This window comes from Lacrimispora xylanisolvens, assembly GCF_002934545.1.
In the GTDB taxonomy this organism is placed as follows: Bacteria; Bacillota; Clostridia; order Lachnospirales; family Lachnospiraceae; genus Lacrimispora; species Lacrimispora xylanisolvens.
On sequence record NZ_PTJA01000002.1, the window covers coordinates 173,015 to 287,788 of the forward strand.

Consider the following 114,774-nt stretch of genomic DNA (forward strand, 5'->3'; position numbering starts at 1 on the left):
ATTTAAGAGGATATACCTCCGGTATGGCAATTCCCACATTTATTGTCAATGCACCAAAGGGGCAGGGCAAAACTCCCATATTCCCCAATTATATTATTTCCAGAGGTCCGGGTTATGTAAAATTCAGAACCTGGGAAGGCAACGTAGTCAAATATGAGGATCATGAGACAAAAGACATTCATGAACTTCTCTGATTCATAGAAAACCGCTGATCCAGATGCGATGTTTCATTGGCAAATGGATCAGCGGTTTTTATCTGTTATTTTTGCATAATATGAATGGCAAAGCCTCCAAACTCACCGTCTAAATAGACATTTTTCAGTGTTCCATCTTCAAAATATGCCGCAGTCTCCATGTTAAAGGAAAAGCCTTTTTCTTTCAATTCCTGAACGGCAGAGGTTAAATCCGGTGTACGCATGGCAATGTGACCATTTGAACCCAGGAAAGGAGCTTTCATACATTCAAAATAAGGACCTCCAAACTCAGACTTCTGACCGTGGCGAGGCTCCAGGTTAAACATCATACTCAGCAGCTGCGCCAGTTTTTCTGCTTCTTCCGAATTTGGAGTGTTTATGCCAATATGCTCCAGTTCATATTTATTATTCATAACTGTACCTCTTTCTCATTTAAGTAGATTAACATTTTACATTGGGAACAATAGCAAAGCTCCGGCAGTTAAAGCAAGCAGTCTGATAAAGTACATCGGAATCGTGTATTTCCAAAACTCTGTCAGTTTATATTTACCAATTCCCATTACCATAGCTGGCATACCGTCAATTGGTAAGAAATGGCCATTCCAGCCTGAAATTACAATTGCAGCAGCGGCAGCTGTCGGATTCAGTCCAAGACTCATACAGGTAGCAATCGCCATAGGCGCAAATACATACACAGTACCGATTGTGGATCCTGTAAGGGTTGCAAGTACACTTGTTAACATACAGAATACAAAAATCAGAATGAAAGGATTGATATTTGTTCCAAGCATATTCGCTACTGTTTCTCCAACTAAAGCAGTTAATCCGGTGCCCCCAAGAGCATCAGCAACACCAATAACGCCAGCTGACATCAAAATAATTGGAGCTCCAATGTTATTACGAATTTCATCAAAATTCAGAACACCGATCACTAAAACCAGACCTGCAGATAAACCTGGAATCATATATCCGGCATCGCCTACTTTACTTTGAAGAATCATACCGATAACAGCTGCGATAAAGGCCGCATAGGTTGCATTTTCTTTCCATTTTGGTAAATCGTAAACGGTATCCCTGGATTTATCTGTGCCGGTTTCTGTATCTTCCACATTTTTGTTAGGCAAAATTTTATAACCAATTAAAGCCCATGCCACATAAGCCAGAGAAAGAATCAGATTTACAATAGAGAATTTCGCTAAGGAAACGCTGGTAATACCGGATTTGGCAGCTGCTAATACAGCAATAACAATGCCGTATTGTAATGTAACATTAACTGGGATCAGTGGGTGGTTAGCTGCGAAACCGGCAGCAGCGATCACCTTGCCACGTGGTAATTTGTCAGAGTACTGTATCGTAGATAAAATACCTAAAGTAAGAACATAGAATGCAGTGGAACCTGTTCCAAAGATACTGCTGGCCAGCATGACGATTATAAACAACATGATATATGCCTTGTATCCACCTTTGTCAGCCATATTCATAATTGTTTTTCTGAAAGCACCAATCAGGCTTGTCTTTTGAAGAGCGGCCACGATTGCCATGAAAGAGGCAAGCATAATAATGGTAGCGTTAGAAAAACCGCCGAAAGCAGTCTTGATATCGGTTATGCCAAAAAGAACCATTAGAAGACAGGCAAGTATTGGAGGTGCACCGAATGGAAGTTTGTCTGTCATAATCAAAATAATCATGAAAATTGTGATAGCAAGAGCAATAATCATTGGGATAGTCATTTGTTTGGACTCCTCTCTTATATAAAGCTATATTAATTGGCAGTAGGGTGCAATTTATCAATTTCAGGATTCTTTTCTGGCATGAACCATATGGATGGCGTAATCAATTGCATTGACCAGACTCAGTTCACTGGAGCGGCCGCTGCCAGCAAGATCGATGCCGGTTCCATGGTCTACACTGGCACGAATGACAGGCAGTCCGAGAGTCACGTTAACACCTTCAACCGCTTCCCAGTGTTTTTCTTCACGGTTATAAACAAACCCTTTTACCTTCAGGGGAATGTGACCCTGATCATGGTACATGGCGACAACAATATCGTACCAGCCGCCCAGTGCTTTAGAAAATATGGTATCGGGAGGGGTGGGCTTCTTTTCCGGAATAATAATTCCCTCAGCCATGGCTGCATCAATGGCAGGCTGGATTTCTTCGACTTCCTCCCAGCCAAACATGCCGTTCTCACCACAGTGGGGATTTAACCCTGCTACTCCGATTTTGGGTTCCTTTATTCCCAGGGCTTTGCAGCCTTCGTTGGCAATTCGAATGCAATCCAGAACACGGTCCTTTTTCACTCGATCACAAGCTTCCCGTAATGACACATGAGTGGAAACATGGACTACCCGCAGGTCGCCGTGAGCCAGCATCATGGTGTACTTTGGTGTATCCGTATAATCAGCATAAATTTCAGTATGACCGGAATAGTGATGACCTGCCATGTTTATGGCTTCTTTACTCAGGGCGTTGGTAACGGTAGCGTCAATCTGATGCTCCATAGCCAGCTGAATCACTTTTACTACATACTGGAAGGCTGCCTCACCACCCAGTGCACAGGCACCTACGCCAAAGGGTTTTGGTTCATTCAGTTCTGAGGTGTCCGGAATTGCATCTGCAGGAATCAGCTTTAAATCCATCAGATCAATGGTGCCATAAGTGTATTTGCCTTCAGCGGGAGAAGAGATGACATTCAGCTTCAAATGAATGCCATGAACTTTTTCAGCCACCTTTAAAGCGTAATTTATGGAAGTTTCATCCCCTACTATCAAAGGCTTACAGCGCTCATAGAGTTTTTCATCTGCCAATGCCCGAACCGTAATCTCCGGGCCATTTCCAAAGGGATCACCCATGGAAATTCCAATAATAGGTCTCATTAGATTATTCATATCAGCACATCCCTCTGTCGGCATTTTCCTTTAAAACCTGTTTTAGTGCGTCAATTCCTTCCTCACATAGATAGTTAAAAGGACGGCGGCAGTCGCCTACCGGATAACCAAGCAGAGAAACAGCCTTTTTAACAACCGTATTGGGGTTGCCATATTTGAATACAGCACGGAACGAGGCGATGGAGTCCTGAGCAGCCTTAGCCTCCTCCAGTTTACCGGCCTGAAACAGTTCATAAATAGATGCAAGAACATGTGGATATACGTTGGCACATCCGGCAATACCGCCGGCACCGCCTGCTTCAAGGCAGGGAAGGATAAGGGAATCGTTTCCGGATAATACACGGAAATCTTTATCTAAATCCTTTGTAAGGTTGATGTAGGCAAGTAAGTTATCCCAGTCACCGCTGGAATCTTTGGCACCCATAATAAGGTCTACATCTTTCGCCAGCTTTGCAACGGTCTCAGGAAGTAATTTATTGCCTGTACGTGCCGGGATGTTGTATAGCACAATTGGAATATCTACATGTTTGGCAATTTCCACGTAATGATCATAAAGCTCTTTCTGCGAAGCAAGAGCAAAGCTGGGTGTGATAATGGACAGCACATCAGCGCCAAGTTCCTGAGCTTTCCGGCTGACACGAATGGTATCAGACGTGGAAATGCAGCCTGTACCTGCATATACCGGAACACGATGGTTTACCTGATCGATGGCGGCCTCAAGCACTTCGATTTTTTCTTTTTCATTTAAAATATAACCTTCTCCATTGGTTCCAAATGGGAATATACCGTGAACACCACCCTCCAGCATTCGTTCAATCTGGTTACGCAGCTCCTCCAGATTAATAGATTCATCGGCGTTCATAGGGGTTAGAATTGGTGGGATAATGCCTTTTAATTCGACGTTCTTCATGATAATAATCTCCTCTGATTAAATAATTTTCTCATACAGTGACCTGGCATCAGCAGGTGTAACTTCCCGCATATTGTTTACCAGAAGGCGTGTTACCTGCATACCGGCCTCTACCAGTCCGTCTAAGTCTTCGGCGGGTACTCCAAACTCTTTTAAGCTGGTGGGGATTTCTAATTCTTTTACGATATTCTCCATCCACGCAAGCAGATAAGCACTTTTTTCTTCCGCTGTCTGGCAGTTTCCCTGGGTGTGAACACACCGGTCATAAACAGCAGCAAATTTCTCACGGCATACCGGTTCATTGAATCCCATGACCGGAGCCAGTAACATTGCGTTGGAAACGCCGTGTGGAATGTGGTATTTACCTCCAAGGGGATAGCTTAATGCGTGTACGGCAGTAGTTCCGGAGGCAGTAATAGCCAGTCCCCCGTAATAGGCCGCAATCTGCATCCTGTTTTTAGCTTCCATTGCCTCGGAGTTGTTACATGCCTCCATGATGTTGTTAAGAATCAGATCCAGACCCTCAAGTGCGTACAAATCGCTGAATGGATTTGCTTTATTGCTGGTAAAGCACTCGATGCAGTGAGCCAGAGCATCCACGCCCGTAGCTGCTGCAATCTTGCGGGGGACGTTCTTAATCATTCTGGCATCCAGTATCACATAGTCAGCAATCATGTTCTCGTTGACAATTCCCACCTTTAATTCCTTTTCCGGAACGGCAACAATGGCATTGGGGGTAACCTCTGCTCCAGTACCTGCAGTGGTGGGAATCAGAATAATGGGAACGCACTTTTGTGCACGGCCCGGATCGTCTAACAGTTCCTTCACTCCGTACTCGTCGGTGACGAGGATACTTGCCAGCTTGGCTGCGTCCATGACACTGCCGCCGCCGCAGGCTACGATCATATCCGCTTTGCTGGCTTTAAACTGGTCTACCAGCTTTTGAACTGCGGTATAAGTCGGTTCCGGAGGGAGTTCATCAAGGACATAGTAATGGGCTCCTGCAGCTTTTACTGCCTCCTCAGGCAGGGAGAACAGGCCGGATTCCTCGATTCCCTTATCTGTAAACATGGCAACCCGATTTACCTTTCGGTTTTTTAAGATGGTTGTGACGCTTTCCATGGCGTTTTCTCCGCCATATACGGCGTGGGGCATTTTAATGTTATAGGTTTTCAGCATTTTTAAATCCTCTCAGTGTTATTAATGGCTCTGGGCAGCAGTTGGGTTATAGAGTCCAACCCGTTCTCTCTTTTGACCCAGAACATCCTCCTCGGTGAATCGAAGGTATTTCACTCCGGCGCGGGTGTGGGAGGCATAGGCCAGATGGAGAGCCCCATCATCTGACTGCATCAGACAGGGATATTCGTACTGCCGGTTATTGGTTTTATTTTCCTCGCCCATATAGCCTTCCCCCCGTTCCATATAGCGGATGATGGGGAAAGTAAGACCGCCATCCTCAGTCAGTGCAACCGCAACCGGGCAGCGAAGACCAGGCCATGCAGCCTTGCCCGGATGGGGATCGGGTGTGCAGGTAGGGTTGTAGGCAATGGCAATGCGTCCGCTTTGCAGTTTCACTGCACTGATACTGGAGTTGTTGTTTGGAAGAGGTGTGGGAGCCGGCTCACTCCATGTTTCGCCCCAGTCAAAGGACTCACTGCGGTGGATACGGAATGCTTCACGGTTACGCATAAAAGCAACCAGATGACCGTTATCCAGCTCTATGACATTGGCATGAACATGACCGTTGCTCTCAGGCATCATTACCATGCGCCACGTCTTTCCTTCATCATCAGAGATGCGGAAAGCGGTGGGATCTCCGGACAGTCCTTCTTTGGAATCTGTGCACAGCCAGTTGGCGAAAATCCACCGTCCAGATGATAGTATCTGAATCGGCTGGCGGCAAAAGGTTCCTTCTTCGGGGAACACTGTTTCATAGGCCCCCCATGTTCTGCCCCCATCCGTACTCTTCTGGCAGCGTACTACGGCTGTATACTGCATGTTGTCTTTGCCTTCCTGGCGATCCATCTGGGCGGTGTACATAGCCCATACAGCATGATCAGGACCGTAGAATAAGGAGGGGTTCTGCTCACTGCGGTCAGGGTCACTGGAGATGTCCACAGGCGGAAGCCATGCTGCTGCGTCTTTAGGAAGAAGGGAGCAGATAATATGGATATCGGCGCTGCCTTCGTAGGTGCCTGCAAACCAGCAGCACAGCAGATCGCCGTCAGGCAGTTCAAGCATTGCCGGAGCATGGGCGGTGGGATATCCACCGGTAGGAAGGAGTGCTTCCAGAATTCCCATATCATCATTTTGGTAAATAGTGCCGTCCCAGGTCAGGCCAGGTAATTTCGCGTATTGCATGTTTTATCCTCCTGATTTGTATTTTTTTATGGCAATTATTTTATTGCCGGATACACAGATTTAAATTTGAAACCGGTCTGACAGATCCATAAAGAGAGATTCCCTGCCGAAACCACCTGATTTTGATATGATATTGATTCTTTTTCCCTTGTAGAGTACTTCTGAGAGTACAACACCCTGCTCAACCTCACAGACAGGTGATATCACGTTTATACCAGTCTGTTTTATAAACTGGTATAGAAGATCCCCGCCCATGAGAAATACAGTAGCGTTTACTCCGCGGTCAATCAGATCTTCGACCAGCCGCGCCATTACAGCCACCACATTTTCTCTGATCTGAGAAAGTTCAATTCCTCTTTCTTTTGCATATGCGTAGGTCTTCCCCGGCTCGTCCGGCCCGTTGGCATTTAAAATAACCACAGGTGATTCCTTGCAGGATTGAAACACATGAGACACCAGGCTGCAGGCTGAATCTCCATTTGCCCAGGCAGGACTCAGTTTTTCTTCCGGAGTCAGGTGGTAATGTGGAGCCCCGCTTCTAACAGCATAACTGCATTGGGCCAGAGATACCGGATGAATACTGCCGCATGCGATGAGCAAATGAGAAGATATTTCTGGTGTTTGAGGTTTGCTCCCGGAAATCCCTGTCAGCATGGGAAGCAGCGACGCGAATCCTGCGCAGCCCGACAGCAGATGTATTTCCCCTTTCTCTTTCAGCTTCTGTGCAATCTGTTCCAGATCGTCTGCTGACTGTGAATCATGAATGAGAATTCCCTCATACTGGCTCCAGTCCTGTCGGGGATCTTCTATAATAAAAGAAGGAATATCTGTCTGGGACCGGATAATCTGTGTGATGTCAGAGTATAAAACAGGTTCAAAGGGATCTTTTCCAAAAATGCTTTCATCAATAGGTACGCTGTCAGCGTAGTGGATTCCCTTTCTGGTGGTGCGGTTCATCTGGGGATAAGCGGGAATAAAATGGATCCTCTTCTGTCCGCCAGCTTTTAGTACAGCAGAAAGCTCTGCTCCGATATTTCCACGAAGAACGGAATCTGTTTTTTTATATATAAAAGGAATTCCGGCTTTTCGTGCGCGCTCTGTTATGGAAAACACAGCTTCATAGGCGTCTTTCTGGTTTAAGTGACGGGTTTCGGCATCAACCACCAGGACATCAGTTTCAGGGCTGAAATCTGTCGTATTAAACTTAGAATCTAAGGTAACATACGCAGTTGCACCACTTGCTGATAACTGGACACTGGTATCCAGTGCGCCCGTAAAATCATCTGATATTATTAATAATTTAATCATGTAATTTCCTTTTCCATCTGCTTTTATCAGGTTTTTATAAACGCCCTTGTATCTTAAAAACATGATACCATACGGGAATTGGTTCACCAACCAATTAAATCATTGTTTTAGTTCATTTATGAAACACATCATAGAAACGAGATACAGGTTTTTGTACAATATACACAAAATAATTTTATTGCTTTCAAAGAAAAATGAAATATGGTATAATAAACTACGAATCAAATGTTCCAAATATGAACGATTTGGAGCGACAACTTGGACATGCCATTCATTTATTTACGGGAGAAAAACTATGCGAAAAGAGTACTTAATGGAATCAACAGATGTTTTAAGCCAGTTGGAGACATCGCTTCAGGGACTTTCGGATGCTTCAGTGGAAGAGAGAAGGTCAAAGTATGGGTTTAACAAACTAAAGGAAGGGAAAAAGCCCAGCCTGATTGAAAAATTTTTAAAAGAACTTGCTAACTTTATGACAATTGTTCTGATTGTTGCAGCGGTTATTTCAGGTGTAACTTCGATTTATGCAGGGGAAAGCATGATTGATACCCTTATTATTATTTCTGTGGTTATTATCAATGCCGTTCTGGGTGTTTATCAGCAATCCAAAGCAGAATCTGCAATCCAATCGTTACAGGAGATGGCTGCAGCCACATCAAAGGTAATTCGAAATGACAAGCTTCTTATTGTCCGGTCCGAAGAACTGGTTCCTGGTGACATCATTCTTCTGGAAGCAGGGGACAGCGTACCTGCAGATTCCAGAGTCCTGGAATCTGCCAGCTTAAAGGTAGAGGAAGCGGCGCTGACAGGAGAATCCGTATCCGTATCTAAGATGATGGAAGCCGTTTCAGGCGGCTCAGGAGAGGTTGGGCTGGCAGACAGAAAGAACATGGTTTATACCGGTTCTACCATTGTTTATGGAAGAGGGAAGGCTGTGGTATGCTATACTGGCATGGAAACTGAAATCGGTCATATTGCCGATGCACTCAACACAGCCAGGGAGGAAGAGACTCCGCTGCAGATTAAATTAGATCAGCTTTCCAAAGTACTGTCCATTATGGTACTTGGAATCTGTGCTCTTATGTTCGCCATAGATTTAATAAGAATTGGCATATCTGGAGGCGGGATTCATTTAGATCAGATTATTGATACCTTTATGATTGCGGTTTCTCTGGCAGTAGCCGCTATTCCGGAAGGTCTGGCAGCCGTTGTCACCATTCTGCTTTCCATTGGTGTGACTAAGATGTCAAAGAAACATGCCATTATCAGAAGACTGACAGCTGTGGAAACCCTGGGCTGTACCCAGATTATCTGCTCGGATAAGACAGGAACCTTAACACAAAACAAAATGACGGTTGTGGAGCATTCTGCCTCTGATGAAACTCTTTTAATGACTGCCATGTCACTGTGCTGTGATGCGCAACTGGATCTGGACAGTTCCCAGGCAGTGGGAGAACCTACGGAATGTGCCCTGGTTAACGATGCATTTAAAAACGGTCTGTCAAAGCCGGAGTTATCCAGGATATATGTCAGAATTGGGGAAGCACCCTTTGATTCGGTCAGAAAAATGATGTCAACGGTACATAAAAAAGCAGACGGCACTGTAATACAGTTTACAAAAGGAGCTCCTGATGAGGTTTTAAAGCGATGCACCAAAGTATATACAGGGGATGGCATTGCAGAAATGACAGATGAAATCCGGGAAGCCATTTTAAAAGCCAATAAAAGCATGGCTGATAAGGCACTCAGGGTTTTGTGCGCTTCCATGAGAGAGTGGGACAGCGCCCCGGCTGCCATGGAACCGGATATTCTGGAAAAAGATCTGGTGTATCTGGGACTGTCCGGAATGATTGATCCGGTACGCCCGGAAGTAAAAGCAGCCATTACAGAGTGCCAGGAAGCAGGCATCCGTCCCATTATGATCACTGGAGACCATAAGGATACCGCAGTTGCCATTGCAAAAGAGCTTGGAATTCTTGAAAATGAAAGTATGGCGATTACCGGTGCCGAACTTCAGAAGATTTCCGAGGAGGAACTGGAAAAGACCATACAGAATTATTCTGTTTATGCAAGAGTTCAGCCGGAACATAAAGTACGGATTGTTAAGACATGGAAGAAGCTTTCCAAAGTAACAGCCATGACAGGAGATGGAGTGAACGATGCTCCTTCTATTAAAGAAGCTGATATTGGCGTGGGAATGGGAATTACCGGAACAGATGTGACTAAGGATGTTGCAGATATGGTGCTTGCTGATGACAATTTTGCAACCATCGTAGCTGCAGTAGCAGAGGGACGCCGTATTTACGACAATATCCGTAAGGCGATCCAGTTTTTACTTTCCTCAAATCTTGCAGAGGTAATTGCCGTATTTGTCGCCAGTCTTTTCGGGTTTACTATTTTAAAACCGGTGCATTTGTTGTGGATTAACCTGATTACAGACTGTTTCCCTGCTATCGGTCTTGGTATGGAAGCAGAAGAAGGCGATATTATGAAGCGCGATCCAAGAAGCCCCAAAGATGGTGTGTTTTCCGATGGAGTAGGGGCCGAAACGGCATTTCAGGGCATGGTAATTGCCATTCTCACTCTGGCTGCGTACTTGATCGGACATTATATGGAAAGCGGAGTATGGGAAATTGCAGAGAGTTCCGATGGTATGACTATGGCGTTTTTAGCCCTGTCCCTGCTGGAGATGTTTCATTCCTTTAATATGCGTTCCAGAAAGGATTCCATCTTTCATTTAAAATCAAGGAATAACTTTTTAACCGCATCATTAGCAGTGTCCTTTGTTCTGACAACCGCAGTCATTTATGTTCCATTTTTACGGGAAGCGTTTTCCTTTGAGCATATTTCACTGGTGGAATATCTTGTGGCAGTATTGATTTCCGTTTCCATTATTCCGATCGTGGAGATTATGAAGCTGTTAACACATAAAAAGAAATAAGTAATATAGCGAAAAATACCGTCCGGGAGGGCGGTATTTTTCGCTTGCATTGTGCCCGCTGTAATTTATATTTACTTAATGTCAGCCGATAATAGAAATAGAAAAGCATAATTAATTTCTATAAACTGTTACCGTGGACACTGTAAGGAGGAAAAATTTTATGGAAATAACCGGGTTAAATAAATACTGCCATACTGATACCGTATCAAAGAATGTGGGAACAAAATACAATGGTGGCACAGAAATAAATATGGCAGAGGTATTTAGAAATGAAGTATTAAAATGGGAGGAAAAAATTAAAAAGAAGATTAATGAGGATTTAGAAAATGACCGTGAATGCAATAATAATATGTCTGAAAAAAAATGGAGTGCTTTCATGAATGGAGTGGATAGAGCGCTGAATGTTTTTGACCAAAATGGAAATACAGATATTAAAGCCAAAGATTCCAGACCAGATAAGGAAAGTAAACGACTTCATGATGATTCTTTTGCAAGATACCAAATAAGTGTACAGCAGCGCAGCGACAAATAAAATAATAGTCCAGACAGGATATATCTCTATGCTGGACTATTATCTATTTTAGCCGTTTACTGCCTGGCGTTTCATCTGGGTGATGGCTTCGATGACCGGTGGCAGATATAATATTACGATAGTTACAACCATTTCAGGAATAATATAGGTAGCGTTATATCCAAAGGTATATAAAAGCGGGTTCATGCCTTCCGGCGCATAGGAAGCAAAGAATATGTAGCCGGAAATAACATGGCATAAATATCTGCCTAAAACACCTGTGATATATCCTGGAATCAGTCCGTATTTTCTGTTATGAAATAATCCGGAAAGGCCCAGGCAGCCGAATGCTATGGGATAGTCCAGGAGAACCTGAACGGGAGCGTAAATATATGGCCCCATAATAAACTGAAGAATTCCGTATGCCACTCCTGTCATGATTCCGGCTTTAACGCCGTAGATATAGCCAATCAGACAGATAAACAGCATGGAAAACAATGTGATGGAACCTCCGAACGGAAGTGAGGCAAATTTGATGAAGGATGCCACCATAGCCAGTGCCATCGCACCTGCGCAGGTTACCATCTGCCGGGTTTTCAGCTGTCTGGTGGGAAGTGATTTTCCAGTAAGCAGATGAATTCCCAGTAAAATTATTAAAAGTGCTGCAATCACCAGTCCGTAACCGGCTGGTTTTAAAAGGTATTCTCCGGATTCCTGAGAATAGGTTAGAAAAAATGACATAAAAAAACCTCCTTCGTATGCACAGGAGGGGACTACTACTATTGCTTCCTTCCGCCGGCATTGTCCGGTTCAAGTAGTAAGGGTCAGGTAAATACCATTCTCAGCCTAAGGCTCCCCCAGCGTGTCATAATTTTTTCATTTCGGTGTGAGTATAACTGAAATAAAAGGGAATGTCAAGTTATTTGAGACTGTAAAATAAGTATAAAAAAGTAAATTAAGCACAACCTAGTAAAGCAGTGCATCATTGCATTTTTTCAAATAAAAAAATACAGATGCGGAGGTTGTGTAAATGACAGGCTTTATCATTGCTCTGATATCAGGAGCGCTAATGAGCATACAGGGAGTATTAAATACGGGAGTGTCCAAACAGACAAGTATGTGGGTTTCCACGGGTTGGGTCCAGCTGACCGCTTTTTTAACCTGCCTCATTTTATGGTATTTCTCAGGGAGGGACGATATTTCAACCCTTCTTTCGGTTCACCCCAAATATATGCTGATCGGAGGCATTATCGGCGCATTTATTACTTATACAGTTGTAAAAAGTATGGGGACGCTAGGTCCGGCAAAAGCAGCGCTGGTGATAGTAGTATCCCAGATCGTGGTGGCTTATGCAGTGGAGGTATTTGGTTTATTCGGCGTGGAAAAAGTTGGATTTGAGTGGAAAAAACTGATTGGGGCAGTTGTAGCCATCATAGGCATTATAATCTTTAACTAATTTGGAAATAGTGCTTGTATTTACTTATTTCTTTAGGTAGAATAGGTACAAGGGCTGAGGATGGGATCCTTTTTTGCAAAATTTTGTAAAGGGAGGATTCCATGAACCATCATAGGATTAAGATCGCAGCCATAGCTTTCTGCGTAATCATATGCAGTATTTGCTATGGCTTAAACAGAAATCATAAATACCGGGAAGACGGGTTTGTTTCCATTCAGGAGACGCCTGCATCGTCACAAGAGGAAACTTTAGCCGGGGATTTAAAAGAAACATCAAAAGAACCGTTACGTATTTGCTATGTACATATATGCGGAGAGGTGGTGTCCCCAGGCGTCTATGAGCTGGAGGAGGGAAGCCGCATCTTTCAGGCTGTGGCAGTAGCCGGTGGTTTTACGGAACATGCAGCAGCTGATTCGCTAAACATGGCGGAACCGGTCAAAGACGGGATGAAGATAAAAGTTCCGGACAAGGAAGAAGCCAAAGTGCTTTTGGACCAGGCATTTTCTTCCGGAACAGGTTCATCAGAAGGCAGACGTAAAGTGAATCTTAACACGGCTGATAAGAGCCAGCTCATGACCTTAAGAGGAGTGGGAGAGGCGAAAGCGGATGACATCATTCGTTACCGGGAGAGTCACGGTGGATTTCAGAAGATTGAAGACATTATGAAGATATCAGGGATTAAGGAGGCAGCCTTTCAGAAGATAAAAGACGATATCACGGTTTAAATAGAAGACAGAGGTGCAAAATGGCAAGTGTTTTAGTAGTAGATGACGAAAAACTGATTGTAAAGGGAATGAGATTCAGTCTGGAGCAGGACGGTATGGAAGTGGACTGTGCCTATGACGGTGAGGAAGCCATTAATCTGGCAAAACAGAAGGAATACGATGTAGTGCTTTTGGATGTCATGCTTCCAAAGTTTGATGGATATGAGGTTTGTCAGGCGATCCGGGAGTTTTCCGAGATGCCCATCATTATGCTGACAGCCAAGGGCAACGATATGGATAAGATTCTGGGGCTTGAGTATGGAGCGGATGATTACATTACGAAGCCCTTTAACATTCTGGAAGTAAAAGCAAGAATTAAGGCAATTATGCGAAGAAATGCCAAGAAGGGGAGACGGGATCACAAGGAAGACAGCCATCTGGTGACAGCCGGTGATTTAAAGCTGGACCGGGATGCCAGAAGGGTCTTTATTGCAGAGAAGGAGATCAATTTAACAGCAAAGGAATTCGATCTTCTGGAGCTTTTAACCTGCAATCCCAGCAAAGTTTACAGCAGAGAACAGTTGCTTACTTATGTTTGGGGGAACAAGGCGATGGACACTGGTGATGTCCGTACTGTAGATGTTCATGTAAGGCGTCTGAGGGAGAAAATTGAGCCCAGCCCCAGCGATCCCAAATATGTGCATACGAAATGGGGCGTAGGATATTATTTCCGCGTCTAGTGAAAAAAGGAGGATTTCTGCCGGGAGACCGGCGAGATCCGCCTTTTCTTAAATTAAGGAGTGCCGAAACGATGAAGAAAAGCCCGCAGGGTGAACGATGGAGAAGGCTTGACAATACGGCAAAGATTTTTCCTGTCATAGCCGATGAAAATTTAAGCAATGTGTTCCGGATCAGTGCCCAGTTAAAAAGTGAAGTGGTACCTGGAACCCTACAGAGAGCGTTAGAGGAAGTTCTGCCACAGTTTGAAGGATTTTCCGTAAAACTGAGGAGAGGCTTTTTCTGGTATTATTTTGAACACAACAGCCGGATGCCGGTCATTGAACGGGAGACAACCTATCCCTGTAAGTATATTGACCCTCACAGCAACCAGCTTTTTTTATTCCGGGTCACTTATTTTGGCAGCCGGATCAATCTGGAAGTATTTCATGCTGTCACAGATGGACTGGGTGCTGTTAATTTTTTAAAGGCACTGGTTTACCGCTATCTGGATCTGGTAAAGGATTCAAGAACCGGTCACAGGGCGCCCCAGAAGATTTCTTCCGATGTTTCCATGAATGTGGAGGACAGTTATGTCCGTAATTATAGAAAGATCCGGAAACAGAAATACAGTTCTGCAAAAGCCTATCATATTACCGGGGAGCTGCTCTCTTTGGATGAGGAGAATATTCTTCACGGTTATATCGGTTTAAAAGAGATGAAGGCTGTGAGCAAGGGGTATGGCGTCAGCATTACCCGTTTTTTAACTGCTGCACTGATCTGGTCTATTTATCAGGAGTATTTAAAAAAGAAGCCGTCTGAACAATCCATAGGAATCAGCATTCCCATCAATCTGAGGAATTTTTTCGGTTCTGAGACAATGGCGAATTTTTTTGCCGTGACGTTAGTGGAATTTCTTTCTTACGGAGAGAATCATACCTTTGAGGAAATACTACATGTGGTCTGTACCCAGATGGATGAAAAGATTACAAAAGAGAAGATGGAGGAGACTATTTCCTATAATGTTTCCAGTGAGAAGAAGTGGTATCTGCGCATTACTCCTCTTGTTATAAAATGGCTTGCTTTAAATCTGATATTCTGGAGGAACAATGGGGCATATACCATGACATTGTCAAACATCGGTCCCATTGAGATGGATGAAGAATATGCAAATGAGATTGAACGCTTTACCATGATGATCGGTGTATCCCGCAGACAGCCCATGAAATGCGGAGTTTGTTCCTATGATGATGAGGTGATTGTTACCTTCAGTTCCGTTTTTCAGGATACAAGGCTTGCGGACACGTTTTTTGGCTTTCTAAGGAATGAAGGGATTCCGGTTGAACTGGAAAGCAATGGGGTGCCGGACCACAGAGATGATAAGGGACAGTATCCCCAGATCCGGTATGACAAGGAGCGGATGAAAAAGATTGCCAATATCTTTTACGGCATTATGATCTTTGCCGCGGTGATTCTTGGAATCATTAACCTGGCTACCTATTCTGGTTCCATATGGTCAGTGATCGCAATTGCCTTAATGGCCTATTCCGTCATGACAGTCCGGTATTCCTTTATGCGACATTCCAATCTGGCAGGGAAAGTAGTCATGCAGACCATAGCGGCAGAGCTGGTATGGGTTGCGATTGATCATGTGACAGGGTACAGCGGCTGGTCTGTGAACTATGGGATACCAAGTACCATATTATTTGCTGACCTGGCGGTGGTATTTTTAATTCTTGTTAACCGAATGAACTGGCAAAGCTATTTCATGTATCAGATTGCAGTTACTGTTTTCAGCTTTATTCCGTTAATTCTATGGGCAGCAGGGCTGATTACCAGACCGCTTCTGTCCATTGTGACAGTGGTGGTGACCGTAATAATTCTTGCAGTCACCATTGTTTTGGGAGACCGGAGAGTAAAGAATGAGCTGATCAGACGATTTCATATATAGAATGTGCTGTCTGGAAAGGAGGTAGACATATGAGAAGAAAAAAAGTAAGTGTGATGGGAAATCTGGTGAGAGATATGATGCAGAATGTGATGGAAACTTCGTTTAAGCAGCCATTCCAGAGCGGCGAACTGAGAAAAAATCCGGTAGAGCCCGCCTGGGTATGTCCGGCTGGATATGAATATGAAATTATAGAAAAATGTGATTTAAAGATGGAATATTTAAGACCTGTTGGAGTGGTCACAGGGCGTGTGATTCTTCAGCTTCATGGTGGCGGTTATATCGGCCCAATGAAGAATATTTACCGGAGATTTGCAGTCCGGTACTCCAAGATCAGTTATGGAGGAGATGTTCTGACTCCGGATTACCGGGTAGCTCCGGAAGATCCCTATCCGGCTGCTTTGCAGGATGCCGTTTCGGCTTACCAGTGGCTATTGCAGGAGAAGGGGTATGCCCCTGAAAACATTGTAATAGCAGGTGATTCGGCCGGCGGTGGTTTGGGCCTTGCACTGGGCCTTTATTTAAAGGACAATCACCTGCCTCTTCCCGGAGGCTTTCTCACCATGTCTGCCTGGACGGATTTAACAAACAGTGGGGAAAGTTATCAGGCTAATTATGAGCTGGATCCCCTTTTTGGTAATTCCACCCATAACATGCTTTACGATTCTGCGTATATCGGAGAGGCGGATCCCATGGAACCGTATATCTCACCGCTGTTCGGAGACTTTAGCGGATTTCCTCCCGTTCTGATGCAGGTGGGAAATTACGAGATACTGTTAAGCGACACCCTGTTGGTTGGTCAGAAGTTAAAAAAAGCTGGGGTGAAATGCCGGATATCCGTCTTTGAAGGAATGTTTCATGTATTCCAGATGGGGCTGGATCTAATCCCTGAAAGCCGAGAAGCCTGGGAGGAAGCGGAAGAATTCTTACGGGTTATTTATCATATTAATGTAAAACCGGAAGGAAAAGTTGTCCGGAAAGTAAAGACAGGGCAGAAACGTTCTGCGAGAGATATCACTGGCTTTTTAATTGCCATGATGAAGAAAGAACTGAATGGATAGAGGAGATACGAATGAAGATCACATTGGTAACTGTGGGGAAGATAAAAGAAAAGTTTTATACTGACGCCATAGCCGAATATAGCAAGAGACTGAGCCGATATTGCAAGTTGGAGGTGATCCAGGTGGCAGATGAAAAGACGCCTGATCATGCCAGTGAGACGGTGGAACGGCAGATTAAGGAGAAGGAAGGTGAGAGAATCCTTCTTTCTATCAAGGAAGGTGCTTATGTGATCGCTCTGGCTATTGACGGAGATACCCCGGATTCGGTAAAGCTGTCAGAAAAAATAGCGGCTCTTGGAGTGGGCGGGGTAAGCCAGATTGTATTTATTATCGGCGGTTCCCTTGGGCTGGCTGACGCTGTGTTAAAGCGGGCGGATTACAAGCTGAGCTTTTCTAATATGACGTTCCCCCACCAGTTGATGCGGGTGATTTTACTGGAACAGATTTACCGGAGTTATCGGATTATTAATGGGGAACCTTATCATAAATAGATGTAACAGAGTATTATTTTACAGTTTTATAGAAAAAGATACGCTCACTTGTTCAATTCGTTCGAAAGGGATTGCAGTGAGCGTTTTTTTATTCCCATGGAATTCATGCAATATAATTATCTGCTTTTAATGTATTATTTACTCAATTTTGGACTCTTTATAAATTGCAAAAACTACATCCAGTTTTATTCCATCGTCAGACTTCTCTGCATCTTTATATAGCACCTGTATTCTATCGTCAACAGAAATATCTGGGACTCCATCTGCAGATACTACTTTTTTAGGGACCCAGACTTTATCGCCCATGTCTTTTATGGGTTCACCCTCATTTGGAATTACTATAAAGTAAGTATCAGTGACTTCTGAAACAATTCCTTTAAAGTATTTTTCTTTTTTTTCATTGCTGCATCCGATTAATAACAACAAAATAATGATAAAAACGAACAATGATCTTTTTTTGGTCATAGTTTTACTCCTTTTCCCTAACGTTTGTTTAATTAAAAATAATGTACTATTTTCAAGTTCATATTTTGAACAATAAAGCAAACAAGAACCGAATCATGTTGTAAACTTCATTTCATATCACTTTATATTATTTCATATGTTATACGTTTTATAAAGAGGCTTTATAACATCTTTTTGTGAATTTGCAGTTATAAATGGGAAAAAAGCAACAACTTTTTCTACACGGAAGAATGGAACACGGTGTCATAGGGGGGGGAGATGATCTAAGACTGCCTCCATCTTGTTTTTAGGAATCATTTGATTTTGCACTACCATTTTTAACAGACTGGTTATACTTTCATTAATAGCAAGAATATCTTTTATATTGTAAGAATCTTTACAGCAATTAGCCTGATACTGTAATTTGCGCATTCCGCCTTAATTATAAGACTAAGGGCTTAGCTTATTATTGAATAAGTGTAAAAATATTGAATATAATTCACACAAACAGTTGTCAAATCTTGTCGTTTTTTGTATAATATAGATAGATAAAGCTGTTGAATTTTAAACAAAATATAGGGGGGATCTGTATGAATTTGCCGCAGTTATATTATTTCATAAAATTAGCAGAATTACAGCATTATACGAAAGCCGCAAAAGAACTTTACATCGCTCAGCCCTCGTTAAGTGACTCGATCGCTTCACTGGAAAGTGAGCTTGGAATATCCCTGTTTCAGAAAAAAGGACGTAATGTAACACTGACAAAATACGGAGAAGAATTTTATATCCATGTATCACAGGCGCTGAATGAACTGGAACGGGGAATAGCCACCATGAAGATGCATTCCGGTCAGCTGGGAGGTACCATTGATGTAGGATGTATCCCCACTTTATTAGGTGATTTTCTTCCGACAGCAATTCAAAATTACATGAAAAAGAATCCTCAGGCGAAATTTAATATATTCCAGGGGATGTCTATTGAGGTCGCTCATGGGGTAGCAGCCGGAAAATATGACCTGGGTTTTTGTTCCATGGTGGAAGATGAGCCCGATCTTTTATTTGTTCCCATTATGGCACAGGAGCTGGTTTTGATCGTTAACGACACCCATCCCCTTGCAGAAAGAAAAGAATTATGTTTAAGCGAATTAAAGAATTATAATCTTACTACATATCGTGATTGCATACCTATCGGAAAGGTTGTCCGAAATCTTTTGCAGCAGCATGAGGTGGAGGCAACGTTTTCTTATGATGATGAAATTTCCATCGGAGGTGTGATCTCAGAGACAAATCTGGCAGCGATCGTTGCCCGCACTCCCTTTTTAAAACAATTTGATAACCTGGTACTGATTCCACTGTCAGATGTACCAAAGGATACCCGCCTGATTTATATGACATTCAGCAGAAAGAATTTCGTTTCCTCCTCTGTGGAAGCATTTGCAGATTTCATTGTGGCGCACGAGATGAATCTGCCGTAATCGGACAGACAGGCTGGAGCAGAATATGAGATTAAGATGGGTTTCTGGATTTTTTCAGACTTTTTTAAACACTTATAAAGAGGATTAAACGCATTGTTACATTTTTATAAAAAGAAACAGCGGTATGCTGCCACAAGCGCATACCGCTGTTTCTTTATCATACATGATCCGTACCCACCAGATTATACAATACCCACTGTCGCCATAAGTGCAATTACCAATCCGGCAATAAAAGCTGGGATCATGGTACCTAAAATAATATGTTTATAGCTTTCCTTTAAGCTGCATCCGCAGATGGACATGGTGAGGATTGCAACGGAGGAGTTTGGCAGTTTATTTAAGATCAGGGCAGATTCTGTTACAATGCGGTGAAGAGCAGCAACATTGACTCCCATATCAACAAATGCCTTTCCAAAGCTCTCCATGAAGATGGTTTCACCTGAAATTGCGGAACCGGTCAGTCCGGTCAGCACCGTTGTACCGAAAAATGCTTTCAGATATGCGGGCATATTCATGGCAAGCACTGCCTGCTGCAGCTGCTGGAATGCAGGAGAAGCGCCTAAAACCTTGGAAAGACCCATAACTGCAGCAACCGTAAGCATGGAGTTTAAGCCGGAGCTGCTGCCGGTTTTAATGGAAGTTTTCATGTTCTTAATCCGCTTTAGCTGGGTGCAGATAATTAACAGGATACCAATTACCAGAGAGAACATAATGCTTGGGGAAGTTCCCCAGCTGGAGGTTGCAACTACACAGCCTAAAACAAGGACAAAAGGAAGAACGGACATGAAAATTCCGGGAAGTTCCTCTTCCGAAACGGCTGTCTGCTGTGTCTTATACATGGCAAGAAGCTGTTCCGGTGTATTGTTTTTCAAACTCTGTTTTTGTGCATAATTAAAATACAGGAAGTAAGAAACAGCAAGGATCGCGGTAAACACAAAGGAAAGCAGAGGCGCTGATCCAAGGGAGGTATTTAAGTATTTACTTGGCAGTACATTGCAGATATCTAAGGAATAGGCAAAACCATTGGCAGAAGCACCGCCGCCCAAAAGAAGGAAGGGAAGCACCCGCCGGTCCATTTTATTTTCATATAAAAGGTTATCGGCAATAGGATAAAGGACAAATACCATAATATAACCGTTGATACCAAGCAGAGTGATGAAAAAAGTACAGATCAGGATGACCAGACCTACCATTTTCGTTCCCAGCTTCTTTGTCAGTGTCTGAGCGATTTTTGTTGCCAGACCTGTTTCTAAAACAAGCTGGCCAAAAACTCCGCCAAGCCCCAGGATCAGAAACCAGGAGGCGACAAAGCCGCCGGCACCGCCGGAAAATGTGGTCAGAAACCCTTCGTTCAAATTCAGTCCGCTTGTGACCAGAATAATGGCTGCCGTGATCACCGTCGCTGTTATCATATCGATGCCCTTGATAATCATTACAACTAAAAGTGCAATGGCAATAATAAGACCAATTGTAGCTAACATAATGTTCCCTCCAATAATTATATAGTCTGTCAGTCAGGAAAACTCTTCATTAAGCTTTCTCATTTGCACCGGACTGCCACTGCGCCGTCATTTTATCAAGCGGAATCGCAGTCAGCCCTGTTTCCCTGGAAAAGGAATAGATTACAAATCCACGTTTACAGCGGAAGACGCATTCCAGGCATGGGTCTTCATCGCAATAGGCAAAGGCATCGGTGTCTGCCAGGGAAAAAACAAGAGGAGGACGCTTTGTCTCAGGTAAATATTTTAAGTACCCCCCGGTAAAAGTTTTTAAATACATCCACTCCGGCATATATTCCGGCTTTAATGCTTCCCAAAATACTTCCACGGCGTTATCATTGTAGCCTCCGGTGATTCGATAGCTTAAGTGAATTTTATCGTTTACCAGGTCCGGTGATTCCGGTATTAAATGGACCGCTTTTGAACCACAGCATATAATTTCCGTTTCACCAGGGGGAGGTGCAGCAATGGCGGGAAACAGTCCGCCGCATGTTTCGCATCGGTAAAAGGATACTTCCGGGCACTGGTTAGCCGGAGGTTTTCTTGTGTCACGGCATCTTCTTGGTCCGAATGTTTGTTGAATCATAGCCTGTCACCCCTTCATCCGTTTTAACAGCTCTTCCCGCAGCAGATATTTTTTTACCTTTCCGCTGCCTGTGTGGGGAATTCGTTTAATTAGTTCCAGACGTTCCGGCCAGAAGCGTTTGGATATGCGGTGCTCTTTTAAATAGTCGATTACATCGGTCAGGGACAGGTTTTCAAACCCTTCTGCAACAACCACAAAAGCGCAGATCCGTTCCCCCAGGCGTTCATCCGGCATACCAATGACGGTATGGTCCAGAATTCCGGGACAGCCTTCTAGATTATCATTGATTTCATTGGAATTTAAATTTTCACCGCCACGGACGATCATATCTTTCTTTCTTCCGATAATCCGTATGTTTCCATCTTCATCCATAACGCAGAGATCTCCGCTGTGATACCAGCCGTCATCGTCAAGAACTTCATCGGTAATCCCCCGGTTTTTTAAATATCCCACAAATACATTGGGACCTCTTGACAATTCTTCTCCAGCAGTTCCAAAAGGTACATCTGCACCGTTTTCATCCACTACACGAATCTCGACTCCCTCCAGTGGTTTTCCTGAAGTAGTTCCATTTAGCCTTAATGCGTCACAGGGTCTGACAAAAACATGGGGAACACTCTCCGTGGAACCATACACCTCACATAGAAGTATCCCATAATCCCAGGCTTTTTGTACCATATATCCCGGAACAGGCGCACCGCCGCATAAATAGAATTTAAGAGAAGGAATTGCACCTCCGTTGGTCTCTAAATCCCTTAAAATATCATAGATAAAAGGAGTGGCGCCCATGGAATAAGTACAGGCCTCCAGATTCATTAAATCAATGGCTTCCCGACAGCAGTATTTCTGCTGTAAAACCACCTTAGCTCCTGTGAGCATGGGAGCAATAATCCCATGGTGAAAACCGGTTGCATGGTTGAGAGGGGCAGGCATAAACATGATATCGTCCATTGAGACTCCCAGCTCCCGGTTAAAGGTCTCCTCGCTGTAACGGATGTTATCATGAGTTAAAATTACACCCTTTGAGCCGCAGGTAGTGCCGGAGGTTCCAAGAATGACGGCAATATCCTGTCCAGTCTGCCGGGCACACTCCTCACTCCTTAATGGCCTGTAATCATGGAGAATATTCTTCCAGGCATAACAGCTGCTTTTTATCTCCCTGGTCTGATCCAGCAAAACCACTGCACGAAGGCTGTTAATATGAGGTAGTGCTGATTGAATCATTTCCTCATAATCGGTTTTGTGAAACCAGGTGGGAGCAAAATAAGCTTTGGACTGGGTTAGATTTAAGCAGCGGACCAGTTCTTTTTCCTCGTATGACATGGCAATCGGGTGGGCAGCAGCACCTGCCTTAAAGCAGGCAATGGTGATTACTGCGAATTCGCTCCAGATGGGAATCTGATAGGAAACCACATCACCGGGGCCGATTCCCTGGGAACGGAGAAAGGCCGCCACTTTGGAAGCGGCCTCATCCATCTGCCTGTATGTATATCGGCATCCTCTGTCATCTACCACATATTCCCTGTCCGGATATTTTCTGACTGACTCATGAAAGCAGTCTGAAAGTGTCCGGTCTGACCAGTATCCATTCTTCAAATACTGAAGTTTTAAATCAGGATTTATTTTTATTTCTTCAAGCATAACCCTTCTCCTTGGAAATGAAGAGCAGAGGTATGATAAGGTTATCCCTGCTGCCTCGCCTTCAGCTCTTTGACAAGAGCAGGAACCACTTCAAATAAATCGCCAACGATGCAATAGTCCGCAACCTCGAAAATAGGAGCGGTTTCATCCTTGTTAATGGCAATGATGGTTCCTGACTCGCTCATCCCGGCTACATGCTGCACTGCTCCTGAAATACCGCAGGCAAAATATATTTTAGGGGAAACAGTAGCGCCCGTCTGCCCAACCTGCTTGCTCTGAGGCATCCAGCCTGCATCAACAGCAGCGCGGGAACAGCCTACGGTACCGCAAAGTACATCAGCCAATTCCTTTAATACAGAAAAGTTCTCGGCTGATTTCATTCCCCGGCCGCCGGAAACGATAATTTCAGCCTCATCAAGCCGTAAGTCATTGTCTTCACAGGCTTTGATAAAGTCAATTACCTTAGTCCGGATATCCTGGGCCGGAGTGGAGATTTCTTCCCGGATCACAACTGGTTTATTGTCCGGATTCTTTTCCGGTTTTTTAAATGCTCCCGGTCTGCAGGTACCCATCTGAGGTCTGGTTTCACTGCAAAGGATCTGGGCATATAAATTGCCTCCGAAAGCAGGACGTTCCCAGACAACATTGCCGGTTTCCTCATCAACGCTGAGGGCAGTACAGTCTGCAGTCAGACCGGTGCGCAGGCTTACCGCAATTTTGGATCCTAAGTCTCTGCCGTTTACTGTCGCTCCAACTAAGATCGTATTGGGCTGATACTTTTCACATAGTTTTAAAAATACATTTCCATAGGCATCGGCAGAGTAATCTTCGTATTCCGCTCCCTCAACCACATAAATTTTATCCGCACCATATTCTCCGGCGGCTTTTACAGCCTCTTTGGTATCATTTCCGATTACTACTGCACAAAGATCCTGTTTTAATCCTTCTGCCAGTTTTCTGCCCTGTCCTAAAAGTTCCAGCCCTACGCTTTTTGGCTGGTCTTTAAAACATTCAACAAATACCCAAACATCCTTCCATGCTTCAAAACTCATTTTCTTCGGCCTCCTTTTACAGTATTTTCCCGTCGGCCAGCTTGCCGATCAGTGCGTTAGCAATTTCACCGGGAGTAGTTCCCTCTATGGTCACGCCGCAGGCGGTCCGTTTTGGTGTGAAAGTAGCTTTTACCTTGGTGGGAGAGCCTTTGAGCCCCATTTTTGACACATCCGCATCTGGTAAATCAGCCAGGGTGATTTCTGGTATCTCTGCTTTTAAAGAGGCGATTTTTCTCTTTATGGTAGCGTATCTGGGTTTGTTGCTTTCCTTTGTTGCAGTACAGAGAATGGGGAAGCGGGCCTCGATTACTTCGATTCCTTCCTCCACCTGCCGCCTGGCAATTACCTTATCCCCGTCTGCCTCTAAATCCAGGATATAAGTAAGCCTTGCAGCGCCAAGGTGTTCTGCAATACTGGGGGCAGTCTGACCCGTATCCCCGTCAATAGCCTGTTTTCCACCCAGAATCACATCGAAGTCACCAAGCTTTTTAATGGCCTGTGACAGGATATAGCTGGTGGCATAGGTATCAGAACCGCCAAATGCACGGTCTGTCACCAGATAAGCCTCATCAGCTCCCATGGAAAGAGCCTCTCTTAATACAGCCTTTGCCTGAGGAGGCCCCATGGAGATCACAGTCACTTTTCCGCCGTAGCGGTCCTTTAAGGAAAGCCCTGTTTCTAAGGCATTTTTGTCAAATGGATTCATGATGCTTGGTACACCTGTACGGATCAGGGTGTTTTTTACCGGATCGATTTTAATCTCTGTTGTATCCGGAACCTGCTTGATGCAAACAACGATATTCATCCTGTTATGTCCTCCTATCTGTATTCCTTATCCAGCACATTTGCAATGGTCATACGCTGGATCTGGTTGGCGCCTTCAAAAATCTGGAACACTTTGCAGTCTCTCATCAGTTTTTCTACGGGATATTCTCTGCTGTATCCGTAACCGCCGAAGATCTGTACTGCATTGGAGGTAACCTCCTGTGCACAGTCGGAGACAAAGGTTTTGCAGATGGAGCCTTCCTTCTGAACCATGATTCCCTGGTCCATCATGCGCATGGTGTTATTAACCAGACACCGGGAGGCCTCAACCTTGATTGCCATATCCGCAAGCAGAGCCTGAACCATCTGGAACTTAATGATGGGAGTCCCGAACTGTTTGCGTTCTTTGGCATATTTTACGGATTCATCAAGGGCTCTCTGCATAATTCCCACTGCCAGGGTTGCAACAAATGCACGGGATAAGTTCAGTGCATTTAAAGCCAGCTTAAAGCCGGAGCCTTCCGGTCCAACCATAGCGGAAGCTTTTACCCGCACATTTTCAAAGATTAAGTCAGTGGTATTGGAAAGACGAAGTCCCATCTTGTTTTCATGAGCGCCAACGGTAACGCCAGGTGCATTCGCATCGATAATAAAGGCGGAAATTCCCTTGTGTCCGGCAGCCGGGCTGGTTTTGAAAAATCCTACAAATACATCAGAGAGAGCTCCGTTTGTAATAAAGGTTTTTGTTCCGTTTAAGATGTATTCATCACCATCTAAGACTGCGGTGGAACGCATGGCAGCCGGATCAGAGCCTGCATTGGGCTCGGTTAAGGCAAATCCTGCAAATGATCCTGGTCTTATTTTGTCAGCAAAATACTGTCCCTGCTCCTTGGTTCCTGCAAGAATTACGTTTCTTAAAGCAACAAAGGTGGTTACAAAGGTGATGGCATAGCCTGCATCTACTTTTGCCAGCTCTTCAAATATCATGGCAGTGGTTTCATAGCTTAAGCCGGTCCCGCCGTATTCCTCGGGAATTTCCAGCATGTGAAGTCCCATATCAAAACCCCATTTAAAGAGTTCTCTCGGGCATTCCCCTTTCTCATCTGCTTCTTTTACGTAAGGCTTGATTTCGTTTTCAGCCATTTCTCTTACGAGAGCAAGAAGCTCTTTTTGTTCTTCGGTGTATAGTAAACTCATGTCATCTCACCTTTCCATTCTATCGTGTTTATTTTTTCAGCTTTGTTTCCCCGGTGGCTGCACCGGAGGCAAGAATCTCACCGATTTCACCCTGACTGTATCCCAGATGATTAAGAATCTCAACCGTATGGGCACCCTGGGAGCCGCCGATCCGATATTCCGGTTCTCCAACAGAACCAAAGTTTACCGGGTTTGTGGGAAGGTAGCGTTCACCGGAGGGATAGGGGATCTTTGCAATAATGCGATTGGCCCAGACCTGTTCATCGTCATACATATCAAGAGGTTCATAGGCAGCTTCGCAGGCTAAATCGTTGGCTTTAAACATGCTCATCAATTCTTTTCTTGTGAGTTTGCCAATGGCGGCATCAAGAACATCAATGACCTCATGGTTTAAATGACCTGCATTTACGTCAGCACATCTCATGTAACGGGAATTTCCAACCATATCCGGCCTGCCTAACAGTGTCATAATTTTCTCGTAGTCACGATCATACTCCGGACAGCAGATTACCACCCATTTCTGGTCGCTGGTGCGGTATACGTTATTAAATGGATTAGGAACTTCCTTTCTGCTTTTTGGATACTGATTGCCATACTGGGCAGAAATCACTCCTGTGCTCAGTGCGTAAACTGCAGCATGATGGAGGGAGACCGTGATCTTATCGCCTTTTCCTGATTTTTCCCGTGCATAAAGAGCAGCACAGATTCCAGAGGCAAGACCTAAGGAAACCTGGAAGTCGCCAAAGCCGTTGGTTGGGATCATGGGAGCATCCCCTTTGTTTACGGTAGTTCCGAACACGCCCCCTCTGGCCATGTAGCAGGTAACATCAAATCCGGCAGAATCTTTTTCCGGACCGTTCTCCCCATAGCCTAAGACCTGAGCAAAAACCAGCTTCGGGAAACGTTGGCTTAATGTTTCATAGTCAAGACCCAGTTTTGTTAAGGATTTTGTTCTGGTGTTGGTGACAAAAACATCGGCTTCTCCAATGAGTTTGTAAGCGATTTCCAGACCCTTTTCGGATTTTAAATCCAGGGTAATAAAGCGTTTGTTCATGTTGGCAACATCAAATGCCAGGTTTTCATCGTCTTCATAGGGCATATTAAATACTGCGCCCTGTGTTCTTGCAGGATCACCCTTGGCGGACTCGATTTTAATGCAGTCGGCGCCCCATTCTCCCAGAACGCGGACTGTGGTAGGGGCTGCAAGATATGTGGTTAAATCTACTACTTTTACTCCCTCTAAAGGTTTCATACGGATCCTCCTCCTTTACAAAAACCTGGGGTCATCAGGCCCATACGGAACCGGATGACCCCAAGGTGAATTCCTGTTAGATGATGTATTCCATTTTTGCGCCATGCTTAATGGTATTTCTGGAAATGGTGATACGCTGAACCGTAGGAGCACCCTCTTCCAGCCACATTGCGCGGCAGTCACGGTAGAGACGTTCAACCGGACCGTATTTGCAGTCTTCAAAGTATCCCACTCCGCCGAAGATCTCTAACATCTCATCACTGACTTTTCTTGTGGTATCAATGCTGTACAGCTTGCACATAGCTGCTTTCTCTTCAATGTACTCGCCGGTAGGATTCTCTTCATAAGATTTAGCAAAATCGTAAACCATGCAGCGCAGTGCATGAACCATCATGGACATATCAGCAATTTTGCAGCGGATTGCCTGACGGGTTCCGATTGGTTTTCCAAATGTGACACGGTCATTTGCATACTGTAAGGAAAGTTCCAGCATTCTCTGAGCCATACCTAAGTTACTTGCTGCGATATGGGCGCGGGATACAGATAAGGAATGCATGGCAATTTCAAGACCCTGGCCTTCTTTTCCTAATAAATACTTTTTGTCGATCTTGCAGTCTGTAAATTTCAGCTCTCCGTGTCCGGCTCCGCGGCAGCCCATCATATGAGGCATGTTGATGACTTCAAATCCTGGAGCATCCATGGGAACAAAGAATGCGGAAAGTCTGTCGTCTTTCTTGGATTCAGGATTGGTAACTGCAATTACATAAGCAAATTCGCAGCAGTCGGTATGGGAGATTAATGTTTTTTCTCCGTTTAATACGTAGGAATCGCCATCTTTTACTGCCATGGTATGTAAATCAGCTCCGGTACCGCCGGTTGCCTCTGTCAGAGCGAAACAGGTGAATACGGATTTATCCTGGAACTTGTTCATGTACTCATCTTTCAGTTCCTTGCTGCCGTAATCATCAAGGATTCTCCAGTTTAAATCCATTGCATAGTGAAGATGCATTCTCATTCCGCCCGGTCCTCTGGAGAATTCTTCCTGTACCTGTAAAATCTCAAGCTCGGACAGACCGTAGCCGCCGTATTCTACGGGCAGAGCGCAGCGGTATAAATCATTTTTGATTGACAGATCGTAGAATTCTTTTGGAAATTTATTGGTAACCTCGACTTCCTTCTGGATCTCTTCCAACGGTCCTTCTGCCAGCTCTCGGATTTGCATTAAATAGGATTGAAATTCTTCTTTGGATAATTTACTCATAGTTCCTTCCTCCTGGTTTTAAATAATTATTTTTTTAACAATCTTGCTGTTTTTATTATAAGCGTTGTATCTATAAAAATCCAATCGGCTCTATTCGGCCTTTTTTCAATCATTGATAGCCGGTGCCTATGCATGGATTTTGAACTTTGTTTTTTTATGATTGTCCAGAACGAAGCTGTATGGCATAATAAAAGCAATAAGAGTAAAAAGGAGTATGGGGATGAAAGACAAGCTGCTTGCGCCGATTCTTTCAGGGGAAGAGGAACTGATTCTCATTGAAGAAGAGGAATTAGTTAGAAAAATAGAGAGGGAAGAAGAAATCCGGGATGCCATAATCCGAAACGTCCGTATGAGTGGGAAGGATATTTCCCATATGCAGTTTTCCGCTTCCGTTTTTGAAAACTGCCTGTTTCAGGACTGTTCTTTTGAAAAAGGGGAATTTACCGATGTTATATTCCGTTCCTGTGATGTTTCCAACTGCGGTCTGGAAGACTGTTATTTTAACCGGACAGAATTTATTTCTTCCAAAGGGGTGGGCGCCAGGTTTTGCGGCAGTACCATACTACATACCAGAATAACAGACTGTAATTTCCGCTATGCCAATTTTGACAGTTCCAAAATGGAACATATTTACCTTACCGCCTCCCAGTTAGAGGGAGGGTTTCTTACCCAGTGCCGCATGAAGGGTCTGTTGTGGAATCAGGTTAACTTAGATAATGCCAGCTTTTTTAAGACTATGTTGAAAGGGATGGATTTTACCACCTGTACCATACACGGTCTTGTTCTGTCTGATGAGTGCAGGGAATTAAAAGGGGCAGTGGTGGATTTATATCAGGCAGCAGAGCTGGCAAAGTACTTAGGGGTGGTTGTAAAAAGCTAAGGAGTGATCATTTTTAATTCTTGGATGGCTTCAGATAGTAAGTTTAATGCAGTGATGTTCCGGGGCTTTTGCTGTTCCAGGGGAGCTTAGGTTTTACGTATTCTTATTTGGGGGCATAGGTAAAATATATCTGTTGCTATGCCTCAAATAATACAGATGGGACTGGAAAATTAGGGGAATGGGGCATGTGTAGGAAAAAGATTTAGTCTGTGCCACGCAAACGCAGAACTGCGGGGCATAAATAAAACGCTGTTTGCTGAGATGCCCTAATAGGGAAAAAGAAGGTCGGAAAAATGGAAAAATGGGGCATGTGCGGGAAAAAGATTTTATCTGTGCCACGCAAACATAAAACTGTGGGTCATAAATGTAAAGCTACTATTTTAATCCTCATTTTTAATTCTATATTAATTATAAGGTGTTATTTCCCATAATTTTGTGGTAAAATATTAACGATACAGCGGGTGAATGAGTGTTGAAAAGGAGGCGGGTTATTTATGATGGAACCCTCAAAGACTGCATAGCACGGGTTATGCAGTGAACTGATAAGTAATTGTATAGCCTTTGCTAATCCGGACAGAAAATTGTTTAGGAGGCAGCGATGCGCTATCAGAGAGCCAATGAAATTCTGCCAGAAGAGCTGGTGGAGCTGATTCAGAATTATATTGACGGGGAGTATGTCTATATCCCCAGAAAACAGGAAAACAAAAGGACCTGGGGAGAAGGAACCGGAGCGAGAGAAGAACGGAAACGCAGGGATCGTTCCATCTATCAAGATTACGTATCCGGATTTTGTGTAAAGGTTCTGGCGGAACGCTATTATCTGTCAGAGAAGAGCATTCAAAGGATCGTACTCCAGGAAAAGAAAGTAGATACAGGTAGTGTGTCATTGAAACGATGATACACTGCCTTTTTTTTATTTCATAAACGAGAGTGAGGTGGGAAGGCGGCTTCGTTCATAGTAGAGTGATCCGTAAAGACGACAATATGGAGGAAGATATGAATTGTAATTTACGGAAACTATGGCTGATTGTTCCCGATCAGCTGCCCACTGTCATAAGAAGGTGTCCAAAATGCAAAGGAAAAACAGAATTTCAAAACAGCGGTAAATTCAGGGTAAATGCCAATGGGAAACTGCTTGACGTATGGTTAATCTATCGCTGCAGCCATTGTGACACCTCCTGGAATATGACCATTATTGAGCGGGCAAACCCGGAGAATATAGATAAAGAAGAATATAAAGGCTTTTTAAGCAACAGCCCACAGCTGGCTGCCAGTTATGGAAGTAACAGAGAACTGTTTATAAAAAACAAAGCGGAAATCGTGGAAGCAAAATCTGGGTATCATATCCTGAAGACCCTCACTATCACACCAGGAAACAAAGAATATTCTCTGGAAATACAGATAAAAAATCCGTCTGCGCTGAAACTAAGGTTAGATGTTCTGCTTGCAGGGGAGCTTGAAGTTTCCAGAAATCAGATTAAAAAATGGTTTGATGGCGGGCTGGTGACTTCAGGACAGGAGGTTCTTTTGCCGGGGGCAAGAGTAATAGACGGGATGTTAATTCAGATAAAAAAGGAAGAGGCCATCGGGCAGGAATTGCTTGACGTTTGAATCATGCTGATTTATTCTTATAATGTAATAAAGTATAAGAACAAGGGTGATGAGAAATATGATAAAAACAGTTGCATCCGTAGGTCTGCCTGTAGGAGAAAGCTGGAATATATATAAAAACCGATTGGTACCAGAGGCGGTAACCGGTAAAGAAAAGCGGATCAGTATTGTCACCGGCGTTCATGGGGACGAGCTGGAAGGCCAGTTTGTATGTTATGAAATTAACCGTATTATCCGAGAAAATAAGGATTATTTAAAAGGAATTGTTGATATATATCCGGCACTTAACCCACTTGGAATCGATTCCATTACCAGAGGCCTGCCCGGGTATGACATTGATATGAACCGGATTTTTCCAGGTGATGAGGAGGGAGCTGTATCGGAACATATTGCTTCTGAGATCATGGCAGACATCTCCGGTTCTGATTTCTGCGTGGATTTACATGCCAGCAATATCTTTTTAAGAGAGATTCCCCAGATCCGTATGAGTGAAGCCTATGCAGACAAGCTGATCGGCTACGCAAAGCTGATGAATGTGGATCTGGTCTGGGTTTATGAAAATGCCGTAGTGCTGGATTCCACCCTGTCCCATGGTTTAAACAGCATTGGAGTTCCTACCTTCGTAGTTGAGATGGGAGTGGGGATGCGGATCACGAAAACCTATGGAAAGCAGCTGACAGAAGGAATCCTCTGCCTGATGAAGGAACTGGGAATATGGACAGGAGAAACCGTAATTCCCAAAGAACCCATGATTTCCTATAATCGGAAGCTTGGACTTTTGCATGCGGAAAGTCCGGGAATATTTATGCCCCTGGTGGAACATCTTGGTACGGTGAGAGAAAACCAGCCCATTGGGCAGATCTTAAATCCTTTAACCGGAACAATTCTGGAGGAAGTGGTTTCTCCCATAGACGGTCTGGTATTTACCCTCAGGGAATATCCGGTGGTATCGGCAGGATCTTTGCTGGCGCGGGTGTTAGGAGGGGAGCAGGCATGAGAAAAGAAATCATTTACACACTGAAGAATCTTTACAGGGATGATATGAATCTGTATGGCTATCATTTTGGCAAAGGGGAAAAGTCGGCCTGTATTGTAGGCGCCTGCAGAGGCAACGAGGTGCAGCAGCTTTATATCTGTTCCCAGTTAATCAGACAGCTGAAAGAGTTAGAGGAGCGGGGAGCCATCATTAAAGGCAATGAGATTATGGTGATTCCCACAGTGAATACAGCCTCATTAAACGTTGGCAAACGGTTCTGGCCTACCGATGATTCGGACATTAACCGCATGTATCCAGGAGACGGTAGCGGTGAAACGACGAAACGGATTGCTGCGGGCATCTTCGATGCAGTGAAAGAATACAGCTATGGAATTCAGTTTACCAGTTTTTATATACCCGGTAATTTCGTACCACATGTGCGTATGATGGATACCGGATTTCAAAACCCCAGTCTTGCAAATCTCTTTGGGCTTCCCTATGTGGTGGTTCGGGATGCCAAGCCATTTGATAAGGCAACACTGAATTATAACTGGCAGTTAAAGAATACCAGCGCATTCTCTATCTATACCAGCGGAACGGATCAGATTGATGAACCCTCTGCCCGTATGGCAGTAGCTTCTGTGCTGCGGTTTTTAACCCGAATGGGAATGGTGCGTTACACCAGTCACAGCGGCTATATTGCAACCGTTCTTCATGAAAGCGATTTATCCAGTGTCAGGACAGACTGTGCCGGCATTTACCGTCCCCACGTTAAGCCAGGCGAGGAAGTAAGCAGGGGGGAGATTCTGGCAGATATCCTGGATCCTTATGAAGGTGAGATTATAAGCCAGATTCTTGCGCCTACGGAAGGAATCGTATTCTTTTCCCATTCCCAGCCATTCGTTACTGAGGGGGGGATTATTTTTAAAATCATACGGCGGCTTCATGAATAATGTGCCGGTAAGAATGGAAAGGAGAGCGGACATGCAGGTTGCTGCTCTGGAGCGTATGCTCATTAATTCAATCATGGAAGTACAGATGAAACTGGGATATGAAAACGAAGTAATCCGGTTTTATTATCCTGAAAAAGCATTGCTTAATATTCTGAAAGCAGGGGATTCGGATGATGAAATAAAAACAGCACTGAAAGAATTCAAAGCTTATGTAAAAGACCGGCTGGGAGAAATAAAAATTACAAAAAGTCAGGACCGGTTCTGCTTTCTCATTCCCCCGGAAGGGGCACGCTATGTCTGGGAACAGGAAGAGAAGAGTGGTTTTTTAAAAGAATTTATTGAGATTATTGAAAAGCCTGGTGTAAAGCTGGAAGATATTAAAAACGTATTTTCCAGATATTCAGACGGTAAGTATATCTGCGAAAGCTGTGATGGGGAAGAATGCGATTTCATTTTGTATTTTGAAGACCCCTCCAGGGATTCATACCGTTATTTCATTAAATTCCATGATAATCATGGGACTTACCACAGATTTCTGTCAGAAGACGTGAAAGATATGGGATTCTAAAATTCACAGGAGGAGAAACCATGCATAAGAAAACATTAATTACAGTCTTATTTACAGGGATCTTAATCGCGGGATCAGTCAGCTTCCCGGCAAAGGCTGACACTGTTTCAGCAAACGAACCCATACCGCTGATAGAACCACTTATCATAAATACTGTAAATGGACCGGGTGCAAAAATAAACGGACCCTCTGCACCAAACCAGTCAGCAGCAGGAGATCAGGTGGTGTCCTTTGCAAGACAATTTTTAGGTAACCCTTACCGGTATGGAGGGACAAGCCTGACAGAGGGTGCAGACTGTTCCGGTTTTGTACAGAGTGTATATAAAAATTTTGGAATCAATCTGCCAAGAACCTCCCAGGATCAGGCAGCTGCAGGAGTGGATGCAGGCGGTATTGGAAATGCCAGACCGGGAGATCTTATCTCATACATAGGCCATATCGGGATTTATGCAGGCAATGGCCAGTTGATTCACGCCAGCGGCCCCGAAGATGGAATAAAGATATCCAATGTAGATTTTCAGCCCATTCAGTCGGTGAGGAGAATTCTAAATTAATAGAAAGAAAACAGAGGGAAAAACCCACCCATTCACTAAAAGAAGCCGGAGGATTAATATCCTGCGGCTTCTGCTTTCAGCATTATTTAAAAGAGTCATTAATTTTTAATGTCTGTCCCGTAAATTCCGTATCTTTATTTATGGTAACCATTTCTATAAGAGCGTTTTCCAAATCCAATCGATTCATCCCAATCAGTGATTCAGAAGAAGTCCGTTCCATCATCTTTTTACCAGATGCCTGATAAAAGTTATCTTCTATTAATTGTGAAATGTCTTTTAATTTTTCGCTTGCGCCGTTTAAGGCAGCCTTTATTTCAGCCGGATCACCGGACAGATCTGAAAGGCCCAGAGATTTTGCAGAAATATCCTGCAATACATTGCCCATCACCTTTGATGCCAGTCCATTGGAGTATTTATCATAAGTGTTAATCCAGTCATTATAAAACGAAACATAGGTATCAATCACTTCTGAAAAATCAGTTCTGATGCTATCTTTGTATTTGTCCACCAGTTCAGCTGCCCTCTTTTGCGAGATAACAGAATTATTTGTCTGTGATGAGTCACCGTTTGCAATTTTTTCATATTGGTCAATTTTAGATAGCGTGGTATCCAATTGTTTCATTTGATATTCTAACTCATCTTTTATGGAATTTATTCCATCACGCTGCATGGTCAGAGAGGATTCTGCCCACTCTGCCTCCGTCCGGTTTCCGCTTATAGGTGAATTTTTATAGTCTATTAATTTCGTTGTGTCTTTCTTCTCAGTCTCTTGTGATTGTATTGCCTCTAAGCTGATTTTAACAATATCAAAGTCTGGTTTTTTCTGCCTGGCATTGGTATTTATTCTGTTAATCACATTATTAAATTGGACATTTTGAGTGCGAAACCTGGATTTAAAATCAATCATAGAGTTGCTATTTTTTATAATCATACTTTTTCCCCCACCCCAACATTAAATAGAATAAATCTGTATATATTGGATATCGACTGTCAATGGGAAAAAATAACTGAATTTGTAATTATTCCGCCAGCTGTCTTTAAAGCGCTGAAAGCAGATACATGGTAAAGGAACCGGCAGCCAGAAGTATTCCATCGGAAGATGTAACTTCCACTCTGTTTACCACAGACCGGCTTCCTTTATGAATGGCGTTTGCTTCCACAAAGATCTGGCCGGAGCTGATTCCTTTTATAAAATCAATGTTTCCATGCTGTGTGACATTGGCGTACTCGTAAGCATAGGCAGCCATACCTGATGTAATATCACAAAGGGTAAAAATAAAGCCCCCATGGAGATTTCCGTATAGATTTAAGGCACCTTCTGTAATTTCTAAAGTGATTTTTGAGTGTCCCGGCCATACCTCTAAAAGTTCGGCTTTCTCCACACCGCTTAAAGGGAGGATGTGACGCCGGATTCCTTCCATAATTTCTTCACGCATTTGGTCTTCCTCCTCTTCTTTATAAAAAGAATTTTCGTACTTTCTGCAATATATCATACTTTTTTACCGGCATACAAGCGGTAAATAAATATATGGTCAAAAACTATTGATCCGCGTTTACACATAGGAGGGATCGATTGGATGTTATTTCGTACATGTCTTATAATATGACTATATTGTTAAAAAAACGACATAGTTCGACTTTCACGGGGAGAGGGGTGCTGGGTCGTCATAAAGGAGGATGGTATTATGAGCACCGGAATTGCAGGTAACAGAAATCAAACCAGTACAGTAGACTGGAAAACCGTAGTTGTATTTGTTTCTATTGCATTTAGTTCCCAGTGCGGTGGCGGATTTGCTGCCGGTTCTACACCCTGGTCCTATTTTTTTATGAATACGGGATTTTACGGGATGCTGCCTAAAGTAACACAGTCTTACTTCTGCCTGTTCATGCCCCTTGTGGTAGCGGCAATCAACTGTTTTATTATCTATTTTTTTATGAAGTTTGCAATGGATTTTAAAACCTTTGACTATGGTGAGTTTTTAAAGAAATATGGTTCCCGTTTTCTGGGAGGCAGGTTTGCAAAACCAATGCAGATTGTATACGAGTTTAACTTTAACTGGCTTTTAATCGTATGCATGGCTCTTGCCTATTCTTCTTCCGGATCGGCGTTAGCAGAGCTTTCCGGAATGCCCTACCTGATTACCACCTTTGCAGTCGGAATTATTATGTTTTTACTTTGCATGAAAGGAGCCGGACTTGTAAGGAAAAATGCGGTTTTTATGAGTGCAGTGATCTTTGTCACTTTACTGGCAATTCACGTTCCCAATCTTATTTACAATATCAGCTGCGGCAGACTGACAAGAGAACTGGGAGTGATGGGAGAATCCTTAAACCAGGGAATTGCCTCAGGAGCAGGAAGCTTTCTAAGTTACCTTCTGACTGCTTTATGCTGGGCTTACATATTCTCCGGTCAGAATCTTGGTGGTTTCGGAGCTTACGTAAATCATGCACAGCTGTTTAAAAATAAAAGCACGTTGCGCTGGTCTGTGGTTCTGTCTGTTATTTTAAACTGGATTTTTCTTGAGATAACCGTGGTCAATTTAGCCGCTAATTACTCTGAAGTTTTAGAAGGCTGGAAAGCGGGAAAAGCGGTGTACACCATTTTGGTGGTGCAAAACGGATTCGGGGGAGAGCAGGTGAAAGCGGTTTTACTGACTCTCATTACCATTTCCATCTTTTTTGCCACCATTTCCACTGCAATTAACTATGCTCAGGGCTTTAATGACCGTGTAATTAACTGGTATCAGAAGAAAACAGGTGAGAATGCCCAGACAGCAGAAGCAAAAAGAAACAGAAGAGGAGCTTTGCTCACTTTGTTTTATATTATTTTCACCTGGGGTGTCTCTCAGGTAGGGCTTACCAGCCTTGTTTCCAAAGGACTTACGCTGGTATCCTATATTAATTTATTTACACTCATTATTCCCACTGTCTTGAATGCTGTAATTGGATGGCGGGATGGAGATTATTCTAAAGAATAGATAAGAAGGGGCAATATGATGGAAAAAGAAAATAAGAAAGCATTGAAACAAAAGAAATCAGCAGGCAGAAAAATTATGGACAAATTGGAAAACAAGTCCATAAAAAAGAGGCTTCTTTATGGAATCATCGGTATGGCAGTTTCCATATCAGCCATCTACGGATTGATTAACGGCATGATGTTTTACCGGGATGCCAAAAATAATATTGAGCTTCGTCTGACGGAATGTGCCACTGCCTACAGCCAGTCTGTGGAGAATTCCATTGATCTTTACAGAGCCAGAATTGAATTTATTGCACAAAATCCGGATATTACAGATCCATCCTTAAGTAAGGATCAGAGGACCCAGTTACTGGCTGAGATTGCAAAAGACAACGGATTTGCAACGCTTTCCATTGCTGGTGCGGACGGAAAAACTAGCGATGGAGGGGATGCCAGTGAACGGGAGTATTTTAAACAGTCCATTGCGGGAAATACATACATATCCTCAACCATTGTAAGCAAAGTAACCGGTAAAACGGTATTAATTGTGTCCGCAAAGGTAAAAAGCGATGATTATAATGGAATTGTCATTGCAACACTGGATTCTGATACCTTCAGCACGATGATTGATGGTGTGGAGGTTGGAAAGTCCGGCTATGGATTTATTATAGATAAAGAGGGCAAGATTATCGCCCACAAAAACAGAGACCGGGTAAAAGATCAGACTAACTATATTGAAATGGCTAAAACAGATAAAAACTATCAGGGTACATCTGATGAAATGAAGGATATGATAGCGGGTAAGACAGGAATACAGACGGTTAATTTCAAAGGGGTGAATATGACCACTGGTTATACTCCCATAAAAGGAACAGACGGCTGGTCAATCGGTGTGGTTACAAAGGAATCGGAGATGATGTCAAGCTTTCGGACCTCCCTTTTTACTACGATGATGATCACTCTGCTTATGATCATTCTGTCCTTTGTAATTGCTTTCAGAATTGCAAAACCAATTGTGGAACCTATTTTAAATCTGGTTAACCGGATCCGCCTTTTAGAAGAAGGAGATCTTCATTCTCCAGTTCCCCAGGTTATTACGGGAAATGAACTGGAGACCCTTTCCAAATCATTTACCGGTACAGTTGCCACCTTAAACAGTTACATCAATGAAATTTCAGTTATTCTCACCAGTCTGGAAAAAGGAGACTGCACCGTCAGTGTAACCCAGGATTATAAAGGAGATTTCGTTCAGATCAAGGATTCCTTAAGAGGAATTATTTTAAATCTCAATTCGGTTTTAGGAAACATCCGTGTATCCTCTGATCAGGTAGCAGAAGGTTCCAAACAGATATCCAGTGCTTCCCAGTCTCTTGCGACGGGGGCAACCGAACAGGCGGCTACTGTGGAAGAGTTAAATGCTGCCATTTCCAATGTCTCCAGCCAGGCAGAGGAAAATGCGAAACGGGTAGAAAATGCCACCAGATTTGTAAAGGAAGCTGTGACAGGAGTCAGGGAAGGCAATGAATGTATGGATCAGCTGGACCGCTCCATGAAAGAAATCGGTGCAGCTTCCGAAAAGATTAAAAACATTACAAAGGTAATAGAGGATATTGCATTTCAGACCAATATTCTGGCTTTAAACGCTGCTGTGGAATCGGCCCGTGCAGGAGAAGCCGGAAAGGGATTTGCAGTGGTTGCCGATGAAGTACGTAATCTGGCAGCCAAATCTGCAGAAGCAGCCAAGCAGACAGCAGATTTAATCGGTTATTCCGTGGCTACTATTTCAGAAGGAGGAAAACTGGCTGACCAGTCTGCGGGAATTTTAAAAACAGTGGAAGAAAAAGCTGGTCTGGTTGATGACATTATTCATGAGATTGCCCTGGCTTCAGAAGCGCAGGTTCAGGCAATGGAAGAGATTAACCAGGGATTGTCCCAGGTATCCACAGTGGTACAAAACAATGCCGCCACGGCCGAGGAAAGCTCCGCTTCCAGTGAGGAACTGGATTCTCTGGCACAGGCACTGAAACAGGAAGTGGAGACTTTTAAACTGAGAGACAGCATGTAAAAATAACAGATTCCATAGGAAGTCCGTTTTTTACGTCAGAATTATGACGCAAAGAACGGACTTTTTTTAAGTCATAATTTGTCCCACTTTTCATATATTGAGGTAAGAGGAGGGATGAGAGTGGAGAGAAAAGACGAGCTGATCAATCTGTTTTCTAAAAACGTAAGAGAAATCTTAAACAAGGTAGCCTTAAATTTTGACGAAGTCCAGGAAATAAGGCTCCGCGTGGCTGCCCCTCTTATGCTGGTGTACAGAAACGAAGAGTATTATTTAACCGGATCAGGTAATATCAGCAAAAAACTGGAAGAAGCCTATCACATTACAAAAAACGAACTGAAGGAAACCATGGAGTATATGAGCAATTACTCCCTGTATGCGTTTGAAGAAGAATTAAAGCAGGGCTTCCTTACTGTACAAGGGGGGCACAGAATCGGGATTGCAGGCAAGACAATCCTTGATGAGTCCGGGATAAAGACCATGAAATACATATCTTTTATTAATATCCGCCTTTCCCATCAGGTAAAGGGCTGTGCTTCTCCCATACTGCCTTTTGTCTATAAAAATCAAAGAGAAGTCTGCCATACCCTGATTATTTCCCCGCCCAGATGCGGAAAGACCACACTGCTTCGTGATTTGATCCGGCAGATATCAGATGGTTCCAGAGAGTTTGCAGGTATGAACGTGGGAGTAGTAGATGAGCGGTCTGAGATCGGAGCCTGTTACCAGGGAGCGCCGCAAAATGATCTGGGAATCCGTACTGATATTTTAGACTGCTGTCCAAAGGCAAAGGGGATGATGATGTTAATCCGCACCATGTCTCCCAGAGTGATTGCAGTGGATGAGGTGGGAAGCAGGGAAGACTTAGATGCCATCGAATACGTAATGAACTGCGGATGCAAACTGATCGCAACGGTACACGGCAGCTCCATTGAAGATTTAAGACAGAAGCCGGTGCTGAGAACCCTTTTGGAGGAACGGATTTTTGAACGGTATATTGTTTTAAATAACTTAGGCAGAATCGGAAACATTGATCAGATCTTTGATTCCAGAGGAACCCAGTTATATAAGGCAAATATATTTGGAACCGGGGTCCGGCCGGACAGGCAGGAGAGCAGGGCTTATGGGTAATACATGGTTAAGACTGGCAGGGGCAGCCCTTGTAATCGTATCCTGCTCCGGTCTTGGTTTTTATATGGCCTCCCAGTGGAATGAGCATTTAAAAACAGTGGAACATTTAAGAAAAATGATCTTCCTTTTAAAAGGGGAAATCGTCTATGCCAATTCTCCCCTGGCAGAAGCCTTCGAGCGGACAGGCAGGAAAGCAGGAGGGCAGATGGGAGATTTGTTTTTAAAGGTGTCAGAACGACTGACGGGGCAAAGAGGGGAAAGCTTTTACGGCATCTGGCAGGAAGAAATTGACGGTCTTCCAAAAGAGGTGTGTCTATCCAGTGAGGATAAGCAGAATTTAAAGGGGCTTGGGGAACATCTGGGTTATTTAGATACCGGAATGCAGGAGAGGACAATCCTTCTTTATCTGGAACAACTGGATCTGTCAATTGATTATCTAAGAAATCATAAACAGGAAAAGAGCCGGCTTTATACAAGCCTTGGCATCATGGGAGGTTTATTCCTGACCATTGTAATGTATTAAGGAGGATAGCATGGGAGTCAATTTGATATTTAAAATTGCAGCAGTGGGAATTCTGGTTTCCGTCATCTGCCAGGTATTAAAACACAGCGGACGGGAAGAACAGGCATTTTTAACAAGCCTGGCAGGGCTCATTCTTGTGCTGTTCTGGCTGGTACCTTACATTTATCAGCTGTTTGAATCCATTAAAAATCTGTTTGCATTGTAGGTGAGAATATGACGGTTGTTTCCATAGCTGTTGTGGGGATTGTGGCAGTGCTTCTGGCAGTTTCCCTTAAAGGAATGAAGGGGGAATACGGAACCTTTCTGGTCCTTGCAGCAGGGTTTTTTATCTTTTTTTATGGGGTAGGGAAGCTTAGCACAATTCTTGATACCATGAAAGAAATCCAGTCCTACATAAAAATCAACAGCGTCTATCTGTCCACCCTGGTAAAGATGATAGGAATTACCTATATTGCAGAGTTTGCATCGGGAATCTGTAAAGATGCAGGTTACAGTGCAGTGGGAACCCAGATTGAGATATTTGGAAAGCTTTCCGTGCTGGCAGTCAGTATGCCAATTCTTCTGGCACTGATTGAAACACTTCAGGTATTTTTATCATGACAGGAGGAAGGAACATGAAAAGGAGGTTTTTATTTTTTCTGTGTCTTCTGTGTTTTCTTTTTCCCGCCAGTATCTCCTGGGGAGCGCAGGCTCCGGCAAAAGAGCAGGAAACAGAGGTTACTCAGGGGCTTGATCTGGATCAGTATGATCTGACTGACATTCAGAAATTTCTGGATCAGAGAAATGATAATCAGGGGCTTAATCTTTCCTTTCAGGATTTAATGAAAAGTCTTATGGATGGGAAGTTAAATGATGTGCTCAGCCAGACTGGAAAAGCGCTTAAAAAAATGCTGATGGGCGAAATCGAAAGCAGCGGGCATATGATGGGCCAGATTCTTGTACTTGGCATTATCGGGGCTGTCTTTTCTAATTTTTCCAGTGTATTTACAGGAAGTCAGATCTCCGAAACCGGTTTTTTTGTTACTTATTTATTACTGTTTACCTATCTGGCAGCCAGCTTTTTCACCAGCATTTCCATTGTAAGCGGCGTGGTTGACCAGATACTGGGGTTTATGAGAGTGCTGATGCCTGCGTATTTTCTGGCGGCGGCATTTGCAGGAAGCAGTGCCACCGCAGTGGCATCTTATGAGTTTACCCTGGTTATCTTATCTGCTTCCCAGTGGCTTTTAGGAACGGTGCTGTTATCACTGATCCGTGTATACGCTCTTCTGGTTATGGCAGGTCATATTGCAAAAGAAGACATGTTATCAAAGCTGACGGAACTGTTAGAGCAGGTGGTTTCCTGGAGCTTAAAGACTTTAGTCGGACTGGTACTGGGATTTCAGATGATCCAGTCCATGGTGCTTCCTTATGTGGATTCCTTAAAGACGGGAGCAGTTCAAAAGCTGGTGGGTGCAATTCCAGGGATTGGACAGGGGGTCAGCTCTGTGGCCCAGATGGTATTAGGCTCTGGTGTACTGATTAAGAATACCATTGGAGCAGCCGGTATCCTGATTCTCATTGTTCTTACCATCGTTCCCATTCTAAAGCTTGTTATCTTAATGTTATTTTATCAATGTGTGGCAGCCCTTTTGCAGCCAGTCTGTGATAAACGGATAGTATCCTGCATTTCCGATATGGCAAAGGGACATAAAATGCTATTGTCTGTCGCCATATCCTGCATGATTTTATTTATCGTCACCATAGCACTTGTGTGTGCTTCTACCAATGTAACCTATTATTCCGGGTGAGTGGCATGGATCAATTATATGAATGGATCAGAAATATCACTTATTATCTGATCTTTATCACTGTGGTAGAAAATCTTCTGCCGAATAAAAAGTATGAAAAATACGTCAAATTCTTTGCCGGTATGGTGCTGATTCTTCTTGTATTAAAGCCCGTTACAGGCGGATTAAGACTGGATGATAAACTGGCCTATTCATTTGAAGCAATAAGCCTTAAAAAGGAAGCAGGCGAATTAACCGGGAAAGTTTCAAAAATGGAGGAATCAAGACTGAAACGAATGATTTCCGGTTACGAAAAAGCAGTGGGAACTGATTTGGAGACCATGGCGCAGACAGCAGGTTTTTCCTGCAAAGAAACCAGTGCAGAAATTAACAGTGATCAGTCCAGTGACCGGTTCGGTCATGTGGTAAAGGTTTCCCTTGTGCTCACCTCAGGAAAAGAGGAAATGCAGGCAGAGGAAGCAGCTTCTGTTGGCAGTAAAATGGATCCTGTTAAGAAGGTTGAGGAAATAAAAAATATTAAAATAACTGGGAAAGAATTGGATCAAAGTTCTGAAATAAAGCCGGAAGATGGAAAAAATGAAGAGCAGAAAGAAAATTCCAGTCTATCTGGTCTTAGAAGGAGGATTGCGGAATATTATGGATTGGAGGAACAGGATATTGAAATTCAAATGGAAGATGGGTAAGGATAAATTGTTAATCCTGCTGGCGGTTGGAATGCTGATCCTGATCCTTACATTTCCTTCTGGTCCCGGAATTGCAAAGAAAGTGGAAAAGACTGCGCAGAAAGAAAATAATAAGCAATCCACTTTACAGCAGGGTATTGTAACACAGCCTGCAGACGGAGATGCTGCCGCTTCCGTTTCCGCTGACCGCACTTATGAAGAAGAACTGGAAGCCAGGGTGAAAAAAATATTAAAAACCGTGGATGGAGTCGGTCAGGTTGATGTGCTCATTGTAGTAAAATCTTCAGGGGAAAAGGTACTGAGAGTGGATAAAGATAACTCAAATTCCACCACCGAAGAAAATGACACATCAGGAGGATCGAGAAAGATTACAAGCGCAGAATTAAAAGAGAGTACCATTCTTACCGGCCAGGGAGAAAATACGGCTCCCATTGTGGAGAAAGAAATACGTCCTGAAATAGAAGGAATTATTATCAGTGCCCAGGGCGGAGGCAGTCCTACGGTAAAAGCTGAAATTTCCAGTGCCATGGAAGCATTATTTAACCTGCCCCCACATAAAATAAAAGTATTAAAGAGGGTGGAATAAAAAGGAGTGTCAGGTATGAAAAGTTGGAAAACAAGCAATGAACCCAATGTCCCGAAAACCCCAAAGAAAATGGATATGAAGAAACTGTTTCGAAGAAACCAGATTATCATTACAACTCTGGCAGTCATGATTGCTGCCGCCGGATATTTAAATTATGCCGGAAAGCAGGATGCAGCCTCCGGAACCGATGTGTATGAAGCCGGAATGACAGACATTTCCGAAGAAGACATTTTAGCAGAGAACCAGGCATTAAATGGCAGTGATTCCAGCAAGGATATCGCCAGTCTGGATCAGGATGCCGCAGATATTGACAAACTGGCAGCAGCCGATTCTGCGGGCAGCGCAGATAAGACAGCGGCCGGAAGTACCCAGGTAGCAGCTGGGAACGAAACAGCTCAGAGTCTTGCAGCAGGTGAGACCCAGGCAGCAGCCAGCCTTACAGAAGGTGAAACACAGGCAGCTGATACCGGTCTTGACAATCCTGGTGAGGCTGTTTTAACCAGCGGTATGAACGTAGCAGATTACATATCAAGCGTGCAGTTAAACAGAGAACAGGTAAGGGCCAGAAATAAAGAAACCCTGATGAACTTAATCAACAATCCAAACATTGAAGAGGCTGCCAAACAGCAGGCCATTCAGCAGATGGTTGATATGACAGCCATTGCCGAGAAGGAAAATGCAGCAGAAACCCTTCTTCTTGCAAAAGGATTTGCAGATCCGGTTGTCAGCATTTCAAATGGAAAAGTTGATGTTGTCATCAATGCCGCCAGCATTACTGATCCCCAGCGTGCCCAGATTGAAGATATCGTAAAGAGAAAAACCGAAGTGGGAGCAGAGAGCATTGTTATTACTCTCATGAAACTGGAAGAGTAAAAAGCCTTTGCAAACAGTTGACAATTTTGCTATAATGATTTCAGAACCCAGAAATACTAAACAGGAGGGAATCGAAGTGGCAGAATTGGAAAACAGAAATACTCATAAAGTATATGAAAAAGATAAAATCGGCGAAGTTCAGATCGCAGATGATGTAGTTGCGATTATCGCAGGTCTTGCTGCGACAGAAGTAGATGGTGTGGATTCCATGGCAGGCAACATCACCAACGAACTGGTGGCGAAGCTGGGCATGAAAAACTTATCCAAAGGTGTCAAAGTGGAACTGACAGAGGAACATGTTTCCGTAGATTTGTCCTTAAACATAAAATATGGTTACAGTATCCCAACCGTCAGTGAAAAAGTTCAGGAAAAGGTGCAGAATGCCATTGAGAACATGACTGGCCTTTCCGTTCTTGATGTGAACATCCGGATTGCCGGTGTTGCACTGGATGAGAACAAATAATTTTATAATTTACAGCGGGAATAACCGGTCAGACGGTTCATTCCCGCTGTTTTTTTTACTGAAAAGATGAAATTATCCTTGTAATGATATAGGACAGGATTTATAATGGACGATATTGTGAATCGAAAGATTCTTAAGGACAGGTGTTTTTAAATATGATGAATCGTAGAAACGGGGGGCACTATCCGCCTGGTTTGCTGATCCTGGCAAGTCTTGTGATATCTGTGATTATCGGAATCTGCGTTTTAAACTTCTATTATTTTCATGAAGTGGAACAGAGTCTGTTTCAGCAGACGCACAGGGATTTAAAGCAGAAGAATGATAAAGCACTGAATTATATAGAATCCATGATACAGACCAAATTCGAATGGCTGGAATTGTTTGCATTTTACTGTGATCTGCCGGATGGATCAGGCAACGAACAGTGGTGGCAGCAGGTTCAGGATTACGAAAAAGAAGATTCCCGGTTTGGTGTTGCAGATACGTCAGGTACTCTTTATTATGGTAATCGTGAAACCCAGGACATTTCTACCCGTGACTATTATAAAAAAGCGTTAGACGGTGAAAAGAATATATCCGGATTATTGAAAGAAAGCTTTAAGGGCCAGGACAGTATCATTTTAACCGTCCCCATTATCAGAGACGGCGTTGTAAAGGGGACTGCGTGTCTGGAGTTGTCTTCCGATAAGCTGAAGCAGTATTTAAGCGATACGGATTTAAGCCGTTACGGTGCCAATATGATATTTCAAAAAGATGGAGAGATTTTGATTTCCTGTACGGCATGTGAAAATCAGAACTCTCTCTTTGAGATGCTTAAAACAAGGAAATTCGGACCGGGTCAGACATTTACAGAAATGGAAGCCGGAATCAGCCAGGGGCTGTCCGGTTATATTACTTATTATGAAAATGATTACCGGCGCCTTCTTTATTACCAGCCCATGGGAATCAATGACTGGTATATGGCTACCTTTGTGGAGACGGAAGGATATGAAAATACGTTTCATAAGATCAAATCCCTTTCTGCAAAATTTATAGCAGGATCAACCTTCCTTTTGTTTTGCGGAGTGATACTGATCCTTTTAATTGTTCACACCAGAAAAAAAGAAGAAAAGAGACTGCAGAAGGATTATCTAACGGGAGTTTATACCAGAGAAACAGCAAGAAAACTGGTGGAGCATGGATTAAAAGCCGGCGGAAAAAACCGCTTTTATGCATGTATGTTCCTTGACATCGATGATTTTAAGAAAATAAACGATACCTTTGGTCACCATAAAGGGGATCTGGTTCTCGTCCAGGCGGGACAGATATTAAGTGCCTGTACCAGACAGGAGGATGTAATCGTCCGGTTCGGAGGAGATGAATTCTGTATCTGGCTATATGGAATGAGAGGAAGGAAACAGCCCGAAGCAATTGCCCAGCGTATTATTAATGCGTTTCATGTTTCAGGAAAGGTACATGCCAGTATTGGAATTACTTTGATTGGAGAGAATGAAACTGAATACGATGCCATCTTAAGAAGGGCAGATCAGGCATTATACGAGGCAAAGGGAAAAGGAAAAAACCAGTATGCCATTACCAATTAGCATTCCATACAGGCACGCAAAAGTTTCTATTGTATAAAAAACCCTGTTAAGGTATAATAATTCCAAACGTCCAGTTAAATCACCAATAGGAGGACCATGGTAAATGACCAGAAGTAAAATGCGTGAACACTGCTTTAAGATGCTTTTCTGCGCTGATTTTCACCCCGCAGAGGAGAAGCTTTGGCAGATTAATCAATATTTTGAGGAACCAAAAGAGGATGATCTCAATACGGAAGGTGTAGAAGAGATTGTTCATGATGTGGATATGAGTGAAGAGAATTCTGCTTTCTTAAAAGAAAAGACAGAAGCAATTATGAATAAAATTCCGGAACTGGATGAAAAAATTAATGAAGTGGCAGAAGGCTGGAAGACAAAACGTATGGGAAGAGCGGAATTGACCATTCTCCGCCTTGCTCTTTATGAAATCTTATTCGATGATGAGGTGCCGGAAAAGGTAGCCATCAACGAAGCAGTAGAACTGGGTAAAAAATACGGCGGAAACGAAGCTCCGGCTTTCATTAACGGAGTTCTTGCAAAGCTGGTGTAAGTATGGCAGGTGTCTATTCCGTAACCCAGATCAATGCTTATATTAAAAACATGTTTGCCCAGGATTTTGCTCTGAACCGGATTTCCATCAAAGGGGAAGTGTCCAACTGCAAATATCATACTTCCGGTCATATCTATTTTACCTTAAAAGACAAAGCCTCTTCTATTTCGGCAGTGATGTTTGCCGGATCCAGAAAAGGTCTTTCCTTTCATCTGGAAGAAGGACAGCAGATCGTTGCAAAGGGAAGCGTCGAGGTTTATGAAAGAGACGGAAGATATCAGCTTTACGCCCAGGAAATTACGAAAGAGGGAATGGGAGATTTATTCGAACGTTTTTTAAAGCTTCGTAATGAACTGGAAGAGATGGGGATGTTTTCCCCTGAATACAAGAAAGAAATCCCCAGATATGCAAGGCGTGTGGGTGTGGTAACTGCCCCCACAGGCGCTGCGATCCGGGATATTATGAATATATCCGCCAGGCGGAACCCCTTTGTGCAGCTCTATCTTTACCCCGCACTTGTGCAGGGAAGCGGTGCTGCAGAAAGTATTGTAAAAGGAATTGAGACCTTAGACCAGATGGGACTTGATGTTCTCATTGTGGGAAGAGGGGGCGGCTCCATTGAAGACTTATGGGCTTTTAATGAAGAAGCGGTTGCCAGAGCAATCTTTCACTGCTCGGTACCGGTGATTTCTGCAGTCGGTCATGAAACCGATGTGACCATCGCAGATTATGTTGCGGACATGCGTGCCCCCACCCCATCGGCAGCTGCAGAGCTGGCAGTATTTGATTATAAACAGTTTAAAGAACAGACAGAGACCATCCGGTATACATTAAAAACCATGATGGAGCGAAAGCTGGAGCGGTATCGTTTCTCTGTGAACCAATATGGATTAAAGTTAAAGTACTTTGATCCGAAGCGAAGCATTCGTGAGCAGCGCCAGCGTCTTCATGATCTGGAAGAGAAGCTGAAAAGCCTTCTTTTAAAGCAGATTGAGGCGGAGCGCAGGCAACTTGACGAATCCGCTGTTAAGATGAGTCAGCTTATTGAGAAGCAGACTTTAAGAGACAGGCACAGGCTGGAACTTCTTGCCGGACGCCTTCATGCCTGTTCCCCGCTGGCTAAAATAGGCGGCGGCTACGGTTTTATCACTGATTCAGGGAATCACAGGATTGATTCTGTCATGCAGGTAAAGACCGGAGATGCTCTTCGTCTTAAATTGCGGGATGGAACTATCCATGCTCTGGTATCAGGAGTGGAGCCACTAACAGTGTCAGAGGCAGAAAAATAAGGAGAAACAGGCTTATGGCAGTAAAAAAAGAAAGAACCATTGAAGAGACCTTAAAGGACTTGGAGGAGCTGATCAAAAAGCTGGAAAGCGGAGAGAGCTCCTTAGAGGAATCCTTTGAATATTACGAGACAGGTATGAAACTTGTTAAGTCCTGCAATGATAAAATAGATAAAGTGGAAAAAAAGATAATTGTACTGGAGGAAAACGGTGAAGAACATGAACTTTGAGGATGAGTTGCTGAAACGGACCAAAGATGTGTGGGAGATTGTGGAAAGTTTCCTTCCGGCTGTAGAGGGACATCAGAGCACTGTTCTTGAGGCAATGGATTACAGTATGCGGGCAGGCGGAAAGCGGCTGCGTCCTATGCTGATGAGAGAGACATACCGCCTTTTTGGAGGTTTGGGAAAAGAGATAGAGCCATTTATGGCAGCCATAGAGATGATTCACACCTCTTCTCTGATTCACGATGATCTTCCCTGTATGGATAATGATACCCTTCGCAGAGGACTTCCCACTGCCTGGGTGAAATTTGGATATGATATGGCGGTGCTGGCAGGTGACGGTCTTTTAATTTATTCCATGGAGACAGCAGCCAAGGCACTTAACTATTCGGACAGGCCGGACCGGGTCGCCAGGGCTATGGGTATTCTGGCGCAAAAGACAGGTATATTCGGGATGATAGGCGGCCAGACGGTAGATGTGGAACTGGCTGGAAAGCCGATTCCAGGCGACAAGCTTGACTTTATCTACCGGTTAAAGACCGGAGCTCTTTTAGAGGCTTCCATGATGATCGGTGCGCTCCTTGGCGGAGCCAGTGAAGACCAGTTAAAGGCAGTGGAAGAGATGGCATCAAAAATCGGACTTGCTTTTCAGATTCAGGATGATATTCTTGATGTGACAAGCAATGCCGAAGTATTGGGAAAACCCGTATTCAGCGATGAAAAAAATAATAAAACCACCTATGTAACATTGGAGGGATTGGAACAGGCGAAGATGGCTGTGGAGAGAATTTCCGCAGAAGCAGTTGCCTGCCTTCAAAAGCTGCCGGGAGAGAACCGCTTTCTGGAAGAACTGATCCGGATGCTGGTTAACCGGGAAAAATAAAGGATTAAAAAATTATGATACTGGAACTGATTAACGGACCTGATGATATAAAGAAATTCTCCAAACAGGAGCTGACCATATTAAGTCAGGAAATCCGTGATTTTTTAATAGAAAAGATAAGTACCACAGGCGGTCATCTGGCCTCCAATTTAGGAGTTGTGGAGCTGACCATGGCAATTTATCTTGCTTTTGATCTGCCAATGGATAAGATTGTCTGGGATGTAGGGCATCAGTCCTATACCCATAAGATCTTAAGCGGAAGAAGAATGGAATTTGATGAACTGCGCCAGTACGGCGGCATGAGCGGTTTTCCGAAGAGAAAGGAAAGCCCCTGTGATGCCTTTGATACCGGACACAGCTCTACTTCTATTTCTGCCGGGCTGGGACTTGCCCAGGCAAGAGATGTGCTGGGGGAAGGCCATTTTGTGGTTTCAGTTATCGGAGATGGTTCCCTGACTGGAGGCATGGCATATGAAGCACTGAATAATGCAGCCCAGATGAAGAAAAATTTTGTTATTATTCTCAATGACAATAATATGTCCATATCCGAAAATGTAGGCGGCATGTCCACCTATTTAAATAGTATTCGTACCGGGAATGGATATCTGGATTTAAAGAAACATGTTACTGACATGCTATCAAGAATTCCGGTTATTGGAGATACACTGATAGACAGAATCAGTCGTACAAAAAATGGGATAAAGCAGCTACTCATACCGGGAATGCTGTTTGAAAACATGGGAATTACCTATCTGGGACCGGTAGATGGTCATAATTTGAAAGCTTTAACAAGAGCGCTGAGAGAGGCGAAAAAGCTGGATCATGCTGTGTTGGTTCATGTTATTACAAAAAAAGGGAAAGGATATGCACCTGCAGAAAACAATCCATCCAAGTTTCATGCAGTGGACCCTTTTGATATCCTTACTGGAAAGTCTAAAAAAGAAAAAAAAGTATTCAGCTATACAGATGTGTTTTCTAAAACAATCTGCCGTCTGGCAAAAGAGGATAAGAAGATTGTAGCGGTAACTGCTGCGATGCCGGATGGAACCGGATTGAAACGGTTCTCAAACCTGTATCCGGACCGCTTTTTTGATGTGGGGATTGCAGAAGAGCATGCAGTGACTTCGGCGGCAGGAATGGCAGCAGGCGGTTTGAAACCGGTAGTAGCTGTTTATTCCTCTTTTTTGCAGAGAGGGTTTGATCAGGTACTTCATGATGTGTGTATACAGAATCTTCCTGTTGTATTCGCAGTTGACCGGGCAGGACTGGTAGGCAGCGATGGAGAGACCCATCAGGGAATTTTTGATCTGTCCTTTTTAAGTGCCATACCCAATATGAGCATTTTTGCACCTAAAAATGACTGGGAGCTGGCGAATGGACTGGAGTTTGCATTTTCTCTTGACAGTCCCATTGCAGTACGCTATCCCAGAGGGGAAGCCTATCAGGGGCTGGAAGATTTTAAAGCCCCCATTGAATACGGAAAAGGCGAAATCATTTATGAAGAAACCGATATTGCCCTTCTGGCAGTAGGCAGTATGGTAAGCACAGGAGAGCATGTAAGGCAGAAATTAAAAGCGGAAGGCTGGAACTGTACTCTTGCAAACGGTCGCTTTATTAAGCCTTTTGATAAAAAACTCATTGATCACCTGGCAAAAAATCACTGGCTGATTGTGACCATGGAAGAGAATGTGCTCCAGGGTGGGTATGGATGCCTGATCAATGGTTATATCCATGAACACTATCCAAAAGTAAAGGTACTAAACATTGCCCTGCCGGATGCATACGTGGAGCACGGCAACGTTTCTCTGCTTCGAAAAGGACTTGGGATTGACAGCGATTCCATAATCTGGCGCATGAAAAAGGAATACCTGGATATGGAGCGGCAGAACAGAGAATGGAAGGATAAGATGAAGTAAATGAAAGAACGGTTGGATGTGCTATTAGTAAAACAGGGACATGCAGAGTCCAGGGAAAAGGCGAAAGCCATCATCATGTCCGGAATCGTATACGTGGACGGTGACAAAGAGGACAAAGCCGGTTCCACATTTGAAGAAACTGCACTCGTTGAAGTGAGAGGCAGCACTTTAAAATATGTAAGCCGGGGCGGATTGAAGCTTGAAAAGGCCATGACCCATTTTGATGTTACGCTGGAGGGAAAGGTCTGCATGGATGTGGGCTCCTCTACCGGAGGTTTTACGGACTGCATGCTTCAAAACGGTGCGGTGAAAGTCTATGCAGTTGATGTGGGGCATGGGCAGCTTGCGTGGAAGCTTCGCAACGATGAACGGGTAGTCTGTATGGAAAAGACCAATATCCGTTATGTAACGCCAGAGGATATTAAGGACAGGATTGAGTTTTCATCCATTGATGTATCATTTATATCTCTTACAAAAGTTCTTTTGCCGGTTAAAAACCTTTTGTCAGAAGACGGAGAGATTGTCTGTCTGATTAAGCCTCAGTTTGAAGCAGGCCGTGAAAAGGTTGGCAAAAAGGGAGTGGTAAGAGAAAAATCGGTTCATCTGGAAGTAATCCAGTCCGTGATCTCTTATGGAATCAGCATTGGATTTGAAATTCTTCATCTGGAGTTTTCTCCCATTAAGGGACCGGAAGGGAATATAGAATATCTGCTTCATCTTAAAAATCATCCCGCTGGGGAGAACTTTCCTGATTACAGCGTTAATCCGGAAAAAGTGGTGGAAGAGGCACACAAAGACTTAAGCGAAGGCAAATAAGGAGTCTGAAATGAAACATTTTTACGTAATCATGAATCCGGATAAAAAAGGAGCCCGTGAAACCGCGGAGCAGATCCGGGAATTTCTCACTGCCAGGGGAGCAGTCTGCCTGATCGGCAGAGGAGAAAAGGTAGATTGGCAGGCAGGTAAGCATTACACTGACTCAGCCATGGTGCCAAAGGAAACGGAATGCGTGATTACTCTGGGGGGAGACGGTACATTAATTCAGGCAGCCAGAGATTTATCCGGACGCAATTTACCCATTCTTGGGATTAACAGAGGGACTCTGGGGTATTTAACCCAGGTTTCCAGAACAGAAGACATTGAATCGGCGCTGTCAGCCCTGTTTAACGATGACTATAAGCTGGAAGAGCGGATGATGCTGAGCGGAAGTGCATTCAGGGACGGAAAAGAGATTTACCGGGATATCGCCCTTAATGAAATCGTCATAACACGGGGCGAATACTTAAAGATGCTTCAGTTTAAAGTGTATGTAAACGGGGAATTCTTAACGGAGTACCGGGCGGACGGGCTGATAGCAGCGACGCCCACAGGCTCTACTGCCTATAATTTATCGGCAGGCGGGCCCATCATAGTCCCTGATTCCAAGATGCTGGTGCTAACACCCATCTGTTCCCATGCCCTCAATGCCAGAAGCATCGTGCTTTCTGCAGAAGACAAAATCAGGATTGAAATCGTGGGACAGGAAGGAATCAGCCAGGCAGCAGTATTTGACGGAGATTCGGCAGTCAGTCTTTTACCTGGGGACTGGATCGATATGGAGCGCGCCCAGATCAAGACCATATTAGTCAAATTAAAAAATTTATCATTTTTAGATAATCTTCGAAACAAGATGGCGGGTATATAAGGAGGTGACACGATGAAACTGGAAAGACATAGCAAAATAGTAGAACTGATTGGGAAGTATGAAATTGAAACCCAGGAAGAACTGGCGGATTATTTAAATCAGGCTGGTTTTGCAGTAACACAGGCGACTGTATCCAGAGATATCAGGGAGTTAAAGCTGACAAAGGTGCAGTCAGAATCAGGGAAACAGCGTTATATGGTACTTCAGAATCAGGGATCATTCAGCGATAAATACATCCGTATTTTAAGAGATGGTTATTTATCCATGGATATGGCGCAGAATATACTGGTAATCAAGACTGTATCCGGAATGGCCATGGCAGTGGCAGCAGCGTTAGATGCCCTTCATTTCAGCGAAATGGTAGGCTGTATCGCAGGAGACGATACCATCATGTGTGCCATCAGGACTGTAGATGACACCATACTCATGATGGATAAACTGAAAAAACTCATTACGGGATAAAGGAGGCAAGCCATGCTTTCAGAATTACACGTAAAGAACTTAGCATTAATTGAAAAAGCCGATGTGGAGTTTAAAGAGGGACTGAATGTCTTAACTGGTGAAACAGGTGCCGGAAAATCCATTATTATCGGCTCGGTAACCATTGCCTTAGGTGGCAAGGTACCAAAGGATATGATCAGAAACGGGGCAGAATACGCCTACATAGAGCTGATCTTTACCGTCAGCGATGAAAGAAAGATCCATCTGTTAAAAGAAATGGATGTATTTCCCGACCAGGACGGCATTGTTATTATTTCTAAAAAAATCATGCCGTCTAAAAGTCTCAGCAAAATTAATGATGAAACAGTAACTGCAGGGAAACTGCGGGATATCACCGGTCTTCTCATCGATATTCATGGACAGCATGAACATCAGTCTTTACTCTACAAATCAGTACATCTGGAGATCCTGGACCGTTACCAGGAGAAAAAGTCCCACGAGCTAAAAATGAATATTGCTAAGACCTACAGAGAATATATCCGGTTAAAGGAACGGCTTGCGTCATTTCAGCTTGATGAGGATACCAGACTGCGGGAGATGGATTTTATCCGCTATGAGATAGAAGAGATTGAGAATGCAGGGTTAAGAGAGGGAGAAGAGGAAGAACTATCCTCAAAGTACCGTCTGTTTCTTCATGGGAAAAAAATTATGGAAAGTCTTTCTGTGGCTTATGATGCAGTCAATTCCGATGTCACAGGGCGGGCTTTAAAAGAGGTGGAAGCAGCGGCTGTCTATGATGAACGCCTGCTTACCATCAGAGACCAGCTTTTTGATGTGGACTCCATTTTAAGCGACATTAATCATGAAATCACCTCTTATCTGGAGGACTTGTCTTTTGATGAAGAAGATTTCCAGAAAATGGAGGAGCGTCTTGACTTAATTCATAACATGGAAGCAAAGTATGGAAAAGGTGTTGACGTCATTTTCAAAAATTTGGACGAAAAGAGAATCAGGCTGGGTGAACTGGAAGATTATGACCGTTTAAAACAGCAGACAGAAAAAGAGATTCTTGTGACTGAGGATAAATTAGAAGGTTTATGCGGACAATTATCCTGTATGAGGAAAGAAACAGCAAAAGAACTGACAGTAAAGATTAAAGAAGGCTTACATGATTTAAATTTTATTGATGTTAATTTTGATATGGAATTTAGCAGACTGGATCATTATACGGCAAACGGTTTTGATGAAGCGGAATTTATGATTTCTGCCAATCCCGGGGAGGCCTTAAAGCCTTTAAAATCCGTAGCTTCCGGCGGTGAGATGTCAAGAATTATGCTGGCAATCAAAACAGTTCTGGCTGATTCTGACGATATTCCAACCCTGATTTTTGATGAAATTGATACCGGTATCAGCGGAAGAACCGCACAGAAGGTTTCAGAAAAGCTTTCTTATATAGCAGCCAATCATCAGGTTATCTGCATTACCCATCTGCCTCAGATTGCAGCCATGGCAGATGCTCATTTTGAAATTAAAAAATCGGCAGAGGCTGGAAAAACCACCACAGGAATCCAGGCACTGCAGGATGAGGAAATTGTGGAAGAACTTGCAAGGCTCCTTGGCGGAGCAGAGATTACGGATGCAGTAAAAGGTAATGCCAGAGAGATGAAGCGTCTTGCGGCCGAAAAAAAGTTAAAAAAGTCATAACTGGTCCAAACACCAGAATTAAATGAATTCAACTAAAATATGACAGAGTGTTTTTAACGAATTCTCACATACTATGAGAGGAGTCAAAAAATTGTCTCCTTTATTCTTCTAAGGAGGTATGTGAGATGGCAAAAAAGAAATTTCATAAACTAATTGTAAGGGCGTTCTGGATCAGCCTGATCTTTTGTATCGGATTTACCTGGTTTTATATGAAGCGGGTCATTCCGGACAAATTGAACATCGTTGCAGCAGAAGAAGAACAGTTTCATTTCTCCATGCCTTTTGATGTGACGCTGCATTCCGACAGCGAGGAAGTGGTACTGAACAACGGTTCCAATATTCCTTCCGATCAAATTCACCTTCAGGTGAATCAGCCGTTTTCCGTGTATTCCAAGAATCTGGGAAGCTATAAGCTGGGATTAAAGCTGTTCGGCTGGATACAGTTAAAAGATATTCAGGTAAATGTAGTTGATACCAAATACGCTGTTCCTTGCGGTACTCCAGTTGGAATTTATTTAAAATCAAATGGAGTCATGGTAATCGGTACAGGAGACGTAACGAAAAAAGATGGAATGGTTGTAGAGCCAGCATTTGGAGTTTTACAATCAGGGGATTATCTGGAATCTATCAATGGCATCCCGCTTAGCGACAAGGAAACACTGATGAATGAGCTGAATAAAATCGGCGCATCGGAAGCTGTTTTAAAGGTCAGAAGAGGCGATGATAACATTGATATTAAGATGAATCCCATAGAAACAGAGGACGGATCCTATAAACTGGGAGTCTGGGTTCGAGATGACACTCAGGGAATAGGTACCATGACCTATGTGGATATGAACGGACAGTTTGGTGCACTGGGTCATGGAATCAGTGACAGTGATACCGGGAATGTAGTCCAGATCACAGATGGTTCTCTCTATGAAACAGCAATTTTGGGAATCGAAAAAGGAACCTTTGGGAAACCAGGTGTTATGAGCGGAATCATCTATTATGGTCCGGGATCCAACTTGGGAACAATCAAAGAAAATACAGAAGAAGGTATTTTCGGTACAGTAAATGACCGCTTTAAGCAGGGAATTTCACAGGATGCCCTACCCATCGGTTATCGGCAGGATGTGAAGAAGGGAAAAGCCTATATAAGAAGTGATGTTTCTGGAAAAGTGCGTGATTACGAAATAGAAATCCAGCGGGTTGATTACTCCACCACTCATAAAAGCAAGGGAATGGTAATAAAAGTTACGGACCCCGATCTTCTGGCATTGACCGGGGGAATTGTTCAGGGTATGTCCGGAAGTCCTATCATACAGGATGGAAAGCTGATAGGAGCTGTTACTCATGTTTTTATACAGGACTCAACAAGAGGCTATGGTATCTTTATCGAGAATATGATCAATCATTAACAATATTTGCCAGGAAATAAAAGGACAGAATCGTAATATTCTTACGGTGCCGTCCTTTTCTTTTCCTTTTTATTTTTTGAAGGTAATAAATCCATAACTGTTCAGGATATGGAAGTACCTGGACAGTCGTTCGTAGAGTGGAGATGCTTCCTCTCCGAACTGCTCCTTTACTAAGGCAGAAAGGCTGAGGATATCCCGGCTGCCATCGATGAGACACCATACAAAGCTTCCCATAGGATCCAGGTGTATGTGGCTGACTTTTGGTTTATGAAAAAATCTTTGGGCAAACCGGTGAAAGATGCCTTTGTTTTCCACATCCAGTGTCACCAGACCGTTTTCTTCTACAGACCAGAGTATATGTTCAGTCCGAATGGGGATCTTATCCAGATAGTTATTGCTTTTTTCACTGTTCTGTTTCATTTTTTTACTTTCTTCCAGACTGTAGATTTAAGCAGGCTTAAGACCACAAGTCCGAATAAAATAAGACTGCCAAGATCCAAAACAGAAGAAGGAAGATTTAATTTTGAGGACAGATCCAGAGCCTTGTCCAAACCAAATACCGCTAAAAGTGCCAGCAGGATCCCCACAAGACCTTCGCCTGCAATCATTCCGGAGCAGTAAAGCATTCCGTCGCTGATTAACTGATCTTTTTCTTTTTTGTCTTCTTTTTTTATTCTGTCAAAATATAAGCGTACCAGACCACCTACCATAATACATGCATTTAACTGAACGGGAAGATACACACCGATTGCAAAAGGAAGGACCGGAATTCCCACAATCTCCACAGCTGCAGCTAAAAAGACTCCCATAAATACCAGCGGCCAGGGAAGATTATTTTCCATAACTCCTTCAATAATCATCTTCATCAGCATTGCCTGAGGTGCACCCAGCTGCTCAGAGCCAAAGCCCCACGCTGCATTTAACAGATATAAAACGCCGCCTATTGCAAAAGCAGCAGCAACTACTCCAATCAGCTCACCGATCTGCTGTTTTTTCGGAGTGGCTCCAAGGAGATAACCTGTTTTTAAATCCTGTGACGTATCGCCGGCAATAGCGGCAACAATACAGATAATAGAACCAATGGCAATTGCACCTTTCATACCATGAATACCGTTGTCCCCGGTTGCTTTTAAGGTAATGGTTGCAATCAGAAGCGTTGCAATGGCCATACCGGAAACAGGGTTATTACTGCTTCCTACCAGACCTACCATTCTGGAAGACACGGTAGCAAAGAAAAATCCGAAGATTACAACAATAATGGCACCTACCAAAGTCACAGGTATGACTGGAATCAGCCAGACGAGAATGGTGAGAAGTACGATTCCTCCCAATATTACCTGAAAGCTTAAATCCTGCTCGGTCCTCAGTCCGCTGCCCGTATTGTTTTGTCCGAGTCCCTTAATGGCATCCCGGAATGTACGAATAATTAACGGAAGGGATTTCACAAGACTGATAATACCGCCTGCTGCAAGTGTTCCTGCACCAATGTAACGGATGTAGGTTCCCCAGATACCGCCGGCTCCTTTGGCAGCAAACAGCTCCCCAATGGGAACAGTACCGGGATACAGGGTTAAATCGGCTCCAAAAAGAACAATTGCCGGGATAAATACCAGCCAGCTGATAATACCTCCTGCAAACATATAGGAAGATATCCTGGGTCCGCAGATATATCCCACGCTCATGACGGCAGGGTAAATCTGTGTACCAATCTCACCGGCATAGCCCTTCACACGGAAGGAAACTTCCCCCGGCACCAGTTTGATCCCATCAATGATAAATTTAAAAACAGCGGCAAAACCCATTCCGGCAAATACCGTAGAAGCATTGGCACCCCCTTCTTCGCCGGCTAAAAGTACCTCAGCACATGCGGTTCCTTCCGGATAGGGAAGAATTCCATGTTCTTTTACAATGAGTGCGTTTCTAAGCGGAACCATGAAAAGGACACCCAGAATCCCTCCAATGAGAGAGATCAGTGTAATTTCCAGAATACCAGGTTCGTCCATTTTTCCTTCTGCAGCCCATAAAAAAAGAGCTGGCAGTGTAAAGATAGCACCTGCAGCCAGAGATTCTCCTGCAGAACCCACCGTCTGAACAATGTTGCTTTCCAATATGGAGTTTTTCTTCATCATGACCCTGATCACACCCATGGAGATGACTGCGGCAGGAATCGATGCGGAGATGGTCATACCAACGCGGAGACCCAGATAGGCATTTGCAGCGCCGAAGACAACAGCCAGAATGATACCCAGAACAATAGAGGTAACAGTAAATTCCGGTGTGACCTTTTCAGCCGGTATGTACGGCTTGAAATCATTTTGTTCTTTCATTTGTATTTCCCCCTAAAATTTTTATACAGTACCAATTATATCCATTTATTCAGGAAGGGGCAAGTGTTATTGTGCTTTTTCGATAATAAAAAAAAATAAAATAATAATTTTATCAGCATAATGCTTAAATTATTATTGATAAAAAATAGACCCAATCTCAGTGAAAAGCTTTTCATCCTATTTTTTATGTGTTAGTATAAGAGATAGCAGCATTGTTTTTCATGTTTTTTTGACGACAAGTAGTTTCAATTTTCAACACCGGTAAAAAAAAGGGGGAAACGTGGATTCAGACCGGGCAAGACCTTTTCTTCATTCGACAGTGGGACAATTCAGACAGAATCCCATATTCGATAAAATAAACGTTTTTCCTGTCGAATAATGCGATAGAATCACGTTGCGGCATAAGCTAGGGCAAGATTATAATGGCTATACACTAGTTTTCATTTATTTTGAAGAATCAGGAGGAGAGTATCAATATGTCAGAAATCAGTATCGCTATTGCAGATGATAACCTGCAGACCTTAAATCTGCTGAATGATATACTGGAAGGAGAGGAGGATTTTCATGTAGTGGGAAGAGCGGATAACGGCGAAGACGCTTATAACATGATCCTCAAAACAAATCCGGATGTTGTCTTATTGGATGTGATTATGCCGAGAATGGACGGAATTACAGTAATGGAGCGGGTAAGAGGAAACGGTGCTGTGACAAAGATTCCCTCATTTATTATGGTAACCGCCGCAGGAAGTGAGAATATTACCGAAGATGCTTTCCGAATGGGGGCGAATTATTACATAATGAAGCCGTTTAACAAGGAAGTTATCGTCGATAAGGTGCGAAGAGTAGGGCAGAGAAAGACGAAAACACCAAGTCTCCAGGGTATGAAAAAGGTGAAACCTTATGTCAATAAGACAGAATACATGGAGCAGAATTTAGAAAATGATGTAATACAGATGCTTCATGAAATCGGAATTCCGGCGCATATAAAGGGATATCAGTATTTAAGGGATGCCATTGTGATATCGGTACAGGATCAGGAGATGCTTACCTCTGTGACTAAGATTCTTTATCCTTCCATTGCAAAGAAACATCAGACCACACCCAGCCGTGTTGAGCGTGCCATCCGCCATGCCATTGAAGTGGCCTGGAGCCGTGGAAAGATGGATACCATCAACGAGCTGTTTGGATATACCGTTAGTACAGGAAAAGGAAAACCAACCAATTCCGAGTTTATTGCACTCATTGCTGATAAAATAAGGCTTGATTACAAAAAACTTTCATAAAAGTTAAGGGAAAGATACTTCCTTATTTTCTGAAAATGCAGTATACTATAGCATAACAGACAATGCCCGGAAGGGATAAGGATAAGGGAGGTTTTTGGATGAAGAAGATTTTGTTCGTTGCATCGGAGGCAGTACCTTTTGTTAAAACGGGTGGTCTTGCAGATGTAGTGGGATCCCTTCCCAAGTGCTTTGATCAGGAGTATTATGATGTGAGAGTTATGATTCCCAAATATCTCTGTATCAAAGAAGATTTGAGAAACCAGATGACTTATGTGGATCATTTCTATATGGATTATCTGGGACAAAGCAGATACGTTGGGATTCTTCAGTGTGTCTGGGACGGAATCACCTTCTATTTCATTGATAATGAAGGCTATTACCAGGGTCCGAAGCCATACGGAGAATGGTATCAGGATTTAGAAAAGTTCTGCTTTTTTTCAAGAGCCGCTTTGTCTTCTCTTCCGGTAATCGGATTTCAGCCGGATGTGGTTCATTGCCATGACTGGCAGACCGGTTTAATACCTGTTCTGTTAAAGGACCGTTTTCGTGAAGGAGATTTCTTCCGGAACATGAAGTCGGTAATTACCATTCACAATTTAAAATTCCAGGGTGTGTGGGATGTAAAGACCATACAGGCACTGACCTGTCTGCCTGATTATTATTTTACACCTGATAAACTGGAGGCTTACAAGGATGGGAATTTGTTAAAGGGTGGCATAGTATATGCAGATGCCATCACAACAGTCAGCGAGACCTATGCTCAGGAGATAAAGATGCCTTTCTATGGGGAAGGCCTTGACGGTCTGATGCGGGCCAGAGAAGGCAGTTTAAGAGGAATTGTAAACGGAATTGATTATGACGAGTTTGATCCAGAGACGGATTCGTATATTGTAGAAAACTATAATCTGCGTAATTTCCGCAAGGAGAAAGAAAAAAATAAAGCTGCGCTTCAAAAGGAACTTTCTTTGGCGCAGGATGAAAGTAAGTTTATGATTGGAATCGTTTCCAGACTGACTGACCAGAAGGGACTTGATTTAGTCCAGTGTGTCATGGATGAATTATGTCAGGACAATATCCAGCTGGTTATTCTTGGTACCGGAGAAGAGCGGTATGAAAATATGTTCCGCCATTATGCATGGAAGTATCCGGATAAGGTTTCTGCCAATATTTATTATTCGGAGGCTATGTCTCATAAGATTTATGCTGCCTGTGATGCATTCCTGATGCCGTCTTTGTTTGAACCCTGCGGTTTAAGCCAGCTGATGGCACTCAGATACGGCACTGTACCTGTTGTCCGGGAAACCGGAGGTTTAAAAGACACGGTAGAACCCTATAATGAGTATGAGAGTAAGGGCACGGGATTTTCCTTTGCCAACTACAATGCTCATGAGATGCTTGGTGCCGTCCGCTATGCACAGCGCATTTATTATGATAAGAGACGTGAGTGGAACAAAATTATCGACCGGGCTATGTCAAAGGATTATTCCTGGAAAACTTCAGCCATGAAGTATCAGGAATTATATGACTGGCTGACTGGCTGTTAAGCCGGTCCACACTATGAAGAAGGAAGCGACTAAATAACCATGAAAAACTTGTATTTAACCCCTGAGGAAGAGCAGGAAGCCATAAAGTGGGCAGAAGATGCCTCCTGGGTGGAACGGGAAGACTATAATATGGATTTGGAATACCTTGCCTGTGTGAAGGATATTTTAGACCACAAGGTATTCCAGTCCATGGATCATTATATGCAGCATGGAGATACTACCTGCAAGGCTCATTGCATTAAGGTGTCCTATTTAAGCTACTGCATATGCAGAAAATTAGGTTGGGAATATAAAGAAGCAGCCAGAGCAGGTCTGCTTCATGATTTCTTTCTATATGACTGGCATACTCACGCCAGAGAGACCGGGGAACGTTTCCATGGTTTTACTCATCCAAGGGCTGCTTTAAAGAATGCAGTGAAGCATTTCGATTTAACGGAGAATGAGAAGGACATGATCCTGCGGCATATGTGGCCGCTTACACCGGTTCCGCCCAAAACGAAAGGCGGAATGGTAATAATTTATGCAGATAAATTATGTGGTCTGGTGGAAACTACTGCAAGGATTAAGCGTTGGATATTGTACGGTTTTGGCAGGAAGAGCGCGGCATAAGATGGAGGAAACCATGAAATTTTGGGAAGTGATTCTAAAGAATCAGGTCTTAGTGACTGCAGTTACCGGCTGGCTGGTAGCGCAGGTGTTAAAAACACTGATCGACCTGGCTCTTAATAAAAGTTTTAATCCGGAGAGGCTTGTGGGATCCGGCGGTATGCCAAGTTCCCACTCCTCTACGGTCTGTGCATTGACGACCGCCGCCAGTTACCGCTATGGCGTCGGTTCTTTTGAGTTTGCAATCAGTTTTGTACTCTCCATGATTGTGATGTATGATGCTATGGGAGTACGAAGAGAAACAGGAAAGCAGGCAAAGCTTTTAAACAGCATTCTCTTAGAAAATCCCCTGAAGCTGAACGGCGAGATTTTACAGGAAAAATTAAAGGAATATGTGGGACATAGTCCTCTGCAGGTTGGAGCAGGAGCCATACTTGGCATTTTACTTGCAGTTTTGATAGCGCAATATTATTAATAAAAAAGAAAAATTTTGGGGAATCGTAAGAAAATAACCCTTGATTTCTTTAGATATCCATATTATACTTTAACAAGTTAAAAAATTGTTAATTTTGGAGGCAAATTGGATATGTCAATTTATCATAGGATAAACTGTTTTTTCCTATTCAGCTTTCTGGGTTATCTTCTTGAATGCGCTGTACTTAGCTATGAAAACAAAAGACCGGTTTTTAACCGCGGATTTGGACACGGACCGTTCTGCATCATATATGGATTTGGATCTGTTGGGGCCACAGTGCTTTTAAGCCCTTTCATTGACAGTCCGGTGCGCCTGTATTTCGCCTCTATGGTGATGGCAACTTTCATGGAGCTCGTTACGGCTTATATGATGATTAAGCTGTTTGGATCATTCTGGTGGGATTATAGCAGGAAGCCATTTAACTACAAAGGAATTATCTGTCTGGAGAGCAGCATTGCCTGGGGATTTTTAGGAATCTTTTATTTCCGCTTCCTCAGTGGATTTGTGAATCAGGCGGCAGGTATGATTCCAGATGATTTTCAACGTATTACAGGTATATTTTTGTTGGTTTTTTATGCAACCGATTTTGTATATACCATGAGGATGCAGCTGAAAGCAGACTGTGAGGAAGATGAGTCGTCCTTAGTGGGACGCCTGAAAGTATATTAAAGAATGGCGGGATTCGTAACGGGTCCCGCCTGTTTGCAATTTCATGAGTCAGGAATTATAATAGAAGAGAGAGGACACTAATGATAAGAGATTATAAGATTGTGCTTGCTTCGGCATCACCAAGAAGAAGAGAACTTTTAAGCCAGATCAGTCTGAATCCTGTAATAGAACCAAGTACGGTTATTGAGGTGATTACTACCAGGGTTCCTGAAGATGCAGTGATGGAGCTGTCTTTGCAAAAAGCAGAGGATGTGGCAAGGCATCAGCAGCCGGGAACGATTGTAATCGGAGCAGATACTGTCGTGGCAGCTGAAGGTAAGATTCTTGGAAAACCTAAGAGCCATCAGGAAGCATATGAGATGATTGAATCCTTTCAGGGAAAAACCCATCAGGTCTTTACCGGTGTGACTTTGATTTACTGTGGAACGAATGGAACCACAGTCCGCAGTTTTGCAGAACGGACTGATGTTCATGTATACCCTATGACTCCGGAAGAGATCCGATTATATGCAGAAGATGAGGAGCCTATGGATAAGGCCGGTGCTTATGGAATCCAGGGGCGGTTTGCTGCTTTTATCAAAGGGATTGACGGAGATTACAGTAATGTAGTAGGATTGCCTGTAGGACGAGTCTATCAGGAATTAAAGCAGATCTGTGAGCAGGAGGAAAAAGCATGATAAAACTGATTGTATCAGATATTGACGGAACACTGGTGCCAGACGGAGGATATGAAGTTCCGGCTGAGCTTTATGAGGTAATATTGAAATTACGGGCAAAGGGCATTCAGTTTGCAGCAGCAAGCGGAAGGCAGTGGGTCAGTATTGAATCCATCTTTGATCCGGTGAAAGAAAAAATATTCTATCTTTCTGATAACGGTGCTTATATAGGCTGTCACGGCAGAAATCTGTTTCTGAATCCAATTGAACGTAAGACTGCCATGGATATGGTGGAAGATGTAAGGAAGACAGAAGGACTTGAAGTTATGCTCAGCGGTCCTGATGTGGTGTATATGGAGACGAAAGACAAGGATTTTATTGACTGGATGGTTAACAGCTATAAATTTCGGGTGGAAATGGTAGAGGATTTAACAAAAGTTGAGTCTGAATTTATTAAAGTAAGTGTCTACCGGAAAACAGATGTAGAAAGCCATACCAGACAGTTAAGGGAAAAATACAGGGACCGGTTAAAGATCACCATTGCCGGAGATATGTGGATGGACTGTATGAGGCCTGGAACTAACAAAGGTGAGGCGGTAAAGCTTCTTCAGGAAAGTCTGTCCATCACACCGGAAGAGACCATGGCATTTGGCGACCAGCTAAATGATATTGAGATGTTAAATCAGGCATACTACAGCTTTGCTGTCGCCAATGCCAGAAAAGAAGTAAAAGAGGCAGCACGGTTTCAGACCGATACCAATTTGAATCAGGGCGTATTAAAAATATTAAAGCTGCTTTTATAAGAAAGAGGGGTGCGTATGAAAAATCTACGCAGATACTGGGGAAGACTCCTTATAATTGCGGCGGCGGTATCCGCCATGCTTTCCGGCTGCAAGACGGAGATCCCCCTTGTATCGGAAATCAAGGAAACAAAGCTATACACCCTTCCACAGTCCATGATTATACTGGCGACTGAGAGGAATAAATATCAACAGCTTTACACCAGCCAGATCTGGGGGGTGGAGCTTCCCGGCGGACAAACATTTGAAACCTATCTCATGGATCAGGTAAGAGAATTTCTTCAGGAGATGAAGATGATGAATCTTCTTGCTGAAAGTAAGGGTGTGACCCTGACCAGCGGGGAGAAGGAAGAGATGCGCAAGGCTTCAGAGGAATTTTATAATTCCCTGACTCCTGATGATATTGCTTATATGGGAGTGAGCCAGTCAGATGTAAGATTTATGTATGAGGAGTATTATCTGTCTAATAAAGTTGTTGTAGAACTCACCAGGGACATGAATCTGGAGATCAGTGACAGTGAGGCCAAGGTAATTGATGTGGAAGAGATCGTAATGTCTGACAAAGCCGCGGCAGATGAAGTCCTTTTAAAGCTGAAGGAACAGGGAGCTGATTTTTCGGCCATTGCCAGAGAATACTCGGAAAATGGAGTAATTGAACGGAAGATGGGAAGAGGGGAACATCCAGGAGCTTTAGAAGATGCGGCCTTTGGTCTGGCTGAAGGTGAAATCAGCCAGGTGACAGAGAGTCAGGGTAAATACTATATTATCCGGTGCGTCAGTGATTACGATGAAGCAGCTACCCAGGAACGAAAGTCCGGCTTATATACCAGCCGGAAAAAAGAAGCATTTGACCAGATTTATGCCCAGTTTAAACAGGACAACCCCGTTACGTTTGGCAATAATATCTGGAAGGATCTTACATTTTCCAAAGATGATAAAACCACAACCACCAGCTTTTTTGAAATTTACAAAAAATATTTTTCTGATTGACCCATAAGGAAGGAAGAGCAGGATACCAATGAAGCAGGAAGAGATTCGAAGTGGTAAAAGACGCAGCCGCAGGCGAAGAGGAAGACGGGGACAGGAGTCGTTCATAAAAGTTATCATTTTTTTATGTTTCTTTCTGCTTTTGGTTGTACTGACTGCAGGAGGGATGTTTGGGTACCGATATATTCAGGGGGATAAAACCTCTCCTGAAACCCTGGAATCCAGCAGAGAGGTTTTACCGGAAACCATGGGGCAGCTGCCGCAATAAACAGGGATCGCAGACTGAGGGAATTTTTTTCCATTCCCTCAGTGATTAAGAAAAGAATAAAATGTTATTGCAAGATAGCAAAAATAATGATATATTATGAGTAAGTTGAAAACAACTGAATAAATCATTATGATGACGTGTTACTGGTAATGCAGGCAAGATCGGATTAGACGAATGGCTATAAGATGGATGGGGTATTTTGTCTTATAAAGAGTTCGTTTAATTGGGTCTTTTTATTTTGTCATTCCGGCCGGATGAGGAGATAAGAAAATACTTGAAAGGGGAATTGTATATGAATTATAATCAAATAGCCAAAGATATCTTGACCAATGTTGGCGGTTCTGGAAACGTAAAAGGACTGACCCATTGTTTTACAAGATTAAGATTTCAATTAAAGGATTCAAAAAAAGCAAATAAAGAGACCATCGAGCATCTGGAAGGAGTTATCTCTGTTGTAGAAAGCGGAGGACAGTTTCAGGTAGTACTGGGAACCAAAGTAAACCAGGTTTATGATGCCATCATACCTATGATATCCATAGATGAAACAACAGAAATCAGCGAAGAGAAGGTGTCCATCTGGAATCGGATTCTGATTGCAGTTTCTGCTATGTTTACCCCCATGGTTCCGGCGATTGCAGCTTCCGGACTTTTAAAGGGCTTCCTTACCATTGCAAAGATTATGGCAGCGAAACAAGGTGTGGATATTACGGTTAATCAGACATATACGCTGATTATGGCTGGTACGGATGCCTTATTCTATTTCATGCCTGTTATTTTAGCTTATACCAGTGCCAAGGTGTTTAAAGCAAATGAATTTATTGCCATGGCTCTTGGCGGTACCATGTGTTATCCGTCAGTCGTAGCACTGATGACTGGGAAAGATGTAGTAAGCATGTTTGGTGTTACCATTACCAAAGCAAGCTATGCTTCCTCCGTTATTCCGATTATCATTGGAGTTTTCATTCTTTCCTATGTGCAGAAATTTTTAGAAAAAGTAATTCCTGAAATTTTAAAAATCATTCTGGTTCCTGGCTTATCACTTTTAGTTATGCTTCCGGCAACCTTTATGGTGTTTGGTCCCATTGGTATCTACATCGGTAATGCAATCACCTTTGTTTACACGGGTATGATGAATTTAAGCCCGGCCATCTGTGGTGCCTTTATCGGCGGTATGTGGTGCGTGTTTGTTATTTTTGGAGCGCATAGAGCACTTCTTCCAATTGGTATTAATGATGTCGCTCAGTTCGGGCACCAGAATCTTTTGGCTTTTGCAGGAGCTGCCAACTTTTCACAGGGCGGAGCAGCTCTGGGTGTTATGTTAAAAACCAAGAATAAAGATTTAAAAACGGTGGCGGCATCAGCGGCAATCTCTGCTTCCGTTTGCGGTATTACGGAACCTGCCATTTATGGGTGTAACCTTCGTTTAAAAAGACCGATGATTTACGCCATCATTTGCGGTGCCATTGGCGGAGCGATTATGGGCGTTGGCGGTGTATATGGGGATTCCTTTGCAAACAACGGAATTCTTACCTTTGCAACGTATGCGGCATTTGGTATGAAACCATTTGTGTACTATCTGGTCGGGGTAGGCGTTTCTTTCTTTGGTGCCATGATACTTACTTATCTGTTTGGATTTGATGAAATGGGAGATAAGAAAAAGAAAACAGAAGCAACCCCAGTTACCACTATTACAAAGAATCTTGAATTAGATCCATCAGAAGCTGATTTTTTCATATCTTCACCCATTGAAGGTGAAGCCGTCTCCATGACAAAAGTAAATGACGAAGTATTTTCCTCTATGGCGTTAGGAAACGGAATTGCTATTATCCCGGAAAAAGGAGAGGTAGTAGCTCCGGAAGACTGTACTGTAACCTTAATCTATCCCACTCTTCATGCACTTGGCCTTATGCTGGATAATGGGGTGGAGATGATCATTCATGTTGGGATTAATACGGTTCAGTTAGAAGGAAAGCATTTTAAGAAGTTTGTAGAAGAAGGCAGTCATATTAAAAAAGGAACTAAAATTCTGTCCTTTGATATTGATGCATTAAAAAAAGAAGGCTACGATACCATTGTTCCGATTATTGTAAGCAATACTCCTGTATTTCAGCAGGTTTCCGGAATTACAGGAAAAGGGGCAACTCTTGAGAAGTCTGTTATTGCCATCAAGAAAAATCAGTAAAGGAGTTTTAATATGAACAGATTGAAAACGAAGTTTCCTGATCACTTTTTATGGGGAGCATCCTCATCTGCATTTCAGATTGAAGGCGGCTGGGATGAAGGCGGAAAAGGACCCACGGTTGCAGATATAAACTCCTTTAAGCGTTCTCATTTACAGGCTGACAGTAAAGTTGCCAGCGATTTTTTCCATCACTGGAAAGAAGATATTGCTCTGATGAAAGAGATGGGACTTAATATTTACCGTTTTTCCATTGCCTGGGCAAGAATCATACCAGATGGAGACGGGGAAATGAACCAGGCAGGAATCGATTTTTATAATGATGTCATTAACTGCCTGTTAGAAAATGACATTCAGCCATTTATTACCTTATATCACTTTGACCTTCCCTATGCACTGGTTGAGAAATACAATGGGTGGGAATCCAGAGAATGTGTAAAAGCATTTGAGCGCTATGCAAAGATCTGCTTTGAAACCTTTGGTGACAGAGTGACCTATTGGCAGGTTCATAACGAACAAAACCTCATGGTCCGTGTGGATGAACGAGTGAATATTACCGCCGAAGACAGCTGGGAGGCTGACCGTCAGAGAGCGCAGATGGATTATCACATGTTCCTGGCTCATGCACTGGCAGTGAAAGCGTGCCATTGTATCATTCCAAATGGCAAGATTGGTCCGGCAGTTTCTTCCACCTGTACATATCCGGAGAGCAACCGTCCGGAAGATGTATGGGCAGCCCGGTTAAATGACTGGTTTAAGACGGATTACTGTCTGGACATGCATTACTACGGCTGTTATCCGGGATACTACATGAGATATCTGGAGGAGAGAAATATCGTTCCTATTATGATGCCAGAGGATGAGGAAATACTAAAGGGTGCAAAGATGGACTTTATTGCCCTGAATTATTACCGAACCCTTTGCGTCCGGTATCTGCCGGCAGATGATGCTCATCCGGTGGGAGAAAGAGCGTTCCCCATCAATCAGGTTGATTTTGATCAGTATGGATATTTCCATCATCTGAAAAATGAACATCTTGCTTCCAGTGAATACGGAGCACAGATTGACCCGCTGGGCCTTCGAACCGTATTAAATAATTATTATCAAAAATATCATCTTCCTCTTATCGTGACAGAAAATGGACTGGGCACTGCAGATACTCTGACAGAGGACGGAAAAGTCCATGACGATTATCGAATTGATTACTTAAAGGCACATATTCTGGCTTGCAGTCAGGCCATAGAAGACGGAGTTGAGATGCTGGGGTATTCCCCATGGACCTTTATGGACCTGCTCAGCTCCCACGAAGGATTTAAGAAACGTTATGGTTTCATTTATGTCAATCGTGACGATCATGACTTAAAAGATATGAGCCGGATTAAGAAAGACAGTTTTTACTGGTATCGGCGCGTCATCGAAACCAACGGGGAAGAACTCTAAATAACAGAAATGGGGTTTGGTTATGAGGGTTGTTAAGGTAATGAATAATTCTCTGCTGCTGGCACTTGACGACAGCGGCAGAGAGGTAATTCTGATGGGGAAGGGAATCGGTTTTAATAAATCCATTGGACATCATTTAAAAAGTGAAGACATTGAGAAAGTGTTTGTCTTAAAAGACCGGTCTATATCCAAGAATATTATCCGTCTCGCATCTGAAATTGACAGTACTTATTTTGAACTGGCAAAGCAGGTGATAGACTATGCCATTGAGGCTTATGGAATGGTTCTGATGGAGCACATTTATCTGGGACTTACAGATCATCTTTCTTTTGCTGTAAAAAGATATCAAGAGGGGATTTTAATACAGAATTTTTATACACAGACATTGAAGCGTTTTAATCCCAGGGAATTTCAGGTGGGATTATATGCCCTGCAGCTTGTGAGGGAGCAGCTGCATGTGGAGTTGCCTCAGGATGAGGCCGGAAATATTGCCTTTCATTTTATCAATGCACAAACAAATAACTCTTATAGTACAGACAACCAGACCATATTTGAAACCGTTCAGGGGATCCTGGATATCGTTAAATATAACTTTTCCATTCTCTACAATGAAGAGGGGATCGGTTATACCCGGTTCATTACTCATTTGCGGTTTTTTGCACAGCGGCTTGTGAATGGCAGTCAGGATTTATATGAATATGAAGATTCTTTTTATACTCATGTAATTGAAAGCTGTAAAAGGGAATATGACTGTGTCAGAAAAATCGGGATCTTTATTCAGGAAAAATTTGATTCCAGATTGTCCAGGCAGGAAGAGATGTATTTAACGGTCCATATTCATCGGATATTAGAGGAATACTCTCATCAAAATAAGAAATGAAGGGGCAGAAATTGAACGAGCAAATTTTTACGCGCAAACAGGAAATCCGCTATCTTGCAATGGTTTCCCTGTTCTGGTTTGCGCAGTACATATACATTCCATATCAGACGACCTATCTGACTCTTATAGGAGTCGGCAGCGCATTTACCGGAATGGTGCTGGGTGCTTATGGACTTACCCAGCTGGTATTTCGTTTTCCAATAGGGCTATGTGCGGATTCCATAGGAAAGCATAAGTGCTTCATCCAGGCAGGAACTCTTTTTTCCGGCCTGGCATCATTGTTCCGGATATTCTGGGGAAACGGGATGGGTTTTTTAGCTGCAAATCTTTTTTCCGGCATTGCTTCCGCCATGTGGATTTCGTTTATGGTGTTTTACACCAATCATTTTCCACAAAAAGACCAGCAGTCAGCTACCAGCAGAATCGTGATGTTTAATAATTTTGGTATGCTTATCGGCTTTTTAGCAAGTACCATGGGATACAGCAGGATTGGAATGGCAGGAATCTGTATTCTTAGTGTTTTGGCCGGTCTTCTTGCCTTTTTTCTCTCGCTTCAAATCAAAGAACCATGCAGGAAGACTGGGAAAATTGATGCAAAGGAACTTATTACTGTATGTAAAATAAAACGGCTGTGGCTATTCTCCATTCTGGCTTTGATTCAGCAGGGGATTCAGCTTACGACTGCCATGTCGTTTACAAATCAGATTCTGAAAGATCTGGGAGCCGCCAATGGATTGGTTGGATTATCCTCAATTATTTATATGGTTTCGGCAGTAGGATTTGCAGCCTTTGCTTCTGCCGGTTACTGTTGTAAGAGAGGTCCCAGATTTTGGATCCCAGCCGTCTTTGTAATGATATCTGTCTATTGTGTGCTGGTACCTTCGGCGAAAAATGCGACTGAGCTTTTATTCCTGCAGATACTTCCCGGAATGTCTACCGGTATCTTGTTTTCGTATCTTACTTCAGAGGCAATGTGTGGAATTGAAGCGGAAAAACGTTCCACTGCCATGGGGCTTTTTCAGGCAGTTTATGCCATAGGCATGACCGCGTTTCCTATCTTTACCGGGAAAATTGCCTCTGCATTCAGCATCCGGCATGGTTATCTGGTGCTGGCAGGAATTTCTCTTATAGGAATTGTAATCTCGCTTGTTTATTATAGGAACAGAACTGAATGCAAAAATAATCCATAAGTGAAGAATACGCCTTGATACGGAATTTTATCCGGTCAAGACGTATTTTTTACAGACTTTATTTAAGCTTTGAAAAATTCTTCTGCCAGTCTTACCAGTGCTTCCTGATCCTTCACACCCATAAGCTCTCTGGCTGAATGCATGGCCAGCATGGGAACACCTACATCCACTGTGCGCATAGTCAGCAAAGCAGAAGAAATGCTTCCCAGAGTAGATCCGCCTTTTACGTCGGAACGGTTTGAAAACTTCTTATAAGGGATATCAAAGGCGCGGCAGATACCCTCGATCACGCCTGTGCTGGTGGCATCGGTTGCATAGGCCTGACTTGCTGCAAGTTTGATGGCGACTCCGTCTCCCATCATGATCTGATTTTTGATATCACATTTCTCTCCGTGGTTTGGATGAATGGCATGAGCCACATCCATGGAAAGAAGAAATCCGCTTAACAAAGCATTTAAAAAGTCGGTTCTGGTATAACCAAGGGAGGCGTAGATCTTTTCCAGAATATGTTCAGTCAGTGCAGAAGCGGCCCCCTGTTTTGTGTGGCTTCCGATCTCTTCGTTATCATACAGGGCGATGGCATGGATTCCACTCTCATGTGTATCAGAAAGAATGCCGCTTAAGCATGCAGAAACGGAAGTAATATTATCAAGTCTGGGAGCGGAATAAAATTCATTCTGCAAACCAAGAGTGGTTCCGGACTCATAATTGTAGATGCAGATTTCATAATCCAGAATGTCTTCTTTCTTTACCCCGGCTTCTTTTGCAAGCGCATCAATAAAAAAGCTTTCTTTGTTTAATTCATCAGTAATCCGGGCAATTAAAGGAAGCATGTCCACTTGTGCATTTAAGGCAAATCCTTCATTGGCATTGCGGTTCATATGAATGGCCAGATTGGGAATGGTAAGTACCGGGCGGGAGAAATTCACAAAGATAGTCCTTGGATTCATAAGCGTGTCACCTGTCACGCTGACCTTTCCTGCCATGGATAAGGGACGGTCAAACCAGGTACCTAAGAGAGGACCGCCATAGACCTCAACGTTGAGCTTTCCGTATTCCAGAGCAGTTACTTCCGGAGATGGCTTTACCTTCAGACATGGCCAGTCCGTATGAGAAGCTGCCAGTTTCAGCTGGGGGACAGCTGTCAGCTCATCGCCGACGGTAAATGCGATTAAGGTGGAGTCAAATGCGTTTATGTAGTAGGAGCCCCCCTGCTTTAATTCCCAGGATTCTGCCAAAGGCAGCTCCTTAAATTCTCCTGCAGTAAGCCGTTTCGCAGCAGCCTGAATGCAGTGGTATGGAGAGACCGATGCAGCAATCAGTTCTTCCAGCTGTTTCATATGATTCATATCATTATCCTCTTTTCTGATTTTCAATTGGTTTTCTGACTGAAACCGTTGAATCTATTATAGCATAGAAGAGAGTGGTTTGGAATACCGACAGGGAGAGTGAAATCCTGCGTTGACATTGGAAGAGTTTCCGTTGTATAGTTAACGGAGAAAATACGGATGGGGAGAATGAAACCATGATTGCGTTGAATATAGAAGAGATGAAACCTTTTACGACAAAGTTGTTTGTAGGAGAAGTTTTTGACCGTTTTCTTGTAAAAGAGGCTTCAGTCACTACCTTTAATACATTTACCATTGACGGAGCCATACGGTCTGGCTATTATACTGCAGAGGAAAAGGAGGCCCTGGACTTGGGAGAGCTGTCCACCTGGGCCATGATGAAGCCCTTTTGTTTTTCGCTGATCAAGGGCAAACGGCTGCCTGGGAGTTTTAAGATTGTAATGCAGATGCCCAAAGAGGATACGGAGCGTTTTCTTTCCCAGCGAAAGATTCCTTTCACTTCAAATGAGGTTAAAGGACTGTATATCAATATCAGATACGAGGAAGAACGCCTGACCTGTGTGACAGGTACCTCAGTGTCTGTTTTTACTCTGGATAAGACCTTAGATCAGGAATGGGACCAGGCATTTAAGGAGTTTTTAAAGCAAAACCAGATTGTTTATCTGGAAGAATGACATTATCAGCACTCAAACGGTTTGAGTGCTGATTTTCTATTGACAATTCCATTTCTGCGTATTAAAATACTCTTTGCAGGTATAAATTGTAAAAATTCCATGATGGTCATGGAACAAAAATAGAATAAGAGAGTAAGGAGTGTTCTGATATGGCAAAAACAGGAAGTTTGACAATCAACAGCGAAAATATTTTCCCGATTATTAAAAAATGGTTGTACTCAGACCATGATATTTTCTACCGTGAATTGGTATCCAATGGAAGCGATGCCATCACAAAGCTGAAAAAGCTTGATGTTATGGGAGAGTGGCAGAAGCCGGATGATCTGGAGTTTAAGATTGAAGTAATCACAGATTCCAATGAAAAGACGATTACCTTTAAAGATAACGGTATTGGTATGACCATGGAAGAAGTTGATGAGTATATCAATCAGATCGCATTTTCCGGAGCAAAGGATTTCCTTGAAAAATATAAGGACAAGACCAACGAAGATCAGATCATCGGACATTTCGGACTTGGTTTTTACTCCGCTTTTATGGTTGCAGATAAAGTAACCATCGATACAAAGTCCTACAAAGAAGGTGCAGCACCTGTTCACTGGGAGTCTGACGGCGGTACAGAGTATGAGATGGAAGAAGGGGATAAAGAAGAAGCTGGTACTACCATTAAGCTTTATCTCAATGAAGACTGTCTGGAGTTCTGTAACGAATACAGAGCAAGAGAGGTTTTAGAAAAATATTGTTCCTTTATGCCAGTTGCCATCTACTTATCCAATGTAACAGCTGAGCCTCAGTATGAGACGATCGAAAAGGAAGAACTGACTGAGAAGGATACTGTGGTTGAGACCATTGTGGAGGAAGCCAAAACAGAAGAAATAGAAAAAGAAAACGGCGAAAAAGAAATAGTGGAAGTTTCTCCGGCCAAAGAAAAATATAAGATTAATAAGCGCCCGGTGGCTGTCAATGATACCAACCCTCTGTGGAATAAGCATCCAAATGACTGCTCTGAAGAGGATTACAAGGGCTTTTACCGCAAGGTATTCCATGATTATAAAGAGCCATTATTCTGGATCCATTTAAACATGGATTATCCGTTTAACTTAAAGGGAATTCTCTATTTCCCAAAACTGAACTTAAACTATGACAGCCTGGAAGGAACCATTAAGCTGTACAACAACCAGGTGTTTATCGCAGATAATATTAAAGAAGTAATACCGGAATTCTTAATGCTCTTAAAGGGTGTTATCGACTGTCCGGATCTTCCTCTGAATGTATCCAGAAGTGCGCTGCAAAATGACGGCTTTGTTAAGAAGATCTCAGATTATATTACAAAGAAGGTTGCAGATAAGCTGACTGGAATGTTTAAGACAGATCGTGAGAATTATGATAAATACTGGGCAGATATCAATCCATTTATCAAATTCGGCTGCTTAAAAGATGAGAAATTTGCAGAAAAGATCAATGATTCCATTCTCTTTAAGAATCTGGAGGGCAAGTATTTAACACTGGCAGAATGTCTGGAAGAGAATAAGGAAAAACATGAGAACAAAGTATTCTATATTACCAATGAAAAAGAACAGAGCCAGTATATCAACCTCTTTAAAGAAGCAGGACTTGATGCGGTTTATTTAACAGAGAATATTGACAACCCGTTTGTGGGATACTTAGAGCAGAAGAATGAGAATGTGAAGTTCTTATGTATTAACTCTGATTTATCCGATACGTTTAAAGAAGAAGTAACAGAAGAGGACAAAGAGGCCATGAAGGCTGATGTGGAAGCTTTGACTGAACTGTTCCGTAAAGCTTTAAATAAAGAGAATTTAGAGGTTAAGGTTGAGAAATTAAAGAATGATAACGTTTCTTCCATGATTACTGTTTCCGAAGAATCAAGACGGATGCAGGAAATGATGAAGATGTACACCATGCCTGGTATGGATGCTTCTATGTTTGGAGCAGGCGGCGAAACTCTGGTTCTTAACTATAACAACAAACTGGTTCAGTATGTATTAGGACATAAAGATGGTGCTCATACCAACGCAATCTGTGAGCAGCTTTACGATCTGGCAGCGTTAAGCCACGGATCTCTCACACCGGAGCGTATGACAGGCTTTATTGCAAGAAGCAATGAGCTGATGTTAGTAATGGCAGAAGAATAAGGATTTTTTAATACAGCAGATAAAAGGGATGTCAAAAACAGAAGGCCTTTCTAAGGGAGGTGGCTGTTTTTGACATCCATTTTTTTCATATATATTCTATTGACAGACCAACTTTGTTTCTCTATAATATATAGTAATGAATACTACATGATAAGTTTCGTGCCAGGAGGAAGAATATAGATATGAGCTATAAAATCATTGGGGACAGTTGTACGGACCTGACGCCGGATCTGAAGAAAGATCCCCACTTTCAGATCATTCCGTTAATTTTACAGGTCGGTAATACACAGATCATTGATGACGAGACGTTTGATCAGAAGAGTTTTCTTGAGCTGGTAAAAAACAGCAGTGAATCTCCTAAGACAGCATGTCCGTCTCCTGAATTATATAAAGAGGCATTCGAGTGTGAAGAGGACCAGGTCTTTGTTATCACTCTTTCCGAGCATTTAAGCGGAAGCTATAACAGTGCAGTACTGGGTAAGAAGCTGTATGAAGAGGAACATGGAAAAGACAGCAAGAAGATTGCCGTATTTGGATCCGATTCTGCTTCCTGCGGACAGCTTAATATAGCTGTTTACATTCAGTCTCTCTGCCAGGCATCTCTTCCCTTTGAAGAGATTGAAGATAAGGTGAGAGCCTATATAAAGAGTATGAGAACCTACTTTGTTCTGGAAAGCCTTGATACCTTAAGAAAGAACGGACGCCTTACCGGTCTGCAGGCATTCTTTGCTACTGCGCTTAATATTAAGCCTGTTATGGGAGCTGAATCTGGCGTGATCATTAAGCTGGATCAGGCCAGGGGAATTAACAAAGCACTGACCCGTATGGCTGATATTGCCATGAAGGATGCCGGAGATACCAGGAACAAGGTACTGGCAATCGCTCATTGCAATAATCCGGAGCGGGCGGAGTTTGTAAAGCAGGAGATGTTGAAAAGAGGCATTTTTAAGGACATAATGATTACTGAAACAGCAGGTGTAGCGACAGTATATGCCAATGACGGCGGAATTATTATGACATTATAAGTCAGGTGTGACAACGTTCATATACAGGAAAAAAGCCGGTTTTGCAGAGAATAGGATATGTGTATCCTTTCTGTAAAACCGGCTTTTTTGCTTAATCTCCCTGATTTGACAAAAACATGGAACCAGTGTAAGATGTAAAAATGGGAATTAATCCCAGGTGATAGATAAGGGATCTGTTATGAATCATCCACAAAAAACTGTGGAAAAGTGAGTTGTTCAGTCGTATATGGGGAAAAAAGATCAATAATTGTGGAAAAAGTTATGAACCAGCAAAAAGTATGTGGAAATTATTAACAATCTGGAGGAGTAAATGAAGAAGACCAATGGAGCCATGAAGTTTCTGATTATCCTTCCCGTATTGCTGTTTGTCGTGCTGGCGGGGTGGATTGGAGGAACAGAATGGAAGCAGAGACAGGAAACAAAAGAAACAGTCAGTAAAGCAGCGGGAGATACGAATCCGTCTTCTGTTACCCAGCAGGATACCAGGAGTGCACGGGAAGAAAGCAGCAGTCAGGAAATTATGACTGTAACGGAAGATACAAAAGAATCCAAAGAATCCATTACAAATCAGGAGAAAAATCCAGTGGTACATCTCCTTTTTGCAGGGGATATATTACTTTCTACTCATGTTACGACAGCATATGATAAAAATGGCGGTATTAATGGCGTGCTGGATGAGGGGATGCGGGGGGAAATCAGTAAGGCTGATATCTTTATGGCCAATCAGGAATTCCCATTCAGCAACCGGGGATCTGCAGCACCGGACAAGCAGTTTACATTCCGGTTAAATCCGGACCGGGTTTCCATGATGAATGAAATTGGTGTGGATATCGTAACAATCGCCAACAATCATACACTGGATTACGGAACGGATGCACTTTTAGATACCTGTACGGCGCTGGATGGAGCTGGAATCCGCTATGTGGGCGCAGGACCTGATATGAACCGTGCAAAACAGCTTGAGACTATGGAAGTAAATGGGAAAACCTTCGGTTTTCTTGCCGCATCAAGAGTTTATCCCGATCCCAACTGGGTGGCCAACAGCAAAAAGCCAGGTATGGTAAGCGGATACGATCCAACCATACTTCTTGAGGAAATCCGTAAGGCCAGAAGTATATGTGACTATGTGGTGGTCTATGTTCACTGGGGAATAGAGCGGGAAGAAAAGCCAAAAGAATATCAGCGGCAGCTGGGACAGCAGCTGATTGATGCAGGTGCAGATCTGGTAGTGGGCAGCCATCCCCATGTTCTTCAGGGAGTGGAATATTACAAGGGAAAGCCAATCTGCTACAGTCTGGGCAATTTTATCTTTGGCAGCAGCATTCCTAAGACTGCCCTTATGAGGGCAGATGTAAATTTTGAGGATAATACCACCACTCTATCTCTTGTTCCGGGAACCTCAGGTGCAGGATTTACCAAAACGCTGGCAAAACCGGAAGAGGTGAACGGATTTTATCAGTATTTTCAAAATCTGTCTTTTGGAATTACAATCGATGACAATGGTGTCATACACAATAACGGCAATTGATTCAGACGAGGTATCTGTCACCCTGGCAGATGCCTCGTTCTTTTAAACGCTTTGTCAGGGTATTCAGTACCAGACGCTTGTTGCCGCTCCACAAAGGGGCGAGAAGAAGTTCCTTGGGACCATCTCCGCTCAGCCGGTGAATGACCACAGATGGTGGCAGAAGGGAGAGACAGTCTATGACAAGATCTGTATATTCTAAAAGAGAATATACGGGTACAGTCCCCTTCCTGTAAAGATCCGCCAGGTCAGTTCCTTCCAGAATGTGAAGAAGTTGCAGTTTAATTCCGTCGATTCCGTGTTCACCTAAATTCCCCAGATAGCGGATGGTCTCAAAAATCATATCGTTGGATTCTCCGGGAAGTCCTAAAATGACGTGAGCGATCACCGTGATTCCTGCTTCTTTTAAATTCTTCCATGCATGATAAAAATCGGACAGCGGATACCCTCTCCGAATGAACTCTGCTGTGGATTCATGAATCGTCTGGAGCCCCAGTTCCACCCACACCGGTTTTATCCGGTTTAATTCCTTTAACAAAAGAATAACATCAGGAGGAAGACAGTCAGGTCTTGTGGCAATGGATAAAACAACCACATCAGGATGGGAGATAGCCTGTGTAAAGAGTTCACGCAAATAGGATACTGACCCATAAGTGTTGGTGTAGGACTGAAAATAAGCAATATAGAGACCGTTTTCCCCGTTCATTTTAAGAGACACCCGCTTTTTGGCAGAGTGAATCTGTTCTGCTACAGAAGTATGAAGTCCTTTGGCTTCTGCAAATTCCCCGGAGCCGCCTCCGCTGCAGAAAATACAGCCACCTGTTCCCAGTAAGCCATCCCGGTTGGGGCAGGTCATACCGCCATCCAGTGCAAGCTTATAGACTTTCTGCCCATACTGCATTTTCAGTTCATAATCCAGAGCGTGGTAAGGCTTGTCATTCCAGAACATGTTGACCTCCAGTTTTTTGATTGTTTCATTATAGAAGAGAGATTGAGGGAAGTCAAATTATTTTATAGCTTTTCGTAAAATATTATATTGTGAAAACTTTGGCACTTATGATATACTCGAGATAATGGCGCTTGTATGCCAATGAATGGGGAAAAGGAGATTTTTAAGAATGAAAACAGATGAAACAATCCGTTTTTTAGAATCCGAAAAGGCAGGAAAACTAATGACTGCTTTGTATGGCGAAAAAGCGGCAGGAGAGAATATTTTAAGATATCAGAACCTGGTAAAGGACTTTAAAAATCATTTTCCGGAAGAAGATGTTCTTTTATTTACATCACCTGGGCGTACGGAGATCAGCGGGAATCATACCGATCATAATCACGGGAAAGTTCTGGCAGGAAGCATCAATCTGGACTGTGTAGGTGTGGCTGCAAAAAATAACAGCAGCCTGATTAATATTGTCAGTGTGACTTACAACCAGAGCTTTACCATAGATCTTGATGATCTGGCTCCAAGCGATAAAAAAGCCGGCACCATTGATTTAGTAAAGGGTCTGTTAAAGGGATTTTTAGAAAAAGGCTATGAGATCGGTGGATTTAATGCCTATATAACCAGCAATGTAATCAGCGCGGCAGGTGTCAGCTCTTCCGCTTCGTTTGAGATGCTTCTATGTTCCATACTGAACACATTTTTTAATGACAGCCGCATGGATACAGTGGCTTATGCACATATTGGAAGATATGCGGAAAACGTCTATTGGGACAAGGCTTCCGGTCTCCTTGACCAGATGGCATGTGCTGTTGGCGGTCTGATTACCATTGATTTTAAGGACCCGTTAAAGCCTGCTGTGGAGCAGATTGATTTTGATTTCGCATCCCAGAACCATAGTCTGATTATTGTCAATACAGGAAAGGGACATGCGGATTTAAGCGCCGATTATTCATCCGTTCCTGAAGAGATGAAGAAAGTGGCAGAGTTTTTTGGAAAAGAGGTTTGTGCAGATATAACGGAAGAAGATGTGATTGGTCAGTTAAGTGCAGTTCGGGAGTTTGCAGGAGACCGTTCTGTACTCAGGGCCCTTCATTTCTTTGAAGAAAATAAGCGTGTGGATGCAGAAGTGACTGCTTTAAAAGAAGGAAGATTTGACGAATTTCTTTTAAATATTACTGCTTCCGGAAATTCTTCCTGGAAGTGGCTTCAGAACTGCTTTACCAATACCAGTTTCCAGGAACAGGGAATTACGGTGGCTCTTGCTCTTACGGAATTGTTTATCGCTGGTAAAAAGCGGGGGGCATGCCGGATTCACGGAGGTGGATTTGCAGGGGTTATTATGGCGGTTCTTCCCAATGAAATCACAGAGGAATACATCTCCTATATGGAAACGGCAATGGGAGAAGGCAATGCTTACCGTATGAGTATCAGACCTTATGGTTCCATCTGTTTTAATACAGTTGCAGAGCAATAATAATTGTAAATCCTGCCATAATAGAGTACAATAGAAGCAAGAAAACCTTCATATATCATGTAAGGGAAAAGGAGGCAGGCATTATGAAAGAAAAAAGTAATCTGATCATCACCATAGGAAGGCAGTACGGAAGCGGTGGACGTATTGTGGGAAAAGCTCTTGCAGAGGAACTGGGGATTCATTTTTATGATGAGGAGATTCTGACGATCACATCGGAACAAAGTGCGGTTGGAGAAGTTTTTTTCCGCCTTGCAGATGAAAAAGCCGGCAATAATCTGTTATACCGGATTGTCAGCGGATTAAAACCGCAGCTTGGCAAGCCCTCCACAGATGCGGACATTGTAAAACCGGAGAATTTATTCCGTTTTCAGTCACAGGTTATTAAGGAACTGGCGAAAGAGGAGTCCTGTATTATCGCCGGAAGATGCGCGGATTATATTTTAAGCCGTGAGGAAGAGGATGTTCCTGGGCTTGTGAAGATCTTTGTCTATGCAGATACACCTACACTGATCCAGAGAACCATGGAAGTTGATAAGATTGATGAGAAGGAAGCAGCCAGACGGGTAAAGAAGGTTAACAGGGAACGGAAAGAATATTACCGCTACTATACCGGTGAAAACTGGGAAGACTGGAACAATTATGATCTCATTATTAACACAAGCCGGATTGATCTGGAACAAACGGCCAGGTTGATTAAAGATTATATTAAATTAAGAGGAATTGAAGCCTGAAACATATTGTAAATCCTTTGATGCAGAGATATAATGAATATTAGAAGTGAGAAAAGCCGGTTGGAAAAGTTTCCACTGGCTTTTTTCAGAAAACGTGTTTTCAGAACGGAGATCACTTATATGAACTACGGAAAAGACTCCAGGATTACGTCTGTGATCGTGAGCATGTTCAGTGTTCTTATTTTGTTGGTCCTTGCTTTTATTTTCTTATCCAGTCAGCAGGAAAAGCTGAATCAGGAATTCAATCAGTTGATTTATTCAAGTCTTACTTCCTTTACAGACACACAAAAAAATCAGATATTAAAGATAGCCGATGATGCGAGTACGATAAAATACGGCATGGAAAGTATGATAGAGGCGGTCAGTCTGTCTCCGGAAGATCAATGGATGAATCATTACCTGACAAAAATGGAGGGGGAAAATCCGGATTATCAACTGGAATATGTCTCATGCAGCAATTGGAAAGAAATAATATCCGGAGAAGGAAAACGAAGGATTTTTGAACAGGTTATAAACAATAAAACAGATGTACTGGATATTTTGTGTCCTGCGGAAAATGCAGATGGATACATATTTTTAGTAGCTGAGCCGCTTACGGCTAATGGTACAGTGGCAGGAGTTTTATTTTTTACCTTTAAGACGGAGAAGTTTGGAGAAATTGCTAAAGATCATATGCCCTTTAAAAAGATCCAATCGCAGATCATTAAATCAGATGGCAGTATTGTTTATTGCAATAGTGATCAGTTAATACGCGGCAGTAATCTATTTTCCTCCATCAAAACCAACGAAGCACAAAACCAGAATATAAAATCCATTAAAACCCAGATAGAAAACGAAGATTCATTCACTACCTCTATTGCCATGAACGGGAAGAACTATTATATTTCGGCAATGAAGGTAGGGATCAATGACTGGATTCTGATTAACTATGTCCGATCTCCGGATATTATGCTGCAGTCAGAATATGTATTTGGTATGTTTTTCGGTACGGCAATTTTGCTGATCCTGTTGACAATTGCAGGATGCAGCTGGATATTCCTTTTATTTTACAGACAGAACCAGAAGCTTCAGCTGGAGTCGGAACGTTATTCCGTTTTATCCCAATTTACCGATACGCTGCTTTACGAGTACGATTATGAAACAGATACCATTGAATTTACCTCCAATGCCAGAAGAAAACTGTTCCTGGAAAAATTAAAGGCAAGAGGGGTTTTAAGGCTGAACCGGGGGGAATATTTAATGCACCCGGAGGACTGGCAGAAGGGGGAACGCCTTCGCTGGGCGCTGTTAGGAAGTAAGCCGGATGAGGTAAGGTATTGCAGAATCCGGTTAAAAGGGCATTCAGGAGAATATCGGTGGTTTAGCTGTCAGTATAAGATTCTTCCCGGACAGGCCGGCTGCAAGTCCCGGATGGTTGGGAAGCTGGAGGATATTACCGATCAGCTGGGAAGAGAAGAGATGCTTTTAAACCGTGCAAGAAAAGACCCCTTAACAGGAGTATATAACCGTTCGGGAGAGCAGATTATTGATGGCAAACTCTCACTGATGTGCAGCGGAATTTTTTTCATGATTGATCTGGATAATTTTAAGGAGATCAATGATTCCTGCGGACATGCGGCAGGAGACCACGTCTTAACCAGAGTAGCGGAATCCCTGGAAAAGCTGGTGGGAAAAGACGGAATCGTGGCGAGAGTAGGCGGAGATGAGTTTGTAGTCTTTATTACGGAGAACTGGGAAGAGTCCCAGATCACTGATATGGCAGAGTCCATTCTTGATCTTATGGATCATACAGAAGAGGGATATTATACGGTTATTCGTGTTACTGCCAGCATCGGAATTGCCATTGCACCAAAGGACGGTAGCAGCTATGAAGAATTATATAATGCTGCAGATAAGGCGATGTACTACATAAAACAAAACAGCAAAAGAGGATATGCTTTTTATAAAGGAGAAGAAAAAGCGCATCTATAAAACCGGAACCAGCTGGCCAGTGTTTTGGACTGTCTGATTCCGGTTTTTATTCTTATTTAATCGGGGAACCCGTTTTCTTTCTTGCAGAACTGGTTTTTACCACAACAGATATCTGCCCTGCTCTGGTCGGTGCAATGTCCAAGCAGACCTCTTTTCTGGGAACAGTTTTTCCCGCAGCAGTACCTGGATTCCGGGCATAAAGTATAATTGCCTCCCTGAATAATCAGCTTCTTCCCATTAACAAGAGCATCTGCAAGTTTGCTTCTGGCGCTGTCATAGATCGCCTGCACCGTTGTTCTTGCCACACTCATCTGTTGGGAGCATTCATTCTGAGTAAGCTTCAGATGATCAATTAAGCGGATCACTTCGTATTCATCCACTGACATCTCTATGGTCATAAGTTTTTCTTTGTTGCAGGGGGCAAATTCCATTGTTTCAGGCATTTCACATACACGTCGCTGTTTTACGGGTCTGGCCATCTTATCTGTCACCTCATTTCAAATAAGGTTAGTATATCTGTAGTTGAATAAAATGTCAATCATACAGCTGAGAAAGGAACAGATTAAATGAAAAGCGGAATCAGAAAATAATGTTCCGATTCCGCATTTTTATTAGATAAATAAGTTTACATTGGATTCTTCAGCATCTCCCAGATAGGCACCTACGCCACCCAGTTCTACGCCGTCAATCAGCTCTTCCGGATGAATTCCCATTACATCCATACTCATGGTACAGGCAACAATACGAACGCCTGCTTTCATGGCTTTCTTTATCAGGGTTTCCAGGGAATCAACATTTTTGTCATTCATGATTTTTTTCATCATGGCAGTTCCCATTCCGCCCATATTCATCTTAGACAGTTTCAGTTTTTTGCTTCCCCGGGGGAGCATCGCACCAAACATGGACTCTGTCAGAGTTTTTTTAACCTGTTGTTTCTCTTCTTTTCTTAAGGCATTCAGTCCCCAGAATGTGAAGAACATCGTAACCGGCCTACCCATGGCAGCAGCACCGTTGGCGATGATAAAGCTGGCAAGAACTTTATCCAAGTCTCCGGAAAATACAATCAGCGTTTTTCCGTCAGCAGCCTCTTTTTGTGGGGCAGAAGGGGACGGGGAGTTTTTTTTAACCAGTGCCACATAATCATTATCCCGCCGTTCATTGGATAAAAGGGTGTGGCCTGTTCTGCGGCACCATGCTCCGATATCTCTGGCAAAACCTGGATCAGAAGCGGAAACTTCCATTACCGAACCTTCTTTCATGTCTTTCATGGTTTCAAAAACCTTCATGATGGGTCCGGGGCACTGCATACCGCTGCAATCCAGACGCATGGCTGCTGTGGGAATATCCTTCGTATCCATCTGCCCGTTATCTGAGAATGAGACCGGCGTGGTAATCTTTGGCGTGGTGTCATTTTCGTAATGGGTGGACTGATAAAATCGCACTCCGCCTGGATAGATCTTTACATGAGCAAACCCGTTCTGCATTAAAATGCGTGCTGCATTATAAGCGCGGACTCCAATGGCACAGAAGGTGATGATTTCTTTGGAAGGATCCAGTTCTTTTAACCGGTCTCTCAGCTGTCCAAGTGGAATGTGCTTCGCCTGAGGCAGTGCAAAGGCCATCAGCTCTGCATCCTCTCTGACATCCAGCAGCTGTGCGCCTGTATTTTTATCCGGTGAATCCCAGGAAGCAAAGGAAACTCTTCCTTCCAGAAGGTTTTCTGCAGTAAATCCCGCCATATTAACCGGGTCTTTGGCAGAAGAAAATGGAGGCGCATAAGCTAATTCCAGGTATTTTAAATCTTCAATTGTGGCTCCAAGACGTATGGAAACGGCAAGTGTATCGATCCGCTTATCTACGCCGTCCATACCCACAATCTGGGCACCGTAAATGGTTTTCCCATCCATGGAGAATAAAAGCTTCAATGTGAGGGGAACTGCCCCGGGGTAATAACCGGCATGAGAATTCTGGGTGATAATGATACTTTCATAATCAGTTCCCTTTTTCAAACCTCGTTTCATCAGTGCTTTTTCATTGGCACCGGTTGAAGCAGCAGTTAAATCAAATACTTTTGCAACAGAGGTTCCCTGGGTTTTTTTATAAGTTTCTTTACCGCCCGCTATGTTATTGGCAGCAATGCGTCCCTGCTTATTGGCAGGACCTGCAAGCGGCACCATGGCAGCATCTCCAAAGGTGAAATCACTGACTTCGATCACATCACCCACAGCATAGATATCAGGATCTGAGGTTTTTAAAGTATCATCAACAATGATTCCGCCCCGCTCATTGACAGCCAGACCGCAGGATTTTGCAAGTTCACTGTTTGGACGTACGCCAATAGAAAGAATCACCAGTTCTGCTTTTAAGATCTTACCGCTTTTTAGTGTGATTGCCACAGAGTCGTTTTCATCAGCAAAGGATGAAACTCCGTCTCCAAGATAAAGCGAAACCTGGTTCTGGACGATGTTCTCATGAAGCAGCTGAGCCATCTCATAGTCGATGGGCGCCAGTACCTGATCCTGCATTTCGATGAGAGACACGCTTAGGCCGGTATGGCGAAGGTTTTCAGCCATCTCAAGCCCGATGAAGCCTCCTCCGATAACCGCAGCAGTTTTAATCCCTTTTTCTTTAATCAGACCGCGGATGCGGTCAGTATCCGGAACGGTCCACAGAGTCTGAATCCGGGAAGATTCGATTCCTTTAATAGGCGGTCGGACAGGAGAGGAGCCTGTGGAAATGACCAGAGTGTCGTAGGATTCCTCATAGGATTCCCCTGTTTCCAGTTTCCGGACCGTTATTTTTTTGTCTTCCCTGTCTATGGCTGTTACTTCATTTTTTACTCGGACATCAACCCCGTATTTCTTTCTCATGGCTTCCGGCGTCTGTAAAAGCAGAGCATCTCTGGATTTGATCACATCGCCAACGTGGTAAGGAAGACCACAGTTTGCATAGGAAATATACTCACCCCGTTCCAGAATGAGAATCTGAGCATCTTCATCCAGTCTCCTGAGTCTGGCCGCACAGCTGGCTCCGCCTGCGACTCCGCCGATTATAACAGTTTTCTTCATGGTGCGCCTCCTGATATATGAAAAGTTTCATTCAAATAAGCTTGTTATGTTTTTGACACTCTCAGTATAGGACGCCAGAAGAAAAATGTCTGTGACAGAGTCACATAAAATAATATCAGTTCAATAGGCTGTTATCTACAGGCTGGCTGCAAAATCCCGAACCTGCTCCAGCTTTTCCGATTTAAGCATGCTTCCTTTTTCGGCCATACCTGATATGGTGATTACCCCTTTGTTTTCCCATTTTAAATAAGAGCAAATGGAATTTAACTGGGCTTTTGCTGCATCGTATACTCCGTCAGCCCCGGAATTTAAAAGCATGGCTATGGATTTAATATGAAATCCTTTTTTTGCAAATGCGTACATTCGGTCAATGAAGCACTTTGTCTGTGCGGATACATCAAACCAGTACACAGGGGATGCCAGTACCAGCATGTCTGCCTGACTTAAATCTGTTAAAATGCTGTTCATATCATCATTTTGAATACATACTCCGTCATGAGTAAAGCAATAGGTGCATGCCAGACATGGTTCCACCTTTAAGGTACTTAACTCTTTGACCGTAACTTCATGGCCAGCCTCTCTTGCTGATTTTGCAAAAGCAGACGCCATAATCTCTGTATTGCCGTTTTTTCTTGGACTACCTGTGACTACTAATATGTTCAAACTAACCTACCTCCGTTTTTTTATGAATGAAGAACCCAGGAAAATAAGTATTTCATTTCAGAAGAAGTTTTTATTTCTGGAACAGGAAGCTTTTTAAATTCACCTGGAAGCTTCTTCTCAGCAGCAGCCAGACCAAAATGGCAGGCAGCAATTCCCACATCAACTCTCTGGATATCTACAGAGTTCTTCCCTTCCTTTAATGTCTTTGCTTCGTAGAAATGATAGGCGTCCTGACTTTTTACAACTCTCCAGGGCTGTTTATTTACAGCGGAGGGTGCCAGTCTTGTCATTTCCAGGGCAAAAGCAAAATCACCTGCATCGGATTTTGCCAGAGGAGAGGAGAAATCATCCTGGAAGAAAAGCTCTTTCCAGTCTTTCCGCTGGTCAGATTTGGCGGTCCACTTTATGATTGATTCCATGGGCCTTTTTTTACCAGTGGGATATCCAAGGGGGGAAATAACCGGAAATAAATCTCCCTCCTTCAAGTCCATGACATGTGAGAAGGCGCTTTTATCAAAGGTACCTCCCAGCCAGCACGTGCCATATCCAAGTGCTACTGCGTAGAGAACTAAGTGCTCCATAGAATATCCCAGTGCCTCCAGTGCCAGATCGCAATCCGGTACAGTGGCGCCAATAAAGTTCCTGGCACCTTTAATAACTCCGTAGGTGCCAAGTTTTTCTCCTTTCAGTGCGTCACTGCTTTCCAGAATACGAAAGCTTACGTCCACAGAGAATGGATTGTTTAAAGTCTTAATAAAATCATGGAACAGTTCTGTTTCCTCTGGTGTGAGAGAGCGGGGCTCATAGGACCTGATACTGCTGCGCTCCCTGATGGTTTTTTCCACGGGAAAAACAGGTTTCATAGAATTTTGTCCTTTCTTTTATATAAGAGTTTTATAAAAATTACTGTCTCCTGGTTTTTCAACCAATTCTTTCATCACACCAATGGCATCTTTAAAATGCTCAGATGCTCCGTGAGCAGCCAGACTGGCCTGATCTTCCCATTCTTCCAGCATGGTTATAATATGGGGATCTTTTACGTCCTGAACCAGCTCGTACCGGATACAGCCGGCATCCTTTTCTCTGGTCTGCTTTACCAGCTGTGTGGCGACTTCAATAAATGCATCGATTTTCTCTTCTTTAATATAATTTTTTGCAACAACCTTAATCATTTTATTTTATTCTCCTTTGTTTATGCCCATTTTTCATAATGTACGCGTTCTGCTTTATACCGGTCTGTAAATTCATTTTTCTGTCCATCGGGATAACCAATGGCGATCAGTCCGTAGGGTTTGATATGGTCCGGAAGCTGAAAGTAACTGCGTACCTGTTCAATCACCACATCAGAAGTAGCCACACCCAGCCAGACGGCTCCCAGTCCTAAGTGAACAGCCTCTAACAGCATATTCTGGGAAGCTGCACCTAAATCCTCTTCCCAGCCCTTCGGAACCTTAAATTCATTTTCATTTCCAAGAAGAGCAATGGTAACAGCTGATCCTGCCACTGGTTTGGCGTAGGGAGATACGTCAGCCAGTTTCTTTAAATTTTCTTTGTCCTCTATCACAATAAATTCCCATGGCTGCTGGTTGGCTGCTGACGGCGCCTGCATGGCTGCCCGCAGAATTTTGTCAATCTTCTCCGGCTCTACGGCATCAGTGGTAAATTTGCGGATACTCCGTCTGTTAAAAATCTCCTGCATAAAAAAATCCTCCTTAATTGTTTTCAAGTTTACCCAACAGTTTTTTACTGAGGGTCAGAAACTGGGCTGTCTCTTCTTCTGTCAGAATCCCATGATACTGTTCATAAAGAAAATTCCAGGATTCCATAATGTTTTTCTGAAGTGCAAGACCCTGGGGCGTAGTGCTTAAAATTACGGACTTTCCCTCACAGCGTTTGGATACAAGACTTTTGTGTTCCAGCTTTTCAATCAGCCGGGTGATGGTGGAAGGCGTTAAATGAAGCGTTTCCCCCAGCTCCTTCTGAAGTATCTCTTCTTTCTGATTAACCAGATAAAGCAAAAGAGCATGGCTGGGAGAGAGTCCGGTTTTTGAGAAAGCTTCCTCTGCAATTTTGCCAAACACTCTGGAAAGCTTAACTGTGGTAAAAAACAGGCAGCCGTTAAGAGAGCAGGCCTGTTCCTCTGTTGTGTTATTTTTGTTCAAAACATCACCTCTCTTGTTTGTACATACAAATGATATCACTCTAAAAAACCACTGTCAACATAAAAATGTAATTTGCCCAAATTAATTTATTACAATTAAATGTTATAAAACTATTGACAGGAAAGCAGAAGTATTTTATAATAAAGATAACTTAAAAAATAAGCTTTTATCATAGATACAAGGAGGTATTACAATGTCTGTTTATGATTTTACTGTAAAAACTATGTCCGGAGAGGATAAAAAGTTATCTGATTACAAAGGAAAGGTACTTCTTATTGTGAACACAGCAACAGCCTGCGGATTTACTCCTCATTATACCGATCTTCAGGCAATTTATTCAGAGTACAGGGACAGCGGTCTGGAAATTCTTGATTTCCCCTGCAATCAGTTTGGCAATCAGGCACCTGGAGATAATGAGGAGATTCATACGTTCTGTACCGGACGTTTTGGCGTAACATTTCCACAGTTCTCAAAGATTGATGTAAATGGTGAGAATGCGATTCCACTGTATCAGTATCTGGTGAAGGAAAAAGGGTTTGATGGCTTTGATCCAGAGCACAAGCTGACCAGTGTGCTGGAAGAGATGTTTGAGAAGGCAAATCCCAATTATAAGAATGAGCCGGCTATTAAGTGGAATTTCACAAAGTTTCTTGTTGACAGAGACGGGAATGTAGTGAGAAGATTTGAACCAACTGCTGATATGAAGCTGGTGGAAGAAAGCATAAAAGAATTGCTGTAATAAAATACAGGACAGCAGGAGAACGGAGAAACGTGATGAATTATGACCGATTAAAAATAGAGAACCAGCTTTGCTTTCCGCTTTATGCCTCCGCCCGGGAAATTGTCAGGCTTTATAAGCCGTTTCTCGATGAGATTGACTTAACCTACACCCAGTATATTGCCATGATGGTATTGTGGGACAGGAAGAAAGTCACTGTTAAGCAATTGGGTGAGATCCTTTATCTGGACAGCGGTACGCTGACTCCCCTGCTAAAGAAGATGGAAGCTGGAGGCCTTTTAACCCGTAACAGGGACAAGGAAGATGAGCGCAGTGTCATTGTAGAACTGACTGAAAAAGGGGAGCAGTTAAAAGAGCAGGCGGTAACCATACCCGAACGGATCTCTCAGTGTGTCCCTCTTAACCAGGAAGAAGCAAAAGAACTTTACCATCTTTTATACAAAATACTAGGTAATACAATCAAACATCTGGAATAAAAGAAAAACTCAGGGAGGCCGTGAAGCCATTCCTGAGTTTTTTTAGTTAACTGTTGTGTGACAGGCTGAATCTTCCAACTTCCTGCTTTAAAGCGTGCGCCTGTGCAGCAAGCTCTTCACTGGAAGCAGAACTTTCTTCCGCTGTGGCCGCGTTGCTTTGGATGACAGCAGATACCTGATTGATACCCTGATTGATTTCTTCCATGGAAGCTACCTGGACCGATGACGTGGATTCCACTTCTCTGATGGATACTTCTGCAAGTCTTGCCTTTTCCCCTACTTCAAGGAGTATATCAGAGGCTTCTTTTGCCAGTTTCTCACCTTCTGCGACACTGATTGCGGAATTTTCAATTAATGCAGCAGTCTGCTTCGCAGCTTCTGCAGATTTGGCGGCCAGGTTTCTTACTTCATCTGCAACAACAGCGAAGCCTTTTCCAGCGCTGCCGGCGCGGGCAGATTCCACGGCTGCATTCAGTGCCAGTATGTTGGTCTGGAACGCGATGTCTTCAATAACCTTGGTAATGCTGGAGATTTTTTCCGAGGAAGTACTGATTTCTTTCATGGATGAATTCAGTCTGTTCATATGTTCATTGCTCTTTTTAACACCTGTGTCAGCTGCGGCAACATATCCGGCTGCAATCTGCATATTTTCTGAATTCTGCTGTGCCTGTTTTGCCACTGTGGCAATGGAGGCAGTCAGCTCTTCTATGGCTGCAGCCTGTTCTGTGGTTCCGGAAGCAAGTGACTGGGAAGCAGAGGACACCTGTCCGGCGCCGCTGTTAACCTGGTCAGCCGCGTCGTGGACAATAAGAAGTGCCTGATTTAAATCCCGTTCAATTTTCTGAAGGGCCAGCCCTAACACATCGGCATCCGAGCGAAGAGGAATGACGCTTGTGAAATCACCGTTGCTGATCGCAGTAGCGGATTGGGCCTGATCCTTAATTCCTTCCAGCATTTTAGAAAATGCATCAGCCAGCTGCCCGGTTTCATCCCTGGAATCAAGGTCGGCTAAGTCAACATCTATATAACCAAGAGAGATCAGCTCCGCTGCTTTTACCACCTGTTTAATTGGTCTGCTGATTATTGTGGAAATTCTTATTCCCAGTAAGACAGCTGCTGAAACACCGCAGATGATTAAGAGAACAAGAACCACTGTGGCAATGAGCGCAACAAGCTCATTTAAGTCACTAAGCTCCTTTGTTTCACTCATACGCTCATCAATGATAGCATCGAAGTTATCATATACTTTCTGTATGCTGGCCTGCTGATCGGTCATGGCTTTCTCAGCTTCCTCTTTTTTTCCGGCTTTTGCAAATTCAATGGATTTTGTCATGGCAGGATCATAGGAACCGGAGAAGAGAGAAACTGCCTCTTCAAATAAAGTCATGGACTGAGAGCCTGCAGGAATGGAAGCTTTATAAACTGCAGAGTGGTTTAAAAACTGTTCCTTTTCCTGTGCGTAAGATTTTTCCAATTCTCCAATCCGTTCTTTATTGCCGGCACTGCTTATAATATCCTTGGAATCGGTTCTGATCTGATACAGACTTTCGATTGTGTGGAACATATCGTCAAGAGGGGCTGTCTTTGAACGATACATATAAGTATCCTTTCTGTTTATAAACAGCATACTGGCAAGTCCTACAATGCCTACCAGCAATGTGATGAGAGCCACCGAAAGAAATCCTGTCAGCAGCTTTTTAGAAATGGGGTAGTCTTTGAAATTTTTCATTTGTAATAACTCCTTTTTTGGCACGAATTTGTATAGGGTCAAAACAGAGGAATAGCAGTAAATCTTAATAAATTGTATCAGTATTATATCTGATCATAAGAAAAAACACAATCAGATTCATGAAAACAGACGCCCTGCCGGCGGCTTAACCGGAGTGGCGTCTGTGCTTTCCTGTCACCCTATAAATGGGAACAGCGGCAGGAATTTCCAATTGCCTGAGGATAGGTGAAAATCTTGCAGGGGTCGTATTCTTTTCTCACCTTTTTCAATCTGCAGACATGGCTGCCATAATATTCTTCCAGATAGCAGGGGAGTCCTCCGTATGGAAAATTCACATAAGAGCCTGTTGTGACAGAAGACAGGTAACCAGACTGTCGTGCCACCCACAGGGCATTTTCCCCTTTGCTGTTTTCAAAAACCGTATTGAGCCAGACAATGTATCTGGCATCTCTATAATAAAAAGCAGTGGAATCTGTTGGCACTTCTGAAACCCTTCCGCCAAGTGCGTAGAGAGAAAGTGCGGTGTAAATGGATCCTGTGGGGCGTTTGTTAATAAGCCCTGCCAGTTTCAGACATTCACATTCGGTCAGCTCTCTTTTTACGAAACCGCTTGCGGATAAAAAGGCTTCAAAAGGAGGATAAAAGCTTCCGATTATCGTAACTGCTTCTATAAATGTCACGTATTTTAAACGGTACTTCACCCCGCCAAGTTCCAGAAGGGGGGCGATGCTTCCAAGAGCAGCTTCCGGTGGTCCATAGAAAAAGCCTCTGGATAGAATGGAGAGACCTTCTTCCTGGGAATTAAAAATCCTCCCCACCAGTGTAATTCGCGGATCCGCGTGTTCCAGCCATTCCTGCCAGGCAAGAAGAAAGTAAGCCTGCTTTTCCTGATCGGCAGCGGGATACATGATTTCAACCAGGGTAATTTTATCCACCTTTTTGGGAAGCCGGAAGGTCATGGAGACAATAATTCCGTAATTGCCACCACCACCGCCCCTGCACGCCCAGTACAGATCCGGATTTTCTTCTGAACTGGCAGTGATAAAGCTGCCTTCTGAATTAACCATGGTAAAATTCAAAAGGCTGTCACATCCTAGTCCCAGATAGCGGCAGGAGAGTCCCCAGCCACCCCCCATGACAAAACCACTGACTCCCACTGAGGGGCAGGTACCGCCGGGAAACGGGTATCCTCTGGAAGATACAAATTCGTAAAGCTGTCTGTTATTTACACCGCCCTCTACGGTAAGAGTGCGGTTTTCCTCATCAATCGAAATGTGATTCATTTCACTAAGATCAATATCAAGTACATCATTGCCTGTAGAATATCCTTCATAATTGTGGCCTCCGCTTCGAATGCGAAGACAGATATCCCGTTTTCTGGCCCATAACACTGCATTGCTGACTTCGGAACTATTCCGGCAGTAAACAATGGCCAGAGGAAACCGGTTGACAGCCCGGTTATAGACTTGTCTGGCCTCATGATAGAAAGGATCATCTGGAGTTACCACACGGCCGGTAAGACCGTCAAAACTGCAGGTGCTCATACTGATTGCCTCCTTTCTTACTACCATGGTATTAAGGAAGGAGGCAATTGGTGCCGGAGAGGAGATTCTAGAGCTTCATGATCTTTTTCTCATCTAAATTGGTCAGGCCCTCTGGTGTATGGGTAGATAAATAGACCGTTGGATTCTGGCTGATAAAGGAACGAACCTTTGTCAGAGTTTCTTTTGCAGCCTCAAGATCCTCAAAAACCACAGACAGGCGGTTTTCTATCAGGGCAGCATCGGTATAAGTAATGTCCCCGTGAATGAGATAAAACAATCCGTCATTTTCTGCAATCACAATGCTGTTTCCTTTTGTATGTCCAGGTGCAGGAAGGAAATAAACTCCGTCTGTGATCGTTTCACTTGCTTCAAAGTTATGGTAGGCTCCATCCTGAAACTCCACAGGGACAATATTGTCTCCGCTTAACTTTAAAGCTTCTGCCTCTGCTTTGGAAAGGTAGATTTTTGCGTTAGGAAAGCTTCTAAGCTCGCCGGAATGATCCGGATGCTTGTGAGTCAGAAGAATCCGGGTCACATCCTCTGGCTTGTAGCCCAAATGGGAAAGAGCGGTTACATAATCATGAATCCGTTTCCCCTGATAGATTTTCTGCCCTTCTTTTGCAGGGGTGTCGGGAACCTCCTTTGGGACGCCGGTATCAATTAAAATGACTTCGCTTCCGGTATCAAAAAGATAATTTTGAAGACTGGATTCATAGGTCTTGTTTTCATCAAAAACCGGTTCGCTGACTCCGCCTCCCATTGCGAATGGTTGTGTCATAAAACCGCCCTCATATAATTTAACCGCTTTAATTTCCATGTGAATACTTCCTTTCCTGCCTGTCTGGCTCTTTATTTAATCCGCATTTGTTATAAAAGTGCGAGAATATCTTTTTCCAATTTCTCCGGTTTATCGGTAGGAGCATAGCGCTTTGTCACAGATCCATTTTTATCAACCAGGAATTTTGTAAAATTCCATTTAATATTAGAACCCAGAATACCTGACTGCTGTGATTTTAAATAAGAATATAACGGGGATTCTGAGGAACCATTGACTTCGATTTTTGCAAACTGGGGAAAGGATACTTCATAGTTCATGGTACAAAACTGATGAATCTCTTCCTCTGTTCCTGGAGCCTGATGCCCGAACTGATTGCATGGAAAATCAAGAATCTCAAAGCCCTGGTTTCTGTATTTACGATAAAGTGCTTCTAAGCCTTCATACTGAGGCGTAAATCCACAGCCAGTTGCAGTGTTAACAATCAGCAGTGTTTTTCCTTTGTACTGGGACAGAGTAACAGGGTTGCCTTTTCTGTCTGTAACTGTGATATCATATAAATTCATATCTGCCACCTCGCATTTGATTTATTTATTTTGCTAAATTAGATTGTACACAATTTAATTTGAAATGTCAATAGTTTTTTTGCAAAATAAAAAGACGCATATCTGACCCTGGAATGAATCGGGCGCGGTCGTATGCGTCTGTCTTTATTTTAGGTTAAAAAACCTGATTCAGGCTTAAAAAAATAGTAACAATAAATGGATCAAACTGTGTTCCGGAACAGCGACCGATTTCATCCATTGCAGTCTGGCTATCCAAAGCTTTCCGGTATGAGCGGTTATTGGTCATGGCGTCATAGGCATCAGCCACTGCAAGGATCCGGCAGAGAAGAGGAATATCGGCTCCTTTCAGACCTCTTGGGTAACCCGTTCCATCCCATCGTTCATGATGAGAGAGAATGTATTCTGATACAGTGGAAAGCTCAGGTGTGTTCTGGGCAATGCGGTAGCCGATTTCCGGATGGCGCATCATTTCTTTCCATTCCTCGTCATTTAAAGGTCCTGGTTTGTTTAACGTTTCGATATTGACCCCTACCTTGCCGATATCATGGAGGATTGCCAGAAGAGATAATTCATTTTTATCCTCAGAAGACAGATTCAGCTTTTCTGCAATAGCCATACAGTAGGTTTCTAATCTTACAGCATGCTCCTCCGTTTCCATGCTCTTTTCATAAAGCGTGGCAAGAAGTGTGGTAATAATGCTGTTACGGTAGCTCTTTCCTTCTAAAAGCTTCTTATGATACATTTTTTCTTCTGCTTTTTGCAGGGACTGGCTTAAGGAATAGGAAAGATCTTCTTTCACATCAAATCCAAGAGCTACACTTACCTCCAGCGGGAGCCTGCTGCTTTTTCGGAAGGCTTCTTCCAGCCGTCCGATGATGTCCTGCGCCTTTTTGTGATCCGTATGAGGAAGAAGAACCAGGAATTCATCACCACCCCAACGGGCAGCAATGCCCATGTTTTTAAGCGTATATTGAAGGGTTTTGGCAACCTCTTTTAATAAAAGATCTCCGGTTCTGTGTCCAAATACATCATTGATGACTTTAAGCCCATTCACATCTCCCATGATAACTGCAATTGGAAGCTGGGAAGTCTGATCCATACGTTCTAATTCTTCTTCCATATATCTGCGGTTAAATATCTGGGTCAGGGGGTCATGATAGCTTAAATAAAGGATTCGTTCCTGCTGTCGTTTCTCCTGACTGACGTCCCGAAATACCATGACTACACCGTAAACATGCCCATTCTCATCACGTATGGGTGCGGCACTGTCCGCAATGGGAATTAAATCCCCGCTTTTATTTAACAAAACGGTATGGTTTGCAAGCCCCACAATCATGCCAGTCTCCAGTACTGCACTAATGGGATTTGGTACAATCTTTCCGGTTGTTTCATTGCGCAGATCAAAGATTTCCATAAAGGATCTGGAGCAGGCATCCTTACTGTTCCAGCCGGTAATTTCCTCGGCTGCCTGATTTAAGTAAGTCACTTTTCCATCTAAATCTGTTGTGACGACCCCATCTCCAATGGAATTTAAGGTAACGCTTAACATCTCTTTTTCCCGGTAAAGATCGTCTCTAAACTGTTCCCTGTCTGACACGTCAAAAATAATGGAATAAAGTCTTGTTTCATCTCCATAAGTGACAGGGCTGGAGTACACATCCACCATTTTAATCTCACCGTTTTTCAGTCGGTGGGGAAACAGAAAATACTGCCGCTCCCTGTTAAATGCCTGGATACGCATCTGCTTGGTCGCATGGTCTGAGGCTGCATTAATTTCATCAATACTCATACGAAGCATCTCTTCCTTGCTATAGCCATAAAAACTGCATGCCTGAGGGTTGGCATCCAGTATTTTTCCCGTTATAGCATCAATAATCAGCATAACAGCAGAATGCTCTGTAAACATGGAGTTGTAATTTTCTAAAAGTTGTTCCCGTTCCTGTTTTAACCGCTTTAGCTCGGTGATATCAAGGCGTGAGCCAATGATATAGGAAATCTGCCCATCCTCCATAATAGGAGTAAGGCGTACGAGCCAGTCCCTGGTGCCCTCGGGGAAATCAACGGTCTCTTCATATGTCAGACCCTCTCCGGAAGCGATGCATCGTTCATAGCCTTCTCTTAAAGCAGCTCCTACCTTTTCTCCCAGCACTTCCACCGGGGTTTTGCCAAGGAGCGGGATTTTAATCCCCGTCAGCTGCTGGTGAACTGCATTATTCTTTATATAACGGAATTCACCGCCCTGGTATGTGACGAGAAATAATCCGTCCTGGGTGCTGTTAAAAAAGATATCAATATCCCGTACCAGTTTTTCATTTGTTTTCTTTACCCTGTGAAGCTCGCTGACCAATTCCGTTACTTCATCAAAAATTGTAATGAGAGTGTTGGGATCCGGATAGCTTACAGTAATCTTATAAAAATGATTTCCTGCCTCCAGAAAGGGGGGGTGATTCCATTGATCCGGATTTTTGTAAAATTCAAGCCAGGCTGGTTGGTCAGATAAAGAAGGAAGAATCATCAACATGCTTTTTAGCAGGGCATCCTCTTTTTTTAAACCCAGATAGCGGAAAAATGTATCATTCGCTTCGGTAAGAATATAATCCCTTGTTTGTGAATCCTTATTGAAAATAATGGTATGGCGGGCATAGCCCAACGGCAGCTGCATGAAAGCCTGATCGAAAGGTTCTTTTATCATAATGGGACCCCCTTTGCCTTGTTGAAAATATTGTCATATTTGGTAAATATTTGTAATAAAATAATATCAGATGTTTGTAGCAATTGCAATGAATAGGAATTGAAACAATGTGCATGTACAATATTATATTGCCAATTGGAAGAGTGTGTGAAAATGGTGAGGATAGCAACGAGGTAATTATGATGATAAATTTTAAAAAATTATATTTTTATTAGGTTGACAGGTACTTTTCCGGCTTTTTCATCATAAAATAAGACAAATTGTTTAATTGAAAGGCAGTATTATGATGACTTCTTGCCCCGAAGGATTGTTTTCCTATACAATACAATCCGGCGATACACTTTGGCTGATATCCAGACGTCACTACACTACCGTTGAAGCGATTATGGCAGCAAATCCTGGTATTAATCCTGGCAATCTTCAGGTTGGTCAGATGATCTGTATCCCTTCAGGAAACAGAACCGCCCAGCCCCAGACCCAGCCAACCCAGCCAACCCAGCCGGCTCAGCCAACCCAGCCGACCCAGCCGACCCAGCCGACTCAGCCGACCCAGCCGACCCAGCCGACTCAGCCGACCCAGCCGACCCAGCCGACCCAGCCAGCCCAGTCGACCCAGCCGACCCAGCCAACCCAGTCGACCCAGCCAGCCCAACCGGCCCAGTCAACCCAGCCGACTCAGCCAACTCAGCCGCGCATGCAGCCGACTCAGCCTTCTCAGCCCCAGACCGCACCTGGCAACACTTCTCAAATGTCGACAAACCCATTAAGAAGTGAGGCTGTTTCTGGAAACACAACCCGCTGCCCGGTAGGTTTACGTGCCTATACCATTCAGAAAGGGGATACCCTTTGGCTTCTGGCCAAGAAATATTGTACGAATGTTGAAGCCATAATGGCATTAAATCCAGGTATCAAACCAGGAAATTTAATGATTGGCCAGGTAATCTGGATTCCTGCAGGATATAAGTTCCGGAATCTTCCGCCATGGGCGCAGTCCATGGACAATACCATACAGCAAAGGACAGAAACTGAGTATCCGATTTGTCCTCAGGGGACCCGTTCCTATACCATTGAAGCGGGTGATACACTCTGGCTTTTGTCCCAGCGTTACAATACTACAGTAGAAGCAATTATGGCTGCAAATCCGGGAGTAAATCCCACCAATCTGTTTGTAGGGCAGGTGATCTGCATTCCTAGAAACCGTCCGCAGCCCAGTCCCCGGCCCAATCCTCAGCCCAGCCCCGAACCCCAGCTTCCTACGTACATGTGGGTCAGCAAAGCTGAGCAGAATTTAGGCAATTACTTAAGGTTTTTGAGTCTTCAACAGGTATATTGGCTTAGAATGGCAATTCAGAGTGAACTGTGGAATCTATCAGATGCAGAGTATGTAATGAATCGTCTGATGGAAAACCCGCAGGATTTCCAAATGGCATTCAAAACATTTTATGGGGATGAAAATGCCAAAAAATTAGCAGATCTCCTGACGAATCATTTGACCATGGTAATTAATTATGTAATGGCAACAAGGGATGGCAACACTCAGGCAGCAGCAGATGCAGAGAATCAGTTAAACAATAATGCTGTTCAGATGATTTCTTTCCTGACATCCATTAATCCAAACTGGGAGACTACAGACTTACAGAGAATGATAAGCGAATACATGAGTCTGACAAAGGAAGAGATTGACGCCACAATGTCCCAGAATTTTGAAGACAGTATCAATATTTTTGCAGATATAGAGCGTGGTGCACTGGAAATGGCCGATATGATGACCAAGGGGATTGTAAATCAGTTTCCCCAGTATTTCAGATAAAAAAGAAATGGCAGTCCGGTGTGTTAAATCCGGGCTGCCTTTTTACTCTACGAAACGTAGATTGAAAAAAAATATTTAGTCAGTTACAATAATAGAAATAAGCACATACTAAGGACTGAATTATTAAACACAGAGAGGAGGGATACTCATGCCTGATAGTAACATAGGAACCTTAATTCGAATGCTTCGCAGTGAGCATGGTATGACGCAGAAACAGCTTTCAGATAAGATGCATATCAGTGATAAAACTGTATCTAAATGGGAGAGAGGCAAAGGTCTTCCAGACATCACACTCATTTCAGAACTGTCCAGACTTTTTGGAGTTGATATACAAAATTTGTTGAACGGGGATTTAACGCCCAATGACATAACAGGAGGAAATATGAAGCAGATAAAATACTATGTCTGTCCCACCTGCAAAAGCATCAGCTTTTCCACTGGGGATCCGGAGATTTCCTGCTGCAAAAGAAAGCTTACTGCACTGGAGCCGAAAAAAGCAGAGGAAGGAGAAAAGCTTTCCGTATCGGTGAATGAAGAGGACTGGTTTATCACCAGCGCCCATCCTATGAATAAAGAGTACTACATTTCCTTTCTGGCCTTTGCATCGGGAGACCGCATCTCAGTAATCAAGCAGTATCCGGAATGGGATTTTAATGTTCGTATACCCAGAAGGGGACATGGAATGCTGATCTGGTACAGCACAAAGCATGGTTTGCTTTACCAGCTTTTATAAAAAAACATCGCTTCGAAAGAAACGATGTTTTTATTTCAACGATTACGTTTTCAGCATATACGAAGCGGCCATGCAGGAAATTCCGGGTATTAAAAATAAAATACCGGAAAAGTAAAAACTGGCAAAGATGATATCTGGAACAAGAAGCAGTCTGTTTTTAAGCTGGCAGTATTCGTAAAACATTAAAACGAAAAAAAGAAGCAGAAACAATAACCCTAAAATAAACAAAAGGTTTTTTGCAAATTTTCTCATGTTGCTCCCCCAATAACGACTCTTTCTGTATCAGTTATTTAAATATAGCGGCAGTTCCATAAGCAAGAATTTCAGCCGCTCCCTGCATGACGGAGGAGGAGGCGTAACGAATATTGACAATGGCCTCTGCATTCATAGCCTCACCTTCCTGTACCATACGCTTGGTTGCGAGCTCTCTTGCCTCATCCATCATTTCCGTATACGCCTTTAATTCTCCGCCAACTAAGGTCTTTAACCCCTGAGAAATATCTTTCCCCAAATTTTTTGACTGTATTGTGCTGCCTTTTACCATACCTAAAAGTGTCAGTTCTTTTCCTGGAATATAATCCGTAGTGACTAAAAGCATTTAAATCACGCTCCTTTCTCTATAGAAAACAGTTTTAACATAAAGATTGAAAAATATGTATTCTTGATTTGTTACTTGACTCTCACATTATGGTATACTCTATACTAAATGTGAGCTCAAAAAAAACATATATGTGAGGAAAAAAGCATGCTGAAAATAGGAGATTTTTCTAAACTGTCAAGAATCAGTATCCGAATGCTCCGCCATTACGACGAGATCGGACTGATGACGCCAAGGAGCACCGACCACTTTACCGGATACCGTTATTACAGCGAGGACCAGCTCTTAAAAGCGGCCAGGATTAATTCCTTAAAAGATATGGGATTCAGTCTTGCCGCAATTGGGGAGATATTGAATAACTATGATGATCCCAAAGAGCTGGCAAATTATTTAGAGGTACGGAAAGTAGAAGTCCAGGAAGAAATAAAAGAAAGCGGACAACGGCTTATGCTCCTTGATGCAGCCATACAAAGGCTGAGAAAGGATGATATGGTAATGAATTATAGCGTAGCATTAAAGACCATGCCCCAACGATATGTGGCCAGCGTAAGAGAAATTATTCCGGCTTATAATCAGGAAGGGCTGCTGTGGAAAAAACTTGGGGAAGAGACTCATGACATAAATCTGCAGATGTCTGATCCCGCTTACTCTCTGGCGGTATTCCATGACCGTGATTTTAAAGATGGCGACGTGGAGGTTGAGATTCAGATTTCTGTAAAAGGCACTTATGAAAATACGGAGCACGTAGTATTTAAAACAGTACCTAAGGTGGATATAGCATCAGCGGTATACAAAGGAAGCTACGATCAGATAACTGATGTGAATCTGGCAGTGGCAAACTGGGTCAGAGACAATGAATATGAATTTAACGGTCCCATGTTCTGCATTTATCATGTCAGTCCTGCTCAGACCCAAAATCCGGAGGAATTGGTAACAGAAGTCTGTTATCCAGTTAAAAAAATATAAATAATATAAAAAATGGCTGCCTGCTTGTAACAGGCAGCCGTTTTTGCTATAATAAACAGGAATGAAACAAAAACACGGTTCCTGAGTCGATTGGAGGTTGGAAATATGCTGTTTAATAGGAAATTAACAGAGATATACAGTACACAGGATCTTGAAAAGCTATTTCGTGTAAAAAATATACTGAGAGATAATCATATCTATTATATGACGGAAACCACCAATAACAGCTTGCGTTTATCCATGAATAACTTAAATGGAAGAAATCCAATCTTAGGAAGGACCGGGAACGTAAAAGATTTTTACAGACTTTTTGTATATAAGAAAGATCAGGAAAAGGCAGCCTACATCCTTTCCCAGTTAAGATAATTTATAAAACAGCCAATGGCTAACATAAGCCGCTGGCTGTTATTAATTTTACATAAGGACTGCTTCAAACAAAAGCAGGGCAATGAGAAAAACAAGATTGAGAACTGTAAAGATCCCTAAAAAAGACAAAGTTTTTTTGGGATAGGCAGCAGTAAACAGTTTATAAGAGATTACACTTGCCATGGAGGCGATCAGAGTGCCCATACCTCCTACATTTACTCCGGTAAGAAGACTGGGAGCATTATCTGTAAAACCGGACAGCATGACGGCTGCAGGAACATTGCTGATAAACTGGCTTAGTAAAGCAGCCGTCACCATGGTATCCTTTCTGATTAAACCGGAAACGGTCTGAAAAACCCAGTCAATCCTTGCTAAGTTTCCCACAAATATAAAAATTGCGGCAAACGTAAGGAGAAGGAAATAATCAACCTGATAAAGGGTGCGTCTGTCAAGAATTGCTGTAGCAGCCAGAATGATCAGGGCAGCAGCCTGATAAGGAACCAGCCGCAACACCGCAGCCACCGCCAGTAAAAACATGGTGCCATAGGCTATGACCTGTTTTTTTCGTATAACAGGAACTGTGGTTGTCTCCTGGTTGATGGGATAGCGTGGAATAAAAAAGCACACCAGCAAAAGCAGCACCCCTCCAAATAAAACAAAAGGGAAAGTCACTTTTAGAAAAGAAGGCAGACCAAACTCATACCGGGTAAACAGATAAAGATTCTGGGGATTCCCGATGGGCGTAAAGCTGGAACCAATGTTTGCGGCAATCGTCTGTAAGACTACAACGAGGGCAGTATGGCGTTCCTGACCGCACAGGGAGAGTACTGACAAGGTGATAGGAACCAGAGCGATTAAAGCGACGTCATTTGTCATAAACATGGATGCAAAGAAACTGGTAAAAACAAGGAGTAAAATCAGCGGTTTTAAATCTTTCATTCCGGATGACAGTTTTATCGAGACCGCGTTTAATAATCCTTCCCGCTCAATCCCTTTCAGTGAGGTCATGAGGCAGAACAGGCAAAGCAGGGTCTTAAAATCAATATAATTCAGATAGGCCAAATCCGGGGGGATAAAAAAGACAGAAATGAAAGCAAGAATAGACGCAGCAGTCAGAACGGGTTCTTTCTGAATAAATAAAATGGGTTGTTTCATAAGTCATCTCCAGTAGTAGAAAGGGTAGTAATCATACTTCCGTGCTATTATATATCATAAATCCGTCTACTTCAATCCTTGTTTTGCACACCTAAAGCTGCCAGTAAATAAGACCGCATCATTCCCAACAGGAATCATACGGTCTTTTTCTATATTACAGCCCCATCGCTTTTCTTTTTTTCATGATGTGGCTTTCGATTTTTTCCGCCACTTCCACAGGATCATCTCCCAGAGCCACCTTGCCGCCTGTCAGACTTTCCACATCCTCTGTGAGCAGTTTCACAAGCTTTGGTGCACCAGTGATAAATGGAGTGGGTGAAAGATGGGTGAAGGCACCGTAAGCAACGGCAAATATACCGTCTATGGTGGCTTTCTGCTCCATCCATTCCGGAGCTGTGACAGCAATGGGAAGATCGGAGATATCTGCATCCAGATAGTCAGCCAGGGCTGTTACCAGCATGGAGATTCTTCCCGTATCCGTGCAGGTTCCGAAGCTTAATACCGGCGGGATTTTCAGAGCACTGCAGACTGCTTTCAAGCCGTCTCCGGCCTGGTTTATGGCATCCAGATTACACATACCGGCAACCTCCAAACCATGATTTCCGCAGCCGCCGGCCACAACCAGAATATCTCTCTTAATCAGCTGCTTTGCCAGGTTTACAGTATTCCAGTCCTGTGGACCGTTTCTTAAAGTGGAGCAGTTTGCCAGCGCTACAATTCCTTTGAGCTGTCCTTTTGCAATGACATCTACAAGATTCTGTAAATCATTTCCGATTGCATTCAGAACGGCTTCCGTTGAGAAGCCGGCAATTGCTTTCTGAACATGCCGTGGTACCATGGGTTTTATTTTACCATGTCTTTTTTTGAAGTTCTCAATTGCGATATGAATGCATTTATCCGCCATTTCTTCCGCTTTTTGAGGATAGTAAGGCATCTCATGTTCCGTTCCGGGGACGCCGATGATCGTACTGACACTGACAAGGGCAACCTGATATTTTTCTGCATATTGATCAATGGCAGGCGGAGAGCAGTTTTCCTCCATGACAAAGGCATCCACGGTACCAGTTGCCAGAAACGGTTCAATTGCCAGCCAGTTTCCCATCAGTCCCACAAAAACATCATCCATTTCAAATCTCTGGAGCAGTTCCTGACCCGTCTCAATGGATCCTACGATGTGGATTCCTTTTGCACCGCATTGCTTTGCCAGATCCTGAAATTCCTTTGTTTTCGCTTTCATAAGGGCAGCAGCTCCGATCCAGGGCTGGTGGCCGTTAAATGCAATGTTTACATAATCCGGATCCATAATACCCATATCCACATCAACTTCATGAGGCTTAGGAGTTCCAAATAAAATATCCTGAGTCATTTCAAGTCCGATCTGGGCAGTATAAATGGTGGATAACCCCAGCCGCAATGCCTTTTTTGCAAGAGAGACATAGTCTCCATCCACATTGGTCAGGCAGCTTGCAATACTGTTTTGCACTTCATGTTCAATTCCGGAAGGATAAATGTTTAGCTCATGCCATATTTTCTTCCGTTTTTTCGGAGCAAATGCCTCCACCATGATACTGTGCTGGTCCGGGTTTACTTTCATCTCCCGGTCTAACAGCTCCGCAAGACAGGTTGCCATCTCGTTGATGGACTGACTGGTGTCAATTCCTGTTTTTTCGCACATCCATTTTAGTTTTTCCGTATCAGTGATCTGAAAGGTTGTATTACCCTTTCCCGTTTCTTTCAGTGTCCGAAATGCTTCATAGGCATGATGGGCATAAGTAGCAGCTCCCATGATGTTTCTCATGAGGAGATTTCTCATTGCCATGGCGTCGGGCCCGATTCCGCAGGCGCCCTTTTCAGGACCTTTCTGTTCGTTAATCCGGCAGGGACCGTTGGTGCACAACTGGCAGCTCAGACCCTGGAGACAAAATTTGCATCGTATCTTTTCCTGCTCATCAAATCTTGAGAATACGCTGGATAAACCGTCATCTCGGATCCGTACCAGCATTTCTTCAACGGAATCGTGATAACTGACACGATCCTTTGGTTTTTCTAAAACTGCTTCTGACATAATGACCTCCATTCTTTTAATCAAAGGTAGTATGTCAGCTTTCAGAAAAATCAATTCAGAAAAATGTTATTTTATATTCCATTCTTTCTTTAAGACAGCATACTGATATGTGTTTTCATAAAGCGGTGTTCCGTCGGGATTGTTAACAAATGAAATAAATTCAACAAATAAACCTTCCCGCCTCATTCCAAGGCGTTCACAAAGTTTCTGGGAGGGGAGATTATCATCCTCTGCGTAGGCATAGATTCTTCTTGCATCATTTTCAAAAAGATTGGTAATAACTGCTTCGGCTGCTTCCTTTGCATACCCTTTTCTGCCATATTTCAGATTGAAATTCCAACCAATGCTGTATGTGTCCGGATGTTCTTTCATTGTAAATATTTCTCCAATGATAAAATCCGTATCACGCAGACATACGGCGTAGCTGTCTCCATGACCATCTCCATTTTGTTTTTCTTTTACTTTTTTTACGGCTTCATCGTAAGAGTTTACTTTTTCACTGTAAAAGCAATGTACGGGTGGTGCGGCAAGATATTCGTATAAACCTGCCGCGTCCTTTTCTTCAAAGTTTCGGATCATCAGTCTGTCTGTTTCTATATGCATTTCTTTTGTCCTCCGTTATTTAATATTCAGTCAGAAAAAAATGGGACAAGATCTTTTTAGATCTTATCCCACTTAAATAATCATGATGATTATAAGTCCTCTGACAAGTTAACTTATATGGAAAGTTTATCATAAAAAACGTAAAAAGTCTTGTATTTTCTATTTTACATCTCTTTATCGTATTTCATTCGATAGTAAACACCAGAAGCAAAAAGCCGTAAAGGAGTTTGTCTTTTGCTTCGACTGGTCAGAGTGTTTATGTTTTGATATAATAATACAATTAGAAGACTAACAAAACAAAGCACTAAAAATCGGGAAAATCCCCTCTTTAAAATGTAAGATAGAGTTACAGACAGGAGGTGTTTTACATGGAGTGGAGTGAATGTATCAGTAAAGCGGTCAGTTATATTGAAGATCATATTACGGAAGAACTCACGATCAAAGATATTTCAAAAGAGGCTATGGTATCACCCTACTATTTTCAAAAAGGATTTGCCATGCTTTGCGGTTTTACGGTTGGAGAGTATATTAAGAAACGGAGACTTGCGATAGCTGGCATGGAGTTAATTTCCACTGACAGAAAAATCATCGATATTGCACTTCAATACGGATATGATTCACCGGATGGCTTTACCAGAGCTTTTACCAGGTTTCATGGTGCTACACCTGCTTCTGTACGTAAAGGCGAGGCAATGATAAAATCCTTTGCTGCGCTTAAAATCAGACTGTCATTAGAAGGAGGTTATACCATGGATTACAAAATTGTAGAAAAAGACCAGTTTACTATGAGCGGAGTCTCAAAAGTATTTCAGTATGATGGAGCGGAGACTGAGATTCCAAAAATGTGGAGAGAGTACTATGAAACAGGAAAAAATCATAAGGTTTGCAGTGCGTACGGGATATCCATTGATGAACGGATGGAGGGAAATGAGTTTGAATATTTGATTGGTGATAATTATAATCCATCAGCGGAAATACCAGAAGGTTTTGTCACAAGGGTTATTCCGGAATCTATGTGGGCGGTTTTTGCCTGTAAAGGTGCTAATCCCAAGTCATTGCAGGAGGTTCACGGAAGAATATTTGCTGAGTGGTTACCCAACTGTAAGGACTATGAGATAGCATCAGGGTATCATATTGAAATGTACGATGACCCAGGAGAGTATCCCAATGGAGCCCAGGATGAGAACTATTATTGTGAAATCTGGATTCCTGTGCGAAGAAAATAAAATAACTTCCTTATGTTTAAAAGGAGAAACAGCCTCTTCCATTGATTCTAATAGTGGAGGCTGTTTTCTGTTATTGGGATCTGACCATTGGAACTTAGGTTTCTGGAGAGAAGTAAGCATTCAAATTCCCTTTATTTAAAAATGTGTTATAATACATTATCATGGTATAATCGGAAAGGGATGAATAAACAATTGTATCAACAATTTCTTTATCGTGCAATGCATAAGCTTTTGCACGTAAAATAATTGAAAACCAGGAGAATTATTATGAGTTTTAATTTGATTGATATAAATAATTGGGTGCGTAAGGAATATTACAATCACTATATGCACAAGGTGTGCTGCACCTATAGCGTAACCTCTAATATTGACATAACTGGTGTCAGAACAGCATTGAAAAGCATGAACAAAAAGATATATCCAGCACAAATATATATGCTTACCACTGTTGTTAATCGTTATCAGGAGTTTCGTATGAATATTGATTCCAACGGTAATTTAGGTTTTTGGGATGAACTTAATCCAAGTTACACCATATTCAATAAAGAAAAAGAATTGTTTTCCAGCATATGGACGATTCACAGCGATTCTTTTATACAGTTTTATGAAAACTGCATATCTGATATTGACTGTTATTCAAGTGCTGAAAATCTGATGCCAAAACCGGATCAACCACTCAATACGTTCAACATATCATGTTTGCCTTGGACGAGTTTTACCGGATTTAACTTAAATGTATACACAGATGGAAGTTATTTGCCCCCCATATTTACTATTGGAAAGTTTATCGAGCAGGATAACAAGGTTCTGATGCCATTATCAGTCCAGGTACATCACTCAGTATGTGACGGATTTCATGTAGGAAGATTTACCAATGCATTGCAGGAATTAGCAAATAACTATAACGATTGGCTTAATAAGTAATGTTTTAGTCTGCATCAAAAGTTATTCCATTTCCTTCGGACCGCTTAACAATTATGGTTCCAGCCAAGAGAGAAAGAATTTCTGCAATACCAACTGTAAACCATACAAGCGCGCCGTTGGAAACCATAGAAATACCCCACACGCAGGCAGGTATGAACACAAAACCCCGGAGTATATTAAGCAGTACAGACTCCTTTGTTCTTTTCGTGGAATAAAGATAGGCAGCAATTATAGTATTGAGTGCTGCAAACAGGAACAACCAACCGTATTTTGGCATTGTTGCAACTGCTAATTTCGTTGCGGCAGCATCTGCACCGAACAAGTGACAGATGCTTGCCCCAATGAAAAAGGTGACGAGATATATCAGCCCACTTCCTGAAAAACTGAGAATCCGGCCCACCTGGAAATAATATTTCATGTTCTGTGCATTCTGCTCGCCATAACTTTGTCCAAACAGAGGCTGCATACCCTCTGCAACTCCGAGAATTACGGCAAAGGTGAAGGAAGCAACATAACTGATTACAGAATAGGCATTGATTCCGTCATTGCCGATATACTTTAATACTACTGCATTCATACACACCATCATAATTGGAGTGGTCAGCTGGGAAAGCATTTCCGGCAGGCCACGGGTCATCACCTTTTTCAGTAATGTCCAATCCATCTTAAATCTGGAAATCTTCAATTCTCCACGCTTAAAAATAAAGTGTCCACCAATAATGACAAAAGAGAGGGTCTGAGAAATACCCGTTGCAATGGCAGCCCCAGCGATTCCGCCCTGAAGGGGGAAGACAAAGAGCCAGTCCAGAACAATGTTGCAGACAGTACTGGCTATGGTAGCGGTCATAACCAAAACCGGGGCGTTATCATTTCGGCCAAAGCCCTGTAAAAGCATAGACAAAGCTGACGGAACGGTAAAAAGGCTGTACCAGAAAATGTATTTCACCACCATGTTGTGATATACACCTGTTGCACCCAGAGCAATTGCAAGTGGACTTGTAAAAATAGTACCAACAATGGTGAATATGACGGCAGCCAAGATAGTCAGGCACAGGGAATGCATAAATACTTGGTTTGCTCCATAAAAATCCTTACGCCCAATGCGGATGGCAGTAATTGTTACACCGCCGATGGTAGTCATCATATAGAACGCGGTGATAATCATAACAAAGGGCAGTGCCATGTTGACAGCGCCCAAAGCATCTGTTCCAACGCCTCGACCTACAAAAATACCGTCAATAATGGTAAAGAGGAAAATAGCACATTGGCTGAAAACTGTGGGAACTACGAATTTAAGAACATTTTTAAATTGGTTTGAATTCATAATCAGGGTTTCTCCTTTAGTTATCTTTTATAATGTAAAATAAAAAGCCGACAACAGCAAATTCTTGCGTTATCGGCTCTGCGTCTTAGCGTCTGGCTCTTTGATAATTGATATTTTAAAGTGATTGACATCGATAAGTGTTTCCTGCTTGCATTTAGGACAATAAAGCGGAAAATTTTTAAGTTCTGTATTTTCCTGTATCCTGAGTCTCGTTTTCTGCTGACAAACTGGACAGTTCAACCATTGCCACACCATCACACTCACTCCTTTCTTCATAACCCGGTTAATGTGCCAAGCACCCTGTCTCTTTCACGCCGTATATTTTCATTGTATCTTTGATATAGAGAAATATAGGTTTCTCTTTCCTCATCGGTAAACATTAGAAATGCTTCTTCTTCAAGCTCATCAATTTTACTGATAATACGTTCTGTAAATTGTTCCCCAGCCTCTGTTAAAAGAATCCTCTTGCGATTTCTCGTTCCAGGGATTGTTTCAAGCCATACAAGGCCTTCTTTTTGCAATTTTGAGACTGACGAGTTGATTGTCTGTACAGGGTAAAACCAGTTATTGCATAAATCATTTTGTGTACAGTCCCCTTCCGTGTGAGAGATTGCGTACAATATCCAAAACGCTGTGTCTGTCAGTCCAAACCTACTTGCAATACCACGATAAAGATCATCACTTTCTTTATATAGGCGTTTAAGCGTATTTAGTTGTTGCTGCAAATTTTGTTCCATTAATACACCTCCTGTTTCATTAATTGAATTCTTAACCATTGCATAAGTTTCTGATTTCGGAAACATATGAATTATAATCCGATTTCGGAAACTTGTCAAGTAAAGTTATTAATTGAAAGCAGATAAAATAGAAACACCCTGCTTTTTTCGCAAAAAAGCAGGGTGATCTACCTAATATAATGACTGATCCACAGTCGGTGATTTTACAAATTCTGTGGAGAAAGTTTTTTATCTATCCTCGTATTCCTTCGCATGGAATTCAGATGAGAGGAGGCCATACACCTTAGTGTCAATATACTCTTCTTCATATCTGAAATCTTCCCTTAAAATACCCTCTAAGACAAAACCATTTTTTATGTAAACATGCTCGCCGCGGGGATTGAAGCTGAACACATGAAGTCCTATTTTATGAAGTTTGAGGGTATTAAATCCATACTCAAGAAAAAGCGAGGTGGCTTCACTTCCCAAGCCTTTGTTTCTTCCGTCTGGTCCGATAAGGATTCGAAAATTAACCTTATTGGAACTGTCATCATATTCGTTAAAGACAACTTCTCCAACAACTTTGTTTGTTTTCTTATCTACAATGGCCAGATCAAGACGATTTTTCTGTTCATTCCGGGTGCGGTACCAGTGCCTGGTTTTCTCTAATTCTTCTTCCGATGATGGGGTATAGGCTTCCTTATCATTGCAGACAGAACCCGTGAGTTTTCGTACTTCATAATCGGATAAAATATCAAGCATGGTGTCAATGTCTTCAATCTGGAATGGGCGAAGAATCACTTTTTCGCCCAGTAAAGTTGGTTTCTGCAGAAAATTTGGTTCTAATTTCATGTTTCATCCTCCCTCTGATATTACACAGATTTATCGTACATGTTTACATTTTTTCATCTTTCAAGGCATAAACAAACCCGCGTAAACCATTAATTTACGCGGGTTCGCTGTTAGCGGAAGCGGTGGGATTCGAACCCACGTGCCCTTGCGGACAACCGCATTTCGAGTGCGGCTCGTTATGACCACTTCGATACGCTTCCATTTGAAAACACAACGACACAATTATACACGATAATTCAAAATTTGGGTAGTCTTTTCCTTAAAAAAAATACACTTTTCCCGTATAACCCTTCACTCAGTGGAAATAATAGGATTAAATAGATAAATTGTACATGATTGTGACGAAAAAGTAAAATATTTTAGTGAAAATCATGAATAAGCGGTAGAAGAAAGATGGTGTCTGAAGTGAGAAAGATCAAGCATACATTTTCCACAGTAGAGGAACTGGTGGCTTTTGTGGTAAAGGCGGAACGGTGCAATTTTGAAATAAAAGTCATTTCCAACCATCTGGTGATTGACGGGAAATCACTGATGGGAGTTATGATTATCGGAATTGGAACACAGGTGGAGATTGTCTGTTATAACGAAGCATTCTGCCCGGAGCAGTTAGTGGATTATGCAGCGTGAACAGAATAAAACATAATAAAAAGAAGCCGGTCTTTTTCTCACCAGGGCAGGGAAAGAGGCCGGTTCATTTTTATGTTATCCCGGATTTTTCCTTGCAATCAGTAATTTCAAGAGCTATAATTTTATACTGTGTGTAAATGAGCAATAAATTAAGAAGGATTTACAGGAGGAATCGTAATGCAGACAGAAGGTCATACGGTACAAAAAACCATTAACCGTTACCGGAGTTTTCGATATGAACTGATACTGGAAGGGATTCTGACAGGTGCCATAGCCGGCTCTGTAGTGGTATTATTCCGGTATTTATTAAGCCATGGAGAAGAGATTTTAAAATGGGTACTAAATGCGGTAAAGGGGAAACCGCTACTCATCGCCATCTGGTTTCTGGCTCTTACTGCCGGTGCCTTTTTTGTGGCAGTCCTGCTTAAATGGGAGTCTTTTATCTCAGGCAGTGGAATTCCCCAGGTAGAAGGGGAAATGATTGGTGAGCTGGATCCCTGCTGGTGGAAAACCCTTGCTGCAAAGCTTGCGGGCGGGCTGGTATCTCTTGGATTTGGTCTTTCCCTTGGACGGGAAGGCCCCAGTATTCAACTTGGAGCCATGACAGCAAAAGGCATTTCCCGAATTTCAAAAAGATCTAAGACAGAAGAGAAGCTTTTAATCACATGCGGAGCCAGTGCAGGTCTTTCTGCTGCCTTTAATGCGCCCATTGCCGGAGTTTTATTCTCCCTGGAAGAGATACATAAACATTTTTCACCGGAAATTCTCTTATCTACCATGGCATCCTCCATCACTGCGGATTTCGTTTCCCGGAATGTATTTGGTTTAAAACCGGTTTTTGATCTTCAGATCACAGAAATGATTCCTCTTAATTGCTACGGATATGTAGTCGCATTTGGAGTGATTATCGGAGCAATGGGTGTGGTATATAATACAACACTTTCTAAGACCCAGGATTTGTATCAGAAAATCCCAAATCAATTTGTGCGGTTAATGATACCGTTTTTATTAGCGGGAGTGTTCGGACTATATTATCCGGCAGTACTGGGCGGAGGTCATTCACTGATAGAAGTACTGACATCAGGGCAGATGATGCTTGGAGCATTGTGTGTGTTATTGCTGTTAAAGTTTGCCTTTTCTCTTATCAGTTTTGGATCCGGCGCTCCGGGCGGAATCTTTCTGCCGCTCCTGGTGCTTGGCGCAGTAATCGGAAGTATCTATTGCAACGCAGTGGGAATCATGACAGATTCCCTTCAGGGTCTTTTGGATAATTTCATCATACTGGGAATGGCAGGTTATTTCGCAGCCATTGTGAGAGCACCCATTACCGGAATTATTTTAATCAGTGAAATGACTGGAAGCTTTACCCATTTACTTTCTCTTTCCCTTGTATCCCTGATCGCATATGTAATCCCCGATATGGTACGCTGCGCTCCTGTTTACGACCAGCTGCTTCACCGCCTTTTACGAAAATTAAATCCTGACAGAGAAACTTCCCTTACAGGGGAAAAGGTGCTGGTGGAAGGGATGATTTTTCATGGCAGCGAGGCAGAAGGAAAGAAAGTTTCCGAAATCCAGTGGCCACGTACCTGTCTTCTCATCTCTCTTTTAAGGGGAGAAGCTGAGTTCGTTCCCAGAGGGGAAACAAAGTTTCTGGCAGGTGATAAAATGGTTATTCTCTGTGATGAGTCAGCTCAGGGAAAGCTTCATGAAGTCCTGTTAAATGTGTGTGAAACTGTCAAGATGGAATCGGTAATCCGATCACATTCCTGACATTTTGGTTGACTTTTTCTTTGGAATAGACGTAAACTGGTAGAAAAGGCAGTCAGGAGTTTGAGCCATGAATAATCAGACAAAAGATAGAATGGATGAACTGGAACGCCGGCGCAGGTCAAGAGAACGCCGGTATAAGCAAAAGAAAAAGAAGAAAAAAAGAGCATTCTTTTACATATTCCTGCGGTTCGTCATATGGACCGGATTATTAGCCTGTATTCTATGGGGATTAATTTCTCTTTTCGGAAGAAACTATGTGGATATCAGGTCAATTACCATGCCGGATTACGTCCAGCAGGACTTCCTTGACTTCAATCCTTATTCAAGACCGGGAACTAAGATGAAACGAATTAACGGAATTGTAATTCACTATGTTGCCAACCCCGGTACTACAGCAAAGCAGAACCGGGATTATTTTGCCAGCTTAAAGGATCAGACAGGGGAGAAAAAGATCTCTGCAAGCAGTCACTTTATTATTGGCCTGGAAGGGGAGATTCTTCAGGAAATCCCCATCTACGAAGTAGCCTATGCAAC

115 protein-coding genes, 1 tRNA gene and 1 riboswitch (2 of these 117 only partly in view) are annotated in these 114,774 nt (G+C 43.0%); of the genes, 70 read left to right on the forward strand and 46 right to left on the reverse strand.

Going from position 1 to position 114,774, the window contains the following annotated elements:
- Positions 1-194: the final stretch of a glutamate 2,3-aminomutase gene (gene eam, locus BXY41_RS04130; RefSeq protein WP_104434964.1), read on the forward strand. It extends 1,063 nt beyond the left edge of the window; the window shows 194 of its 1,257 coding nt (coding positions 1,064-1,257); its start codon lies off the left edge, out of view; its stop codon occupies positions 192-194.
- A gap of 65 nt (positions 195-259) precedes the next feature.
- Here the strand turns inward: eam and BXY41_RS04135 are convergent, their stop codons facing one another.
- From BXY41_RS04135 to BXY41_RS04165, 7 genes are all read right to left on the reverse strand, one after another.
- Positions 260-607, reverse strand: a complete 348-nt coding sequence (locus BXY41_RS04135) for a VOC family protein (protein ID WP_104434966.1) — start codon at positions 605-607, stop codon at positions 260-262.
- Between the two features lie 36 nt (positions 608-643).
- Entirely contained in the window at positions 644-1,924 is a 1,281-nt protein-coding gene (locus BXY41_RS04140) for an SLC13 family permease (protein ID WP_104434968.1), read from the reverse strand.
- A gap of 63 nt (positions 1,925-1,987) precedes the next feature.
- Entirely contained in the window at positions 1,988-3,082 is a 1,095-nt protein-coding gene (locus tag BXY41_RS04145; protein WP_104434970.1) for a PdxA family dehydrogenase, read from the reverse strand.
- Position 3,083: 1 nt separating this feature from the next.
- Entirely contained in the window at positions 3,084-3,992 is a 909-nt protein-coding gene (gene dapA / locus BXY41_RS04150) for a 4-hydroxy-tetrahydrodipicolinate synthase (RefSeq protein WP_104434972.1), read from the reverse strand.
- 18 nt (positions 3,993-4,010) lie between these two features.
- Entirely contained in the window at positions 4,011-5,171 is a 1,161-nt protein-coding gene (locus tag BXY41_RS04155) for an iron-containing alcohol dehydrogenase (RefSeq protein WP_104434974.1), read from the reverse strand.
- Positions 5,172-5,192: 21 nt separating this feature from the next.
- Entirely contained in the window at positions 5,193-6,353 is a 1,161-nt protein-coding gene (locus BXY41_RS04160) for a sialidase family protein (protein ID WP_104434976.1), read from the reverse strand.
- A 60-nt stretch (positions 6,354-6,413) separates the two neighbouring features.
- The gene (locus tag BXY41_RS04165; RefSeq protein WP_170072207.1) at positions 6,414-7,661 is read right to left on the reverse strand and encodes a four-carbon acid sugar kinase family protein; all 1,248 of its coding nucleotides are present in this window, start codon (positions 7,659-7,661) and stop codon (positions 6,414-6,416) included.
- Between the two features lie 295 nt (positions 7,662-7,956).
- On the opposite strand from BXY41_RS04165, the gene BXY41_RS04170 reads away from it, so the two are divergent.
- Positions 7,957-10,602 (forward strand): cation-translocating P-type ATPase, encoded by a 2,646-nt coding sequence (locus BXY41_RS04170; RefSeq protein WP_104434980.1) that lies wholly within the window; start codon positions 7,957-7,959, stop codon positions 10,600-10,602.
- 160 nt (positions 10,603-10,762) lie between these two features.
- A complete protein-coding gene (locus BXY41_RS04175) occupies positions 10,763-11,134 on the forward strand; it encodes a hypothetical protein (protein WP_104434982.1) in 372 nt (123 codons plus the stop codon).
- A 48-nt stretch (positions 11,135-11,182) separates the two neighbouring features.
- On the opposite strand, the gene thiT is transcribed toward BXY41_RS04175, so the two are convergent.
- The gene (thiT, locus tag BXY41_RS04180; protein ID WP_104434984.1) at positions 11,183-11,854 is read right to left on the reverse strand and encodes an energy-coupled thiamine transporter ThiT; all 672 of its coding nucleotides are present in this window, start codon (positions 11,852-11,854) and stop codon (positions 11,183-11,185) included.
- Between the two features lie 29 nt (positions 11,855-11,883).
- Positions 11,884-11,982, reverse strand: a riboswitch (TPP riboswitch).
- A gap of 161 nt (positions 11,983-12,143) precedes the next feature.
- Here thiT and BXY41_RS04185 point away from each other — a divergent pair.
- From BXY41_RS04185 to rlmH, 6 genes are all read left to right on the forward strand, one after another.
- On the forward strand, positions 12,144-12,569 hold the full coding sequence (locus tag BXY41_RS04185) for a DMT family transporter (RefSeq protein ID WP_104434986.1): 426 nt from the start codon (positions 12,144-12,146) through the stop codon (positions 12,567-12,569).
- A 101-nt stretch (positions 12,570-12,670) separates the two neighbouring features.
- Positions 12,671-13,294, forward strand: a complete 624-nt coding sequence (locus BXY41_RS04190) for a helix-hairpin-helix domain-containing protein (protein ID WP_104434988.1) — start codon at positions 12,671-12,673, stop codon at positions 13,292-13,294.
- Between the two features lie 20 nt (positions 13,295-13,314).
- Positions 13,315-14,013: a response regulator transcription factor gene (locus tag BXY41_RS04195; RefSeq protein ID WP_104434990.1), complete on the forward strand. Its 699-nt coding sequence runs from the start codon at positions 13,315-13,317 to the stop codon at positions 14,011-14,013.
- Positions 14,014-14,084: 71 nt separating this feature from the next.
- On the forward strand, positions 14,085-15,941 hold the full coding sequence (locus BXY41_RS04200) for a DUF6320 domain-containing protein (protein ID WP_104434992.1): 1,857 nt from the start codon (positions 14,085-14,087) through the stop codon (positions 15,939-15,941).
- A gap of 29 nt (positions 15,942-15,970) precedes the next feature.
- On the forward strand, positions 15,971-16,999 hold the full coding sequence (locus BXY41_RS04205) for an alpha/beta hydrolase (protein ID WP_104434994.1): 1,029 nt from the start codon (positions 15,971-15,973) through the stop codon (positions 16,997-16,999).
- Between the two features lie 11 nt (positions 17,000-17,010).
- Positions 17,011-17,490, forward strand: a complete 480-nt coding sequence (gene rlmH, locus BXY41_RS04210; RefSeq protein ID WP_104434996.1) for a 23S rRNA (pseudouridine(1915)-N(3))-methyltransferase RlmH — start codon at positions 17,011-17,013, stop codon at positions 17,488-17,490.
- 138 nt (positions 17,491-17,628) lie between these two features.
- Here rlmH and BXY41_RS04215 read toward each other — a convergent pair whose 3' ends face one another.
- Together BXY41_RS04215 and BXY41_RS27545 are read right to left on the reverse strand one after the other, a co-directional pair.
- On the reverse strand, positions 17,629-17,955 hold the full coding sequence (locus tag BXY41_RS04215; RefSeq protein ID WP_104434998.1) for a hypothetical protein: 327 nt from the start codon (positions 17,953-17,955) through the stop codon (positions 17,629-17,631).
- A gap of 243 nt (positions 17,956-18,198) precedes the next feature.
- Entirely contained in the window at positions 18,199-18,366 is a 168-nt protein-coding gene (locus BXY41_RS27545; protein WP_490393071.1) for an alpha-helical endospore appendage domain-containing protein, read from the reverse strand.
- Between the two features lie 158 nt (positions 18,367-18,524).
- On the opposite strand from BXY41_RS27545, the gene BXY41_RS04220 reads away from it, so the two are divergent.
- Positions 18,525-19,409, forward strand: a complete 885-nt coding sequence (locus tag BXY41_RS04220) for a LysR family transcriptional regulator (protein WP_104435000.1) — start codon at positions 18,525-18,527, stop codon at positions 19,407-19,409.
- Positions 19,410-19,591: 182 nt separating this feature from the next.
- Here the strand turns inward: BXY41_RS04220 and BXY41_RS04225 are convergent, their stop codons facing one another.
- The 8 genes from BXY41_RS04225 to BXY41_RS04260 form a co-directional block, all read right to left on the reverse strand.
- Positions 19,592-20,890, reverse strand: a complete 1,299-nt coding sequence (locus tag BXY41_RS04225) for a GntP family permease (protein WP_104435002.1) — start codon at positions 20,888-20,890, stop codon at positions 19,592-19,594.
- A gap of 49 nt (positions 20,891-20,939) precedes the next feature.
- Entirely contained in the window at positions 20,940-21,494 is a 555-nt protein-coding gene (locus BXY41_RS04230) for a hypothetical protein (RefSeq protein WP_104435004.1), read from the reverse strand.
- 6 nt (positions 21,495-21,500) lie between these two features.
- A complete protein-coding gene (gene fadK, locus BXY41_RS04235) occupies positions 21,501-23,135 on the reverse strand; it encodes a medium-chain fatty-acid--CoA ligase (RefSeq protein ID WP_104435006.1) in 1,635 nt (544 codons plus the stop codon).
- A 41-nt stretch (positions 23,136-23,176) separates the two neighbouring features.
- Entirely contained in the window at positions 23,177-24,187 is a 1,011-nt protein-coding gene (locus tag BXY41_RS04240; protein WP_104435008.1) for an electron transfer flavoprotein subunit alpha/FixB family protein, read from the reverse strand.
- A 16-nt stretch (positions 24,188-24,203) separates the two neighbouring features.
- Entirely contained in the window at positions 24,204-24,992 is a 789-nt protein-coding gene (locus tag BXY41_RS04245; RefSeq protein WP_104435010.1) for an electron transfer flavoprotein subunit beta/FixA family protein, read from the reverse strand.
- A 14-nt stretch (positions 24,993-25,006) separates the two neighbouring features.
- Positions 25,007-26,149, reverse strand: coding sequence for an acyl-CoA dehydrogenase family protein (locus BXY41_RS04250; RefSeq protein WP_104435012.1), 1,143 nt, complete (start codon positions 26,147-26,149; stop codon positions 25,007-25,009).
- A gap of 28 nt (positions 26,150-26,177) precedes the next feature.
- Positions 26,178-27,401: a CaiB/BaiF CoA transferase family protein gene (locus BXY41_RS04255; protein WP_104435014.1), complete on the reverse strand. Its 1,224-nt coding sequence runs from the start codon at positions 27,399-27,401 to the stop codon at positions 26,178-26,180.
- 76 nt (positions 27,402-27,477) lie between these two features.
- Positions 27,478-28,662 (reverse strand): acyl-CoA dehydrogenase family protein, encoded by a 1,185-nt coding sequence (locus BXY41_RS04260; protein ID WP_104435016.1) that lies wholly within the window; start codon positions 28,660-28,662, stop codon positions 27,478-27,480.
- Positions 28,663-28,882: 220 nt separating this feature from the next.
- On the opposite strand from BXY41_RS04260, the gene BXY41_RS04265 reads away from it, so the two are divergent.
- The 7 genes from BXY41_RS04265 (at position 28,883) to BXY41_RS04295 (ending at position 34,204) form a co-directional block, all read left to right on the forward strand.
- The gene (locus BXY41_RS04265) at positions 28,883-29,542 is read left to right on the forward strand and encodes a pentapeptide repeat-containing protein (RefSeq protein ID WP_104435018.1); all 660 of its coding nucleotides are present in this window, start codon (positions 28,883-28,885) and stop codon (positions 29,540-29,542) included.
- A gap of 598 nt (positions 29,543-30,140) precedes the next feature.
- The gene (locus BXY41_RS04270; protein ID WP_104435020.1) at positions 30,141-30,440 is read left to right on the forward strand and encodes a CD3324 family protein; all 300 of its coding nucleotides are present in this window, start codon (positions 30,141-30,143) and stop codon (positions 30,438-30,440) included.
- Between the two features lie 98 nt (positions 30,441-30,538).
- Positions 30,539-31,153, forward strand: coding sequence for a DUF1062 domain-containing protein (locus BXY41_RS04275; protein ID WP_104435022.1), 615 nt, complete (start codon positions 30,539-30,541; stop codon positions 31,151-31,153).
- A gap of 58 nt (positions 31,154-31,211) precedes the next feature.
- Positions 31,212-32,150 carry a M14 family metallopeptidase gene (locus BXY41_RS04280; RefSeq protein ID WP_104435024.1) on the forward strand — a complete coding sequence of 313 codons (939 nt, stop codon included), beginning with the start codon at positions 31,212-31,214 and terminating at the stop codon, positions 32,148-32,150.
- Entirely contained in the window at positions 32,147-33,082 is a 936-nt protein-coding gene (locus tag BXY41_RS04285; RefSeq protein WP_104435026.1) for a M14 family metallopeptidase, read from the forward strand. Before BXY41_RS04280 ends, BXY41_RS04285 begins: the two co-directional genes overlap by 4 nt.
- Positions 33,083-33,113: 31 nt before the next feature.
- Positions 33,114-33,650, forward strand: coding sequence for a DUF3877 family protein (locus BXY41_RS04290; protein ID WP_170072209.1), 537 nt, complete (start codon positions 33,114-33,116; stop codon positions 33,648-33,650).
- A gap of 20 nt (positions 33,651-33,670) precedes the next feature.
- Entirely contained in the window at positions 33,671-34,204 is a 534-nt protein-coding gene (locus tag BXY41_RS04295; RefSeq protein WP_104435030.1) for a C40 family peptidase, read from the forward strand.
- Positions 34,205-34,286: 82 nt separating this feature from the next.
- Here BXY41_RS04295 and BXY41_RS04300 read toward each other — a convergent pair whose 3' ends face one another.
- Entirely contained in the window at positions 34,287-35,135 is an 849-nt protein-coding gene (locus BXY41_RS04300) for a hypothetical protein (protein ID WP_104435032.1), read from the reverse strand.
- Between the two features lie 106 nt (positions 35,136-35,241).
- Complete coding sequence (locus tag BXY41_RS04305; RefSeq protein ID WP_104435034.1) at positions 35,242-35,640, reverse strand: PaaI family thioesterase; 399 nt, start codon at positions 35,638-35,640, stop codon at positions 35,242-35,244.
- A 249-nt stretch (positions 35,641-35,889) separates the two neighbouring features.
- Here BXY41_RS04305 and BXY41_RS27075 point away from each other — a divergent pair, with 249 nt between their 5' ends.
- From BXY41_RS27075 to spoIVB, 22 genes are all read left to right on the forward strand, one after another.
- On the forward strand, positions 35,890-37,182 hold the full coding sequence (locus tag BXY41_RS27075; protein ID WP_242980034.1) for a hypothetical protein: 1,293 nt from the start codon (positions 35,890-35,892) through the stop codon (positions 37,180-37,182).
- A 15-nt stretch (positions 37,183-37,197) separates the two neighbouring features.
- Complete coding sequence (locus BXY41_RS04315; protein ID WP_104435036.1) at positions 37,198-39,228, forward strand: methyl-accepting chemotaxis protein; 2,031 nt, start codon at positions 37,198-37,200, stop codon at positions 39,226-39,228.
- Positions 39,229-39,348: 120 nt separating this feature from the next.
- Positions 39,349-40,356, forward strand: a complete 1,008-nt coding sequence (gene spoIIIAA / locus BXY41_RS04320) for a stage III sporulation protein AA (RefSeq protein ID WP_185140337.1) — start codon at positions 39,349-39,351, stop codon at positions 40,354-40,356.
- Entirely contained in the window at positions 40,349-40,879 is a 531-nt protein-coding gene (locus tag BXY41_RS04325) for a stage III sporulation protein AB (RefSeq protein WP_104435040.1), read from the forward strand. The genes spoIIIAA and BXY41_RS04325 overlap by 8 nt, the downstream gene beginning before the upstream one ends.
- A 10-nt stretch (positions 40,880-40,889) precedes the next feature.
- Complete coding sequence (gene spoIIIAC / locus BXY41_RS04330) at positions 40,890-41,084, forward strand: stage III sporulation protein AC (RefSeq protein ID WP_013273849.1); 195 nt, start codon at positions 40,890-40,892, stop codon at positions 41,082-41,084.
- 8 nt (positions 41,085-41,092) lie between these two features.
- Positions 41,093-41,479, forward strand: a complete 387-nt coding sequence (gene spoIIIAD, locus BXY41_RS04335; protein WP_104435042.1) for a stage III sporulation protein AD — start codon at positions 41,093-41,095, stop codon at positions 41,477-41,479.
- A gap of 14 nt (positions 41,480-41,493) precedes the next feature.
- Positions 41,494-42,669 carry a stage III sporulation protein AE gene (locus BXY41_RS04340; protein ID WP_104435044.1) on the forward strand — a complete coding sequence of 392 codons (1,176 nt, stop codon included), beginning with the start codon at positions 41,494-41,496 and terminating at the stop codon, positions 42,667-42,669.
- Positions 42,670-42,674: 5 nt separating this feature from the next.
- Positions 42,675-43,352, forward strand: coding sequence for a stage III sporulation protein AF (locus BXY41_RS04345; protein ID WP_242980035.1), 678 nt, complete (start codon positions 42,675-42,677; stop codon positions 43,350-43,352).
- The gene (locus BXY41_RS04350) at positions 43,306-43,938 is read left to right on the forward strand and encodes a SpoIIIAG-related protein (protein ID WP_104435048.1); all 633 of its coding nucleotides are present in this window, start codon (positions 43,306-43,308) and stop codon (positions 43,936-43,938) included. The genes BXY41_RS04345 and BXY41_RS04350 overlap by 47 nt, the downstream gene beginning before the upstream one ends.
- A gap of 15 nt (positions 43,939-43,953) precedes the next feature.
- Positions 43,954-44,811: a SpoIIIAH-like family protein gene (locus tag BXY41_RS04355; protein WP_242980036.1), complete on the forward strand. Its 858-nt coding sequence runs from the start codon at positions 43,954-43,956 to the stop codon at positions 44,809-44,811.
- A gap of 34 nt (positions 44,812-44,845) precedes the next feature.
- Positions 44,846-45,274: an Asp23/Gls24 family envelope stress response protein gene (locus tag BXY41_RS04360; protein ID WP_104435633.1), complete on the forward strand. Its 429-nt coding sequence runs from the start codon at positions 44,846-44,848 to the stop codon at positions 45,272-45,274.
- Between the two features lie 155 nt (positions 45,275-45,429).
- Entirely contained in the window at positions 45,430-46,857 is a 1,428-nt protein-coding gene (locus BXY41_RS04365; RefSeq protein ID WP_104435050.1) for a sensor domain-containing diguanylate cyclase, read from the forward strand.
- Between the two features lie 103 nt (positions 46,858-46,960).
- On the forward strand, positions 46,961-47,404 hold the full coding sequence (nusB, locus tag BXY41_RS04370; protein WP_104435052.1) for a transcription antitermination factor NusB: 444 nt from the start codon (positions 46,961-46,963) through the stop codon (positions 47,402-47,404).
- A 2-nt stretch (positions 47,405-47,406) separates the two neighbouring features.
- Positions 47,407-48,693 carry an exodeoxyribonuclease VII large subunit gene (gene xseA, locus BXY41_RS04375; protein WP_104435054.1) on the forward strand — a complete coding sequence of 429 codons (1,287 nt, stop codon included), beginning with the start codon at positions 47,407-47,409 and terminating at the stop codon, positions 48,691-48,693.
- A gap of 14 nt (positions 48,694-48,707) precedes the next feature.
- On the forward strand, positions 48,708-48,920 hold the full coding sequence (xseB, locus tag BXY41_RS04380) for an exodeoxyribonuclease VII small subunit (RefSeq protein ID WP_104435056.1): 213 nt from the start codon (positions 48,708-48,710) through the stop codon (positions 48,918-48,920).
- A complete protein-coding gene (locus tag BXY41_RS04385; protein WP_104435058.1) occupies positions 48,910-49,797 on the forward strand; it encodes a polyprenyl synthetase family protein in 888 nt (295 codons plus the stop codon). The genes xseB and BXY41_RS04385 overlap by 11 nt, the downstream gene beginning before the upstream one ends.
- Before the next feature lie 14 nt (positions 49,798-49,811).
- Positions 49,812-51,713 (forward strand): 1-deoxy-D-xylulose-5-phosphate synthase, encoded by a 1,902-nt coding sequence (gene dxs / locus BXY41_RS04390; RefSeq protein ID WP_104435060.1) that lies wholly within the window; start codon positions 49,812-49,814, stop codon positions 51,711-51,713.
- A complete protein-coding gene (locus BXY41_RS04395) occupies positions 51,714-52,529 on the forward strand; it encodes a TlyA family RNA methyltransferase (protein WP_104435062.1) in 816 nt (271 codons plus the stop codon).
- 10 nt (positions 52,530-52,539) lie between these two features.
- The gene (locus BXY41_RS04400) at positions 52,540-53,397 is read left to right on the forward strand and encodes an NAD(+)/NADH kinase (RefSeq protein WP_104435064.1); all 858 of its coding nucleotides are present in this window, start codon (positions 52,540-52,542) and stop codon (positions 53,395-53,397) included.
- A 12-nt stretch (positions 53,398-53,409) separates the two neighbouring features.
- Entirely contained in the window at positions 53,410-53,859 is a 450-nt protein-coding gene (gene argR, locus BXY41_RS04405; protein WP_104435066.1) for an arginine repressor, read from the forward strand.
- A gap of 12 nt (positions 53,860-53,871) precedes the next feature.
- Positions 53,872-55,542, forward strand: a complete 1,671-nt coding sequence (recN, locus tag BXY41_RS04410; RefSeq protein WP_104435068.1) for a DNA repair protein RecN — start codon at positions 53,872-53,874, stop codon at positions 55,540-55,542.
- 125 nt (positions 55,543-55,667) lie between these two features.
- A complete protein-coding gene (spoIVB, locus tag BXY41_RS04415) occupies positions 55,668-56,942 on the forward strand; it encodes a SpoIVB peptidase (RefSeq protein WP_104435070.1) in 1,275 nt (424 codons plus the stop codon).
- A gap of 69 nt (positions 56,943-57,011) precedes the next feature.
- Here spoIVB and BXY41_RS04420 read toward each other — a convergent pair whose 3' ends face one another.
- Both BXY41_RS04420 and BXY41_RS04425 read right to left on the reverse strand, forming a co-directional pair.
- A complete protein-coding gene (locus tag BXY41_RS04420) occupies positions 57,012-57,362 on the reverse strand; it encodes a PqqD family protein (RefSeq protein ID WP_104435090.1) in 351 nt (116 codons plus the stop codon).
- A complete protein-coding gene (locus tag BXY41_RS04425; protein WP_104435092.1) occupies positions 57,359-59,269 on the reverse strand; it encodes an OPT family oligopeptide transporter in 1,911 nt (636 codons plus the stop codon). The genes BXY41_RS04420 and BXY41_RS04425 overlap by 4 nt, the downstream gene beginning before the upstream one ends.
- 476 nt (positions 59,270-59,745) lie before the next feature.
- Here BXY41_RS04425 and spo0A point away from each other — a divergent pair, with 476 nt between their 5' ends.
- From spo0A to BXY41_RS04490, 13 genes are all read left to right on the forward strand, one after another.
- Positions 59,746-60,552, forward strand: a complete 807-nt coding sequence (spo0A, locus tag BXY41_RS04430) for a sporulation transcription factor Spo0A (RefSeq protein ID WP_104435094.1) — start codon at positions 59,746-59,748, stop codon at positions 60,550-60,552.
- 98 nt (positions 60,553-60,650) lie between these two features.
- On the forward strand, positions 60,651-62,096 hold the full coding sequence (glgA, locus tag BXY41_RS04435) for a glycogen synthase GlgA (protein WP_104435097.1): 1,446 nt from the start codon (positions 60,651-60,653) through the stop codon (positions 62,094-62,096).
- Positions 62,097-62,135: 39 nt separating this feature from the next.
- Positions 62,136-62,705: an HD domain-containing protein gene (locus BXY41_RS04440; protein ID WP_104435101.1), complete on the forward strand. Its 570-nt coding sequence runs from the start codon at positions 62,136-62,138 to the stop codon at positions 62,703-62,705.
- A gap of 13 nt (positions 62,706-62,718) precedes the next feature.
- Complete coding sequence (locus BXY41_RS04445; RefSeq protein ID WP_104435636.1) at positions 62,719-63,177, forward strand: divergent PAP2 family protein; 459 nt, start codon at positions 62,719-62,721, stop codon at positions 63,175-63,177.
- 111 nt (positions 63,178-63,288) lie between these two features.
- Entirely contained in the window at positions 63,289-63,846 is a 558-nt protein-coding gene (locus BXY41_RS04450; RefSeq protein WP_104435103.1) for a putative ABC transporter permease, read from the forward strand.
- Positions 63,847-63,926: 80 nt separating this feature from the next.
- Positions 63,927-64,523 carry a Maf family protein gene (locus BXY41_RS04455; RefSeq protein WP_104435106.1) on the forward strand — a complete coding sequence of 199 codons (597 nt, stop codon included), beginning with the start codon at positions 63,927-63,929 and terminating at the stop codon, positions 64,521-64,523.
- Positions 64,520-65,305: an HAD family hydrolase gene (locus BXY41_RS04460; protein WP_104435108.1), complete on the forward strand. Its 786-nt coding sequence runs from the start codon at positions 64,520-64,522 to the stop codon at positions 65,303-65,305. The genes BXY41_RS04455 and BXY41_RS04460 overlap by 4 nt, the downstream gene beginning before the upstream one ends.
- Positions 65,306-65,320: 15 nt before the next feature.
- Entirely contained in the window at positions 65,321-66,292 is a 972-nt protein-coding gene (locus BXY41_RS04465) for a peptidylprolyl isomerase (protein ID WP_104435111.1), read from the forward strand.
- 28 nt (positions 66,293-66,320) lie between these two features.
- Entirely contained in the window at positions 66,321-66,557 is a 237-nt protein-coding gene (locus BXY41_RS04470) for a hypothetical protein (protein ID WP_104435113.1), read from the forward strand.
- 292 nt (positions 66,558-66,849) lie between these two features.
- Positions 66,850-68,739, forward strand: a complete 1,890-nt coding sequence (locus tag BXY41_RS04475) for a beta-glucoside-specific PTS transporter subunit IIABC (RefSeq protein ID WP_104435115.1) — start codon at positions 66,850-66,852, stop codon at positions 68,737-68,739.
- Between the two features lie 12 nt (positions 68,740-68,751).
- On the forward strand, positions 68,752-70,176 hold the full coding sequence (locus BXY41_RS04480; RefSeq protein WP_104435117.1) for a glycoside hydrolase family 1 protein: 1,425 nt from the start codon (positions 68,752-68,754) through the stop codon (positions 70,174-70,176).
- 22 nt (positions 70,177-70,198) lie between these two features.
- Positions 70,199-71,056, forward strand: coding sequence for a PRD domain-containing protein (locus BXY41_RS04485; protein WP_104435119.1), 858 nt, complete (start codon positions 70,199-70,201; stop codon positions 71,054-71,056).
- An 11-nt stretch (positions 71,057-71,067) separates the two neighbouring features.
- Complete coding sequence (locus BXY41_RS04490) at positions 71,068-72,246, forward strand: MFS transporter (protein ID WP_242980037.1); 1,179 nt, start codon at positions 71,068-71,070, stop codon at positions 72,244-72,246.
- 62 nt (positions 72,247-72,308) lie between these two features.
- Here BXY41_RS04490 and BXY41_RS04495 read toward each other — a convergent pair whose 3' ends face one another.
- Complete coding sequence (locus BXY41_RS04495) at positions 72,309-73,595, reverse strand: M18 family aminopeptidase (RefSeq protein ID WP_104435124.1); 1,287 nt, start codon at positions 73,593-73,595, stop codon at positions 72,309-72,311.
- 176 nt (positions 73,596-73,771) lie between these two features.
- Between BXY41_RS04495 and BXY41_RS04500 the strand changes: the two genes are divergently transcribed.
- The 4 genes from BXY41_RS04500 (at position 73,772) to BXY41_RS04515 (ending at position 78,975) form a co-directional block, all read left to right on the forward strand.
- Entirely contained in the window at positions 73,772-74,269 is a 498-nt protein-coding gene (locus tag BXY41_RS04500) for a DUF5721 family protein (RefSeq protein WP_104435126.1), read from the forward strand.
- A 149-nt stretch (positions 74,270-74,418) separates the two neighbouring features.
- On the forward strand, positions 74,419-76,422 hold the full coding sequence (gene htpG / locus BXY41_RS04505; protein WP_104435129.1) for a molecular chaperone HtpG: 2,004 nt from the start codon (positions 74,419-74,421) through the stop codon (positions 76,420-76,422).
- 182 nt (positions 76,423-76,604) lie between these two features.
- Positions 76,605-77,447 carry a DegV family protein gene (locus BXY41_RS04510; protein ID WP_104435131.1) on the forward strand — a complete coding sequence of 281 codons (843 nt, stop codon included), beginning with the start codon at positions 76,605-76,607 and terminating at the stop codon, positions 77,445-77,447.
- Between the two features lie 310 nt (positions 77,448-77,757).
- Positions 77,758-78,975 (forward strand): CapA family protein, encoded by a 1,218-nt coding sequence (locus BXY41_RS04515; RefSeq protein WP_104435133.1) that lies wholly within the window; start codon positions 77,758-77,760, stop codon positions 78,973-78,975.
- Position 78,976: 1 nt separating this feature from the next.
- Here the strand turns inward: BXY41_RS04515 and mnmL are convergent, their stop codons facing one another.
- A complete protein-coding gene (gene mnmL / locus BXY41_RS04520) occupies positions 78,977-79,921 on the reverse strand; it encodes a tRNA modification radical SAM protein MnmL/YtqA (RefSeq protein WP_104435135.1) in 945 nt (314 codons plus the stop codon).
- 169 nt (positions 79,922-80,090) lie between these two features.
- Between mnmL and BXY41_RS04525 the strand changes: the two genes are divergently transcribed.
- The 3 genes from BXY41_RS04525 to BXY41_RS04535 all read left to right on the forward strand — a co-directional run bounded on the left by BXY41_RS04525 (position 80,091) and on the right by BXY41_RS04535 (position 84,088).
- A complete protein-coding gene (locus tag BXY41_RS04525; protein WP_104435137.1) occupies positions 80,091-81,386 on the forward strand; it encodes a galactokinase in 1,296 nt (431 codons plus the stop codon).
- Positions 81,387-81,469: 83 nt separating this feature from the next.
- Entirely contained in the window at positions 81,470-82,117 is a 648-nt protein-coding gene (locus BXY41_RS04530) for a cytidylate kinase-like family protein (protein ID WP_104435139.1), read from the forward strand.
- A gap of 120 nt (positions 82,118-82,237) precedes the next feature.
- Positions 82,238-84,088: a sensor domain-containing diguanylate cyclase gene (locus BXY41_RS04535; RefSeq protein ID WP_170072211.1), complete on the forward strand. Its 1,851-nt coding sequence runs from the start codon at positions 82,238-82,240 to the stop codon at positions 84,086-84,088.
- Between the two features lie 56 nt (positions 84,089-84,144).
- Here BXY41_RS04535 and BXY41_RS04540 read toward each other — a convergent pair whose 3' ends face one another.
- From BXY41_RS04540 to BXY41_RS04570, 7 genes are all read right to left on the reverse strand, one after another.
- Positions 84,145-84,567 (reverse strand): DUF134 domain-containing protein, encoded by a 423-nt coding sequence (locus tag BXY41_RS04540; protein WP_104435145.1) that lies wholly within the window; start codon positions 84,565-84,567, stop codon positions 84,145-84,147.
- Positions 84,568-84,699: 132 nt separating this feature from the next.
- Positions 84,700-87,156, reverse strand: coding sequence for a DsrE/DsrF/DrsH-like family protein (locus tag BXY41_RS04545; protein WP_104435147.1), 2,457 nt, complete (start codon positions 87,154-87,156; stop codon positions 84,700-84,702).
- A gap of 135 nt (positions 87,157-87,291) precedes the next feature.
- Positions 87,292-87,819 (reverse strand): flavodoxin family protein, encoded by a 528-nt coding sequence (locus BXY41_RS04550; RefSeq protein WP_104435149.1) that lies wholly within the window; start codon positions 87,817-87,819, stop codon positions 87,292-87,294.
- Positions 87,820-87,839: 20 nt separating this feature from the next.
- The gene (locus tag BXY41_RS04555; protein WP_104435152.1) at positions 87,840-88,682 is read right to left on the reverse strand and encodes a nitroreductase family protein; all 843 of its coding nucleotides are present in this window, start codon (positions 88,680-88,682) and stop codon (positions 87,840-87,842) included.
- Positions 88,683-88,700: 18 nt separating this feature from the next.
- A complete protein-coding gene (locus BXY41_RS04560) occupies positions 88,701-88,991 on the reverse strand; it encodes a putative quinol monooxygenase (protein WP_104435155.1) in 291 nt (96 codons plus the stop codon).
- Between the two features lie 20 nt (positions 88,992-89,011).
- Positions 89,012-89,518 (reverse strand): nitroreductase family protein, encoded by a 507-nt coding sequence (locus BXY41_RS04565; protein WP_104435157.1) that lies wholly within the window; start codon positions 89,516-89,518, stop codon positions 89,012-89,014.
- A 13-nt stretch (positions 89,519-89,531) separates the two neighbouring features.
- Positions 89,532-89,981 carry a MarR family winged helix-turn-helix transcriptional regulator gene (locus BXY41_RS04570; RefSeq protein ID WP_170072213.1) on the reverse strand — a complete coding sequence of 150 codons (450 nt, stop codon included), beginning with the start codon at positions 89,979-89,981 and terminating at the stop codon, positions 89,532-89,534.
- Positions 89,982-90,174: 193 nt separating this feature from the next.
- Here BXY41_RS04570 and BXY41_RS04575 point away from each other — a divergent pair, with 193 nt between their 5' ends.
- Together BXY41_RS04575 and BXY41_RS04580 are read left to right on the forward strand one after the other, a co-directional pair.
- A complete protein-coding gene (locus BXY41_RS04575) occupies positions 90,175-90,720 on the forward strand; it encodes a glutathione peroxidase (RefSeq protein ID WP_104435161.1) in 546 nt (181 codons plus the stop codon).
- Positions 90,721-90,755: 35 nt separating this feature from the next.
- Complete coding sequence (locus BXY41_RS04580) at positions 90,756-91,196, forward strand: MarR family winged helix-turn-helix transcriptional regulator (protein ID WP_104435163.1); 441 nt, start codon at positions 90,756-90,758, stop codon at positions 91,194-91,196.
- A 46-nt stretch (positions 91,197-91,242) separates the two neighbouring features.
- Here BXY41_RS04580 and BXY41_RS04585 read toward each other — a convergent pair whose 3' ends face one another.
- The 5 genes from BXY41_RS04585 to BXY41_RS04605 all read right to left on the reverse strand — a co-directional run bounded on the left by BXY41_RS04585 (position 91,243) and on the right by BXY41_RS04605 (position 98,502).
- Entirely contained in the window at positions 91,243-92,925 is a 1,683-nt protein-coding gene (locus BXY41_RS04585) for a methyl-accepting chemotaxis protein (RefSeq protein WP_104435165.1), read from the reverse strand.
- Between the two features lie 179 nt (positions 92,926-93,104).
- A complete protein-coding gene (locus tag BXY41_RS04590) occupies positions 93,105-94,469 on the reverse strand; it encodes an FAD-binding oxidoreductase (RefSeq protein WP_104435167.1) in 1,365 nt (454 codons plus the stop codon).
- A 67-nt stretch (positions 94,470-94,536) separates the two neighbouring features.
- Entirely contained in the window at positions 94,537-95,286 is a 750-nt protein-coding gene (locus BXY41_RS04595; protein ID WP_104435170.1) for an MBL fold metallo-hydrolase, read from the reverse strand.
- A 50-nt stretch (positions 95,287-95,336) separates the two neighbouring features.
- Positions 95,337-95,810 (reverse strand): glutathione peroxidase, encoded by a 474-nt coding sequence (locus tag BXY41_RS04600; RefSeq protein WP_104435172.1) that lies wholly within the window; start codon positions 95,808-95,810, stop codon positions 95,337-95,339.
- 154 nt (positions 95,811-95,964) lie between these two features.
- Complete coding sequence (locus tag BXY41_RS04605; protein WP_104435175.1) at positions 95,965-98,502, reverse strand: PAS domain S-box protein; 2,538 nt, start codon at positions 98,500-98,502, stop codon at positions 95,965-95,967.
- A gap of 283 nt (positions 98,503-98,785) precedes the next feature.
- On the opposite strand from BXY41_RS04605, the gene BXY41_RS04620 reads away from it, so the two are divergent.
- On the forward strand, positions 98,786-100,312 hold the full coding sequence (locus BXY41_RS04620) for a LysM peptidoglycan-binding domain-containing protein (RefSeq protein ID WP_242980038.1): 1,527 nt from the start codon (positions 98,786-98,788) through the stop codon (positions 100,310-100,312).
- Between the two features lie 148 nt (positions 100,313-100,460).
- Entirely contained in the window at positions 100,461-101,045 is a 585-nt protein-coding gene (locus tag BXY41_RS04625) for a helix-turn-helix domain-containing protein (protein WP_104435179.1), read from the forward strand.
- Between the two features lie 42 nt (positions 101,046-101,087).
- On the opposite strand, the gene BXY41_RS04630 is transcribed toward BXY41_RS04625, so the two are convergent.
- Positions 101,088-101,297 (reverse strand): hypothetical protein, encoded by a 210-nt coding sequence (locus BXY41_RS04630; RefSeq protein WP_104435182.1) that lies wholly within the window; start codon positions 101,295-101,297, stop codon positions 101,088-101,090.
- A gap of 34 nt (positions 101,298-101,331) precedes the next feature.
- Positions 101,332-101,643, reverse strand: a complete 312-nt coding sequence (locus BXY41_RS04635) for a YbjQ family protein (protein WP_104435183.1) — start codon at positions 101,641-101,643, stop codon at positions 101,332-101,334.
- A 147-nt stretch (positions 101,644-101,790) separates the two neighbouring features.
- Here BXY41_RS04635 and BXY41_RS04640 point away from each other — a divergent pair, with 147 nt between their 5' ends.
- Together BXY41_RS04640 and BXY41_RS04645 are read left to right on the forward strand one after the other, a co-directional pair.
- Positions 101,791-102,609, forward strand: a complete 819-nt coding sequence (locus BXY41_RS04640) for a MerR family transcriptional regulator (protein WP_104435185.1) — start codon at positions 101,791-101,793, stop codon at positions 102,607-102,609.
- 105 nt (positions 102,610-102,714) lie between these two features.
- A complete protein-coding gene (locus BXY41_RS04645; RefSeq protein ID WP_104435187.1) occupies positions 102,715-102,975 on the forward strand; it encodes a hypothetical protein in 261 nt (86 codons plus the stop codon).
- 48 nt (positions 102,976-103,023) lie between these two features.
- Here BXY41_RS04645 and BXY41_RS04650 read toward each other — a convergent pair whose 3' ends face one another.
- The 3 genes from BXY41_RS04650 to BXY41_RS04660 all read right to left on the reverse strand — a co-directional run bounded on the left by BXY41_RS04650 (position 103,024) and on the right by BXY41_RS04660 (position 106,798).
- Positions 103,024-104,130: an SLC13 family permease gene (locus tag BXY41_RS04650; RefSeq protein WP_104435189.1), complete on the reverse strand. Its 1,107-nt coding sequence runs from the start codon at positions 104,128-104,130 to the stop codon at positions 103,024-103,026.
- Positions 104,131-104,284: 154 nt separating this feature from the next.
- Entirely contained in the window at positions 104,285-106,195 is a 1,911-nt protein-coding gene (gene cooS / locus BXY41_RS04655; protein ID WP_104435192.1) for an anaerobic carbon-monoxide dehydrogenase catalytic subunit, read from the reverse strand.
- Between the two features lie 66 nt (positions 106,196-106,261).
- The gene (locus tag BXY41_RS04660; protein WP_104435194.1) at positions 106,262-106,798 is read right to left on the reverse strand and encodes a GNAT family N-acetyltransferase; all 537 of its coding nucleotides are present in this window, start codon (positions 106,796-106,798) and stop codon (positions 106,262-106,264) included.
- A 368-nt stretch (positions 106,799-107,166) separates the two neighbouring features.
- On the opposite strand from BXY41_RS04660, the gene BXY41_RS04665 reads away from it, so the two are divergent.
- Positions 107,167-108,024 (forward strand): AraC family transcriptional regulator, encoded by an 858-nt coding sequence (locus BXY41_RS04665; RefSeq protein ID WP_104435197.1) that lies wholly within the window; start codon positions 107,167-107,169, stop codon positions 108,022-108,024.
- Positions 108,025-108,291: 267 nt separating this feature from the next.
- Positions 108,292-108,948, forward strand: coding sequence for a type A chloramphenicol O-acetyltransferase (gene catA, locus BXY41_RS04670; RefSeq protein ID WP_104435198.1), 657 nt, complete (start codon positions 108,292-108,294; stop codon positions 108,946-108,948).
- Positions 108,949-108,952: 4 nt separating this feature from the next.
- Here catA and BXY41_RS04675 read toward each other — a convergent pair whose 3' ends face one another.
- From BXY41_RS04675 to BXY41_RS04695, 5 genes are all read right to left on the reverse strand, one after another.
- The gene (locus BXY41_RS04675) at positions 108,953-110,272 is read right to left on the reverse strand and encodes an MATE family efflux transporter (RefSeq protein ID WP_104435200.1); all 1,320 of its coding nucleotides are present in this window, start codon (positions 110,270-110,272) and stop codon (positions 108,953-108,955) included.
- Between the two features lie 69 nt (positions 110,273-110,341).
- Complete coding sequence (locus BXY41_RS04680; protein WP_104435202.1) at positions 110,342-110,527, reverse strand: cysteine-rich KTR domain-containing protein; 186 nt, start codon at positions 110,525-110,527, stop codon at positions 110,342-110,344.
- 17 nt (positions 110,528-110,544) lie between these two features.
- Positions 110,545-111,009 (reverse strand): MarR family winged helix-turn-helix transcriptional regulator, encoded by a 465-nt coding sequence (locus BXY41_RS04685; RefSeq protein WP_104435204.1) that lies wholly within the window; start codon positions 111,007-111,009, stop codon positions 110,545-110,547.
- 228 nt (positions 111,010-111,237) lie between these two features.
- Positions 111,238-111,840 carry a GNAT family N-acetyltransferase gene (locus BXY41_RS04690; protein ID WP_104435206.1) on the reverse strand — a complete coding sequence of 201 codons (603 nt, stop codon included), beginning with the start codon at positions 111,838-111,840 and terminating at the stop codon, positions 111,238-111,240.
- A 114-nt stretch (positions 111,841-111,954) separates the two neighbouring features.
- Positions 111,955-112,040 (reverse strand) — tRNA-Ser (locus BXY41_RS04695).
- Between the two features lie 205 nt (positions 112,041-112,245).
- Here BXY41_RS04695 and BXY41_RS04700 point away from each other — a divergent pair.
- The 3 genes from BXY41_RS04700 to BXY41_RS04710 form a co-directional block, all read left to right on the forward strand.
- Positions 112,246-112,467 carry an HPr family phosphocarrier protein gene (locus BXY41_RS04700; RefSeq protein WP_104435638.1) on the forward strand — a complete coding sequence of 74 codons (222 nt, stop codon included), beginning with the start codon at positions 112,246-112,248 and terminating at the stop codon, positions 112,465-112,467.
- 177 nt (positions 112,468-112,644) lie between these two features.
- Positions 112,645-114,240 carry a ClC family H(+)/Cl(-) exchange transporter gene (locus BXY41_RS04705; RefSeq protein ID WP_104435208.1) on the forward strand — a complete coding sequence of 532 codons (1,596 nt, stop codon included), beginning with the start codon at positions 112,645-112,647 and terminating at the stop codon, positions 114,238-114,240.
- A gap of 67 nt (positions 114,241-114,307) precedes the next feature.
- A protein-coding gene (locus tag BXY41_RS04710; RefSeq protein WP_104435211.1) for a peptidoglycan recognition protein family protein crosses the window boundary here: on the forward strand, positions 114,308-114,774 show its 5' portion. 265 nt of this gene lie beyond the right edge of the window; 467 of the gene's 732 nt are visible here — the first part of the coding sequence; the start codon lies at positions 114,308-114,310; the stop codon falls past the right edge of the window.

What these genes read in the sequence shown, in the direction of transcription:
- xseB (WP_104435056.1), top strand. Translation starts at nt 48,708, where the DNA reads ATGGCAGTAAAAAAAGAAAGAACCATTGAAGAGACCTTAAAGGACTTG.
- BXY41_RS04225 (WP_104435002.1), bottom strand. Translation starts at nt 20,890, where the DNA reads ATGTTAGCTACAATTGGTCTTATTATTGCCATTGCACTTTTAGTTGTA.
- BXY41_RS04685 (WP_104435204.1), bottom strand. Translation starts at nt 111,009, where the DNA reads ATGGAACAAAATTTGCAGCAACAACTAAATACGCTTAAACGCCTATAT.
- xseA (WP_104435054.1), top strand. Translation starts at nt 47,407, where the DNA reads ATGGCAGGTGTCTATTCCGTAACCCAGATCAATGCTTATATTAAAAAC.
- BXY41_RS04675 (WP_104435200.1), bottom strand. Translation starts at nt 110,272, where the DNA reads ATGAATTCAAACCAATTTAAAAATGTTCTTAAATTCGTAGTTCCCACA.
- BXY41_RS04345 (WP_242980035.1), top strand. Translation starts at nt 42,675, where the DNA reads ATGGATCAATTATATGAATGGATCAGAAATATCACTTATTATCTGATC.
- BXY41_RS04535 (WP_170072211.1), top strand. Translation starts at nt 82,238, where the DNA reads ATGAACTACGGAAAAGACTCCAGGATTACGTCTGTGATCGTGAGCATG.
- BXY41_RS04200 (WP_104434992.1), top strand. Translation starts at nt 14,085, where the DNA reads ATGAAGAAAAGCCCGCAGGGTGAACGATGGAGAAGGCTTGACAATACG.
- BXY41_RS04595 (WP_104435170.1), bottom strand. Translation starts at nt 95,286, where the DNA reads ATGGAAATTAAAGCGGTTAAATTATATGAGGGCGGTTTTATGACACAA.
- BXY41_RS04455 (WP_104435106.1), top strand. Translation starts at nt 63,927, where the DNA reads ATGATAAGAGATTATAAGATTGTGCTTGCTTCGGCATCACCAAGAAGA.
- BXY41_RS04265 (WP_104435018.1), top strand. Translation starts at nt 28,883, where the DNA reads ATGAAAGACAAGCTGCTTGCGCCGATTCTTTCAGGGGAAGAGGAACTG.
- BXY41_RS04170 (WP_104434980.1), top strand. Translation starts at nt 7,957, where the DNA reads ATGCGAAAAGAGTACTTAATGGAATCAACAGATGTTTTAAGCCAGTTG.
- BXY41_RS04485 (WP_104435119.1), top strand. Translation starts at nt 70,199, where the DNA reads ATGAGGGTTGTTAAGGTAATGAATAATTCTCTGCTGCTGGCACTTGAC.
- BXY41_RS04620 (WP_242980038.1), top strand. Translation starts at nt 98,786, where the DNA reads ATGATGACTTCTTGCCCCGAAGGATTGTTTTCCTATACAATACAATCC.
- BXY41_RS04260 (WP_104435016.1), bottom strand. Translation starts at nt 28,662, where the DNA reads ATGAGTAAATTATCCAAAGAAGAATTTCAATCCTATTTAATGCAAATC.
- thiT (WP_104434984.1), bottom strand. Translation starts at nt 11,854, where the DNA reads ATGTCATTTTTTCTAACCTATTCTCAGGAATCCGGAGAATACCTTTTA.
- spoIIIAC (WP_013273849.1), top strand. Translation starts at nt 40,890, where the DNA reads ATGGGAGTCAATTTGATATTTAAAATTGCAGCAGTGGGAATTCTGGTT.
- BXY41_RS04290 (WP_170072209.1), top strand. Translation starts at nt 33,114, where the DNA reads ATGCAGGTTGCTGCTCTGGAGCGTATGCTCATTAATTCAATCATGGAA.
- BXY41_RS04605 (WP_104435175.1), bottom strand. Translation starts at nt 98,502, where the DNA reads ATGATAAAAGAACCTTTCGATCAGGCTTTCATGCAGCTGCCGTTGGGC.
- argR (WP_104435066.1), top strand. Translation starts at nt 53,410, where the DNA reads ATGAAACTGGAAAGACATAGCAAAATAGTAGAACTGATTGGGAAGTAT.
- mnmL (WP_104435135.1), bottom strand. Translation starts at nt 79,921, where the DNA reads ATGTTCTGGAATGACAAGCCTTACCACGCTCTGGATTATGAACTGAAA.
- BXY41_RS04275 (WP_104435022.1), top strand. Translation starts at nt 30,539, where the DNA reads ATGAATTGTAATTTACGGAAACTATGGCTGATTGTTCCCGATCAGCTG.
- spo0A (WP_104435094.1), top strand. Translation starts at nt 59,746, where the DNA reads ATGTCAGAAATCAGTATCGCTATTGCAGATGATAACCTGCAGACCTTA.
- cooS (WP_104435192.1), bottom strand. Translation starts at nt 106,195, where the DNA reads ATGTCAGAAGCAGTTTTAGAAAAACCAAAGGATCGTGTCAGTTATCAC.
- BXY41_RS04145 (WP_104434970.1), bottom strand. Translation starts at nt 3,082, where the DNA reads ATGAATAATCTAATGAGACCTATTATTGGAATTTCCATGGGTGATCCC.
- BXY41_RS04255 (WP_104435014.1), bottom strand. Translation starts at nt 27,401, where the DNA reads ATGAAACCTTTAGAGGGAGTAAAAGTAGTAGATTTAACCACATATCTT.
- BXY41_RS04190 (WP_104434988.1), top strand. Translation starts at nt 12,671, where the DNA reads ATGAACCATCATAGGATTAAGATCGCAGCCATAGCTTTCTGCGTAATC.
- BXY41_RS04340 (WP_104435044.1), top strand. Translation starts at nt 41,494, where the DNA reads ATGAAAAGGAGGTTTTTATTTTTTCTGTGTCTTCTGTGTTTTCTTTTT.
- BXY41_RS04475 (WP_104435115.1), top strand. Translation starts at nt 66,850, where the DNA reads ATGAATTATAATCAAATAGCCAAAGATATCTTGACCAATGTTGGCGGT.
- BXY41_RS04645 (WP_104435187.1), top strand. Translation starts at nt 102,715, where the DNA reads ATGCTGTTTAATAGGAAATTAACAGAGATATACAGTACACAGGATCTT.
- BXY41_RS04155 (WP_104434974.1), bottom strand. Translation starts at nt 5,171, where the DNA reads ATGCTGAAAACCTATAACATTAAAATGCCCCACGCCGTATATGGCGGA.
- glgA (WP_104435097.1), top strand. Translation starts at nt 60,651, where the DNA reads ATGAAGAAGATTTTGTTCGTTGCATCGGAGGCAGTACCTTTTGTTAAA.
- BXY41_RS04140 (WP_104434968.1), bottom strand. Translation starts at nt 1,924, where the DNA reads ATGACTATCCCAATGATTATTGCTCTTGCTATCACAATTTTCATGATT.
- BXY41_RS04350 (WP_104435048.1), top strand. Translation starts at nt 43,306, where the DNA reads ATGGATTGGAGGAACAGGATATTGAAATTCAAATGGAAGATGGGTAAG.
- BXY41_RS04525 (WP_104435137.1), top strand. Translation starts at nt 80,091, where the DNA reads ATGAAAACAGATGAAACAATCCGTTTTTTAGAATCCGAAAAGGCAGGA.
- BXY41_RS04250 (WP_104435012.1), bottom strand. Translation starts at nt 26,149, where the DNA reads ATGAGTTTACTATACACCGAAGAACAAAAAGAGCTTCTTGCTCTCGTA.
- BXY41_RS27545 (WP_490393071.1), bottom strand. Translation starts at nt 18,366, where the DNA reads ATGCGCAAATTACAGTATCAGGCTAATTGCTGTAAAGATTCTTACAAT.
- BXY41_RS04195 (WP_104434990.1), top strand. Translation starts at nt 13,315, where the DNA reads ATGGCAAGTGTTTTAGTAGTAGATGACGAAAAACTGATTGTAAAGGGA.
- BXY41_RS04690 (WP_104435206.1), bottom strand. Translation starts at nt 111,840, where the DNA reads ATGAAATTAGAACCAAATTTTCTGCAGAAACCAACTTTACTGGGCGAA.
- BXY41_RS04650 (WP_104435189.1), bottom strand. Translation starts at nt 104,130, where the DNA reads ATGAAACAACCCATTTTATTTATTCAGAAAGAACCCGTTCTGACTGCT.
- BXY41_RS04470 (WP_104435113.1), top strand. Translation starts at nt 66,321, where the DNA reads ATGAAGCAGGAAGAGATTCGAAGTGGTAAAAGACGCAGCCGCAGGCGA.
- BXY41_RS04625 (WP_104435179.1), top strand. Translation starts at nt 100,461, where the DNA reads ATGCCTGATAGTAACATAGGAACCTTAATTCGAATGCTTCGCAGTGAG.
- BXY41_RS04445 (WP_104435636.1), top strand. Translation starts at nt 62,719, where the DNA reads ATGAAATTTTGGGAAGTGATTCTAAAGAATCAGGTCTTAGTGACTGCA.
- BXY41_RS04230 (WP_104435004.1), bottom strand. Translation starts at nt 21,494, where the DNA reads ATGATTCAACAAACATTCGGACCAAGAAGATGCCGTGACACAAGAAAA.
- spoIIIAD (WP_104435042.1), top strand. Translation starts at nt 41,093, where the DNA reads ATGACGGTTGTTTCCATAGCTGTTGTGGGGATTGTGGCAGTGCTTCTG.
- BXY41_RS04580 (WP_104435163.1), top strand. Translation starts at nt 90,756, where the DNA reads ATGAATTATGACCGATTAAAAATAGAGAACCAGCTTTGCTTTCCGCTT.
- BXY41_RS04590 (WP_104435167.1), bottom strand. Translation starts at nt 94,469, where the DNA reads ATGAGCACCTGCAGTTTTGACGGTCTTACCGGCCGTGTGGTAACTCCA.
- rlmH (WP_104434996.1), top strand. Translation starts at nt 17,011, where the DNA reads ATGAAGATCACATTGGTAACTGTGGGGAAGATAAAAGAAAAGTTTTAT.
- BXY41_RS27075 (WP_242980034.1), top strand. Translation starts at nt 35,890, where the DNA reads ATGAGCACCGGAATTGCAGGTAACAGAAATCAAACCAGTACAGTAGAC.
- BXY41_RS04280 (WP_104435024.1), top strand. Translation starts at nt 31,212, where the DNA reads ATGATAAAAACAGTTGCATCCGTAGGTCTGCCTGTAGGAGAAAGCTGG.
- BXY41_RS04245 (WP_104435010.1), bottom strand. Translation starts at nt 24,992, where the DNA reads ATGAATATCGTTGTTTGCATCAAGCAGGTTCCGGATACAACAGAGATT.
- BXY41_RS04240 (WP_104435008.1), bottom strand. Translation starts at nt 24,187, where the DNA reads ATGAGTTTTGAAGCATGGAAGGATGTTTGGGTATTTGTTGAATGTTTT.
- BXY41_RS04530 (WP_104435139.1), top strand. Translation starts at nt 81,470, where the DNA reads ATGAAAGAAAAAAGTAATCTGATCATCACCATAGGAAGGCAGTACGGA.
- BXY41_RS04460 (WP_104435108.1), top strand. Translation starts at nt 64,520, where the DNA reads ATGATAAAACTGATTGTATCAGATATTGACGGAACACTGGTGCCAGAC.
- BXY41_RS04325 (WP_104435040.1), top strand. Translation starts at nt 40,349, where the DNA reads ATGGGTAATACATGGTTAAGACTGGCAGGGGCAGCCCTTGTAATCGTA.
- dxs (WP_104435060.1), top strand. Translation starts at nt 49,812, where the DNA reads ATGATACTGGAACTGATTAACGGACCTGATGATATAAAGAAATTCTCC.
- BXY41_RS04575 (WP_104435161.1), top strand. Translation starts at nt 90,175, where the DNA reads ATGTCTGTTTATGATTTTACTGTAAAAACTATGTCCGGAGAGGATAAA.
- BXY41_RS04305 (WP_104435034.1), bottom strand. Translation starts at nt 35,640, where the DNA reads ATGCGTGAAGAAATTATGGAAGGAATCCGGCGTCACATCCTCCCTTTA.
- BXY41_RS04160 (WP_104434976.1), bottom strand. Translation starts at nt 6,353, where the DNA reads ATGCAATACGCGAAATTACCTGGCCTGACCTGGGACGGCACTATTTAC.
- BXY41_RS04185 (WP_104434986.1), top strand. Translation starts at nt 12,144, where the DNA reads ATGACAGGCTTTATCATTGCTCTGATATCAGGAGCGCTAATGAGCATA.
- BXY41_RS04385 (WP_104435058.1), top strand. Translation starts at nt 48,910, where the DNA reads ATGAACTTTGAGGATGAGTTGCTGAAACGGACCAAAGATGTGTGGGAG.
- BXY41_RS04585 (WP_104435165.1), bottom strand. Translation starts at nt 92,925, where the DNA reads ATGAAAAATTTCAAAGACTACCCCATTTCTAAAAAGCTGCTGACAGGA.
- BXY41_RS04705 (WP_104435208.1), top strand. Translation starts at nt 112,645, where the DNA reads ATGCAGACAGAAGGTCATACGGTACAAAAAACCATTAACCGTTACCGG.
- BXY41_RS04500 (WP_104435126.1), top strand. Translation starts at nt 73,772, where the DNA reads ATGATTGCGTTGAATATAGAAGAGATGAAACCTTTTACGACAAAGTTG.
- BXY41_RS04480 (WP_104435117.1), top strand. Translation starts at nt 68,752, where the DNA reads ATGAACAGATTGAAAACGAAGTTTCCTGATCACTTTTTATGGGGAGCA.
- BXY41_RS04495 (WP_104435124.1), bottom strand. Translation starts at nt 73,595, where the DNA reads ATGAATCATATGAAACAGCTGGAAGAACTGATTGCTGCATCGGTCTCT.
- fadK (WP_104435006.1), bottom strand. Translation starts at nt 23,135, where the DNA reads ATGCTTGAAGAAATAAAAATAAATCCTGATTTAAAACTTCAGTATTTG.
- BXY41_RS04220 (WP_104435000.1), top strand. Translation starts at nt 18,525, where the DNA reads ATGAATTTGCCGCAGTTATATTATTTCATAAAATTAGCAGAATTACAG.
- BXY41_RS04440 (WP_104435101.1), top strand. Translation starts at nt 62,136, where the DNA reads ATGAAAAACTTGTATTTAACCCCTGAGGAAGAGCAGGAAGCCATAAAG.
- BXY41_RS04300 (WP_104435032.1), bottom strand. Translation starts at nt 35,135, where the DNA reads ATGATTATAAAAAATAGCAACTCTATGATTGATTTTAAATCCAGGTTT.
- BXY41_RS04545 (WP_104435147.1), bottom strand. Translation starts at nt 87,156, where the DNA reads ATGAAGAAAACTGTTATAATCGGCGGAGTCGCAGGCGGAGCCAGCTGT.
- BXY41_RS04270 (WP_104435020.1), top strand. Translation starts at nt 30,141, where the DNA reads ATGCGCTATCAGAGAGCCAATGAAATTCTGCCAGAAGAGCTGGTGGAG.
- BXY41_RS04215 (WP_104434998.1), bottom strand. Translation starts at nt 17,955, where the DNA reads ATGACCAAAAAAAGATCATTGTTCGTTTTTATCATTATTTTGTTGTTA.
- BXY41_RS04175 (WP_104434982.1), top strand. Translation starts at nt 10,763, where the DNA reads ATGGAAATAACCGGGTTAAATAAATACTGCCATACTGATACCGTATCA.
- BXY41_RS04555 (WP_104435152.1), bottom strand. Translation starts at nt 88,682, where the DNA reads ATGAAACCTGTTTTTCCCGTGGAAAAAACCATCAGGGAGCGCAGCAGT.
- BXY41_RS04540 (WP_104435145.1), bottom strand. Translation starts at nt 84,567, where the DNA reads ATGGCCAGACCCGTAAAACAGCGACGTGTATGTGAAATGCCTGAAACA.
- htpG (WP_104435129.1), top strand. Translation starts at nt 74,419, where the DNA reads ATGGCAAAAACAGGAAGTTTGACAATCAACAGCGAAAATATTTTCCCG.
- BXY41_RS04465 (WP_104435111.1), top strand. Translation starts at nt 65,321, where the DNA reads ATGAAAAATCTACGCAGATACTGGGGAAGACTCCTTATAATTGCGGCG.
- BXY41_RS04635 (WP_104435183.1), bottom strand. Translation starts at nt 101,643, where the DNA reads ATGCTTTTAGTCACTACGGATTATATTCCAGGAAAAGAACTGACACTT.
- BXY41_RS04630 (WP_104435182.1), bottom strand. Translation starts at nt 101,297, where the DNA reads ATGAGAAAATTTGCAAAAAACCTTTTGTTTATTTTAGGGTTATTGTTT.
- BXY41_RS04665 (WP_104435197.1), top strand. Translation starts at nt 107,167, where the DNA reads ATGGAGTGGAGTGAATGTATCAGTAAAGCGGTCAGTTATATTGAAGAT.
- BXY41_RS04165 (WP_170072207.1), bottom strand. Translation starts at nt 7,661, where the DNA reads ATGATTAAATTATTAATAATATCAGATGATTTTACGGGCGCACTGGAT.
- BXY41_RS04365 (WP_104435050.1), top strand. Translation starts at nt 45,430, where the DNA reads ATGATGAATCGTAGAAACGGGGGGCACTATCCGCCTGGTTTGCTGATC.
- recN (WP_104435068.1), top strand. Translation starts at nt 53,872, where the DNA reads ATGCTTTCAGAATTACACGTAAAGAACTTAGCATTAATTGAAAAAGCC.
- BXY41_RS04355 (WP_242980036.1), top strand. Translation starts at nt 43,954, where the DNA reads ATGAAAAGTTGGAAAACAAGCAATGAACCCAATGTCCCGAAAACCCCA.
- BXY41_RS04515 (WP_104435133.1), top strand. Translation starts at nt 77,758, where the DNA reads ATGAAGAAGACCAATGGAGCCATGAAGTTTCTGATTATCCTTCCCGTA.
- BXY41_RS04400 (WP_104435064.1), top strand. Translation starts at nt 52,540, where the DNA reads ATGAAACATTTTTACGTAATCATGAATCCGGATAAAAAAGGAGCCCGT.
- spoIVB (WP_104435070.1), top strand. Translation starts at nt 55,668, where the DNA reads ATGGCAAAAAAGAAATTTCATAAACTAATTGTAAGGGCGTTCTGGATC.
- BXY41_RS04295 (WP_104435030.1), top strand. Translation starts at nt 33,671, where the DNA reads ATGCATAAGAAAACATTAATTACAGTCTTATTTACAGGGATCTTAATC.
- BXY41_RS04600 (WP_104435172.1), bottom strand. Translation starts at nt 95,810, where the DNA reads ATGAATTTATATGATATCACAGTTACAGACAGAAAAGGCAACCCTGTT.
- BXY41_RS04135 (WP_104434966.1), bottom strand. Translation starts at nt 607, where the DNA reads ATGAATAATAAATATGAACTGGAGCATATTGGCATAAACACTCCAAAT.
- BXY41_RS04510 (WP_104435131.1), top strand. Translation starts at nt 76,605, where the DNA reads ATGAGCTATAAAATCATTGGGGACAGTTGTACGGACCTGACGCCGGAT.
- BXY41_RS04450 (WP_104435103.1), top strand. Translation starts at nt 63,289, where the DNA reads ATGTCAATTTATCATAGGATAAACTGTTTTTTCCTATTCAGCTTTCTG.
- BXY41_RS04560 (WP_104435155.1), bottom strand. Translation starts at nt 88,991, where the DNA reads ATGATTAAGGTTGTTGCAAAAAATTATATTAAAGAAGAGAAAATCGAT.
- nusB (WP_104435052.1), top strand. Translation starts at nt 46,961, where the DNA reads ATGACCAGAAGTAAAATGCGTGAACACTGCTTTAAGATGCTTTTCTGC.
- BXY41_RS04640 (WP_104435185.1), top strand. Translation starts at nt 101,791, where the DNA reads ATGCTGAAAATAGGAGATTTTTCTAAACTGTCAAGAATCAGTATCCGA.
- BXY41_RS04565 (WP_104435157.1), bottom strand. Translation starts at nt 89,518, where the DNA reads ATGCAGGAGATTTTTAACAGACGGAGTATCCGCAAATTTACCACTGAT.
- BXY41_RS04660 (WP_104435194.1), bottom strand. Translation starts at nt 106,798, where the DNA reads ATGCATATAGAAACAGACAGACTGATGATCCGAAACTTTGAAGAAAAG.
- BXY41_RS04360 (WP_104435633.1), top strand. Translation starts at nt 44,846, where the DNA reads ATGATTTCAGAACCCAGAAATACTAAACAGGAGGGAATCGAAGTGGCA.
- BXY41_RS04680 (WP_104435202.1), bottom strand. Translation starts at nt 110,527, where the DNA reads ATGGTGTGGCAATGGTTGAACTGTCCAGTTTGTCAGCAGAAAACGAGA.
- BXY41_RS04205 (WP_104434994.1), top strand. Translation starts at nt 15,971, where the DNA reads ATGAGAAGAAAAAAAGTAAGTGTGATGGGAAATCTGGTGAGAGATATG.
- BXY41_RS04395 (WP_104435062.1), top strand. Translation starts at nt 51,714, where the DNA reads ATGAAAGAACGGTTGGATGTGCTATTAGTAAAACAGGGACATGCAGAG.
- catA (WP_104435198.1), top strand. Translation starts at nt 108,292, where the DNA reads ATGAGTTTTAATTTGATTGATATAAATAATTGGGTGCGTAAGGAATAT.
- BXY41_RS04425 (WP_104435092.1), bottom strand. Translation starts at nt 59,269, where the DNA reads ATGAAAGAACAAAATGATTTCAAGCCGTACATACCGGCTGAAAAGGTC.
- dapA (WP_104434972.1), bottom strand. Translation starts at nt 3,992, where the DNA reads ATGAAGAACGTCGAATTAAAAGGCATTATCCCACCAATTCTAACCCCT.
- BXY41_RS04285 (WP_104435026.1), top strand. Translation starts at nt 32,147, where the DNA reads ATGAGAAAAGAAATCATTTACACACTGAAGAATCTTTACAGGGATGAT.
- BXY41_RS04315 (WP_104435036.1), top strand. Translation starts at nt 37,198, where the DNA reads ATGATGGAAAAAGAAAATAAGAAAGCATTGAAACAAAAGAAATCAGCA.
- BXY41_RS04420 (WP_104435090.1), bottom strand. Translation starts at nt 57,362, where the DNA reads ATGAAACAGAACAGTGAAAAAAGCAATAACTATCTGGATAAGATCCCC.